The sequence below is a fragment of the Caldimonas caldifontis genome, assembly GCF_002930615.1.
Taxonomy (GTDB): Bacteria; Pseudomonadota; Gammaproteobacteria; order Burkholderiales; family Burkholderiaceae_C; genus Caldimonas; species Caldimonas caldifontis.
In genome coordinates this window covers 52,138-137,500 of the sequence record NZ_PSNX01000006.1, presented here as the reverse complement: position 1 = coordinate 137,500, position 85,363 = coordinate 52,138, and the positions used below count along the sequence as shown (strand labels likewise).

At 67.2% G+C, this 85,363-nt stretch carries 84 protein-coding genes and 1 pseudogene (1 of these 85 cut by a window edge); 36 read left to right on the top strand and 49 right to left on the bottom strand.

Going from position 1 to position 85,363, the window contains the following annotated elements; genetic code table 11:
• Window positions 1-50 precede the first annotated feature (50 nt).
• Window positions 51-1,835: a phosphoenolpyruvate--protein phosphotransferase gene (gene ptsP / locus C1704_RS08470; RefSeq protein WP_104302287.1), complete on the bottom strand. Its 1,785-nt coding sequence runs from the start codon at window positions 1,833-1,835 to the stop codon at window positions 51-53.
• Between the two features lie 169 nt (window positions 1,836-2,004).
• On the opposite strand from ptsP, the gene C1704_RS08465 reads away from it, so the two are divergent.
• From C1704_RS08465 to C1704_RS08440, 6 genes and pseudogenes are all read left to right on the top strand, one after another.
• A complete protein-coding gene (locus C1704_RS08465) occupies window positions 2,005-3,240 on the top strand; it encodes a class I SAM-dependent methyltransferase (protein WP_104302286.1) in 1,236 nt (411 codons plus the stop codon).
• 11 nt (window positions 3,241-3,251) lie between these two features.
• Complete coding sequence (locus tag C1704_RS08460) at window positions 3,252-3,575, top strand: DUF1840 domain-containing protein (protein ID WP_104302285.1); 324 nt, start codon at window positions 3,252-3,254, stop codon at window positions 3,573-3,575.
• Between the two features lie 30 nt (window positions 3,576-3,605).
• Window positions 3,606-4,238 carry a YbhB/YbcL family Raf kinase inhibitor-like protein gene (locus C1704_RS08455; protein WP_104302284.1) on the top strand — a complete coding sequence of 211 codons (633 nt, stop codon included), beginning with the start codon at window positions 3,606-3,608 and terminating at the stop codon, window positions 4,236-4,238.
• 20 nt (window positions 4,239-4,258) lie between these two features.
• Window positions 4,259-4,918: a histidine phosphatase family protein gene (locus C1704_RS08450; protein ID WP_104302283.1), complete on the top strand. Its 660-nt coding sequence runs from the start codon at window positions 4,259-4,261 to the stop codon at window positions 4,916-4,918.
• A gap of 100 nt (window positions 4,919-5,018) precedes the next feature.
• Window positions 5,019-6,059: pseudogene (locus C1704_RS08445) on the top strand (sterol desaturase family protein); the annotation flags it as partial.
• Between the two features lie 110 nt (window positions 6,060-6,169).
• Complete coding sequence (locus tag C1704_RS08440; RefSeq protein WP_104302281.1) at window positions 6,170-6,964, top strand: hypothetical protein; 795 nt, start codon at window positions 6,170-6,172, stop codon at window positions 6,962-6,964.
• Window positions 6,965-6,968: 4 nt separating this feature from the next.
• Here C1704_RS08440 and ruvB read toward each other — a convergent pair whose 3' ends face one another.
• From ruvB to C1704_RS08415, 5 genes are all read right to left on the bottom strand, one after another.
• On the bottom strand, window positions 6,969-8,033 hold the full coding sequence (ruvB, locus tag C1704_RS08435; RefSeq protein ID WP_104302280.1) for a Holliday junction branch migration DNA helicase RuvB: 1,065 nt from the start codon (window positions 8,031-8,033) through the stop codon (window positions 6,969-6,971).
• Window positions 8,034-8,654: 621 nt separating this feature from the next.
• Window positions 8,655-9,818, bottom strand: a complete 1,164-nt coding sequence (locus tag C1704_RS08430) for an AAA family ATPase (RefSeq protein ID WP_104302279.1) — start codon at window positions 9,816-9,818, stop codon at window positions 8,655-8,657.
• A gap of 20 nt (window positions 9,819-9,838) precedes the next feature.
• Window positions 9,839-10,414 (bottom strand): Holliday junction branch migration protein RuvA, encoded by a 576-nt coding sequence (gene ruvA / locus C1704_RS08425; protein ID WP_104302278.1) that lies wholly within the window; start codon window positions 10,412-10,414, stop codon window positions 9,839-9,841.
• 45 nt (window positions 10,415-10,459) lie between these two features.
• On the bottom strand, window positions 10,460-11,122 hold the full coding sequence (locus tag C1704_RS08420; RefSeq protein WP_104302277.1) for a response regulator: 663 nt from the start codon (window positions 11,120-11,122) through the stop codon (window positions 10,460-10,462).
• A 74-nt stretch (window positions 11,123-11,196) separates the two neighbouring features.
• Window positions 11,197-12,993 (bottom strand): sensor histidine kinase, encoded by a 1,797-nt coding sequence (locus C1704_RS08415; RefSeq protein ID WP_245876423.1) that lies wholly within the window; start codon window positions 12,991-12,993, stop codon window positions 11,197-11,199.
• Between the two features lie 189 nt (window positions 12,994-13,182).
• Here C1704_RS08415 and C1704_RS08410 point away from each other — a divergent pair, with 189 nt between their 5' ends.
• Window positions 13,183-14,145, top strand: coding sequence for a PhoH family protein (locus C1704_RS08410; protein WP_104302275.1), 963 nt, complete (start codon window positions 13,183-13,185; stop codon window positions 14,143-14,145).
• Window positions 14,146-14,147: 2 nt separating this feature from the next.
• A complete protein-coding gene (gene ybeY / locus C1704_RS08405) occupies window positions 14,148-14,588 on the top strand; it encodes an rRNA maturation RNase YbeY (protein ID WP_104302274.1) in 441 nt (146 codons plus the stop codon).
• Here the strand turns inward: ybeY and C1704_RS08400 are convergent.
• The 8 genes from C1704_RS08400 to C1704_RS08365 all read right to left on the bottom strand — a co-directional run bounded on the left by C1704_RS08400 (window position 14,585) and on the right by C1704_RS08365 (window position 24,230).
• Entirely contained in the window at window positions 14,585-15,577 is a 993-nt protein-coding gene (locus tag C1704_RS08400) for an ABC transporter ATP-binding protein (protein WP_104302273.1), read from the bottom strand. The two genes, ybeY and C1704_RS08400, sit on opposite strands and share 4 nt — an antisense overlap.
• The gene (locus tag C1704_RS08395; protein ID WP_104302272.1) at window positions 15,574-16,566 is read right to left on the bottom strand and encodes an ABC transporter ATP-binding protein; all 993 of its coding nucleotides are present in this window, start codon (window positions 16,564-16,566) and stop codon (window positions 15,574-15,576) included. The genes C1704_RS08400 and C1704_RS08395 overlap by 4 nt, the downstream gene beginning before the upstream one ends.
• A gap of 16 nt (window positions 16,567-16,582) precedes the next feature.
• Window positions 16,583-17,518 (bottom strand): ABC transporter permease, encoded by a 936-nt coding sequence (locus C1704_RS08390; RefSeq protein WP_104302271.1) that lies wholly within the window; start codon window positions 17,516-17,518, stop codon window positions 16,583-16,585.
• Window positions 17,519-17,531: 13 nt separating this feature from the next.
• A complete protein-coding gene (locus C1704_RS08385; protein WP_104302270.1) occupies window positions 17,532-19,100 on the bottom strand; it encodes an ABC transporter substrate-binding protein in 1,569 nt (522 codons plus the stop codon).
• Entirely contained in the window at window positions 19,100-20,332 is a 1,233-nt protein-coding gene (locus C1704_RS08380; RefSeq protein WP_104302269.1) for a M20 aminoacylase family protein, read from the bottom strand. Before C1704_RS08380 ends, C1704_RS08385 begins: the two co-directional genes overlap by 1 nt.
• Window positions 20,333-20,348: 16 nt before the next feature.
• Window positions 20,349-21,332 (bottom strand): ABC transporter permease, encoded by a 984-nt coding sequence (locus tag C1704_RS08375; RefSeq protein WP_104302268.1) that lies wholly within the window; start codon window positions 21,330-21,332, stop codon window positions 20,349-20,351.
• 156 nt (window positions 21,333-21,488) lie between these two features.
• Window positions 21,489-23,084: an ABC transporter substrate-binding protein gene (locus C1704_RS08370; RefSeq protein WP_104302267.1), complete on the bottom strand. Its 1,596-nt coding sequence runs from the start codon at window positions 23,082-23,084 to the stop codon at window positions 21,489-21,491.
• 192 nt (window positions 23,085-23,276) lie between these two features.
• On the bottom strand, window positions 23,277-24,230 hold the full coding sequence (locus C1704_RS08365; protein WP_104302266.1) for a porin: 954 nt from the start codon (window positions 24,228-24,230) through the stop codon (window positions 23,277-23,279).
• A gap of 293 nt (window positions 24,231-24,523) precedes the next feature.
• Between C1704_RS08365 and coq7 the strand changes: the two genes are divergently transcribed.
• Window positions 24,524-25,183 carry a 2-polyprenyl-3-methyl-6-methoxy-1,4-benzoquinone monooxygenase gene (gene coq7, locus C1704_RS08360; RefSeq protein ID WP_104302265.1) on the top strand — a complete coding sequence of 220 codons (660 nt, stop codon included), beginning with the start codon at window positions 24,524-24,526 and terminating at the stop codon, window positions 25,181-25,183.
• Window positions 25,184-25,185: 2 nt separating this feature from the next.
• Here the strand turns inward: coq7 and C1704_RS08355 are convergent, their stop codons facing one another.
• Window positions 25,186-25,608 carry an OsmC family protein gene (locus tag C1704_RS08355; protein ID WP_104302264.1) on the bottom strand — a complete coding sequence of 141 codons (423 nt, stop codon included), beginning with the start codon at window positions 25,606-25,608 and terminating at the stop codon, window positions 25,186-25,188.
• A 313-nt stretch (window positions 25,609-25,921) separates the two neighbouring features.
• Between C1704_RS08355 and ilvA the strand changes: the two genes are divergently transcribed.
• Together ilvA and C1704_RS08345 are read left to right on the top strand one after the other, a co-directional pair.
• Window positions 25,922-27,490 carry a threonine ammonia-lyase, biosynthetic gene (ilvA, locus tag C1704_RS08350; RefSeq protein ID WP_104302263.1) on the top strand — a complete coding sequence of 523 codons (1,569 nt, stop codon included), beginning with the start codon at window positions 25,922-25,924 and terminating at the stop codon, window positions 27,488-27,490.
• A gap of 15 nt (window positions 27,491-27,505) precedes the next feature.
• Window positions 27,506-28,549 carry a nicotinate-nucleotide--dimethylbenzimidazole phosphoribosyltransferase gene (locus C1704_RS08345; RefSeq protein WP_104302262.1) on the top strand — a complete coding sequence of 348 codons (1,044 nt, stop codon included), beginning with the start codon at window positions 27,506-27,508 and terminating at the stop codon, window positions 28,547-28,549.
• 4 nt (window positions 28,550-28,553) lie between these two features.
• On the opposite strand, the gene C1704_RS08340 is transcribed toward C1704_RS08345, so the two are convergent.
• Together C1704_RS08340 and C1704_RS08335 are read right to left on the bottom strand one after the other, a co-directional pair.
• Window positions 28,554-30,452: a DUF294 nucleotidyltransferase-like domain-containing protein gene (locus C1704_RS08340; protein ID WP_104302261.1), complete on the bottom strand. Its 1,899-nt coding sequence runs from the start codon at window positions 30,450-30,452 to the stop codon at window positions 28,554-28,556.
• Window positions 30,453-30,491: 39 nt separating this feature from the next.
• A complete protein-coding gene (locus C1704_RS08335) occupies window positions 30,492-30,977 on the bottom strand; it encodes a general secretion pathway protein C (protein ID WP_211286900.1) in 486 nt (161 codons plus the stop codon).
• Between the two features lie 128 nt (window positions 30,978-31,105).
• Between C1704_RS08335 and gspG the strand changes: the two genes are divergently transcribed.
• The 12 genes from gspG (at window position 31,106) to C1704_RS08275 (ending at window position 42,858) form a co-directional block, all read left to right on the top strand.
• A complete protein-coding gene (gene gspG / locus C1704_RS08330) occupies window positions 31,106-31,558 on the top strand; it encodes a type II secretion system major pseudopilin GspG (protein ID WP_104302260.1) in 453 nt (150 codons plus the stop codon).
• 95 nt (window positions 31,559-31,653) lie between these two features.
• Window positions 31,654-32,118, top strand: a complete 465-nt coding sequence (locus tag C1704_RS08325; RefSeq protein ID WP_336469937.1) for a GspH/FimT family pseudopilin — start codon at window positions 31,654-31,656, stop codon at window positions 32,116-32,118.
• Window positions 32,115-32,471: a type II secretion system minor pseudopilin GspI gene (gspI, locus tag C1704_RS08320; RefSeq protein WP_104302259.1), complete on the top strand. Its 357-nt coding sequence runs from the start codon at window positions 32,115-32,117 to the stop codon at window positions 32,469-32,471. The genes C1704_RS08325 and gspI overlap by 4 nt, the downstream gene beginning before the upstream one ends.
• Window position 32,472: 1 nt before the next feature.
• Window positions 32,473-33,084 carry a PulJ/GspJ family protein gene (locus C1704_RS08315; RefSeq protein WP_104302258.1) on the top strand — a complete coding sequence of 204 codons (612 nt, stop codon included), beginning with the start codon at window positions 32,473-32,475 and terminating at the stop codon, window positions 33,082-33,084.
• On the top strand, window positions 33,081-34,031 hold the full coding sequence (gene gspK / locus C1704_RS08310; protein ID WP_170064655.1) for a type II secretion system minor pseudopilin GspK: 951 nt from the start codon (window positions 33,081-33,083) through the stop codon (window positions 34,029-34,031). The genes C1704_RS08315 and gspK overlap by 4 nt, the downstream gene beginning before the upstream one ends.
• Before the next feature lie 96 nt (window positions 34,032-34,127).
• Entirely contained in the window at window positions 34,128-35,381 is a 1,254-nt protein-coding gene (gene gspL, locus C1704_RS08305; RefSeq protein ID WP_104302257.1) for a type II secretion system protein GspL, read from the top strand.
• A complete protein-coding gene (gspM, locus tag C1704_RS08300) occupies window positions 35,378-35,881 on the top strand; it encodes a type II secretion system protein GspM (RefSeq protein WP_104302256.1) in 504 nt (167 codons plus the stop codon). Before gspL ends, gspM begins: the two co-directional genes overlap by 4 nt.
• Complete coding sequence (gspN, locus tag C1704_RS08295) at window positions 35,878-36,813, top strand: type II secretion system protein N (RefSeq protein WP_104302255.1); 936 nt, start codon at window positions 35,878-35,880, stop codon at window positions 36,811-36,813. The genes gspM and gspN overlap by 4 nt, the downstream gene beginning before the upstream one ends.
• Entirely contained in the window at window positions 36,810-39,038 is a 2,229-nt protein-coding gene (gspD, locus tag C1704_RS08290; protein WP_104302254.1) for a type II secretion system secretin GspD, read from the top strand. The genes gspN and gspD overlap by 4 nt, the downstream gene beginning before the upstream one ends.
• 13 nt (window positions 39,039-39,051) lie before the next feature.
• Window positions 39,052-40,473, top strand: coding sequence for a type II secretion system ATPase GspE (gspE, locus tag C1704_RS08285; protein ID WP_104302253.1), 1,422 nt, complete (start codon window positions 39,052-39,054; stop codon window positions 40,471-40,473).
• Between the two features lie 3 nt (window positions 40,474-40,476).
• Window positions 40,477-41,691 (top strand): type II secretion system inner membrane protein GspF, encoded by a 1,215-nt coding sequence (gene gspF / locus C1704_RS08280; protein WP_104302252.1) that lies wholly within the window; start codon window positions 40,477-40,479, stop codon window positions 41,689-41,691.
• 174 nt (window positions 41,692-41,865) lie between these two features.
• Entirely contained in the window at window positions 41,866-42,858 is a 993-nt protein-coding gene (locus C1704_RS08275; protein ID WP_104302251.1) for an AAA family ATPase, read from the top strand.
• 11 nt (window positions 42,859-42,869) lie between these two features.
• Here the strand turns inward: C1704_RS08275 and pobA are convergent, their stop codons facing one another.
• Window positions 42,870-44,048 (bottom strand): 4-hydroxybenzoate 3-monooxygenase, encoded by a 1,179-nt coding sequence (gene pobA / locus C1704_RS08270; protein ID WP_104302250.1) that lies wholly within the window; start codon window positions 44,046-44,048, stop codon window positions 42,870-42,872.
• A gap of 105 nt (window positions 44,049-44,153) precedes the next feature.
• Between pobA and C1704_RS08265 the strand changes: the two genes are divergently transcribed.
• Window positions 44,154-45,086 carry a helix-turn-helix domain-containing protein gene (locus C1704_RS08265; RefSeq protein ID WP_170064654.1) on the top strand — a complete coding sequence of 311 codons (933 nt, stop codon included), beginning with the start codon at window positions 44,154-44,156 and terminating at the stop codon, window positions 45,084-45,086.
• Here the strand turns inward: C1704_RS08265 and C1704_RS08260 are convergent.
• From C1704_RS08260 to C1704_RS08245, 4 genes are read right to left on the bottom strand one after another with little or no spacing between them, the layout of a single operon-like run.
• On the bottom strand, window positions 45,064-45,678 hold the full coding sequence (locus C1704_RS08260; RefSeq protein ID WP_104302248.1) for a DUF4136 domain-containing protein: 615 nt from the start codon (window positions 45,676-45,678) through the stop codon (window positions 45,064-45,066). The two genes, C1704_RS08265 and C1704_RS08260, sit on opposite strands and share 23 nt — an antisense overlap.
• Window positions 45,679-45,684: 6 nt before the next feature.
• The gene (ttcA, locus tag C1704_RS08255; RefSeq protein ID WP_104302247.1) at window positions 45,685-46,602 is read right to left on the bottom strand and encodes a tRNA 2-thiocytidine(32) synthetase TtcA; all 918 of its coding nucleotides are present in this window, start codon (window positions 46,600-46,602) and stop codon (window positions 45,685-45,687) included.
• A complete protein-coding gene (locus C1704_RS08250; protein ID WP_104302246.1) occupies window positions 46,599-46,997 on the bottom strand; it encodes a dihydroneopterin aldolase in 399 nt (132 codons plus the stop codon). The genes ttcA and C1704_RS08250 overlap by 4 nt, the downstream gene beginning before the upstream one ends.
• A gap of 1 nt (window position 46,998) precedes the next feature.
• On the bottom strand, window positions 46,999-47,823 hold the full coding sequence (locus C1704_RS08245) for an SDR family oxidoreductase (RefSeq protein ID WP_104302245.1): 825 nt from the start codon (window positions 47,821-47,823) through the stop codon (window positions 46,999-47,001).
• A 23-nt stretch (window positions 47,824-47,846) separates the two neighbouring features.
• Here C1704_RS08245 and C1704_RS08240 point away from each other — a divergent pair, with 23 nt between their 5' ends.
• Both C1704_RS08240 and C1704_RS08235 read left to right on the top strand, forming a co-directional pair.
• Window positions 47,847-48,965, top strand: a complete 1,119-nt coding sequence (locus C1704_RS08240; protein WP_104302244.1) for a class I SAM-dependent methyltransferase — start codon at window positions 47,847-47,849, stop codon at window positions 48,963-48,965.
• Between the two features lie 9 nt (window positions 48,966-48,974).
• A complete protein-coding gene (locus tag C1704_RS08235; protein WP_104302243.1) occupies window positions 48,975-49,169 on the top strand; it encodes a DUF2905 domain-containing protein in 195 nt (64 codons plus the stop codon).
• A 21-nt stretch (window positions 49,170-49,190) separates the two neighbouring features.
• Here C1704_RS08235 and C1704_RS08230 read toward each other — a convergent pair whose 3' ends face one another.
• The 5 genes from C1704_RS08230 to C1704_RS08210 all read right to left on the bottom strand — a co-directional run bounded on the left by C1704_RS08230 (window position 49,191) and on the right by C1704_RS08210 (window position 54,695).
• Window positions 49,191-49,571 (bottom strand): hypothetical protein, encoded by a 381-nt coding sequence (locus tag C1704_RS08230; protein ID WP_104302242.1) that lies wholly within the window; start codon window positions 49,569-49,571, stop codon window positions 49,191-49,193.
• A 94-nt stretch (window positions 49,572-49,665) separates the two neighbouring features.
• Window positions 49,666-50,886: a multifunctional CCA addition/repair protein gene (locus C1704_RS08225; protein ID WP_104302241.1), complete on the bottom strand. Its 1,221-nt coding sequence runs from the start codon at window positions 50,884-50,886 to the stop codon at window positions 49,666-49,668.
• 25 nt (window positions 50,887-50,911) lie between these two features.
• Window positions 50,912-51,601 (bottom strand): glutathione S-transferase family protein, encoded by a 690-nt coding sequence (locus tag C1704_RS08220; RefSeq protein WP_104302240.1) that lies wholly within the window; start codon window positions 51,599-51,601, stop codon window positions 50,912-50,914.
• Window positions 51,602-51,687: 86 nt separating this feature from the next.
• Complete coding sequence (locus tag C1704_RS08215; RefSeq protein WP_104302239.1) at window positions 51,688-52,647, bottom strand: complex I NDUFA9 subunit family protein; 960 nt, start codon at window positions 52,645-52,647, stop codon at window positions 51,688-51,690.
• A gap of 23 nt (window positions 52,648-52,670) precedes the next feature.
• Window positions 52,671-54,695 carry a lytic transglycosylase domain-containing protein gene (locus C1704_RS08210; protein WP_104302238.1) on the bottom strand — a complete coding sequence of 675 codons (2,025 nt, stop codon included), beginning with the start codon at window positions 54,693-54,695 and terminating at the stop codon, window positions 52,671-52,673.
• A 7-nt stretch (window positions 54,696-54,702) separates the two neighbouring features.
• Here C1704_RS08210 and C1704_RS08205 point away from each other — a divergent pair, with 7 nt between their 5' ends.
• Window positions 54,703-55,281 carry a 5-formyltetrahydrofolate cyclo-ligase gene (locus tag C1704_RS08205; RefSeq protein ID WP_104302237.1) on the top strand — a complete coding sequence of 193 codons (579 nt, stop codon included), beginning with the start codon at window positions 54,703-54,705 and terminating at the stop codon, window positions 55,279-55,281.
• 12 nt (window positions 55,282-55,293) lie between these two features.
• Here the strand turns inward: C1704_RS08205 and C1704_RS08200 are convergent, their stop codons facing one another.
• Window positions 55,294-56,256 carry a LysR substrate-binding domain-containing protein gene (locus C1704_RS08200; RefSeq protein WP_104302236.1) on the bottom strand — a complete coding sequence of 321 codons (963 nt, stop codon included), beginning with the start codon at window positions 56,254-56,256 and terminating at the stop codon, window positions 55,294-55,296.
• Window positions 56,257-56,362: 106 nt separating this feature from the next.
• On the opposite strand from C1704_RS08200, the gene C1704_RS08195 reads away from it, so the two are divergent.
• Window positions 56,363-56,758, top strand: a complete 396-nt coding sequence (locus tag C1704_RS08195) for a DUF2917 domain-containing protein (RefSeq protein WP_170064653.1) — start codon at window positions 56,363-56,365, stop codon at window positions 56,756-56,758.
• A gap of 3 nt (window positions 56,759-56,761) precedes the next feature.
• Here C1704_RS08195 and C1704_RS08190 read toward each other — a convergent pair whose 3' ends face one another.
• The 4 genes from C1704_RS08190 to def all read right to left on the bottom strand — a co-directional run bounded on the left by C1704_RS08190 (window position 56,762) and on the right by def (window position 59,574).
• Window positions 56,762-57,091, bottom strand: coding sequence for a hypothetical protein (locus tag C1704_RS08190; protein WP_104302234.1), 330 nt, complete (start codon window positions 57,089-57,091; stop codon window positions 56,762-56,764).
• A gap of 74 nt (window positions 57,092-57,165) precedes the next feature.
• The gene (htpX, locus tag C1704_RS08185) at window positions 57,166-58,023 is read right to left on the bottom strand and encodes a zinc metalloprotease HtpX (RefSeq protein ID WP_104302233.1); all 858 of its coding nucleotides are present in this window, start codon (window positions 58,021-58,023) and stop codon (window positions 57,166-57,168) included.
• Between the two features lie 69 nt (window positions 58,024-58,092).
• Window positions 58,093-59,052 carry a methionyl-tRNA formyltransferase gene (gene fmt, locus C1704_RS08180; protein WP_104302232.1) on the bottom strand — a complete coding sequence of 320 codons (960 nt, stop codon included), beginning with the start codon at window positions 59,050-59,052 and terminating at the stop codon, window positions 58,093-58,095.
• A 12-nt stretch (window positions 59,053-59,064) separates the two neighbouring features.
• A complete protein-coding gene (def, locus tag C1704_RS08175; RefSeq protein WP_104302231.1) occupies window positions 59,065-59,574 on the bottom strand; it encodes a peptide deformylase in 510 nt (169 codons plus the stop codon).
• A 250-nt stretch (window positions 59,575-59,824) separates the two neighbouring features.
• Between def and C1704_RS08170 the strand changes: the two genes are divergently transcribed.
• The 3 genes from C1704_RS08170 (at window position 59,825) to C1704_RS08160 (ending at window position 62,723) form a co-directional block, all read left to right on the top strand.
• Window positions 59,825-60,994: a LysM peptidoglycan-binding domain-containing protein gene (locus C1704_RS08170; RefSeq protein ID WP_104302230.1), complete on the top strand. Its 1,170-nt coding sequence runs from the start codon at window positions 59,825-59,827 to the stop codon at window positions 60,992-60,994.
• Between the two features lie 55 nt (window positions 60,995-61,049).
• Window positions 61,050-62,180, top strand: coding sequence for a DNA-processing protein DprA (dprA, locus tag C1704_RS08165; protein ID WP_245876422.1), 1,131 nt, complete (start codon window positions 61,050-61,052; stop codon window positions 62,178-62,180).
• Window positions 62,181-62,270: 90 nt separating this feature from the next.
• A complete protein-coding gene (locus C1704_RS08160; protein ID WP_104302229.1) occupies window positions 62,271-62,723 on the top strand; it encodes a Smg family protein in 453 nt (150 codons plus the stop codon).
• Window positions 62,724-62,760: 37 nt separating this feature from the next.
• On the opposite strand, the gene C1704_RS08155 is transcribed toward C1704_RS08160, so the two are convergent.
• From C1704_RS08155 to C1704_RS08095, 14 genes are all read right to left on the bottom strand, one after another.
• Entirely contained in the window at window positions 62,761-65,043 is a 2,283-nt protein-coding gene (locus tag C1704_RS08155) for a DUF1631 family protein (RefSeq protein ID WP_104302228.1), read from the bottom strand.
• Window positions 65,044-65,090: 47 nt separating this feature from the next.
• Window positions 65,091-66,122, bottom strand: coding sequence for a protein translocase subunit SecF (gene secF, locus C1704_RS08150; RefSeq protein WP_104302227.1), 1,032 nt, complete (start codon window positions 66,120-66,122; stop codon window positions 65,091-65,093).
• Between the two features lie 27 nt (window positions 66,123-66,149).
• The gene (secD, locus tag C1704_RS08145) at window positions 66,150-68,024 is read right to left on the bottom strand and encodes a protein translocase subunit SecD (RefSeq protein WP_104302226.1); all 1,875 of its coding nucleotides are present in this window, start codon (window positions 68,022-68,024) and stop codon (window positions 66,150-66,152) included.
• 114 nt (window positions 68,025-68,138) lie between these two features.
• The gene (yajC, locus tag C1704_RS08140) at window positions 68,139-68,465 is read right to left on the bottom strand and encodes a preprotein translocase subunit YajC (protein ID WP_104302225.1); all 327 of its coding nucleotides are present in this window, start codon (window positions 68,463-68,465) and stop codon (window positions 68,139-68,141) included.
• A gap of 102 nt (window positions 68,466-68,567) precedes the next feature.
• On the bottom strand, window positions 68,568-69,239 hold the full coding sequence (locus C1704_RS08135) for a DUF799 domain-containing protein (RefSeq protein ID WP_104302224.1): 672 nt from the start codon (window positions 69,237-69,239) through the stop codon (window positions 68,568-68,570).
• On the bottom strand, window positions 69,236-69,460 hold the full coding sequence (locus tag C1704_RS08130; protein WP_104302223.1) for a DUF4810 domain-containing protein: 225 nt from the start codon (window positions 69,458-69,460) through the stop codon (window positions 69,236-69,238). The genes C1704_RS08135 and C1704_RS08130 overlap by 4 nt, the downstream gene beginning before the upstream one ends.
• Window positions 69,461-69,463: 3 nt before the next feature.
• Window positions 69,464-69,628: a hypothetical protein gene (locus C1704_RS17575; protein ID WP_170064652.1), complete on the bottom strand. Its 165-nt coding sequence runs from the start codon at window positions 69,626-69,628 to the stop codon at window positions 69,464-69,466.
• A complete protein-coding gene (locus C1704_RS08125) occupies window positions 69,625-70,311 on the bottom strand; it encodes a CsgG/HfaB family protein (RefSeq protein WP_104302222.1) in 687 nt (228 codons plus the stop codon). Before C1704_RS08125 ends, C1704_RS17575 begins: the two co-directional genes overlap by 4 nt.
• A gap of 496 nt (window positions 70,312-70,807) precedes the next feature.
• Window positions 70,808-73,165, bottom strand: a complete 2,358-nt coding sequence (locus C1704_RS08120; RefSeq protein ID WP_104302221.1) for a heavy metal translocating P-type ATPase — start codon at window positions 73,163-73,165, stop codon at window positions 70,808-70,810.
• A gap of 4 nt (window positions 73,166-73,169) precedes the next feature.
• Window positions 73,170-73,505: a DUF2933 domain-containing protein gene (locus C1704_RS18005; protein WP_459551233.1), complete on the bottom strand. Its 336-nt coding sequence runs from the start codon at window positions 73,503-73,505 to the stop codon at window positions 73,170-73,172.
• A 35-nt stretch (window positions 73,506-73,540) separates the two neighbouring features.
• Window positions 73,541-74,023 carry a DUF411 domain-containing protein gene (locus C1704_RS08110; protein ID WP_104302220.1) on the bottom strand — a complete coding sequence of 161 codons (483 nt, stop codon included), beginning with the start codon at window positions 74,021-74,023 and terminating at the stop codon, window positions 73,541-73,543.
• Between the two features lie 24 nt (window positions 74,024-74,047).
• On the bottom strand, window positions 74,048-74,560 hold the full coding sequence (locus tag C1704_RS08105) for a cupredoxin domain-containing protein (RefSeq protein ID WP_026330412.1): 513 nt from the start codon (window positions 74,558-74,560) through the stop codon (window positions 74,048-74,050).
• A 56-nt stretch (window positions 74,561-74,616) separates the two neighbouring features.
• The gene (locus tag C1704_RS08100; RefSeq protein ID WP_232301080.1) at window positions 74,617-75,534 is read right to left on the bottom strand and encodes a copper resistance protein B; all 918 of its coding nucleotides are present in this window, start codon (window positions 75,532-75,534) and stop codon (window positions 74,617-74,619) included.
• A gap of 23 nt (window positions 75,535-75,557) precedes the next feature.
• On the bottom strand, window positions 75,558-77,417 hold the full coding sequence (locus C1704_RS08095; RefSeq protein ID WP_104302219.1) for a copper resistance system multicopper oxidase: 1,860 nt from the start codon (window positions 77,415-77,417) through the stop codon (window positions 75,558-75,560).
• Between the two features lie 175 nt (window positions 77,418-77,592).
• Between C1704_RS08095 and C1704_RS08090 the strand changes: the two genes are divergently transcribed.
• Both C1704_RS08090 and C1704_RS08085 read left to right on the top strand, forming a co-directional pair.
• On the top strand, window positions 77,593-78,276 hold the full coding sequence (locus C1704_RS08090) for a heavy metal response regulator transcription factor (RefSeq protein ID WP_062196586.1): 684 nt from the start codon (window positions 77,593-77,595) through the stop codon (window positions 78,274-78,276).
• Window positions 78,277-79,659, top strand: a complete 1,383-nt coding sequence (locus C1704_RS08085; RefSeq protein WP_104302218.1) for a heavy metal sensor histidine kinase — start codon at window positions 78,277-78,279, stop codon at window positions 79,657-79,659.
• Window positions 79,660-79,858: 199 nt separating this feature from the next.
• On the opposite strand, the gene C1704_RS08080 is transcribed toward C1704_RS08085, so the two are convergent.
• Both C1704_RS08080 and C1704_RS08075 read right to left on the bottom strand, forming a co-directional pair.
• Window positions 79,859-80,248 (bottom strand): EAL domain-containing protein, encoded by a 390-nt coding sequence (locus C1704_RS08080; RefSeq protein ID WP_082438493.1) that lies wholly within the window; start codon window positions 80,246-80,248, stop codon window positions 79,859-79,861.
• Between the two features lie 255 nt (window positions 80,249-80,503).
• Window positions 80,504-81,400: a cation efflux transmembrane domain-containing protein gene (locus C1704_RS08075; RefSeq protein ID WP_206673310.1), complete on the bottom strand. Its 897-nt coding sequence runs from the start codon at window positions 81,398-81,400 to the stop codon at window positions 80,504-80,506.
• 139 nt (window positions 81,401-81,539) lie between these two features.
• Between C1704_RS08075 and cadR the strand changes: the two genes are divergently transcribed.
• On the top strand, window positions 81,540-81,959 hold the full coding sequence (cadR, locus tag C1704_RS08070) for a Cd(II)/Pb(II)-responsive transcriptional regulator (protein WP_037989410.1): 420 nt from the start codon (window positions 81,540-81,542) through the stop codon (window positions 81,957-81,959).
• Between the two features lie 226 nt (window positions 81,960-82,185).
• Here the strand turns inward: cadR and C1704_RS17435 are convergent, their stop codons facing one another.
• Complete coding sequence (locus tag C1704_RS17435) at window positions 82,186-82,392, bottom strand: hypothetical protein (RefSeq protein WP_146076053.1); 207 nt, start codon at window positions 82,390-82,392, stop codon at window positions 82,186-82,188.
• 195 nt (window positions 82,393-82,587) lie between these two features.
• On the opposite strand from C1704_RS17435, the gene C1704_RS08065 reads away from it, so the two are divergent.
• Window positions 82,588-82,785, top strand: a complete 198-nt coding sequence (locus C1704_RS08065) for a type II toxin-antitoxin system antitoxin (protein ID WP_072756490.1) — start codon at window positions 82,588-82,590, stop codon at window positions 82,783-82,785.
• On the top strand, window positions 82,782-85,363 hold the 5' portion of the coding sequence (locus tag C1704_RS08060) for an anti-phage-associated DUF499 domain-containing protein (protein WP_104302216.1). 544 nt of this gene lie beyond the right edge of the window; only the first 2,582 of its 3,126 coding nucleotides appear in the window; its start codon is at window positions 82,782-82,784; the stop codon falls past the right edge of the window. Before C1704_RS08065 ends, C1704_RS08060 begins: the two co-directional genes overlap by 4 nt.

The following is an 85,363-nucleotide window of genomic DNA, read 5'->3' as shown; positions in this document are numbered from 1 at the left end:
CACGAATGGAAGGAGAAGATCAAATCTTCTTCGGCGCGGCGCACCAGAGGTCAGTGCAACGAGGTCTCTCGACCCGTATCACCACGCAGGAGCCGGCAGCACGCTTCTTCGGGAGCATCACTGGAGAGAATCGCCTGGGCATGGTGGGAGAGACGGCGGGTGTCTGCGCGCAGGATGCGCTGCTTGATGGTGGCAATCTGCGACGGGTGCATCGAGAAGCTGCGCAACCCCATGCTCAGCAGAAGCGCGGTGAAGGCGGGGTCTCCTGCCATTTCGCCGCACACGCTCACACCCTTGCCCGCCGCGTGAGCGGCCGAGATGGTGTTCGCGATGAGCCTGAGCACCGCCGGGTGCCATGGGTCGTAGAGGTGGGCCACGGCTTCATCGGCGCGGTCAATGGCCAGCGTGTACTGGATCAGATCGTTGGTGCCCAGCGACACGAAATCGAAGTGTTTCAGGAAGCTGTCGGCCAACAGGGCTGCACCCGGCACTTCGATCATCGCGCCAACTTCGACATCGGTGTAGGGAACACCGGCGTCGCTGAGCTGCTGCTTGGCACGGGCCAGGGCCTCGAAGGTCTGCCGCACTTCCCCCAGATGCGTGAGCATGGGCACGAGCAGCCTGACCTTGCCGTAGGCGCTCGCGCGCAGGATGGCGCGCAACTGCATGCGGAACATGCTGGGCTCGGACAGGCTCCAGCGAATCGCCCGCAGACCCATCGCGGGATTGAGCGTGTGCTCGTGCCGCAGTTCGTTGTGCGACATGCGCTCGAAGGGCTTGTCGGCGCCGATATCGATGGTGCGGATCGTCACGGGCAACCCCTGCATGGCCTGCACGGCGGCTCGATAGGCCTCGAACTGCTCATCCTCGCCGGGCAGTTCGCCGTTGCGGTTCATGAACAGGAATTCGGTACGGAACAGGCCCACGCCGACCGCGCCGGCGGCAAGGGCCCCTGGCGCGTCCTGAGGCAGTTCGATGTTCGCCAGCAACTCCACCCGCTCACCATCCAAGGTGACGGCGGGGGTGTGACGCAAACGCGCGAGACGTTCGCGCTCGAGCTCGCTCTGGCGCTGCCGGAAACGGTACTCCTCCAGGACGATGGGAGACGGGTCCACGATGACCACGCCGGCGTCACCATCGATGATCACCCAGTCGTCCTGGCGAATCAGGTGGCTTGCCTCGCGAGCCCCCACCACCGCAGGAATGCCCATGCTGCGCGCGACGATGGCTGTGTGGGATGTCTTCCCGCCTACATCGGTGACAAAGCCCTGGAAGACGCTGCGCTTGAACTGCAGCATGTCGGCTGGCGCGATGTCATTGGCGATGAGGACCAAGGGGTCCTCTCCGCCCCAGTCTGCAGGATGGGGCGCTGGCGCGGCAGCCAGCACCGAACCGTTGCGGCCCAGCGCCTGAAGCAGGCGTTCGACAACCTGCTCGATGTCGGCTTTGCGCTCGCGCAGGTACTCGTCCTCCATTTCGTCGAACTGGCGCGCCAGCACTTCGAGCTGGGCCGACAGGGCCCACTCTGCGTTGTAGTGCCGCTCGACGATCCATTGTTTGGTGGCCCCCGTCAACGCTTCATCATGCAGCAGCATCAGATGCACATCGAGCAGTGCCCCCAGCTCGGCGGGAGCATCTGAGGGCATGTCGCGTTTGAGGCCCGCCAGTTCGTCGGCCACCACGTCGCGAGCACGGCGCAAACGCTCGATCTCGGGCTCCACCTGGTCGGGGCCAATGAAATAGTGGGCCACATCCACGCGGCTGGAAGCCACGAGCACGGCTTTGCCGATGGCCACACCTCGGGCAACGGGCAGTCCGAACACTTGCAGGGTCATGTGCGGATGCTAGCAGCGTGTCGGCTCACCGGCCACGCACAGCCACAGTGCGGCGTGTCCGCACAGCGCACTGCGCCATGGGTTGCATTGGGCCGGCTGTATGGGCGAGACTCGGGTTTTGGCGCTACGCTGTTCGGGTGGCACACGACCTGTGGATGGAGGACTCGCCATGTCAGGACTTTCTGGCTTGATCGAACAGAAGCTGGATGGACTGCCTCGCCGGGTGGCCCTGGAGTGGCCTGGGGGGCGCGCTGGGACACCCGACGCGGATGTGCGTCTCACGCTGCACGAACCCCGCTGGCTGGGCGCGCTGGCACGAGGACAGATCGGGGCGCTGGCCGACGCCTACGTGATGGGTCAGCTAGACATCGACGGCAACATGCGTGACCTGATGGCCGTGGCGGCACGGCTCGTCGGCGACCCGGTCGAGCGCGGGCGACCGACCTGGTGGCAGCAATGGTGGGGACGGCTTCAGTCTCATCGCCGGCATGTCAAGGAGCGTGACGCTCGGCAGATCGAGTTTCACTACGACGTCTCGGATGACTTCTACGCTCTGTGGCTGGACCCCCGACGGGTCTATTCCTGCGCCTATTTCCGCACGCAGGACATGACACTGGCCCAGGCCCAGGAGGCCAAGCTGGAACACATCTGCCGAAAGCTGCGACTGGGCTCAGGCCAGCGCTTCCTGGACATCGGTGCCGGATGGGGCGGTCTGCTGCTGTGGGCGGCCCAGCACTATGACGTTCGGGCACAGGGCATCACACTGTCGAAGAATCAGCACGCGCACGTGAGCCGGCTCATCGATGAACTGGGGCTGCGCGGCAAGGTGGAGATGCACCTGCGCGACTACCGCGACATGCCCGAGGACCAGCCGTTCGACCGAATCGCCTCGGTGGGCATGTTCGAGCATGTGGGGCGTGCTCAACTGGTGGCCTACTTCGAGAAGATCCGTCGGCTGCTGGTGCCGGGCGGACTGGTGATGAACCATGGCATCACGGCCGGCGGCGTGTACAACGCCCAGCTGGGCGGTGGCATGGGAGACTTCATCGAAAAATACATCTTCCCCGGTGGGGAACTGGAGCATGTCAGCGAGGTGTCGAAGGCGCTGGCCGAAGGTGGGTTGGAACTGCTCGATGCCGAGAACCTGCGCCCACACTACGCGCGTACACTGTGGGCCTGGTCGGACGGGCTTGAGGCCCACCTGGACCAGGCTCGCGCGGTGACCAACGAGCGAACCGTACGCGCTTACCGGCTCTATCTTGCGGGTTGCGCGATGAGCTTCGAACGCGGCTGGATCTCGCTGTTCCAGTTGCTGGCCTCTCGTCCAAGCGGCGACGTGAGCACGGGTGCCCTGCGTGGGGCCCAATCGGCGTTTCCCTTCAATCGCGAATACATGTACCGCTGAGTTCACCTGCCATGCTCTACAAATTCAAGTCCCGCATCACAGGGGACGTCATCATGACCGGCCCACACGGCGATCAGGCTCTGCAGGCCATGGGCCGTGAGCCTTCCCCGAAAGGTATCGTGCTGCCCGAAGACATGCCGGCGGCCATCGCCGGGCTGGAGCGCGCCATCGCGCAGGAAGAGGCCGCACGTCGCCAGGCCGAGGAGGAAGCCCGCGCAGAGGGCCGCACGCTGCCTCCCGATGAGAGCGTGGCCCTGCGCCAGCGGCTTTGGCCGCTGATCGACATGTTGCGGCGCAGCCATGAAGCCGGTAAGGAAATCGTCTGGGGCGTGTAAGCCTGGGTTGCTCATCCACAGGAGACCTGCATGAAGCTTTGGAGCCAGAGCTGGACCGATGGCCAGCCCATTCCCGCGCGCTACGCGGCCGGCCGACCCGACGCCGGTGGTGGTGTGACCTTTTCGGACAACCTCAATCCGCACCTGGCCTGGAGTGGGCTGCCAGCGGGCACCCTGTCGCTGGCCTTGATCTGCCACGACCCGGACGTGCCCAGCCGGGGTGATGATGTGAACCAGCCCGACCGCGAGGTGCCGGCCGACCTGCCACGGGTGGACTTCTTCCACTGGGTGATGGTAGACCTGCCCCCGAGCCTGAGCGAGATTGCCGAGGGCGAGCTCTCCAAGGGTTTCACGGCACGTGGCAAAGCCGGTCCGCAGACGCTGCATGGCGCGCGCCATGGCCTGAACGACTACACCGGCTGGTTTGCCGGCCATGCGGACATGGCGGGGCAGTATTTCGGCTACGACGGCCCCTTCCCGCCGTTCAATGACGCCCTGCTGCATCACTACGTGTTCACGCTCTTTGCACTGGACCTGGCACGCTGCCCGGTCGAAGGGGCCTTCACGGGCGCGCAGGTCCGCGCCGCCATGACGGGCCATGTGCTGGGGTCGGCCTCCTTCGTCGGCACCTACACCTTGAATCGCCGGCTGCGCCAAGACTGAACGGGCGACAATCCAGGCGCATGAGCTTCCCTCAGCCCACCCGCATCCTGGCGATCCGTCACGGCGAGACTGCCTGGAACGTCGACACCCGCATCCAGGGTCACCTGGACATCCCGCTGAACGACACAGGCCGGCGGCAGGCCCAGCGCCTGGCCGCGGCCCTGGCGGACGAGCCCCTGCACGCGGTCTACAGCAGCGATCTCAGTCGGGCCCACCAGACGGCCACGGCGCTGGCCGGCGCGATCGGGCTGCCAGTCCGTGCGGTGCCGGGCCTGCGCGAGCGGGCCTTCGGGCACTTCGAGGGGCGAACCTTTCGTGAGATCGAAGCGCAGTGGCCCGACCAGGCCCAGCGCTGGCGCCAGCGCGACCCGGACTTCTGTCCGGCCGGCGGCGAAAGCCTGACCTCCTTCTATGCGCGGGTGATTGAACAGGCTCAGACGCTGGCGACCGCCCATGCCGGCCAGACCATCGCGCTCGTCGCCCACGGGGGGGTGCTCGACTGCCTGTACCGGGCCGCCACCCGCGTCGACCTGAAGGCGCCGCGCACCTGGGAGCTGGCCAACGCCAGCATCAACCGGCTGCTGCACACGCCCGAGGGTTTCACGCTGGTCGGCTGGGCCGACACGCAGCATCTGCAGGATCTGGCCCTGGACGAGTTCGCCGACGGCGCCACGCGATGAGCCCCCCTCCCGCCGCCCAGCCGGGCGATGCGGGTCTCCCCGAGTCCTGCACCGGGCGGCTGATGCCCAAAATCGGTGCTTTGCATCACCGATCCCTCCCATGGAAGGCGCGCAGATCATCGTCCTGGCCACCCCGGTTTTCCTGCTGCTGATGGCCATCGAGTTTTTTGTCGGCCGCTGGCGCGGGCGCAACACCTACCGGCTCAATGATGCGCTGAGCAGCATCGGCCTGGGCATCATGAGCCAGGTGGTGGGCGTGCTGACCAAGGCGCTGACCGTGGGGATCTACACGGTGGCCTATCAGTATCTCGCTCTGTGGCATCTGCCGGCCGACGCGTTGTGGGTCTGGGTGGTGGGCCTGATCTTCTACGACCTGTGCTACTACTGGCACCACCGCCTGGGGCACGAGAGCGCCTTCTTCTGGGCCGCCCACGTGGTGCACCACCAGAGCGAGGACTACAACCTCTCGACCGCGCTGCGCCAGACGAGCTCGGGCTGGATCGGCGGTTGGATCTTCTACCTGCCGATGGCGGTGCTGGGCTTCCCTCCGCTGGTGTTCGGCGTGGTGGCGCTGATCGACCTGCTCTACCAGTACTGGGTGCACACCCAGCAGATCGGCAGGCTGGGCTGGTTCGACCGGGTGTTCTGCTCGCCCAGCAACCACCGCGTGCACCATGCCGTGAACGACAAGTACCTCGACAAGAACTACGGCGGCATCCTGATCCTGTGGGACCGGCTGTTCGGCACCTTCGAGGAGGAAGACGATCGCGAGCCCTGCGTGTACGGCACGCGCAGCCCCCTGCGCAGCTGGAACCCCGTCTGGGCCAACCTGCAGGTCTATCGCGACCTGGCCTTCGACAGCTGGCACGCCCGGCGCTGGTCCGACAAGCTGCGCGTGTGGTTCAAGCCACCGGGCTGGCGGCCGGCCGACGTGGCCGAGCGCTTCCCCAAGGCGCCCTTCGAACTGTCCAAGGTGCAGCGCTACGACCCACCGATGGCGGGGTGGGCTCAGTGGGCGGCCGGTGGTCTTTTCCTGGCCCTGCTGGGGGCCACCTCGGTCTTCCTCTGGCAGGCGCACACGCTGAGCCTGGCCGTGCAGCTCGGCGGCGTGGCGCTCATCGTGCTGGGGCTGTGGGGGGTGTCGGTGCTGAGCAGCCTGGGGCGCCACACCGTCGTGGCAGCGCAGGCGCCGGCCTGAGGTCTGGCGGCGTGCACTAACATGTGCCGCCTCAGCCCCACGCCTTGCCTGCGATGACCACGCTTTCTTCTGCTGCCCCCGTCAACGTCATCTGCATGAAATGGGGTCGGTTGTACGGCCCCGAGTACGTCAACCACCTGCACGCCGGCGTGCGGCGGCATCTGTCGCGGCCCCATCGCTTCGTCTGCTTCACTGACGATGCCTCGGGGTTGCATCCGGACATCGAGGTCTTTCCGGTGCCGGCACTGGGCCTGCCAGCCGGCCATGGCGACACGCGCTGGCAGAAACTGGCCGTGTTCCGCCGCGAACTGGCCGATCTGTCGGGTCCTACCCTGTTCCTGGACCTGGATCTGGTGATCGTCGACTCGCTCGACCCCTTCTTCGCGGCCCCCGGCCGCTTCCTGATCATCCGCGATGACGAGCTCTTCCGGGCCAAACCTCTGCGCAAGATCCTGCCGGCGCGCGACCGCTTCCTCGCCAGCGTGGGCAACTCGTCCGTCTTTCGCTTCGAGATCGGCGCGCACACCGACATCCTCGACGCTTACGTGGCCGACCCGGCGGCGGCCGCGCGCGCCTACGAGATCTCGCAGCAGTTCCTCAGCGCGCAGCTCGCGCAGCGGGGCCTGCTGCAGTACTGGCCCCGGGGCTGGTGCGTGAGCTTCAAGAACGACTGCGTGCCGCGCCACTTCGCGAGCTACTGGCGCGACCCGGCCGTGCCGCCCGGCGCGAAGATCGTGGTGTTCGCGGGATCGCCGAAGATGTCGGAGGTGCTCGAAGGCGGTGGCCACCGCTGGTACCGCCGCATCGGGAACATCGACTGGCTGCGCCAGGCCTGGCAGGCCGACTGAGCCGCTATGCGCCGTCGAAGAGGCCGCCTTCACCGGTCCTGGGCGCGACCAGGCCCAGGTGACGATAGGCCGTGGCCGTGGCGATGCGCCCGCGCGGCGTGCGCTGCAGGTAGCCCTGCTGGATGAGGTAGGGCTCGATCACATCCTCGATGGTGTCGCGCTCCTCGCCGATGGCCGCGGCCAGATTGTCCAGGCCCACCGGGCCGCCATCGAAGCGGTGGATCACGGCTTCCAGCAGCTTGCGGTCCATCACGTCGAAACCCATGGGGTCGACGTCGAGCATGGCCAGGGCCTTGTCGGCGATGGGCTTGCCGATGTGACCACTGCCTTTCACCTCGGCATAGTCACGCACGCGGCGCAGCAGGCGGTTGGCGATGCGTGGTGTGCCGCGCGAGCGGCGGGCGATTTCCAGGGCCCCTTCCGGGTCGATCGGCGCGTTCAGCAGCCCGGCCGAACGGGTGACGATGCGCATCAGCTCCTCGGCGGTGTAGAACTCCAGCCGCGCCACGATGCCGAAACGGTCGCGCAGCGGGTTGGTGAGCATGCCCGCGCGCGTGGTGGCGCCCACCAGGGTGAAAGGCTGCAGGTCGAGCTTGATCGAGCGCGCCGCCGGGCCCTCGCCGATCATGATGTCGATCTGGTAGTCCTCGAGCGCGGGGTAGAGGATTTCCTCGACCACGGGGCTCAGGCGGTGGATCTCGTCAATGAAGAGCACATCGTTGCGCTCGAGGTTGGTGAGCAGCGCCGCGAGGTCCTTGGGCTTTTCCAGCACGGGGCCGGAGGTCTGGCGCAGATTCACGCCCAGTTCGTGGGCGATGATGTGCGACAGCGTCGTCTTGCCCAGGCCCGGCGGGCCGAAGAGCAGGACGTGGTCGAGCGCCTCGCCACGCTTCCTGGCCGCGCCGATGAAGATTTCCAGTTGCTCGCGTGCCTTGGCCTGGCCCACGTACTCGGCCAGTCCCTTGGGGCGCAGGGCCCGCTCCAGGGCTTCCTCGTTCGGCGAGGCTGGCGCGGCCGACACCACGCGGGGGCGTGGCGGCGGGGCGAAGTCGTCGGTCTGGATGCTCATGGGGGACTTCCTATCAGCGGCCAATGGCACCGACGGTCCTCAGCGCCTGAAGCCGTCTCAAGGCGCGCCCCAAGCTCTCACTGTTGGCTGCCGCGCGAGCGGCCTGCCACGGACCGGCAACCAACCGACACAGATGCAGGTTGTACCCGCTTCCAGGTTTGTGAAGGTCTGTTGGCGACACCATTTCCTGACGAATGGAGCGATTCCGGGACAAGGATGCGAGCCGAAGCACAGTGCGCTTGGCGTCGGGCACACGTTCTGGCGCTTCGGGCACATGCTTGAGCGCTACACCGAAGAACTCGGCCGTCGCATGACGATCGGCCAATACCCAACTTTCAGCTTCGGAAACGGCCAGCCGAAAAACGAAACTCTCAGGAACAGTGCTAAGCGACCACTCGCGCAGTAGTTCAACTGGGCAACGATGGTCCGTATCGGCGATACATAGGACTGGCTGGACATGTTGGGCCTGTTGCCTGTAACGGTGCAGGTTTGGTACAAGCTTGGTGATTCCGAGCGCATTGATAGGATCACCGGCCAGAGACCACCCTGGCAGTGCCTCAGCTACGAGTCGCACGCCCAATGCGCAACACAATGCATCCTCCCCAACAAGTCTGATCCGGGTCACGCAAGCAACCCCATCTGTTCAATGTTACGCGGACGGGTCTTCGGCAACAGCACTTCTGCCGGATTCAGGCCGTGCGCCATCTCTTCCCGCTCTTGCGCATCAGCTTGACGCACGGTGGTGCCGTTATCCCCAGGCTCCAGCAACAAGACAGACCCAGCATCTGGCACCGCCGCGATGAGTTTGTCACTATGGGTCGTGCTAAGAACCTGCCTAAGGAATCCACCCTTCTTGCGCTGGCGCAGCACGCGATCGATCATCAACGGAATGTGCTCAATGATGGCATCGTTGAGCGACAGCTCAGGCTCTTCCAACAACAGCAGTCCATCCCCCTCTTGAAGTGCCCAGAGAAACCCAATCAGACGCAAAGTACCGTCCGAAAACTGGTCTTCTCGCTGCCAAGAACCGTGAACTCGCCAATGTTTGAAGTTGGCCCTCAAATGCGGCATCCCCGACACCGCATCTTGCTCAAAATGCAGTTCTGAGAACTGGGGAACCGCGATTTCAAGGGCTTGCTGAATGCGCTTTAGACGAGCGTCCCTCGTTTTGGCCGGAGTTTTTGCGATGCGCTGCAATAGCCCTTGTCCGAACGGGTCGCTCTCGACCATGCGGCCGCTGATCTCATCGCCGTGCTTTAGTAGTTGAGGCACCAGGTGCAGATACGTCGTCGCGGCAAAATGCTCAGCGAGGGGGCGGAATGTCCCATTGCTAGCAATCTGCTCCAGATACGTCTGCGTTAAACGAGCCTCATCTTGAAGATCATCCTTTGAAGGTCGGGTGAAGAGCTCCTGGCCTTGACGGTAGACTGCCTCCTCCTGAACCAGCACCCGCTGTTGACCTTTTCCTTCTGACTTGAACGCGAGTACATAGCGCCAATCAGGAACCTCCGCACCAATGGCTTCCGAGACGTCTACTTCAATCCTCACCTCGGGGTCCCTGCGCGCGTGAAGGCTGCGCAGTTTGCTCAAACCGCCACGCTCCTTGAGAGCCTTCTGCAGCCCTCCACCTTCGCTTTGGGCGATCGTGCGCAGGAACCGGAAGACATCGAGGAGATTTGACTTCCCCGATGCGTTGGCGCCAATTACGTAGCCGCGCGGCCCCAACTGAACATCCACATCCCGGAAGTTCCGCCAGTTTTTCAGTTTGAGGCGAGTAATGACCATGCAACCAGCTCCTAATGGAGTTACTTGGCCAACGACTTCAGCGCCAGCTTGATGCCTTCGCTCACGCCCACGTCCTCGGGCAGGGCCTTGAGGGCGGCGGCGGCTTCCTTGTCGCTGTAGCCCAGGGCCACCAGCGCCTGCAGCACGTCGGCCTGGGCCTCGCTCTTCACCGACACCGGCGCGGCGCCCAGCTCGGCACCGAGCTTGCCCTTGAGTTCGAGCAGCAGACGCTCGGCGGTCTTCTTGCCGATGCCAGGAATGCGGGTGAGGCGACCCGCCTCCTGGACGCTGATGGCCTGGGCGAGTTCGGCCACACTCAGGCCCGACAGCAGCGACAGGGCCATGCGCGGGCCCACGCCCGACACCTTGATGAGCTGGCGGAAGGCCTGCCGTTCGGCGGCCGAGCCGAAACCATAGAGCACCTGGGCGTCCTCGCGGACGACGAAGTGGGTGAGCAGCGTGGTGCGCTCGCCCAGGTTGGGCAGGTTGTAGAAGGTGCTCATCGGGACATCGACCTCGTAGCCGACGCCGTTCACATCGATCAGCACCTGCGGAGGGGCCTTCTCCGCGATCACGCCCGTCAGACGACCGATCATCCTGGCATTATCGCGGGGCGGCGCAGCTTGCGCCGCCGGCCTTTCTCATCGCGGCGAACGCTTGAACAGGCCCAGTCGCTGCGCCTCAAGAGCAGCCTCGGCACGCGAGGACACATTGAGCTTGCGGTAGATCTGCTTGACGTAGTCGGCGATGGTGTGACGCGACAGGTTGAGCTGCTGGCCGATCTCGGGCAGGGTGAAGCCCTTGGCGACGCGCAACAGCACCTCGTTCTCGCGCTCGGTGAGCGACACGTCGGGCAGCAGCGGGGCCTCTTCCTGTTGCTGGCGCGCCTGCGAGGCGAAATAGGCGATCACACGGCGGGCAATGGACGGCGACAGCGGTGGCTCACCCTGGGTGATGCGCTGCAGTTGCTCGGCCAGCAGGTCACGCGCCTGTTCCTTGAGCAGGTAGCCGAAGGCGCCGGCCTGCAAGGCGGGGAAGAGGTGGTCGTCGTCGTCATGGATGGTGACGACGACGGACTGGGCGTCGGGCTGGGTTTCGCGCAGGGCCGTGACCACCTCCACCCCCGAGCCATCGGGCAGGCCGAGGTCGATCAGGGCCAGGTCGAAGCGCGTGGCGGTGATCTGCTGGAGCGCATCATGCACCCGGGCGCTCTCCACGAGCTGCGCGGTGGGAAACACCTGCGTGACCAGCGCCTTGAGCCACTGGCGGATCTCGGGCAGGTCTTCGAGGAGCAGGATGTTCATGGCTGGGCAGGGCACAAGGCCGAAGCACCCCTCAGATCGGGGGCGTCGGCGAATCTTAACAGCCCAGGGGCCGGCTACAGCGGCAGCGTGAGGCGGATCAGGGTGCCGAAGCCTGGCCCGGATTCGACGAGGCATTGCCCCGCCAGCTGCTTGGCGCGTCGCTTCATGCTGGCCATCCCGTGGCCCCGGTCGAGCCGGCCGTCCAGTTCCATCGGGATGCCTTTGCCGTTGTCCTGGATGACCAGATTGAAGTCTGTATCGTCGATGACACAGCGGATGGTGCAGGCGTTCGCCCCGCTGTGCTTGATGATGTTGCTCACGGCCTCGCGCAGGATGCGGGTGGTCTGCACATAGGCACGGGCCGAGAGGTTGCGCTCGTCGGTCTCGTTGGCGCTCACCCACTCCACCTGGACCGCCGCCTGGCCCAGGCGCGACACGGTTTCGGCCCGCCAGTCGGCCAGGGCATCAGCGATGCGCACCGGCTTGCCGGTCAGGCCGCGCACCGACAGGCGCATCTCCTCCAGGGCCTCCCGCGCCAGGGTGGCGATCCGTTCGTCATGGCTGGTGTGCACGATGGTCAGCAGTTTGGCGCCAAGGTCATCGTGCAGGTCGCCCGCAATGCGCTTGCGCTCGGCCTCGGCCACCTGCTCGATGCGCATCTCGGCCAGGTGTGCGTAGCTGCGCTCGATTTCCCCGGCGCGCTCCTGCACGCGCCGTTCGAGGTCGTCGCGGGTCGATTCAGCGGCTTGCAGGGCCTGAGCAAAATCCCGGATGACGCGCAAGCCCACCGCCAGCAGCAAGACCGGCATCGCAAAGTGCACCAGATGACGATTGGGCAGCCCCAGCCAGTCGTGCTGCACCGCCACCTCGACCAGGGCCGCCAGCACCCCCAGGCCCATCGCCACTGCGATGGGCTGCCAGTCTGACGCACCGCTGCGCCGAGCCTTGACAAAGTAGTCGATCGTGGCCACCGCCACCTCGATCGCAAAGACCATGAACCACAGGTTCATCAGCGTGAACAGGTGCTCGCGGCCCACGATGGCGATGGTCAGCGGCACCAGCAGGCATTGCCCCCACAGGAAGAGATCGACCCAGCGGTAGCGCAGGCCGCCGTAGCGCTGAAGAAAGAGGATGGCGAACGCCACCACCGGCGCCACGGTGGAGCTGATCAGGACTTCCGAGGCCCAGTGGGTCATCGGCAGATCGGTGGCCCAGACGCGCGCACTGATGAACGACCAGCCGATCAGCAGACCGCCCAGATACAGGTAGGCCGGCTGCGTGCGTCGCACCCAGCCCAGACCGAGCATGAACAGCCCCACCATGGTGAGGGTGGCGCTACCCACCTGGAGCACGGTCACGTTCCAGAAGAGCTGGCGCTCGTAGCGCGGGCGCAGTTCGGCCTCCGGGCCCACATACAACTCTGACAACCCCGCTGCGCGCTGGCGCGCCGCGACCTCGCCCGAAGGAAAGCCCACGACCCTCAGATTCAAGGCATTGCGCCCCGAGGGGTCGAGCAAGGCGGCCGGCAGCGTGAACAATTGCGGACGGTAGCAGTTGCGGGTGACAGGCTCGCTCATCTGGCCGCCCCGGCCGATCACATGACCGTTCAGGCTGACCTCGACATTGGTGCAGACGCGCTCGATGTACAGGGCCAGCAGACCATCGGGCACCCGGGTGCCGTTGGGGGCGAGGTCGAAACTCACCGCGTAGGTGAGCACGCCACCGAACTCCGGACGCTCGCTCGACCAGTCGTCGGGCAACGTCACGTTGCGCAGCACCGGCCGACTGGTGCGGCCGTCGGGCGCCTCCTGGGTCACGATGGCTTCGCGGATGACCAGGGTGTCGGCCCGGGCGTCGGGGGACAGCAGCACCAGAATCCACCATGCGGCGATCAGCCCCCAGGCCACGGCCGCGCACGCCCCTCTCCTCTCCCAAGCTGTCCTGAGTGTCCTCATGGCGCGCATTCTGAGGGATGCGCCGCCCCTGCCCAAGGTCAGAGCCCCGCTCCCCCCGCAGTCGGGGGACAATCAAGGTGTTGCCGTCCTTGCCCCACCGATGCCGTGATCCTTCGCCACGCCTTCATCCCCCTGGACAACACCCGCCTATCCCACCTGTGCGGCACGCTCGACGAGCACCTGCGCAGCATCGAGGCCGCGCTGGACGTGAGCATCAGCCGCCGCAACGAGTCCTTCCGCATCGAGGGAGCCAAGCAGCAGGCCGAGCGGGCAGCCGCACTGCTGCAGTCGCTCTATGAGCGTGCGGCCCGACCGCTGCCGCCCGAGATGTTCCAGCTGGCCGTGCTGCAGGCGGCCCGGGGCGAAGGCGGCAAGGACCTCGGCGAGGCTGACAACGAGGAGATCGTGCTGCGCACCCGCCGCGCCGACCTGGCCGGCCGCACACCCAATCAGACGCTCTATCTGCGCAACATCCTGGGTCATGACATCACCTTCGGCATCGGCCCGGCGGGTACCGGCAAGACCTTCCTGGCCGTCGCCTGCGCCATCGACGCGCTGGAACGCGCCGCCGTGCAGCGCATCGTGCTGACCCGCCCGGCGGTGGAAGCCGGCGAGCGTCTGGGATTCCTGCCCGGTGACCTCACGCAGAAGGTGGACCCCTACCTGCGCCCCCTCTATGACGCCTTGTACGACCTGATGGGCTTCGATCGCGTGACCAAGGCGTTCGAGAAAGGGCAACTGGAGATCGCCCCGCTGGCCTTCATGCGCGGGCGCACGCTCAACCATGCCTTCGTGATCCTGGACGAGGCGCAGAACACCACGCCCGAGCAGATGAAGATGTTCCTCACGCGCATCGGTTTCGGCTCCAAGGCCGTGGTCACCGGCGATGTGAGCCAGATCGACCTGCCGCGCGGCACCACCAGCGGGTTGATCGATGCCGAGCGGGTGCTCAAGCGCGTGCGCGGCATTGCCATGACCCGCTTCACCTCCGCTGACGTGGTGCGCCACCCGCTCGTCGCGCGCATCGTGGAAGCCTATGACGCGGCGAAACGGTCGCGGGAGGACTGAACATGCGCCCCGCACTGCAACTGTCGCTGCAGTTTGCCGATCCGCGCCACCGCGCACTGCTGCCCCGGCACAAGGTGATGCGCTGGATCCGTGCGGCCCTGGAGGCGCCGGCGCAGATCACCGTGCGCATCGTCGATGCCGACGAGGGCCAGGCGCTGAACCGCGACTACCGGCAGCGTGACTACGCCACGAACGTGCTGACCTTCGACTACCAGCACGCCCCCGAGGTGATCGCCGACCTCATCGTCTGCGCCCCGGTGGTGGAGCGCGAGGCGGTGGAACTGGGCAAGCCCGTGGTCGAGCATTACGCCCACATGCTCGTGCACGGCACCCTGCACGCCCAGGGTTACGACCACGAAGCCGACGAAGACGCCGTCGTGATGGAGGCGCGCGAATCGGCCTTGATGCGCGCGTTGGGGTTCGGCGACCCCTACCGTCGCTAGATCCGGCCTTCCTCGACGGCGTGGCAGGCCACCCGGATGCCCTGGAACTCCATCAGGGCCGGGCGCTCGCTGGAACAGCGGGCATTGGCGTGCGGGCAACGCGGATGGAAGGCGCAACCGCTGGGCGGATTCAGTGGATTGGGCACCTCGCCCTGCACCGGGGTGCGCGAGCGTCCGGTCATGTGGATGTCGGGAATCGCATCGAGCAACATGCGCGTGTAGGGATGGCGCGGTTGCTCGAAGAGCCGGGTCTTCGGCGCCAGTTCCACCAGCCGGCCGAGGTACATCACGCCCACCTCATCGGCCACATGGCGCACCACGGCCAGGTTGTGCGAGATGAAGAGGTAGGTCAGTCCCTGCTGGCGCTGCAGGTCCTTCATGATGTTGAGCACCTGAGCCTGCACGGAAACATCGAGCGCCGAGGTGGGCTCATCGCACACCAGGAACTCCGGCTGGGTGGCCAGGGCGCGTGCAATCGAAATGCGCTGGCGCTGGCCGCCGGAGAACTGGTGCGGGAACTTCTCCATGTCCGCCGGAGCCAGTCCGACCGACTGAAGCAGCTCACCGACCCGCTGCTTGGCTTCGTCGTCGTTCTTCACCATGCCGTGCTCGCGCAGCGGCTCGGCGATGATGTCCAGCACTTTCCAGCGTGGGTTCAGGCTTGCATACGGATCCTGGAAGATCATCTGCATGCGCCGGTGCAGCGCGCGCCCCTCGGCCGTGCGCATCGCGGCCTCGGTGTCCTGGCCGTCGAAGCGCACCGTGCCGCGACTGGGCTTGTACAGGCCCACCAGCAGGCGAGCCACGGTGCTCTTGCCACAGCCCGACTCGCCCACCAGGGCCAGCGTGTGGCCACGTTCGATCTCGAAACTCACGCCATCGACGGCGTGCACGAACTCCCGTGGGCGACGCTCGATCACACGGTTGAGCCAGGGGGCCGAGACATCGAAGGTCTTGGCCAGGTCTTTCACTTCCACGAGCGCGGTCATGCGACTTGTCTTTCTTGCTCAGCATGCAGCCAGCACGCCGCACGCGTGCGGCCGGCATCCATCAGTTCAGGCCGCTCCTGGCGGCAGCGGTCAAAGGCCTTGGGGCAACGGGGATGGAAGGCGCAGCCTTTCGGGATGGCCGTCAGCCGCGGCATCGCGCCGTCGATCTGGGTCAGACGCTCGCGGTCCTCGTCCATGGCCGGGATGGAGCCCATCAGACCTTCGGTGTAGGGGTGAGCCGGTGAATGGATCACGTCGTGCACCGGCCCGATCTCCGCAACGCGGCCGGCGTACATCACCGCCACGCGATCGCAGGTCTCGGCGATCACGCCCATGTCGTGCGTGACCAGCATCACCGCCGCGCCCTTCTCCTTGCACAGGCGCTTGAGCAGGGCAATGATCTGCGCCTGGATGGACACATCCAGGGCCGTCGTGGGTTCGTCGGCCACGATGAGCTTGGGCTCGGCCGCCAGGGCCAGGGCAATCACCACGCGCTGGCGCATGCCGCCCGAGAACTGGTGCGGGTAGTGGTCGATGCGCTGCTCGGCTGCGGGAATGCCGGTGTCCTTGAGCAGCTGGATGGCCCGCTGGCGGGCCTCGGCGAGGCTCACCGGCAGGTGGGTCTGGATGGTCTCGACCAGCTGGCGTCCCACCGTGTAGAGCGGGTTCAGCGAGGTCAGCGGGTCCTGGAAGATCGCGCCGATCTGCCGGCCGCGCACCTTGCGCATCTCTTCATATGGCAGGTTGTCGATGCGCCGACCGTCCAGCAGGATCTCTCCGGCCGCCACGCGGCCAGGGGGCTCCAGCAGGCCGATGATGGCCGCACCGGTGAGGGACTTGCCCGCGCCCGACTCGCCCACCACGCCCAGGATCTCGCCAGCGTCGATGTTGAAGTTGATGTCATCCAGCGCGAGCAGCGTGCCGCGCCGCGAGGGGAATTCCACCCGCAGGTTCTTCACCTGCAGCAAAGGGGTCTTGTTCGTGTTCATCGTGGGTTCCGAAGGCTCAACGCAGGCGCGGGTTGAGGGCGTCGCGCAGCCAGTCGCCCAGGAGGTTCACGCTCAGCGCAATCAGCACCAGCATGGCACCAGGGAAGATGGTGATCCACCACTCACCCGAGAAGAGGAAGTCATTGCCGATGCGGATGAGCGTGCCCAGCGACGGGGACGTCGGCGGCACGCCCACCCCCAGGAAGGACAACGTTGCTTCGATGATGATGGCCTGGCCCACCTGGATGGTGGCCAGCACCAGCACCGGCCCGAGCACATTGGGCAACACGTGCTTGCGCATGATGCGCAATGAGCTCACGCCGATCACGCGGGCGGCCTGGACGTAGTCCTTGTTGCGCTCGATCATCGTCGAGCCGCGCACCGTTCGCGCGTAGTCCACCCACTTGGTGAGCGAGATGGCCAGGATCAGCACGCCGAAGGCCAGGGTCTCGTGGGCATTGGGGAACAGCGCGCGGCCGACGCCGTCGATGAGCAGGGCGATCAGGATGGCCGGGAAGGACAGCATCACGTCGCACACGCGCATGATGAAGGCATCGACCTTGCCGCCCACGAAGCCCGAGAGCAGACCCAGGGACACCCCCACCACCACCGACAGCACCACCGAGGCCAGGCCCACGAAGAGCGAGATGCGCGCGCCGTACATCAGGGCCGAGAGGATGTCGCGGCCCTGGTCGTCGGTGCCCAGCAGGTACTTCGTGCTGCCACCTTCCATCCAGGCCGGCGGCAGCCGCGAATCGGACAGCTCCAGCGTGGCCAGGTCGAAGGGGTTGTGCGGCGCCACCCAGTTGGCAAAGAGCGCACAGAAGATGCAGATGAACGCAATGATCGCCGCGGTGACAGCCACCGGCGAAGTGCGGAAGCTGTACCAGACGTCGCTGTCGAAGAAGCGTTGCAGCGCGGACGGTGGAGGGGGGGTCGTGGTGGTGGTCATGGGAAGGGTGCCGTCACTTCACGGTGATGTACTTGAACGGCATGAAGTTGTCGGCCAGCTGCACCACGTCGATGTTGGCCTTCATCGCCCAGGCCAGCGCCTGCTGGTGCAAGGGGATGTGGCCCACCTCGTCCTGGTGGATCTTGAAGGCTTCGGCGATCATCGCGTTGCGCTTGGCCGGGTCGGTTTCCGCCTGAACGAGCTGGGTCAGCTCGTCCACACGGGCGTTGCTGTACCAGCCCAGGTTGAACTGGCCCTGCCCCTTGTCATTGGGGGTGGCCATCAGCGCGCTGAGCGGGTTGTGGGAGTCGTAGGTGCCCGGCGTCCAGCCCAGCAGGTAGAAGCTGGTGTCACGGCGCAGGATCTTCGGGAAGTAGGTGCCCTTGGTTTCGGTCTGCAGGTTCACCTTCACGCCGATACGCGCCAGATTGGCAGCCACCGCCTGGCAAATGGCCCCGTCGTTCACATAACGATCGTTCGGGCAGTTCATGCCCACCTCGAAGCCGTTGGGGTAGCCCGCCTCGGCCAGCAGCTTGCGGGCGCCTTCGGGGTCGTAGGCGGGGCGCTTATTGAGGTCGGGCGTGAAACCCTTGATGCCGGGCGCCACCATCAGGGCGGTCGGCGTGGCCGCGCCGCGCATCACGCGCGTCTTGATGGTCTCGATGTCAATGGCCTGGTAGAAAGCGCGGCGCACGCGAACGTCCTTGAAGGGATTCTTGCCCTTCACGTTCGAGAACTGGAGTTCGTCGCGCCGCTGGTCCATGCCCAGGAAGATGGTGCGCAGCTCGGGGCCCTGCATCACCTTGAGCGCTGGATTGGCCTTGATGCGATCCACGTCCTGCAGGGGCACGGGCTCCATCACGTCCACCTCGCCCGACAGCAGCGCCGCCACCCGGGTGGCATCGTTGCCGATGGGGGTGAAGACGACCTCGGTGACGTTGCCGTCGACCTTGCCCCAGTAGTTGCCGTTGCGCACGAGCACGGTGCGCTGGTTGGGCTGGCGCTCGCGCAGGCGGAAGGGGCCCGTGCCGTTGGCGCGGAAACTGGCGGCGTTCTCGATGCCCTTGCGGCGGTCCACCGGCGTCTCAGCCTTGTTCTCCTCGCACCACTTCTTGCTCATCATGTACACGAGCGTGATGACGTCCGGCAGGATGGGGAAAGGCGATGTGGTCTCGATCTCGACGGTGTGGGCATCGAGCTTGCGCACCTCCTTGATCGAGTTGGTGTAGCCGCGCATGTCCGAGCCATCACCGGCGGCGCGCTTGAAGCTGAAGACCACATCATCGGCCGTGAAGGGCGTGCCGTCGTGGAAACTCACGTTGCGACGCAGTTCGAATCGCCACACCGTGGGTGATGTCTGCTTCCAGCTCGTGGCCAGGCCGGGCGTGAGGCCCAGGGTCTTGTCGCGCGCCACCAGCGGTTCATAGACGTTGCCGGTGAAGCTCAGCTGCATGGACTCGTTGAGCGAGTGCGGGTCCATGGACTGAGCGTCGCCCTGGTTGGCCACGCGCAAGGTCTTGGCGGCGCTCACCCCACAAGCCAGAGCCAGCGCAACAGCGAGCAAAGTCGGCTTGAACTTCATCAGCGATTCTCCTGATTGGTCAGTGAAAGGGGCATCGCCTGTTCGACCAGGGATGCAAAGAGTGCCGAACCCAGCGGCAGGATCTCGTCATTGAAGTCGTAGCGGCTGCTGTGCAGGAAGCAGCCGGCGTCGCCACCTTCCTGCCCCTGGCCGATGCGCAGGTAGGCGCCGGGCTTGACCTGCAGCATGAAGGAGAAGTCTTCCGCGCCCATGCTGGGCGGCAGGTTGCGCACCACGCGGTCTTCGCCCACCAGGGAGGCCGCCACGTCGGCCGCGAACTGCGCTTCGCGCGGGGTGTTGATGGTGGCGGGGTAGATGCGCTGGTAGTCGAGCGTGGCCGACGCGCCCAGGCCCAGGGCCACCGACTCCACCAGCCGGGCCAGGCGTTCCTCGATCATGTCCTGCACCGCCGGCCGGAAACTGCGCACCGTGCCCACGAGCTTCGCTTGGCGCGGGATGACGCTCATCGCCCCGACATCGCCCCCTTGCATCGCACAGATGCTCACCACCGCCTGATCGAAGGCGCTGACATTGCGCGACACGAGGCTTTGCGCTGCGGTGATGATGTGGGCCGCCACGAGCACCGGATCCACGGCCAGATGGGGGTGGGCGCCGTGCCCGCCCTTGCCGTTGACGGTGATCTCGATGCGGTCAGCCGCCGCCATCATCGGCCCCGGGCTCACGCCCACCTGCCCCGCGCTCAGGTGCGGCCAGTTGTGCATGGCGTAGACGGCTTCAGCAGGAAAGCGATCGAAGAGCCCGTCATCGATCATGGCCTTGGCGCCGGCAAACCCTTCCTCGCCGGGCTGGAACACCAGGTAGGCGGTGCCGTTGAAGCGCCGGGTCTCGGCCAGGTAGCGAGCGGCACCCACCAGCATCGTGGTGTGGCCGTCATGGCCGCAACCGTGCATCAGGCCCGATTTGCCCGAGCGCCAGGCGAAATCGTTCTCCTCGCGCATCGGCAGCGCGTCCATGTCGGCACGCAGCGCGATGGCGCGGCCACTGTCGCTGCGCTGTCCGCGAATGACCGCCACCACGCCGGTTTTGGCGATGCCCGTGTGGATCTCGTCCACCCGGGTGAGCTTGAGCGCCTCGGCCACACGCGCAGCCGTGCGCACCTCCTCGAAGCCCAGTTCGGGGTGGGCGTGCAGGTCGCGACGAAACGCCGTCAGCTCCGGGTGGAACTGGGCGATATGCCGGAAGATGCCGTGATGGGAGGCCTGCATCAGCATGACCGTCTCCCGTGGATCAGTGGCCGCCGCCCGCACGCTCGACACGCAGCCTCGGATCGACCGCGAAGTACAACAGGTCCACCACGAGGTTGATGATCACGAAGATCAGTGCGATCAGGCAGAGATAGGCCGCCATCACCGGGATGTCGGCGAAGGTGACGGCCTGGATGAACAGCAGGCCCATGCCCGGCCACTGGAACACCGTCTCGGTGATGATGGCGAAGGCGATCAGCCCCCCCAGCTGCAGGCCGGTGATCGTCATCACCGGCACCAGGGTGTTCTTCAGGGCGTGGCCGAAGTGGACGGCACGGTTGCTCAGCCCGCGTGCGCGCGCAAACTTGATGTAGTCGGTGCGCAGCACCTCCAGCATCTCGGCGCGCACCAGGCGCAGGATGAGCGTGAGCTGGAAGATCGCCAGCGTCACCGAGGGCAGGATCAGGTGCTTCCAGCCAGCCGGAGAAAGCCATCCGGTGGTCCAGCCGCCCAGATCGACCACCGGGCCCCGTCCGAAGCTGGGCAGCCAGCCCAGCGTCACCGAGAAGAGCATGATGAGCAGGATGCCGATCAGGAAGGTCGGCAGCGACACGCCCAGCAGCGAGAAGGTCAGCATCACCTGGGACAGGAAGGTGCCTCGCCGCAGCGCCGTGTACACGCCCATGGGAATGCCGATGGCCAGGGCGATCACGGCCGCCACGATCACCAGCTCCAGCGTCGCCGGAAAGCGCTCCATCAACAGGGTGGACACCTTCTGCCCCTGGCGCAGGCTCAGGCCGAACTCACCCTGGGCCGCGTTGACCACGAAGCGGCCGAACTGCACGAAGAAGGGCTGGTCCAGGCCGAGGTCGGCACGCATCTGGTCGCGCTGCTCGGGCGTGGCATCCTGCCCCAGGATGTTGGTGACCGGGTCGCCCACATACTGGAACAGCATGAAAGAGATGAAGGCCACCGTGAGCATGACGATCACGGCTTGCGCCAGTCGGCGAAGAATGAATGCGAGCATGAAGCCAGTTCCGGCCAGTTGAGGCCGCCGTCACTCGTGATGCCGGCAGCCTGGTCCTTGTCAAGGATCGATGCCGGCCCGCGCGCTGCGGGGTCTTCCGCAGAAGGCGGGCCAGTCAAAGCCCGCCATGATACGCGCGGGCAAGGGGGCAGTCGATCAGTTCACCTTCACCAGACGCATGTCGATCCGGTTGTCGGCGCGATGCACCAGGTCGATGTTGCTCTTCATCGCCCAGGGAATCACCTGATCGTGCAGCGGGATGTGGGCGACGAGATCATTCTGCAGCTGCAGGGCCTCGGTCAGCATGCGACGACGCACCGGGGCATCGGTTTCCACCTTGATGCGGTCCACCAGGTAGTCCATGCGCTCGTTGGAGAAGCGGCCCACGTTGTAGTTGCCATCGCCCCCCGTGCCCACGGTGCGCACTAGCGATTGCAGAGAATACAGCGCGTCGAAAGTCGGCACGCCCCAGCCCAGCATGTAGATGCTGGCCTCGTAGCGCTGGATCATCGGGAAGTAGGTCACCAGCGGCAGCGTGCGCAGCTTGGCCTTCACGCCGATGCGCGCCCACATGGCCGTCACGGCCTGGCAGATCGCCTCATCGTTGATGTAGCGGTTGTTCGGGCAGGCGAAATCCACCTCGAAGCCGTTGGGGTAGCCGGCCTCGGCCAGCAGCTTGCGCGCTGCCTCCACGTTGTAGGGGAAGCGCTTGGCCACCCCTTCCGTCCAGCCCGCCACCTGCGGGGCCACCAGGGCGCCGGTGGGCTTGCCCAGGCCGCGCATGATGTTGCGAGAAATGGTGTCGATGTCGATGGCCTGGTAGAGCGCCTTGCGCACCCTCACGTCCTTCAGCGGGTTCTTGCCCTTCACGTCGGAGCCGGGCAGTTCGTCGCGGAACTGATCCATGCCCAGGAAGATCGTGCGGTTCTCGACGCCATCGATCACCTTCAGGTTCGGCGCGGCACGCAGGCGGGCCAGGTCCTGCGGGGTGGGGTCGAGCACCAGGTCCACCTCACCCGACAGCAGGGCGGCGATGCGCGTGGCAGCCGAGCGGATCGGGGTGTAGACGATCTCGGTCACATTGCCGTCCATCTTGCCCCACCAGTTGGGGTTGCGCTTGAACACCATGCGCACATCGGCCTGCCAGGAATCCAGGGTGTAAGGACCCGTGCCGTTGGCGTTGCGGTGGGCAAAGTTCTCGTCGGTGGTCTTGATGTCCTTCGGCGCCACCGAGTTGTTCTTCTCGGCCCAGGCCTTGCTCATGATGCGCAGTTCGGTCATCTGGCGCAGCAGCACCGGGTTGGGGCCCTTGAGGAACACATCCACCGTGTTGTTATCGACCTTGACCACCTTGTCGATGCCCTGGGTGTACACGGTGAAGTTCGACGTGGGCGCCATCGCACGGGTGAGCGAGAACACCACGTCGTCGGCCGTCATCGTCGACCCATCATGGAACTTCACGCCCTGGCGCAGGTTGAAACGCACCTGGGTGGGGCTGATCTCGCGCCAGGACGTGGCCAGCACCGGCTCGACCTCGAAGGTGCGGCTGTTGTAGTAGACCAGCGACTCATAGACGTTGGCATGCAGGCCGTTCTGCAGGGCATTGTTCTGGGAGTGGATGTCCCAGGTGGCAATTTCGCCCTGGCTGGCCCATTTGAAGGTCTTGGCGTGGACGGACGGGGTGGCCAGCAGCCCTGCGCAGACGAAGGCCGCGGCAGCGACGGCCGTGAGGGAGGTGGTGCGTTTGAACATCGGTTCACTCACGTGAAATATTGAAAGTGTGAATGATCAGCAAAACCCATGCCGGTCGTCAAAGGGGGAAGTCCTGATCAGAAGGCGCGCAGGCGGCGCTTGACTTTCGCCCGAACGATCCGCGCAAAAGAAAAGCCGCCCGAAGGCGGCTTTCCGAACTTGCTGATTCAACTCGCCCAAGGCGAGCGGGGATCAGAAGTTGTGCTTGATACCGACGTCGAAGCCCCACTTGTTGTCCGTCAGCTCGCCATCGCGGGCGTAGTCGGCGTACAGCGTGGTGCGCTTGGACATGTTGTAGTGGTAGCCCAGGCCGAACTTGGACGACACGTCAGAGCTGGGGTTGCGAGTCTCGAGCTTGTTGTAGCTGGCGCGGAACTCACCACCGCCGATCGGGGCGGTCGCGGCGATGTGGTAGTCGCGGTGCTTGACGTCCGTGGCGTCGATCTTGCCGAAGCCGTAGGCGCCGATCAGCTTGAACGCGCCGAAGTCGTAGGCGGCGGTCAGGATGTTCCACTCGGCGACGTCGTCACGATCGATGCGACCGAAACCCACGTTCAGCGGGCCAGCACCGTAGGTCAGCGCCAGGTTGTAGCTGCCGTTGGTGTCGTTGCCCGGGGTCTCATCCATCACCCACTGGAAGTGGCCGCGGAAGCCGCCGACGGTGGGCGAGGAGTAGGTGATCGAGTTGTTCGAACGAACGGTGTCGATGGCACCACCCAGGCTGCCGTTGGCGGCCACGGTGTCATAGCCCCAGGGGTCGGCGGCCAGCTGGACGTACAGGAAGTTCGTGGTGTACTCGCGGCCGAAGCGCACTTCACCGAAACCGCCCTGCAGGCCCACGATGGAGCGGCCGTTCCACATGGGGGTGGTGGCAGCGTTGGCGGCGTTGTTGTTGGTGCCGGTGTTGCCCACATCCGCAGCGAAGCGGTGCTCGATGTTGAAGACCGCCTTCAGGCCGCCACCCAGATCCTCGACGCCACGCACGCCCAGACGGCTGCCGGAGCCGTTCTGCATGACCATGTAGTCGGTGCCCAGGTTGCGAGCGAGGCTCAGGTCCACACGGCCGTACAGGGTCACGGAAGACTGGGCAGCAGCGGCGCCAGCCAGGGTGCCCAGGACGGCGAGAGCGAGAAGAGATTTTTTCATTGCAACTATCTCCTAGGTTGAACAAGAGGTCTCGGCCACCCTTTTGTCGTCAGCGGACAGGCATTCCGAGCCAACCTCCTCATCGGAAGTTGACGGTATTCCACCAGACGCCCGTGGCGACCGCCAGCACAGAGGTCAGAAAACAGGGCTGTCTGTTGCCTGAGTGCAACAAGACGCCGGTTCGACGGGACCGATCAAGGCACCCATGCAAGGCTCGAAGGCCGTTCGCCCCCGTACTTTCCCGGAGGGATGCGCCGCACTATGCTTCGAAGCAGGATTCTTCGAGCGCGACCATGACCTCACGACCCGCCCTCTCCCCCCTCGACGCCCTGTTGCAGACGGCCGACAGCGCCTTGCGCACGGTGTTTGGCGCACATCGGGCCAGCCGGCCCTGCCCGCAGCCCGGCCCCTCGGCGTCCCCGGCGCCACAGGCGCTGGACGATGACGAACGCCGCCTGTCGGGCGCCCTGATGCGCGTGAATCATGTGGGCGAGGTCTGCGCCCAGGCGCTGTACACCGCTCAGGCGCTGGCCACCCGCGATCCGGCCCTGCGCGCCCACTTCGAGGCCGCCGCCCGCGAGGAGGTGGACCATCTGGCCTGGACCGAGCAGCGCCTGGCCGAGCTGGGCGATCGCACCAGCCTGCTGAACCCGCTGTGGTACGCGGGCGCCTTCGGCATCGGACTGCTGGCCGGTCGCCTGGCCGGCGACCGGGTCAGCCTGGGCTTCGTGGTGGAGACCGAACGCCAGGTGGAGCAGCACCTGGAAAGCCACCTCGACCGCCTGCCGGCGCAGGACGCGGCCTCACGGGCCATCGTGCACCAGATGAAGGAAGACGAGGCCCGCCATGCGCTGGATGCGCAAGCCGCCGGGGCCGTGCCACTGCCGGCGCCGGTGCAATGGCTGATGCGCGGCGCGGCCAAGGTGATGACCACGACCGCCCATCACATCTGAGCTCAGCCCTCGACGATCTCGTAGCTGGTGGTGATCTCGGCCGTCTTGCCCAGCATGATGGTGGCCGAGCAGTACTTGTCGTGCGACATCTGGATGGCGCGCTGCACGGCCGTCTCGGGCAGGCCCTTGCCGGTCACCACGAAATGCATCTGGATGCGGGTGAAGACCTTGGGGTCGGTCTCGGCACGGTCGGCGCTGAGCCTGACCTGGCAGCCGCGCACGTCATGGCGGCCGCGCTTGAGGATGAGCACCACGTCATAGGCGGTGCAGCCGCCCGCACCGGCCAGCAGGGTTTCCATCGGGCGCGGCGCCAGGTTGCGGCCGCCCCCGTCGGGGGCGCCGTCCATGCTCAGCAGGTGGCCACTGCCCGTCTCGGCCGAGAAGGCCATGCCGCTGGCGGGCATCCAGTTGATCGTGCATTCCATGAGGGTCGTGATCCGAGTGTGAAACAGTGCCCATTTTGTGCGCTGCGCGCCAGGCGTGCAGGCCGGCCTGGAGAGACGTCTCTAGCAGAATGCGTGAAATTGTTATTGCGGCGCACCATCCTTCGGCGTTAAACTTTCATCTATGTAATGTTCGCTGATCGCGGCATTGCAACGTTTGTCTCCTCCACCCTCCTCCTTTGGTGGATTTGGCCCAAGGCTTCACCGCCTTGGGCCTTTTTCTTGGGCCCCGTTGCTGCACTGCAAGACCGGCCACGCGCTGGCGTATAGTCATCGGCTTCCCAGGAGGAGCCGCATGGCACGCGCCACACCCAAGAACACCCCCGCGCCCCGCACCCGCCCCAAGCACCTGTCCCCGTCGGACTACCTGCAGAAGATCCTCACCGCCCGCGTCTACGACGTGGCCGTCGAAACCGAGCTGGAAGACGCCCGTCAGCTGTCGGACCGCCTGGGCAACACCGTGCTGCTCAAGCGCGAGGACAACCAGCCCGTGTTCAGCTTCAAGCTGCGCGGGGCCTACAACAAGATGGCCCACCTGAGCGCTGCGCAGCTCAAGAAGGGCGTGATCTGCGCCTCGGCCGGCAACCATGCCCAGGGCGTGGCGCTGAGCGCGCGGCAGCTGGGCTGCCGCGCCGTGATCGTGATGCCGGTGACGACGCCGCAAGTGAAGGTGGATGCCGTGCGCGCGCTGGGCGGCGAGGTGGTGCTGTTCGGCGAAAGCTTCTCGGACGCCTACGGGCACGCCCGCGAACTGGAGGCCAGGAAGGGCCTGACCTTCGTGCACCCCTTCGACGACCCGGACGTGATCGCAGGCCAGGGCACCATTGCCATGGAGGTCCTGCGCCAGCACCAGGGCCCCATCGATGCGATCTTCGTGGCCATCGGCGGCGGCGGGTTGATCTCGGGCATCGCCAGCTACGTGAAGGCCGTGCGCCCGGAGATCCAGGTGATCGGCGTGCAGATGGAAGACTCCGACGCCATGGTGCGCTCGGTGCGACAGGGCAAGCGGGTGCAGCTGGCCGATGTGGGCCTCTTTGCCGACGGGACGGCGGTGAAACTGGTGGGCGAGGAGACCTTTCGCCTGACGCGCAAGCTGGTGGACGACTACGTGGTGGTGGACACCGACGCGGTGTGTGCAGCCATCAAGGACGTGTTCCAGGACACGCGCAGCATCCTCGAACCGTCCGGGGCCATGAGCGTGGCGGCCATCAAGCAGTACGTCGAGACGCATCGCTGCAAGGGCAAGACCTTCGTGGCCATCACCTGCGGCGCCAACATGAACTTCGACCGGCTGCGCTTCGTGGCCGAACGTGCCGAGGTGGGCGAGGAACGCGAGGCCCTCTTCGCCGTGACCATCCCCGAGGAACGCGGCAGCTTCAAACGCTTCTGCGCCCTCCTGGGCGAGCGCAGCGTGACCGAGTTCAACTACCGCATCTCTGGCGCCGACCAGGCCCACATCTTCGTGGGCCTGAGCACCCGCAACCGCGGCGAATCGGCCAAGATCGCAGCCCTGTTCCAGAAGCAGGGCTTCCCCACGCTGGACCTGACGCACGACGAACTGGCCAAGCAGCATGTGCGCCACATGGTGGGTGGGCACTCCGAGCTGGCGCGCGACGAGCGGCTGTACCGCTTCATCTTCCCCGAGCGGCCGGGCGCGCTGATGAAGTTCCTCTCGACCATGCACCCGAGCTGGAACATCAGCCTCTTCCACTACCGCAACCAGGGCGCCGACTACGGCCGCATCCTCGTGGGCATCCAGGTGCCCAAGGGCGACGAGCAAGCCTTCCGGGCGTTCCTGGACACCCTGGCGTATCCTTACGTGGAAGAGACCGACAACCCGGTGTACCGCCTCTTTCTGCGCTGAGGGCCAGCCCTTGCCATGAGCCTGAACCGCTCGCTGATCGCCCCCACCTACCACCCGCCCCTGCAGCAGGCGCTGCTGGAGAAGCTCGCCGCACGCAACACTGCTGCCGGCAGCCTGGGCGAACTGGAGCCCCTGGCCGTGCGCCTGGGGCTGGTGCAGAACACCCTCAAGCCACGCTTGCACACCCCCCAGCTGGTGGTGTTCGCCGGCGACCATGGCCTGGCGGTGGACGGCATCACGGCACCGGACACCACCCCCAGCGTCGAGCAGGTGCAGGCGATCATCATGCTGCGCCGGCCACTGGCCGTCTTCGCCCACATCCAGGGCCTGGGTCTGACGGTGGTCGATGCGGGCCTGTCGGAGCCCTTGGGGCGCCACCCGCTGCTGCTGTCGCGCAAGATCGCGCACGCCACGCGCAATTCCCGCGTGGGCCCCGCCATGTCGGTGGACCAGGCGCAGGCGGCCATCCGTGCCGGCATGGAGATCGCCAACGCCCTGCCCGGCAACGTGCTGGCTTGCGCGGGCCTGGGCGTGGGCAGCGAGGCCAGCGCCGCCGCCCTGCTGTCGCGCCTGACGCTCATCCCGCTGCAGCATCTGATCCAGCCCTCGGCACAGGCAGCGCCTGAGCTGCTGGGCCACCAGGTGGCCGTGCTCCAGGCGGTGCTCGAGCGCCACCGCAGCGTGGTGGAGCCGGTGGAGATGCTGGCGGCGATGGGCGGCTTCGAGATCGCGATGATGGTGGGCGCCATGCTGGTGGCCGCGGGCAAACGCCACCTGATCATCGTCGATGGCCTGCCGGCTTGCGCCGCCCTGGCGGTGGCCTCGCGCATCGCGCCCCCGGTGGTGGACTACGCCGTCTTCTCGCGCAGCCACAGCCGTCCGGGCCTGAGCCTCGCGATGGAGTATTTCAAGCAAGGTCCGCTGCTGGAACTGGGGCTGGAAAGCACCGATGGCAGCGGCGCGTCGCTGGCCTGGCCACTCATCCACGCCGCAGCCGCCTTGCTGACCGAGGTGGCCGAGGGCGAGGACCCGGGGCCCAGCCGGCCGGCGGAGCTGTAGCGCGTCAGCGCAAGTAGTCGAGCTGCAGCCGCTGCTGCAGCCGCCGCGCCAGTCGGAAGGTTTCCTTCAGCATGCGGCGGTCGATGTCGTTGAGCTGATTCACGTCGATGCGGTTGGGCTGCTCGGGCATCTCGTCGGCACCGATCTGCACGCGCAGGCGCAGGGTCTGCAGGAACTCGAAGCCGGCGATCCAGGCCTGGCTTTCCTGGGGCTCCACCCCCATGGCCGGCGCAGCCTGCTCGATGCGCGCGCGCGTGCTGGTGGCCGTCACGCCATGGGCCAGCGCGTAGATGCGCGCGGCGGCCACGAAGATGGCGGCCCCCTGCATCTTGAGGTCCACCCACTCGTGCTCACCCTCGCGCGTGGTGTCCAGCCCCCCCAGCCAGTTCAGCGGCACGCGGTGGCGCAGGGCCAGCTCGCTCATCTGGCGTAGGAAGCGCGGCACCGCCCGGGCGCGGCGGGTGACGAGCTGGCGCATCGGCGCCAGCAGGGCCTCGCGGCCGGCCAGGGCGCGAAAGTCGAAGAAGATGCTGGCGTGCAGCAGGTCCTCGGGGGCGCCGTGCTCGATCCAGTGGTCGAAGCGCTCGCACCACTCGCGCGACGTGAGACACCACTGCGGATTCATCGACATCACACCGCCCTTGCACAGCGGATAGCCGCAGGCGGCCAGGCCTTCGTTCACGTCCTTGGCAAAGGCCAGCCAGCGCGGACGATCGGTGGCCGGGTCGTCGCTCTCGAAGACCAGGCCATTGTCCTGGTCGGTCGCCACGGTCTGCTCGGCGCGCCCTTCCGAGCCCAGGGCCATCCAGCAGGCGCGCTCCATGTCGAGTCCATGGGAGCGCGCCGTCAACTGGACCAGGCGCTCGGCCAGCACGTCGTTGAGATGGCTCACCAGCTCGGTGAGCTGGCGCGAGCGCAGCCCCTGGGCGAGCAGGCTGCGGGCGAAGCGACGGATGTCGGGCGCCACCACCTGCAGCGCGGCAAGGTCGGGGGCATGGCGCAAGTCGGAACTGAGCTGCTTGAGCGACAGGCGCTGCAGGGCAAAGAGGTCGCGCTCACTGACCAGGCTCACCAGGCGCTCCCCGTCCAGCACCGGCACGTGACGGATGCCATGCCGGGACATCAGCAGGGCCGCGTCCTGGGCCGTGTCGTCCACCCCCAGCGTGTGCACCGGATGCGTCATGACCTCGGCGATGGGGGTGCTCAGGGGCTTGCCGGCCAGCACGATGCGGCCCAGCACGTCCTGGCGCGTGAGGATGCCTTGCAGACGGCCGGCCTCGTCGGTGACCAGCAGCGAGCCGATGTGCTGCTCGTGCATGGTGCGCAGGGCCTCGGCCAGCGGGGTGTCGGGCCGGCAGGTGACGGGCCGCTTGCGCGCCAGGTGGGCCAGGGCCGTCTCGAAGGATTGCTCGGCCAGGGTCTGAGAGGCCGCGTCCGCCTGCACGGCCCGGCGCGAGAGCGTGAGGTACTGCAGGATGCGCCCGCTGAGGAAGTCGGCAAACGGCGGGCTGGCGGCTGCCACCGCATCGACGGCCCCGCGGGGAATGAGCAGGCACCAGCCCGCCTCGGTGGCGGTGTAGGTGGCGGTGACCGCGCGCGCGCCCATCAGGGCCCCCACGGGAAAGAGCTCGCCGGCCTCGTACTGGAAGCCGGTGGCCTCCAGATCGGCCAGCCCGCGGCGACCGGTGACAGCCCCCTGCAGCACGGCAAAGAGGGTGTGCACCGGGCCGTCCTCGGGCCGGCGCAGCACCTGGCCGGGCGCGCAGCGCAACAGGCTGGCGGCATCGAAAAGCTGCTCGATGTGGGCCGCCTGCATCTGCGAGAACGGCGGGTGCGGCTGGAAGACGGCCAGCCACTGGGCCCGATCCGGGCGCGGGGTGCGGGCGTCGGGAGCGGTCGCCATGGCCGGGTCGGATACGCGCGCGCGCCGGCCCGGCCCGGCTCAGGAGGTCTGCCCCTCGGGGCGGGCCGGCTGGAGCGTGCCGGTCTGGGGCGGCGGCAGAACCGGAAGCTCCAGGGTGAAGGCGGCGGGCGCATCGCGAGGGCCGATCGCCGCCGTGCGGTGCCCCAGCGTCTGCAGCACCAGGTCGCCTTCCACCGGGCTGCCCACGGCGTAGGCCCGGGGGGTCTTGCCATCGACTGCGATGAGGGCCACGCCGGGACCCTCGGTACCTTCCGCCGGCGCCATCACGCCGATGAGCTTGAAGCGGCTGCTCAGCGCCGGTGAGGCCTGGGCCGTCGCCGGACCGGACGGGCGGTTGTTGCCGCCCAGCAGCCGCGTCACCGACGCCGCGCTGCCCGAGGAGGCCACGACAGTGCCGGCATGGGCCGGCACGGGCAGAGGCGAACTGCCCAGGCGCAAGGCCCAGAAGGTCGCGCTGGCCGCGGCCAGCGCCCAGATGACGAAGGCACCGAGTTTGGCGAACATCGGCCCATTATGATTCAAGGCCTGCCCGGTGGACGTCTTGTCACCTGGGGGTGTGGCGCTCGCGCTATGCTGCGCGGGGAACCGCCGTGTCCCGAACCGTCCTGGTGGACCCTGAACCCGCGAGATCCATGACTTCGACCCTGACCCCCTGGCGCCACCGCGCCGCCCGTGCCGCGCACCGCGGCTTCACGCTGATCGAGCTGATGGTGGTGCTGGTCATCATCGGCATCCTGGCCGCGCTGATCGTGCCGAATGTGCTGGACCGGGCCGACGACGCCCGCGTGACGGCGGCGCGCACGGACGTGAACAATCTGATGCAGGCGCTCAAGCTCTACCGCCTGGACAACCAGCGCTACCCGACCTCCGAGCAGGGCTTGCAGGCGCTGGTGGCCCGCCCCACCACGGCGCCGATCCCCCCCAACTGGAAGCCCTACCTCGACAAGCTGCCCAACGACCCCTGGGGGCGCCCGTACCAGTACCTGAACCCGGGCGTGCGAGGCGAGATCGATGTGTTCAGCTTCGGTGCGGATGGGCAAGCCGGCGGCGACGGCCCGAACGCCGATATCGGCTCCTGGCAGTGATGAGTCCCCCCCTACGCGCTTCGCGCGCCCCCTCAAGGGGGCGACACTGGCGGACCGGCAGAGCCGGATCCGCGGTGTCTGCTTGAGGGGCCAGGGTGGTGCGGGGTGCTGAAGTGCTTGGCAGGCATCGCCCCTCTTGGGCAAGACAGCGTGGCTTCACGCTGCTGGAGCTGCTGATCGTGCTGAGCCTGATGGCGATCGTGGTGAGCACGATCAGCCTCGCCATCCGCGACCCGCAGGCCACGGCGCTGGAACGTGAGGCCGAGCGCCTCGCTGCGCTGCTGGAGTCGGCGCGCGTCGAGTCGCGGGCCACCGGGGTGATCGTGCGCTGGGTGCCCGCCACCGACGGCTTCCGCTTCGTGGGCCTGCCCGACAGCCTGCAGCTGCCCACGGGCTGGATGAACCAGGGCGTGTCGGCCGAGGTCTATGGGACGGGTGGCCTCACGCTCGGCCCCGACCCGCTGATCGGCCCGCAGCGCGTGACGCTCGCGCTGGAGGACCGGCGCATCACCATCGCCACCGACGGGCTGCAGGCTTTTGCAATCGCACCTTCACCATGAAACGCCGCGGCTTCACGCTCATCGAGGTGCTGGTGGCCCTGGCGGTCGTGGCGCTGGCGCTGTCGGCCGGCATCAAGGCCGCGGGGGCCCTGACGGGCAACGCCCAGCGCCTGAGCGACAACATGGCCGCCCAGTGGTGCGCCGAGAACCAGCTCGCCGGCCTGATGCTGGCACGCCAGTTCCCTTCGGTGGGCGATGCCGGCTTCGCCTGCGAGCAGGCCGGGCGGCAGTACGTGGGGCAGTTGCAGATCCGGCCCACGCCCAACCCGAATTTCCGCCGCGTGGACGCGCGCATCACCACGCCCGAGGGCGAACCGCTGGTGACGCTGTCCACCATCCTGCCCCGGTACTGACATGCGCCCCTTCCGCGGCTTCACCCTCATCGAGGTCCTGGTCACCGTCACCATCCTCGCCATCGTGGCCGGGCTGGCCTGGCGCGGGGTGGACGGCATCGTGCGCACCAAGGAGATCGCCGAAACCCGCCTGGACCATGTGCTGCGCCTGAACACCGTGCTGGCCCAGTGGGAGGCCGACCTGGCCGCGCTGCATGAGACCCAGGTGGTGCCGGCGCTGAGCTTCGACGGCGGCTCGACCCGCCTGACGCGTCGCAGCGAGCAAGGCGTTCAGATGGTGGTCTGGACGCTGCGCGGCAGCCAGTGGCATCGCTGGGCGAGCCCGCCGCTGACCCGACGCGCCGAATTGCAGGACGCCTGGATGCGCTCCCTGCAGCTGCTGGGCGGTGACCCCGGCGATCTGGCCGCCCTGCCCGGCGTGGCCCAGTGGCAGGTGTACTTCTGGCGCAACAATGCCTGGACCAACCCCCAGTCCACCGGCGACCAGTCGGCCACCGACCCGCGCGCGCAGGCCCTGCCGCAAGGGGTGCGGCTGGTGCTGTCGCTCACGCCCGCCTCCGGCCTGACCGGTGACGTGACCCGCGACCTCGTCTTGCGCCTGAGGGCCGAATGATGCGAGCCCCCCACCGTCCGGACCGCGGCGCCGCGCTGCTCACGGCCATGATCATCGTGACCCTGGTGGCCACGCTGGCCAGCAGCATGCTGTGGCGGCAGTGGCGGTCGGTGCAGATCGAGGCCGCCGAGCGCAGCCGGGCGCAGTCGTCGTGGATCCTCACCGGCGCGCTCGACTGGGCGCGGCTGATCCTGCGCGAGGACCGCCGCTCGGGGTCGGTCGACCATCTCTCGGAACCCTGGGCCACGCCGCTGGCCGAGGCGCGGCTGTCCACCTTCCTGGCCGCCGACCTGAGCGACTCCGACGCCGCGCCGGACGCCTTCCTGGCCGGTCGCATCAGCGACCTGCAGGCCCGCTTCAACCTGACCAACCTGGCCCAGGCCCCGGATGCCTCGGCCCCACATCGGGAGGCCCTGGCGCGCTTGTGCGAACTGGTGAACGTCGATGCCAGCACGGTGAACCTGCTGGTGGCCGGCTTCGTGCCGCGCACCACGGGCATGGAGGCGAACACCGAGGGCTCGGCCGACGCCCCGCTGATGCCCTTCAGCCCCGCCCAGCTGAGCTGGCTGGGGCTGGATGCCAACACCGTCGCCGCCTTGGCGCCCTATGTGACCATCCTGCCGCGACCCACCCAAGTGAACCTGAACACGGCCTCCCGCGAGGTGCTGGCGGCCGTGCTGGGGCTGGATCTCGCCAGCGCCGACCGGCTGGTGCAGCACCGTCAGCGCACGCCGTTCCGGGCGGTGAACGAAGCGGCATCGCTGCTGCCGGGCGGCGCGCCCTCGGACACCCTCGTCACCGTGAGTTCGGACTTCTTCGAGGTGCGCGGCCAGTTGCGCATCGATCAGCGAGCCGTGGAGGAGCGCTCGCTCGTGGAGCGCCGGGGGCTGCAGGTGGTGTCCCTTGCGCGCGAACGCACGGCCCTGGCGCTACCCGCCGCGCGCTGACCCCTGCGAGCACGGGGGAGACAGGGAAACTCCGCGACATTTCTTCACACGTGACGTGAAGGCATGCGCATAATGCGTTGATTTCAAAAGCCTTATATGAGTCTGCTCGTCATCTCGCTGGCCCCGAGGCCGCACCTGGGCGCCCGCAGTGGTGCTCCCGGGGATGCGGCCGCGCCCCTGCGCGCGCCGGCCGAGTTCGACTATGTGCTCAGCCGCGATGGCCTGCTGGCAGCCCGTCATGGCCGCTGCGCGCCCGCCCTGATGCCCAAGGCCGACACCGTGGTGGCCGTGGCCGCGGCCGCCGACCTGGCCTGGCACCGGGTGAGCCTGCCCAAGGCACCCCAGGCGCGGCTGCGTGCCGCACTGGCCGGCGTGCTGGAAGAAGCACTGCTCGAAGACACCGAGGACACCCACCTGGCCGTGGCTCCCGGCGCCAGCGCGGGGAACGACACCTGGGTGGTGGCCATGCACCGCGCCTGGCTGGTGCTGCAGCTCGGCGCCCTCGAGGCTGCTGGCATCGTGGTCGATCGGGTCGTGCCCCAGGCCGAACCGGGCGAACCAGCGCGAGGCCATTTCCAGCTCGACAACCCGGAGGACGACCGGGCGCTGAGCCTGGTCTGGGCCCGCCCCGACGGCGTGCTGGTGCTGCGCCCTTCCGGCACCCTGATGCGCCACTGGCTCGCCGGGCCAGGCCCCGATCAGCCCCCGACGCTGTGGAGTGCCGAGCCCGCCGCCGTGGCAGCCGCCGAGCAGGGTCTGGGCCAGCCGGTGGAGGTGCTGTCGCGCGCCGATGCCGCCCTGCAGGCGGCGCAATCGGCCTGGAACCTGCGACAGTTCGACTTGGCCAACCGCCCCAGGGGCGTGCGGGCCCTGCGCAAGGGATGGCGCTCGCTTTCGGGCCCGGCCTGGCGACCGCTGCGGGTGGGCCTGGCGGTGCTGGTGCTGGTGCAGCTCGTGGGCCTGAACGCCTGGGCCTGGAAGCAGCGCCATGAGCTGCGCGCGGCCCGTGCCGAACAGGTGGCCTTGCTGCAGGCGACCTTCCCGAACGTGCGCGCCGTGCTCGATGCGCCGGTGCAGATGCAGCGCGAAACCGAACAGCTGCGCGCCGTGGCCGGCCGCCCGGGCGACACCGACCTCGAGCCCATGCTGCAGGCCGTGGCCGGCGCCTGGCCCCAGGGCCGGCCGCTGGAAGGCCTGCGCTTCGAACCCGGCCAGCTCACCCTGTCGGTGGGGGGCTGGCCCGACGAGGACATCGCAGAACTGAGCCAGCAGCTCGAACCCGAAGGCTGGCGCATCGAGCGCAACGGCCCCCAGCTCACCCTGCGACGCGCCCCGGGAGGCCGCTCATGACCCTGCAGGACCTGCGCCAGCAGTGGCAACAGAAGGTGCTCACGCGCTGGAACGCGCTGGAGGCACGCGAACGCACGCTGGTGCAGTTCACCGGCGCCGTGGTGGCGCTGGCGGTGTTGTGGTGGGTGGCCCTGCAGCCTGCCCTGCGCACGCTGCGCGAAACCCCCCAGCAACTCGCCGAGATCCGCACCCAGACCCAGCACATGCAGCGGCTGGCCCAGGAAGCCCGCGAGCTGCGGGGGGCTCCGCCCGTGGCCTCGGCCCAGGCCACACGTGCCCTGCAGGCCTCGGCCGAACGTCTGGGCGAAGGGGGCCGACTGAACCTGCAGGGCGATCGCGCCACGCTGACGGTGCAGGGACTCCCTGGGGACGTCCTGTGGGCCTGGCTGGGCGAGGCCCGCAGTGCCGCCCGCGCGCGCCCGGTCGATGTGCAGCTCACACGCAGCGGCAATGGCTACAACGGCACCATCGTGCTGGTGCTCAGCGGAGGGGCGTCATGAGCGGTCTCATCGCACGCCTGGGCCGCTGGCGCCGCAAGGACACGGTGTCGCGCTTCGGCAACTCGCAGTTCGGCGCCTCGCGCTTCGGCAACTCCCGCTTCCCGAATTCGCGCCTCGATTCCGCCGCCAGCGCGGCCGCACGGGCCCGGCAGGCCAGCCTGCGGCGCTGGGGCTGGGCTGGCGCCATCCTCGGCACCCTCGTGGCCCTGGTGGTGTTTGCGCCGGCCAACTGGCTGGCGTCAGCCGTGGCGGCCGCCAGCGGGCAGCGCGTGCTGCTGGCCCAGGCCCAGGGCACCGTCTGGAACGGGCACGCCGTGCTGGTGCTCTCCGGCGGCCCCGGCAGCCGCGACGCCACCGCACTGCCCGGACGGCTGCACTGGACCCTGCGACCGTCGGGACTGGGAGCCATCGTGCGGCTGCGCCAGGAATGCTGCCTGAACGGCCAGGTCGGTCTTCGCGTCCAGGCCGGCTGGTCGCGCGTGTCGGTGCAATTGCTGCCCCAACCCGGATGGACGGCCCAGTGGCCCAGTGCCTTGCTGGGTGGCCTGGGCACCCCCTGGAACACGCTGCAGCTGGGGGGCGTGCTGCGCCTGAGCAGCCCGGGACTCACCCTGGAAGGCACGGCCGGGCGCTGGCTGGTGCAAGGCCGCGCCGACCTCGACATCCTCAACGCCTCCTCGCCGCTGGTCACCCTGAACCAGCTGGGCAGCTACCGCCTGAGCCTGTTCAGCAACGAGCAAGGCCAGGTGCAGATCGTCCTGTCCACCCGCGAAGGCGCGCTGCAGCTCAGCGGCGATGGCCTTTGGGGCCCAAGCGGCGTACGCTTCCGGGGGGAAGCCCGCTCGGGCGAAGGCTTCGAGGACGCCCTGGACAACCTCCTGAACATCATCGGGCGGCGCGACGGCGCGCGCTCGGTCATCTCGATCGGATGAGCATGAAACGCACCCCTCTGGCCCGACGTGGCGCCCAGGCCCTGTGCACCGCACTGGCCGCGAGCTTCCTGGCGCTGGGCACGCCGCCGGCCGTGTGGTCGCAGACCACCGATGCCAACGCAGGCCAGGTCACGCTGAACTTCGTCAACGCCGAGATCGACGGCGTGGCCCGGGCCATGGGCCTCATCCTGCGCCGCCAGTTCGTCATCGACCCGCGCGTGCGTGGGCAGATGACGCTCTATAGCGAGCAGCCCATGAGCCGCTCGGAGGCCTACATCAGCTTCCTCGCCGCCCTGCGCGGTCTGGGCTTTGCCGTGGTGGAGGTGGAAGGCCTGTACAAGATCGTGCCGGAGGCCGACGCCAAGCTGCAGACGGGCGTGGTGTCCGCCGGCCCCGGCGTGGCCGCGCGCGGCGACACCATCCTCACCCAGATCTTCCGCATCCAGCACGAGAATGCGAACAACCTCGTCACCATCCTGCGCCCGCTGATCAGCCCGAACAACACGATCAACGTGAACCCGGGCAACAACTCGCTCGTGATCACCGACTATGCCGACAACCTGCGCCGGCTGGCGCGCATCGTGGCGGCGCTGGACGTGCCCAGCGGCACCGATGTGGAGGTGATCCCCTTGCAGCATGCCGTGGCCACCGACGTGGCCGTGCTGGTGCAGCGCCTGCTCGACCAGCAGGCCGGCGGGGCCGCCAACGTGGCCGCTCCCCCCGGTGCCCCGGGTGCCGCCGGGCCCGTGGCCGGCGGCAGCACCTCGGCCGGCACCATCCTGGCCGACTCGCGCACGAACGCCCTGCTGGTGCGGGCCGCCAACCCGGCGCGCCTCGCGCTGATCCGCTCGATCGTGGAGCGGCTCGACGTGCCCGGCGCCGGTGGCGTGGGCGGCAGCAACATCCACGTGGTCTATCTGAAGAATGCCGATGCGGTGCGGCTCGCCCAGGTGCTGCGCGCGGCCTTCCCCACGGACAGCCGGGGCGGCGCGGGTGGCGGGTCCTCGACGCTGACGGGTGCTGCGACCTCGGCCACCGGCGGCACACTGGGGGGGGCCTCCAGCGCGACGGGGGCCTCGCCCCAGGCCACGGCCCCGGTCAGCACCGCGGCCCAGCCCTCCACCGGCGGTTTCATCCAGGCCGATCCGGCCACGAACTCGCTCATCATCACCGCCCCCGATCCGCTGTACCGCCAGCTGCGCGCGGTGATCGACCAGCTCGACTCGCGCCGCGCCCAGGTCTATGTGGAAACCATGATCGTCGAGGTGAACGCCACCAAGGCGGCCGACGTGGGCTTCCAGTGGCAAGGGCTGCTGGGCCGCGAAGGCGACCGCTGGGGCCTGGTGGGAGGCACCAACTACGGCACCGGGGGCAACAACATCATCCAGCTCTCCCTGGCCGCCGCCACGGGCGGTCAGAGCGGCGCCCTGCCCTCGGCGGGCCTCAATGTGGGCATCGTGCGCAACTTCCTGGGCACCTATTCGCTGGCAGGTCTCGCGCGCTTCCTGGAACAGAACGTGGACGGCAACATCCTGTCCACACCGAACCTGGTCACCCTCGACAACGAGGAGGCCAAGATCACCATCGGCCAGAACGTGCCCTTCGTCACCGGGCAGTTCACCAACACCGGCGGCACGGGCGGGGCCGTCAACCCCTTCCAGACCATCGAACGCAAGGACGTGGGCATCACGCTGCGCGTGAAGCCGCAGATCGGCGAGAACGGCACGGTGCGCCTGGCGATCTACCAGGAAGTCTCCAGCGTGGTGAACCAGAACGTCTCGCAGGGTGTGGCCGATGCCACCGCCGGGCTGGTCACCAACAAGCGCTCGATCGAATCGAGCGTGGTGGTGGACGACGGCCAGATCATCGTGCTGGGCGGCCTGATGCAGGACCAGTTCACCGACAACCGCGACAAGGTGCCCCTGCTGGGTGACGTGCCGCTGCTGGGTGGCCTCTTCCGCAGCGAGAACCGCTCGCGCGTGAAGACCAACCTGATGGTCTTCCTGCGCCCCGTGGTGATGCGCGACCAGGACGCCTCGAACCGACTGTCGATGGACCGCTACGACATGATGCGTGCACAGCAGATCGCCAGCCAGCCGCAGCCGCGCGTGCTGCTGCCGATCAACGAGGCGCCCGTGATGCCCGCGCGCGAGCTGCCCCCACCGGCCGACGCCGCCACGCCGCCCGCGGTGGCGCCCGCGGCCACGCCGCAGCCGGTGAACTGAGGACCGCGCCACCATGGGTGCCCGCCATCCCCTGCCCTACGCCTTCGCCAAGGCGCACTGCGTGCTGCTGGAAGACGACGGCGAGCGCCTGACCCTCTGGGCCGACGCCAACGCCAGCGCCCCGGTGCTGTCGGAGGTGCTGCGCCATTTCCAGATCGACAGCTTCGAGCATGAGCCCCAGGCCAGTCTCGCCCAGCGCATCGCGGCCGCCTACGCCGGCGGCGAGTCGAGTGCCGCCGCGGTGGTGGGCGAGGTCGAGAGTGCCGTGGACCTTTCGCGCATGATGCAGGACCTGCCCGCGGTGGAGGACCTGCTGGAGGCCGCCAACGACGCCCCCATCATCCGCATGCTCAACGCCCTGCTCACGCAGGCCGCCAAGGACGGCGCGAGCGACATCCACATCGAACCCTATGAGCGCAGCTCGTCGGTGCGCTTTCGCGTGGATGGTTCGCTGCGCGAGGTGGTGCAACCCAACAAGGCCCTGCATGCCGCGCTGATCTCGCGCCTGAAGATCATGGCCGAGCTCGACATCGCCGAGAAGCGCCTGCCGCAGGACGGCCGCATCTCGCTGCGCATCGGCGGGCGTGGCGTGGACGTGCGGGTGTCCACCCTGCCCTCGGCCCATGGCGAACGCGCCGTGCTGCGCCTGCTCGACAAAGGCGACACCCGCTTCAGCCTGGAAAGCCTGGGCATGGGCGGCGACACGCTGCAGCGCTTCTCGCGCCTGATCGAGCAGCCTCACGGCATCGTGCTGGTCACCGGCCCCACCGGCTCGGGCAAGACCACCACGCTGTACGCGGCACTCGGCCGCGTGGACACCTCCACCACCAACGTGCTCACGGTGGAAGACCCGGTCGAGTACGAGCTGCCCGGCATCGGCCAGACGCAGGTCAACGCCCGCATCGACCTCACCTTCGCCAAGGCCCTGCGCGCCATCCTGCGCCAGGATCCGGACGTGATCATGATCGGCGAGATCCGCGACTTCGAGACCGCGCAGATCGCCGTGCAGGCCTCGCTCACCGGCCACCTCGTGCTGGCCACGCTGCACACCAACGACGCGCCCTCGGCCGTCACCCGCCTGATCGACATGGGCATCGAGCCCTTCCTGCTGAGCTCCAGCCTGCTGGGCGTGCTGGCCCAGCGCCTGGTGCGCAAGCTGTGCCCGCATTGCAAACGCCAGGACGACGCAGGCCGCTGGCACCCGGTGGGCTGCAAGGAATGCGGCATGACGGGTTACAAGGGCCGCACGGGCGTGTACGAGCTGATGGTGGCCGACGACAAGGTGCGCGCCCTCATCCACAGCCGCGCCGCCGAATCGCAGATCTTCGTGGCCGCCGAGCAGGGCGGCCTGCGCACCATGCGCGAAGACGGCGAGCGGCTCGTGCAGGCCGGCGTCACCTCGCTGGAAGAAGTGTTGCGCGTGACGCGGGACTGACCGATGCCCGCCTACAAGTTCGAAGCCCTCGATGCCGCCGGGCGCACCAGCACCGGCCTGATCGAGGCCGACAATGCCAAGGCCGCCCGCGCCCAGTTGCGCGCGCAAAAGCTCGTGCCCCTGTCGGTGACCACGGTCAGCGCCGCCGCCAACGACGCCGGCACCCTCCGCTTGCGCGGCAAGGTCTTCAGCTCCACCGCCCTGGCCATCTGGACGCGCCAGTTGGCCGGGCTGGTCGGCTCGGGCCTGCCCCTGGAACGCGCGCTCACTGCGCTGGCCGACGAGGCCGAAGACCCGCGTCAGCGCGAGCTGGTGGCGCACCTGCGCAGCGAGGTGAATGCCGGCTCGTCCTTCGCCAAGGCCCTGGGCACCGCACCGCGCGAGTTCGACGACATCTACCGCGCCGTGGTGGCGGCTGGCGAGCAGAGCGGTGGGCTGGGTCTGGTGCTGGAGAAGCTCGCCGACGACCTGGAGGAACGCCAGGCCCTGAAGGCCAAGCTGATCGCAGCGGCCCTCTACCCCGCCATCGTCTCGCTGGTGGCGGTGGTCATCGTGATCTTCCTCGTCACCTATGTGGTGCCGCAGGTGGCCTCGGTGTTCACCAGCAGCAAGCGCGCCCTGCCCTGGCTCACGGTGGCCATGCTGGCCATCAGCGACTTCGTGCGGCACTGGGGGTGGCTGGCCGCGCTGGGTGCGGCGGGTGGCGGCATGCTGCTGGCTTTCAGCCTGCGCAACGAGACCTTCCGCGAAAGCTTCGACGCGGCCTGGTTGGGCCTGCCGCTGCTGGGCCGGCTCTCACGCGGCTACAACGCGGCGCGCTTTGCCGGCACGCTGGCCATGCTGGCCGGCGCGGGCGTGCCCATCCTGAAGGCCTTGCAAGCGGCGGCCGAAACGCTGAGCAACCGCGCGATGCGAGCCGATGCGCTGGATGCCCTGGTGCAGGTGCGCGAAGGCGCCCCTCTGGCCTCGGCGCTGGCGGCCAAGAAGCGCTTCCCGGGCCTGCTGGCCATGTTCGCCCGCCTGGGCGAACAGACCGGCACCCTGCACACCATGCTGGCGCGCGCAGCGAACCAGCTCGGCCAGGAAGTGCAGCGCCGTGCGATGCAGCTGGCCACCATCCTGGAGCCGCTGCTCATCGTGGCGATGGGCGTGATCGTGATGCTGATCGTGCTGGCCGTCCTCTTGCCGATCATCCAACTGAACACCTGGGTCAACTAGACCCACCCCCTACGTGGTGTCTGCTGGCCCCTGCGATGTGATGGGGTTCACATTGGGGCTCCGTAGGCACGGTTCGTGCTGGCAACAGGCGGGGGTTTCCCCGTTTGTTTGACGGTTGGCTCACGGTAGTCTTTGCTGCAATGAGTTGACCGGCCTAAGCAGTGGAGGTTGCCGATGAGCTCGCATGAACTGGTCCCCGTGCGGGACACCACCATCCCGATTGCGCACATGCGCAGTGTCTACCGCGTCAGCGACGTGGAGCGCCGGCTGGACAAGCTGCCGCAGAAGGAACACGAACACCTGCGCGCCACCTACGAGCGCATGCTCGAACGGGGCCCGGAGCGCTTCCAGGTGAAGCCCTCGGGCCTGCCGGTGATGGCCCCGCTCTACGACGAACTGCCCAACTTCACCGAGGTGCTCGACGACGTGAAGCGCCAGCTCGCACTGTGCGAGGACAGCCGCGATGCCCTGGAGATCACGCCCATGCTCTTGCTGGGCCCCCCCGGGGTGGGCAAGACCCACTTCGCGCGGCGACTCTCACAGTTGCTGGGCACGGGCCTGGGCTTCGTGGCGATGAGTTCGCTCACGGCGGGCTGGGTGCTCTCGGGCGCTTCCTCGCAATGGAAGGGCGCGCGCGCGGGCAAGGTCTTCGAGACCCTGGTAGACGGGCAGTACGCCAACCCGGTGATGGTGGTGGACGAGATCGACAAGGCCACGGCCGAATCGGCCTACGATCCGCTCGGGTCGCTCTACAGCCTGCTCGAACACGACACCGCTGGCGCCTTCACCGATGAATTTGCCGAGGTGCCCATCGACGCCAGCCAGGTGATCTGGGTGGCCACGGCCAACGACGAGCGCGCCATCCCCGAGCCCATCCTCAACCGCATGAACGTCTACAGCGTGCCCGCGCCCGACCGCGAGGCGGCGCGCAAGATCGCGTTGCGGCTGTATGTGGCGATCCGCGGCGAGCATGACTGGGGTTCGCGCTTCGACCCCGAACCCACTGAAGCCGTGCTGGAGCGCTTTGCCGACATGGCACCGCGCGAGATGCGCCGCGCCTGGATGACGGCCTTCGGCAACGCCAAGCTCGAGCGCCGCGTGCGCATCGAGGTGCGCGACCTGCCGGAGACGGGGCCGCGCAAGACGGCGATCGGTTTCGTGCACTGACGCCCGAGGGCTCAGTCCTCGAACGGCAGCCCCACGTAGTTCTCGGCCAGCGCGGTGGACGCCGCGCGCGAGCCCACCAGGTAGTCGAGCTCGGCCTCCTGGATCTTGCGGCCGAAGCTGCCGTTGTCGGGGAAGTGGTGCAGCAGGCTCGTCATGTGCCACGAGAAGCGCTCGGCCTTCCAGATGCGGCGCAGGCACTTTTCGGAATAGTGGTCGATGCCGGCGGCGGTCTTGTCCTGGTAGAACTCGATCAATGCGCGTGAAAGGTAGCGCACGTCCGAGGCGGCCAGGTTCAGGCCCTTGGCGCCCGTGGGCGGCACGATGTGGGCCGCGTCGCCGGCCAGGAAGAGGCGGCCGAAGCGCATGGGTTCGGCCACGAAGCTGCGCAGCGGGGCGATGCTCTTTTCGATGGAGGGGCCGGTCACCAGCGATTCGGCGGCCTCGGGGTCGAGACGACGGCGCAGTTCGTCCCAGAAGCGGTCGTCGCTCCAGTCCTCCACCTTCTCGTCCAGCGACACCTGCACGTAGTGGCGGCTGCGCGTGGGGCTGCGCATGCTGCACAACGCGAAGCCGCGCTCGTGGTGCGTGTAGATCAGTTCATCGCTCACCGGCGGGGTGTCGGAGAGGATGCCCAGCCAGCCGAAGGGGTAGACGCGCTCGAAGGTCTGGATGGCGCTGCCCGGCACGCTGGCGCGGCTCACGCCGTGGTAGCCGTCGCAGCCGGCGATGAAGTCGCATTCGATCTCGTGCGTGGCACCGTCCTTTTCGTAGCGCACCCGCGGGCGGTGCCCGTCGAAATCGTGCAGGCTCACGTGGGCCGCCTCGTACACCGTCTTCAGTCCGGCCGCGGCGCGGGCGTCCATCAGGTCGCGGGTGATCTCGGTCTGGCCGTACACGCGCACCGTCTTGCCGCCGGTCAAGTCGGTCATGTCGATGCGGTGACGGGCCCCCTTGAAGCACAGCTCGATGCCGTGGTGCACCAGGCCTTCCTTGTGCATGCGCGCGCCCACCCCGGCTTCGTCCAGCAGGTCCTGCGTGATCTGTTCGATGATGCCGGCGCGGATGCGGCCCAGCACGTAGTCGGGGCTGCGCTGCTCCACGATCACGGCATCGATGCCGGCCTTGTGCAGCAACTGGCCCAGCAGCAGGCCCGACGGGCCGGCGCCGATGATGGCAACTTGCACGCGCATGAGGAGTCTCCTGTGTCCGAGGTGCGTCTTGAGTTGCCTCAAGCTTAGTGAGGGCTTGACACCGTGGAAATGGACGCCCCCGACAAACACTTGCACAATCCGAACATGGCCACCCGGGTTCCTACCTATGCGCTCTATGGCGAGCGGGACCAGCCGCTGATACCGGAAAGCCTGCACGTCGAATCGATCGCCCAGCGCAGCCGCCTGTACGACTGGGAGATCCGCCCGCATCGCCATGACCTTTTCGCACAGCTGCTGTGCCTGCGCACCGGCAGCGGCGAGGTGGTGTTCGACGACGAACGGCGGGCCTACACCGCGCCCTGCGCGATCTTCGTGCCGGCCTTGTCGGTGCACGGGTTCCGCTTCTCCAGCGACACCGACGGCGTGATCGTCACGGTGGTGGCGCAGCGGCTGCAGGCTCTGCTGGCGGCCGAACCCGAGCTCGAAGCGCGGCTGGCGCAGGCGCACTGCCTCACCTTTACGCCGCATGCGCCGGCCTTCAAGGCCCTGGACGCCGCCGTGCGAGCCCTGACGGCCGAAGCCCAGGGCCACGCGGCCTGGCGCATGACGGCCTTGACGGCCGCCCTGAGCATGGTGCTGGTGCACCTGGGTCGGGCCCTGGATGCCGCCGGAGCCCAGGGGGCCGAACACCCGCCGCGCAGCCTTCTGCACGTGCAGCGCTTCCGCGCGCTGGTGGAGCAGCACTACCGCGAGCAGCATCCGCTGGCCTTCTACGCCGACCAGCTGGGCATCACCACCACCCAGCTCAACCGCGTGTGCCGCGAGGTGCTGCGCACCTCGGCGCTGGGTGCCGTGCATGAGCGCCTGCTGCTGGAGGCCAAGCGCGACCTGGCCTATGCCCAGCTGAGCGTGAAGGAGATCGCCCTGACCCTGGGCTTTGCCGACGCCGCCTACTTCACGCGCTTCTTCACGCGGCACACCGGCCTGTCGCCGCGACGCTTCCGCGACCTGGCCCGGCGCCAGCTGGCCGGCGCCGCACCGGCCGAGACCCCGCTCAGCGAGGAATCTCGATCCTGACGCGGCGCGGACTCAGGGCGGGCTGGGGGAAGTCCTTCAGGGCCGCCTCGAACAGCGTGGCGCGCACCGCCTCATCGGCCCAGCGGCCATCGTGGCGGGCGCGGGTTTCATACAGCACCTGCTGGGTGCGCGCATCGCGGATGAGCACCGACACGTCGCGCACATAGTAGGGCTGGGGCACGCTGAAGCTGAGCCCCAGGCTGGCGCCCCGGTGGTAGCGCCCGCCATAGAAGAGCCCGGTGTTCCAGCCCCAGGGGTAGGGGTCGTCCCAGGGGGCGCGGTCGTAGCGCGTGAGCGCGCTGGCCACCTGCACGAGGAACTCGGCCGAGGCACCGTTGGCGGCCAGCGTGAAGCCCGCCTGCTGCAGGGCGGGCAGCGCCGCGGCTTCCACGGCGTCCTGCTCGGCCGCCTGGGCCTGCTGTGACGGCAGGCGCTCAAAGCGGAAGCTGCCCGGGGCCCGCGTGGTGGGCCACTGGGAATAGCTGTTCACGTCGCTTTCGATGAGCCGCACGCTCGCGCAGCCGCTGAGCACCAGCAGCGCACCCAGGGCCCACAGCATCTTCCAGCGCATCGTCGATATCTCCCAGTCCATGCACAGTCAGCGATCGGCGGGCCACTGCACCACCGCGGTGGACGGCGTGCCGCAGTCCTCGTCCTCGTCGAAGGCCTTGTCGCCGCCGGCATCGGCCACTCCCGTGGGTTGGAGGCCGGCGAACGGGTAGAGGTTCCGGTCCATCAGGTGCGAGGGCACCACCGTCTGCAGAGCCGAGAACATGTTCTCGATGCGGCCGGGGTACTTCTTCTGCCACTCGCGCAGCATCGCCCCCACCTGCTTGCGCTGCAGGTTTTCCTGACTGCCGCACAGGTCGCAGGGGATGATGGGGAACTGACGGTGCTCGGCCCAGGCGGCCAGGTCGTGCTCGGGCACGTAGGCCAGCGGGCGGATCACGATGTGCTTGCCGTCGTCGCTCACCAGCTTGGGCGGCATGCCCTTGAGCTTGCCGCCGAAGAACATGTTGAGGAAGAAGGTCTGCAGCATGTCGTCGCGGTGGTGGCCGAGCGCGATCTTGGTGGCCCCCAGTTCGCCCGCCACGCGGTAGAGGATGCCGCGGCGCAGGCGCGAGCACAGGCTGCAGGTGGTCTTGCCCTCGGGGATCAGGCGCTTGACGATGGAATAGGTGTCCTGCTCCTCGATGTGGAAGTCCACGCCGCGGCTCTTGAGGTATTCCGGCAGCACATGGGCCGGAAAACCCGGCTGCTTCTGGTCGAGGTTGACGGCCACCAGGTCGAAATGCACCGGCGCGCGCTGCTTGAGGTTGATCAGGATGTCGAGCAGGGCATGGCTGTCCTTGCCGCCGGACATGCACACCATGACCTTGTCGCCCGGCTCGATCATGTGGAAGTCGGCGATCGCCTGGCCCACCAGTCGGTGCAGGCGCTTGCTGAGCTTGTTGGCCTCGAAGGCCAGCTTCTCGGCGGTCTTGCCACTCTGGCGCTCGTCCAGCACGGTGCTCATGCCATCTCCTTGACGCGGAACACCTCCACCCCGACGGCATCGCAGTCAGGATAGACGTCGGGCTTTTCGGTGGACACCCGCGCAGCCTTCACCTGCGGGTGAGCCATCATCAGGCCGACCACATCGTCGCACAAGGTTTCCTGCAAATGGATATGGCCTTGCGACACGCGCTGCGCAATGGTGCGGCGGATGAAGTCGTAGTCCAGCACTTCCTCGAGCTGATCGGCCTTGGGCGTGCTGGTGGCCAGCGGCACGTAGAGTTCCACGTTGATCAGCACGCGCTGCTCACCGCGCTTCTCGAAGTCGTGCACGCCGATGTTGATCCACACCTCGTAGTTGCGCAGGAAGAGCCGGCGGCAGTCCATCAGGCTCGGGTGGTTCAGCAGGGATTGCATGTCAGTCTTTCGAGGAAGCGTCGCCGTGGCGCGCGATGAACATCACGTCGCGCGGCTGGGCGCTCAGGTGCTGGCCGCCATCGACCAGCAAGGTGGTGCCCGTGATGGCGGGAGCGTTCAACGCGAAACGCACCGCCTGGGCAATGTCTTCGGGGGTGGACGAACGCTGCAGCGGGGTCATGCGGTGTGAGGCCGCGAACTCGGCCTCGTTCATGGCGCCCGACAGCAGCGTCACGCCCGGGGCCACGCCCACCACCCGCACTGTGGGCGCCAGGGCCTGGGCCAGCAGGGTGGTGGCCGACTCCAGCGCGGCCTTCGACAGGGTGTAGGCGAAGTAGTCGGGGTTGGGGTTCCACAGCTTCTGGTCGAGCAGGTTGACCACACAGCCGCGCCGGCCGCCGCCCGCCAGGTGCTGCGCCAGGGCCTGCGCCAGCAGCACCGGGGCCGCGGTGTTGACACGCCAGTGGCGTTCCATCGAGGCCATGTCCACGCTCAGGGCGTCGTCATAGTCGAAGCGCGAAGCGTTGTTGACCACGGCATCGAGCCGCCCGAGCGCGGCCACCGCCTGCGGCACCAGGGCGCGGCAGGCGGCTTCGTCGGCGAGGTCGGCCGCCAGCACGGCCACACGCGCGCCGGCGTCGCGCCAGGACGCTGCCGCTTCCTCCGCCTCCTCCACCGAGGCACGGTGGTGCAGCGCGATGTCCCAGCCATGGGCCGCCAGGTCGGACGCGATGGCCCGGCCCAGGCGGCGTGCCGCGCCGGTCACCAGCGCCACAGGGCGGGCGGGGCGGCCGGACGGATCGGAGGGCTTTGGAGAAGCGGACATGGACGGCTACCTACAATGCCGCGATGCAGACCAAGGAATCCGCCAGTGTAGCGGCCGCCCTGTCGGAGCGCCTGCGCGAGGCCATTGCCGCCGATGGCGGCTGGTGGGGCTTCGACCGCTTCATGGCCGCAGCCCTCTACACGCCGGGTCTGGGCTACTACGCCAACGACCGCCGCAAGTTCGGCACCATGCCGCACAGCGGCAGCGACTTCGTCACCGCCCCCGAGCTGACGCCGCTGTTCGGCCAGGCCCTGGCCCGTCAGCTGCGTCAGGCCCTGGTGGCCAGTGGCACGGCCGAGATCTGGGAGTTCGGGGCGGGCTCCGGCGCCCTGGCCAGCCAGATCCTGGGCGCCCTGGGGCCAGCCGTGAGCGCCTATCACATCGTCGATCTGTCGGGCAGCCTGCGCGAGCGCCAGCATGACCGCCTGGCCGCCGAGCGGCCCGAGCATCTGGCGCGCGTGCACTGGCACGACCGTCTGCCCGACACGATGCGCGGCGTGGTCATCGGCAACGAGGTGCTCGATGCGATGCCCGTGCAGCTGCTGCATTTCGATGGCCGCCAATGGCTGGAGCGTGGCGTGGCGATCGATGGCGAACGCCTCACCTGGGCCGACCGGCCCACCGAGCTGCGCCCACCCGTGGAGGCGGCCTTCGTGCCCGGCACCGTCACCGAGATCCACCCCCAGGCCGAGGCCTTCGTGCGCACCCTGGCCGCGCACCTGACGCGCGGCGTGATCTTCCTCCTCGACTACGGCTTCCCCGAGGACGAGTACTACCTGCCCCAGCGCCACGGCGGCACGCTGATGTGCCACCGCGCCCACCGCGCCGACCCGGACCCGCTGGTGGACGTGGGCGAGAAAGACATCACCGCCCATGTGAACTTCACCGGCATCGCCCTGGCCGCGCAGGACGCCGGGCTGGACGTGCTGGGCTACACCTCGCAGGGGCACTTCCTGCTCAACTGCGGGCTGCTGGAACTCATCCCCGACGGCGACCTGCGCGCCACCGCGGCGGTGCAAAAGCTGGTCAACGAACACGAGATGGGCGAGCTTTTCAAGGTCATCGCCTTCTCGCGCGGCGTGGACACCCGCCACTTCGAGCCCCTGGGCTTTGCCCACGGCGACCGCACCCATCGGCTCTGAGGCCCCCCAATGCTGCGCTGGCTGCTCGTCATCCTCCTGGCCCTGATCGTCTTCAACGGCCTGAGCCACTGGCTGCGCAAGATCGGCCTGGGCCGCCTGCCCGGCGACTTCCACTTCAAGCTCGGCGGCCGCGAATGGCACCTGCCCATCGCCACCGCCGTGCTGCTGAGCTTCATCGCGATGGCGATCGGGAAGTTTGTCTAGCCCTGTGGGTGATTCAGGGGCTCAATAGTCGATCGGCCACCGGTGCCCGCACTGGCGGCATCGCACCTGCAGGCGCTGCTGGGCTTCGTCGTGCTCCTCGAGGGTCCAGCGGGCGTAGGTCTGGCAGTCGGGACAGTTGGCCTGGTTGGCCACCTGTTCGGCGTGCATCAACAGGTAGAGGTAACGGCGCAGCGCCCACACGCCGATGAGGGCGCTGGCAGCGGCGCACAGGCCGATCCAGAGCTGTTCGGGCACCGGCGCACTGCGCTCGTAGGCTTCGGCGCTGCCCAGCAGGCCCAGGGCCGAGAAGAGCAGCAGCACGAGGTGGAGGTGGCTCTGGATGAGCTCGCGCTCGTACCACTTGCGAAAGCCGAGCCGCTGGATCGTCTGCGCCACCTTCATCGCACACCCCCTGGGGTCGGCTCGCACGCGCCAGCCGAAGCGCCCATCATCCCACCAGCCAGCGACCCCTGCGCTGAGTCGGGAATGCGCCGGGTCAGACGGCGTCGGCCACGGCGCGCACCCGGGCCTCGTGAATGAGTTTGGCGATCTGCGGGCCCTGCTGGCCGCGTTCCTGGGCCTCGCGCGCGATGTCGGCCGTGACCACCTGCTGGGCCGCGCGCAGCACGTGCAACAGCAGTTCACCCTGGGGGTAGTCCTGTTCACCCAGGCCCAGGCGGCCGCGGGCATCGCATTCACAGGCCAGCACGATCTCGGCGAAGCGCTCGGGCTTGCGGAAGGCATCGCAGCGCTCCAGCAGGCGCACCAGCGCGGCCGCCCCCAGCTCGCCGCTGCGGTGGATGTTGCCGTGTTCGCGCGCCACCACCTCGGCCAGTTCGCGGCATTCGGTGGGCACGCGCAGGCGCTGGCAGACCTCGCGCAGCAGGCCCACGCTGCGCTGCTCGTGGCCGATGTGGCGCGGCAGCATGTCGGCCGGCGTGGTGCCCTTGCCCAGGTCGTGCATCAGGCAGGCGAAGCGCACCGGCAGCGAGGCTTTCAGGCGCGCGGCCATGTCCATCACCAGCATGAGGTGCATGCCGGTGTCCACCTCCGGGTGGTATTCGGCGCGCTGGGGCACGCCCCAGAGGCGGTCGACCTCGGGCAGGATGCGCGCAAGCGCGCCGCATTCGCGCAAGACCTCGAACATGCGGGAGGGCTTCTTTTCCATCAGCCCGCGCGAGAGTTCCTGCCACACGCGTTCGGGCACCAGATGGTCGGCCTCGCCATGGGCCACCATCTGGCGCATCAGCATCAGGGTTTCGGCGGCCACGCTGAACTCGGTGAAGCGGGCCGCAAAGCGGGCCACGCGCAGGATGCGCACCGGGTCTTCGGCAAAGGCCGGCGAGGTGTGGCGCAGCACCTGGTCCTGCAGGTCGCGCACCCCACCGAAGGGGTCGATGAGGCGGCCGTCCTCGTCCTCGGCGATGGCGTTGATCGTGAGGTCGCGGCGCTGCAGGTCCTGCTCCAGCGTCACGTCGGTCGCGGTGTGGAAGGTGAAGCCGTGGTAGCCGCGGCCGGTCTTGCGCTCGGTGCGCGCCAGCGCGTATTCCTCGTGGGTCTGGGGATGCAGGAAGACGGGGAAGTCGCGGCCCACGGGCGTGTAGCCGGCCGCGATCATGGCTTCGGGGGTGGCCCCCACCACGACCCAGTCGCGATCGCTGACCGGCAAGCCGAGCAGCCGGTCGCGCACGGCACCGCCGACCATGTAGACCTTCATGGCCGGCAAGTGTAGCGGCGTGGGTTCAGCCGGCGCGGCTCTGGCGGTACGGCTCGTCGAAGTCGAGGAAATCCTGCTCGGCCAGGGCCTCGGCCACCCAGGCCTGCATGGCCGGCAGGGCCTGGATGCGCTCGATGTAGGCCTCCACCGCCGGCGGCACCGGCAGGTCGTAGGTGCGGATGCGGGTGCACACGGGAGCAAAGAAGAGATCCGGGATGGTGACCTCGGCGCCGAAGAGCCAGGGGCCGCCGTGGGCGTCGAGCTGGCCCGTCCACATCTGCACGATGCGCTGCAGGTCGCGCACGACCTCGGGGCGGTTGCGCATCAGCTCGGCGCCCACGGCCGACAGGTCGGCCTCGATGTTCATCGGGCAGTGGCTGCGCAACGCCGAGAACCCGGCGTGCATCTCGGCGCACAGGCTGCGGGCGCGGGCGCGCTGGCGGCGGTCGGTGGGCCACATGCGCTTGTCGGGATGGGCCTCGGCCAGGGTTTCGGCAATGGCCAGGGTGTCCCAGATCGCCAGGTCGCCATCGACCAGCACCGGCACCTGGCCGGTGGGCGTGAGCGACGCCAGGCGGCGCTTGAACTCCGACCCCTCGCTGAAGCTCAGGCGCAGCTTGGTTTCCTCGAAGGGGATGCCGAAATGCGCGAGCAGGAGCCAGGCACGCAGGGACCAGGACGAGTAGTTCTTGTTGCCGATGACGAGTTGCAGCATGGGTCCTCCAGATGAGGCCCCCATGCTAGGGGGCGCCGGTCCGGCGCGCCAATGCCTTCCTTGCATCGGATTGATGCATGCCGGGCTCAACCGCGCCGTGCAAAGGCGCGGAAGTGGTCGTAGCGCTGGCGGGGTTCCTGGCCGGCCAGGTAGGCGGCCGCCACCGAGGGCAGGTCCACCGGCGTGATGCCGAGGGCCTGCAGGCCAGGCAGTTGCCCGCTGGCGACATTCGGCACCCGCATGGAGGCGATGTTGTCACGGCTCATCAGGGGCTCGCCGGGCAGGCACTCCATCACCAGGGCCTGCAACCGCCCCAGCGCCTCGGGCAAAGGCAGCACCGGGCGTGGATGACCCGACAGGCGGCCCGCCAGTCGGACGATGTCGGCCAGCGTGTACACCTGCGGGCCGGCGCACTCGTACGTCTGCCCGATGGTGCCGCGGTCGTCGAGGCAGCGCACCAGGGCACGGGCCACGTCACCCACCCACACGGGCTGGAAGCGTGCCGAAGCCCCCGCCAGGGGCATCAGCGGGAAGATCTTCTGCAGGCGGGCGAACAGGTTGAGGAAGCGGTCTTCGGCACCGAAGATCACCGACGGACGCAGGATCGTGAGCTCCAGCCCGCGCTGGGCCTTGAGCACGGCCTCGCCGGCCGTCTTGGACCGCAGGTAGTTCGACGGCGCCCCCTCGCCCACGCCCAGGGCACTCACGTGCAGCAGGCGTTTCACGCCGGCCTCGGCACAGGCCTGGGCCAGCTGGCGCGGCAGGGCCACGTGCACCTTGTCGAAGTCGGCCGGGCGGCCATGCAGGATGGCCACGAGGTTGATCACCGCATCGCAGCCGGCCACCAGACGGCGCAACTGGGACGCATCATGCACGTCGGCCTGCACCAGCTCGACCGTGGGCAGCATGCGGATGTGCTGGGCCCGCGCCGGGCGGCGGCTGGGCACGAGGATGCGCCCACCCCCGCCGCCATTGCGCTCGACCAGCTGTTCACACACGTGGCGGCCCACAAAGCCGGTGCCACCGAGGACGAGGATCTTGTTCATGTCATGGTTCAGGCTGAAAGGACTCAGGGCAGATCGGCACGTGGCGCGGGCGCAGTGGGCGCGCGCGGGCCGATCGTGGACTCCAGGCGGTCGCGCAGGCGCGGCACCCGGTCGTTCATCAAGGCGTCATAGTAGGTGGCGTTCGACAGGACCTTCTTGACATAGTCGCGGGTCTCGTTGAACGGGATGTTCTCGATCCAGATCGGCGCCTCCAGCACCGGCCCTTCGCGCCAGCGCCTGGGCCGACCAGGCCCGGCGTTGTAGGCAGCCGCACCCAGGGCCAGGGAGCCCTGATCTTCCACGACCAGTTTCAGGTAGCTCATGCCCAGCGTGAGGTTCACGTCGCGGTCGTTGATCATGGACGGCTGGTAGTTCAGCCCGATCTGGCGCGCCGTCCAGCGCGCCGTGGCCGGCATGAGCTGCATCAGGCCGGAGGCGCCCACATGGGAGCGCGCATCCATGATGAAGCGGGACTCCTGGCGAATCAGGCCATACACCACCGCCGGGTCCACGCCGAGCTCACGCGCCTTGAGCACCACCTCGCGACGGAAGGGCATGGGGAAGCGCTGTTCGAAGTTGAACTCGGCCTGGGTGCGCTCGCTGGTGTTGATGCAGCGGTCCCACACCTGGCGGTCGCAGGCCAGCTGGGCGGCGGCCAGCAGCTCCCGATCGCCCATGCGACCGGCCGATGTGAAGTTCAGCGTCCAGTTCCACTCGCGCACGCCCTCGCTGCGCAGGCCCAGCTCGATCAGGCGCAAGGCGCGTTGCAGCCCGGGGTTGCCGGCGGCCCGCTCGCGCTCTTCAGGCGTCAGCGGCGCCGCCGCAGGCGGCAGGGCATGGGGGCGATCCAGCGCCTCGGCCGCCAGCTTGCCGTAGAAGTGGTATTGCCCGGAGAGCTCGTCGAGCAGCGCAAAGGCTTCCCCGCGCAGACGCTCCGACTCGCCGGAGGTGGCCGCCAGCTCCCGCAGCGCGCGGGCCTTCCAGTACATCCAGGTGGGGTCGCGCTGCTCCGAGGGCGACAAGGCCTCGATGGCCTGCAGCACCTGGGGCCAGCGTCCGACACGCAAAGCGGCACGCGCCTTCCACACCAGGGTGTCGTCCGACCAGGAGCGCTCGTCGGCCTTGCGCGCCGCCCGCTGATAGTGGTCGGCCGCTTCGGGCAACAGCCGGATCGCTGCCTGGCGGCCGATGCTGGCCCACACCCAGGACGCCAGATCATCAGGCAGCCAGGCCGCCCAGCGGTCCTGCATCTGGGTGGCCGCCAGGGCGGGGTCGCTGGCCCCAAGGCGGATCAGCGCCAGCGCGGTCAGCTCGGCCAGATCACGCCGGTCGGTGCGCCCGGCGCGCGCCACGTAGCGGGCCGGGTTCTCGTAGAGCTCGTTGAAGTTGATGACGGCCGAGGCGCCCAGCAGTTCCAACGCCTGCCGCACGGCACGAGGCCGGTTCTGGTCGGTCGCCAGACGGGCCTTGCGCCAGACGTCTTCGGCACGCAGCACCCCGGCCGCATAGAGCTGGGTGGCCATGGTGGCGCAGCCGACATCGGCATCGCGCTGCGCGAACCAGGCCTGGCGGGCGGCTTCCCGCACGGACTCGGCGGCCTCGCCATTCTGCTGACGCAGCAACTGCTCATAGCAATGCAACTCGCGGTCGTCGCGCATCCGGAACCGCGGCAGCTCAAGGGCCATCTGGGCCCAGTCGCCGCGGCGACCGAGTTCAAGCAGCCAGTCGTTGCGCAAGCGGTCTTCCACATAGGAGTCCGGCCAGCGGGCGTAGAACGCCGCCAGTTCCTGGGCGCTCGCCTGCGGCAGCCGCAGGTTGAGCTCCCAGTAGTCGATCCAGGGCGTCAGCGGGTGGCGCTGGCTGCGGGCCGTCTTCAGCAGGGCCTGCAGTCGCGCACCATCCTTGCGGCTGTGGGCCTCCTTGGCCTGCTGGGCCAGGTCGCCGCTGCCTTGGGCGTCCACGCGCAGGGGTGCGCAGCCCACGAGCACCACCGCCGCCATGGCCCACAGGGCCCGTCGATAATCGAAGCTCTTCGGAAGAAATCTCATCAAGCAGATGCCTTGGATCACGGAGTCAGGGTCCCTCGACCGGGCCACGTTGCGCCAGCAACTGCTCGAAGCGCGCGAGCGCTTCGTGGCCTCCCCTTCAGGTCCGGCGGCCCATCGGGCCCTGGGGCAGCGCTTGAAAGACGTGCTCGAAGCGCTGGAGCCGCAGGTGCTGGGGCTTTATTGGCCGGTTCGATCCGAATTTAACGCACGGGTTGCATGGGGCGACGACATGACCGTGCTGGCCGACGGGCTGGCCTTGCCTTTTGCGCGCCGCCACCCCCCCACCATGGCTTACCGGCGCTGGGATGGACGTGACGACCCGCCCGTGCGCGACGAGTGCGGCATCCCCAGCACCGAGGGTGCCGTGGTGGTTCCCGACGTGGTGCTCGTGCCCTGCGTCGGGTACACCCGCGAGGGCTACCGCCTGGGCTATGGCGGAGGCTACTTCGACCGCTGGCTGGCCGCGCACCCGGGCGTGACGCCGGTGGGCGTGGCCTGGCACGGCAGCCAGGTGGCCCTGCAGCCGGAGCCCCACGACCAGCCCCTGACCCTCGTCGTCACTGAAGACGAGGTGATCGCGCCGTGAGCCGAGGACCCCTCACCCTGTTTCGCCCAGCGCCTCGCGCGTGAGCGCCGCCTGCGCTTCGATCCAGGCGCAGAACTGAGCCACTTCCGGGCGGGCTCGCGCCTGGGGTGAAGCCAGCAGCCAGTAGGCATGCCGGGTGGTGACCGCGCTGCGGGCGCCGGCAAAGGGCTCCACCAGTTCCCCGCTGCGCAGTGCATCGGCCACCAGCGGCAGCCGGGCCAGCGCCACGCCCTGGCCCGACAGGGCCGACTGCACCTGCTGATAGGTGTAGTTGAAGTAAAGCCAGCGCCGTGGCTGCAAGCCCGACAGGCCACAATGATCGAACCAGGCATGCCAGCTGAGGAAGCCCGACGAGGGACGGCCATCGTCCTCCTCGAGCAGGGTGTGGTGGGCCAGATCGGCAGGCGTCTGCAGCGCCGGCCCCTGGCCGTTGCGGGCGCGCTCGAGCAGCCAGGGGCTCGCCACCGGGGTGAGCGCCTCACCAAAGAGGTGCGTGGCCTGCGGCCCGGCACGCTGCGGGGTGCAGTAGCGCAGGGCCACATCGATGTCCTGGGTTTCCGATTCGATGATCTGGTCGGTGGCACTCACCCGGATGTCGATGTCAGGATGCTCGCGCTGGAAGGCCTCCAGCCGGGGGATCAGCCACAGCGACGCGAAGGAGGCGAAGGTGGTGACCCCCACCACACGACGCCCTCTGGATCGCCGGATCTGGTGCACGGTCGTATCGAGCCGGTCCAGCAGGGGGGCCACCGCGCGCAGCAAGGCCGCACCGGCCACCGTGAGCTCCACATGCCGGGTGCCGCGCACGAACAAGGGGGCCCCCACCTCGTCCTCCAGCCCCTGGATCTGCCGGCTGATGGCCGGCTGGGTCAGGAAGAGCTCCTCGGCGGCCGCCCGGAAGTTGAGATGGCGCGCCACGGCTTCGAAGGCGCGCAGGGCCCCCACGGGCAAAGGACGATGGCGAGGCCTATTCATGACATAAGTGCATCAATGATCCACACCCTTCTCATTGGACCGGGCCACGCACGCCACCTAAGCTATGCCCAACCTGAAGCGAGAGTTCATCATGGATCAGACACTCATGCAAGCAATGCACCAATCCCGCCCTCTCGGCGTCCTCGGCCCCGGGTCCGGTCGCACGCTGCGCTGGCGCGCCAGCGAGGCCGGGACCCTGATCGTGCACGGCAGCGCCCTGTGGGTCACCCGCACCGGCGGTGGAGACGATCTCGTGCTCAACCCGGGCGAAGGCCTGAGCCTGCACCGCGGCGACGAAGTGGTGGCCGAGACCTGGCGTGCCGATGGGCAGGCGCAACTGCACTGGCAGGCCGAAGCCCAAGGCCTGGGCACACGCGGTTTCTGGGAGGCGCTGGCGCGTGGCGCCGAGGCCGCGGCCCGTATCCTGGGCCGCCTGGCCGACTGGGCCCGGGCCCACGGCACGGGGACAGGAACGGCCTGTCCGGCCGCGGGCGCTCGCTGACCCTCAACGCTCGGCGGATTCGCCCTCGGGCCCGCCCAGCAGGCGGGCATGCCGCGGGTTGACGACCTGCGGCGGGACTTCGCTGAGCTTGTTCTCGGCCATGTAGTCGTTCATCTCGCGCCAGCCAGCGAAGATGGCCGCCTTGTCGGCCCGGGGGTTCAGCGTGTAGCAGTCCTCGATGGCGCGCCCGGCATGGCGGCAGGCCCCACCCAGGGCGCGCCCTTCCGCGTCACGGCGCTCGGCCACCGCCTGCGCCGATTCGATGCCCAGTTGGTCGCAGCCCGCAAGGGCGACCAGGCTCAGCAACGTCAGTGAAAGGGTCAGGGCACGCATGACAAGGGTGGGCAAAGGGTCCGTCCCCGGGATATCGGCGGCCGGGGCCCGGACTTGAGTCCGGATTCCCGGGCTCAGCGATAGGCGCCCATCCGGGCCATGTCCATCAGCCGGGCCACCCGCTCCTCCGTGGCCGGGTGGGTGGAGAACAGCCCGCGCAGCCCCCCGCCCGACAGCGGGTTCATGATCATCATCTGCGCCGTCTCCGGATGCCGCTCGGCAGCCTCCAGCGGGATGCCCTGGGCGTAGCGCTGGATCTTCTGCAAGGCGCTGGCCAGGGCCTGCGGGTCACCGGAGATCTCGGCGCCGCCGCGGTCGGCCTCGAACTCACGCGCCCGGCTGATGGCCATCTGGATCAGGCTGGCCGCCAGCGGCGCCAGGATCATCACCAGGAGGCCCACGACGGGATTGGCCGGGCGGCCTTCGCTGTCGCGCCCGCCGAAGAACATCGCAAAGTTGGCCAGCATCGAGATCGCGCCGGCCATCGTCGCGCTGATGGTCGAGATCAGGATGTCGCGGTGCTTCACATGGGCCAGTTCGTGCGCCATCACGCCGCGCAGCTCGCGCTCGTTGAGCACGCGCATAATGCCGGTGGTGGCCGCCACGGCGGCGTTGTGCGGATTGCGGCCGGTGGCGAAGGCGTTGGGCGCGTCTTCGTGGATGAGATACACCTTGGGCATGGGCAGCCCGGCCTTGTGCGCCAGCTCACGCACCATGCCGTAGAACTGCGGCGCCGTGGTTTCATCGACCTCCTGGGCGTTGTACATCTTCAGCACCAGCTTGTCCGAGAACCAGTAGCTGAAGAAATTCATGCCCAGCGCCACGATGAGCGCAAGCATCATGCCCTGCTGGCCGCCCAGCAGCGAGCCGATGGCCATGAACAGCCCGGTGATGGCCGCCATCAGGATGGCAGTCTTCATCATGTTGAACATCGTGGTGTTCCTTTCTGCTCCAACCTCGCCCCAGATGGGGTCGCCCGAGTTGTATATCAAGCGATGGGCTCAGTCCGCAGGCGGGGCAAAGACCATGCCGGGCCTCACCATATGGCCCGCCAGGAATTCCTTCACCTTCAGGCGCCGTCCGCCGGGCTTTTGCAGCTCCAGCAGGCACAGCACCCCTTCGCCGCAGCCCACCCGCACGCCCTCGTCGCCGACCGACAGCACCTCGCCCGGGGCGCCCTGCCCCGGCTCGGCCCGCGCGGACCACACCTTCAGCGCAGTGTCCCCCAGGTGGGCCACGCCGCCGGGGAAGGGGTCGAAGGCGCGCAGGCGGCGCTCGATCACCCCGGCCGGCTCGGTCCAGTCGATCCTCGCCTCGGACTTGTCGATCTTGTGGGCGTAGGTCACGCCCTCGTCAGGCTGCTTCACCGGCTTCAGGCCACCGCAGGCGGCAAGCTCCAGCGCCTCGACGATGAGCCGCCCTCCGATCTCGGCCAGCCGGTCGTGCAGACGGGCCGTCGTGTCGTCACTGCGGATCGGGGTGCGTTCGGCCAGCAGCATGTCGCCGGTGTCCAGGCCCTCATCCATCTGCATGATGGTGACGCCGGTGTCGGCATCCCCTGCCTCGATGGCGCGATGGATGGGGGCCGCCCCCCGCCAGCGCGGCAGCAGCGAGGCGTGGATGTTCAGGCAGCCCAGGCGCGGCAATGCCAGCACCCAGCGCGGCAGGATCAGACCGTAGGCGGCCACCACCATCACGTCGGGCTGCAGCGCCAGCAGGCGCTCGCGGGTCGCCCTGGCATCCTCGGGATACCTGCCATCCAGCCGCAGGCTGCGCGGCTGAGCCACCTCGATGCCATGGGCCTGGGCCCATTGCTTGACCGGGCTGGGGCTGAGCTTCATCCCCCGGCCGGCCGGACGGTCGGGCTGGGTGAGAACCAGCGGAATCCGGAAACCAGCCGCATGCAGGGCGGCCAGGGCCACCTGGGCGAACTCCGGGGTGCCGGCAAAGACCACCTTCATCGGGCGGCCCTTTCAGCGCACCTCGTCCTTGGCGCGCTTCTGGAGCTTGGACTTGATGCGGTTGCGCTTGAGCGGCGAGAGGTATTCGACGAAGACCTTGCCCATCAGGTGATCCATCTCGTGCTGGACACACACCGCGAGCAGCCCGTCCGCCTCGAATTCATACGCTTGACCATTGCGGTCCAGCGCGCGCACGCGCACCCGGGCGTGGCGGTCCACCTTGTCATAGATGGCCGGCACCGACAGGCAGCCCTCTTCCCAGACGATCATCTCCTCACTTTTCTCAACCAGCTCGGGATTGATCAGCACCCGCGGATCGTCGCGTTCGTCAGACACGTCGATCACGATGACCCGCTCATGCACATCGACCTGGGTGGCCGCCAGGCCCACGCCCTGGGCCTCGTACATGGTCTCCAGCATGTCATCGACCAGACGCTGGATGCGCGCGTCCACCTCGGCCACCGGCTTGGCGACCTTGTGCAGGCGCGGATCGGGATAACGCAGGATGTTCAGCAAGGCCATGGCAGCGGGTGTGCCCCGTCAGGGGCTGCATGTGTGGAATTCCCGCAACGCCGGATTTCGTGAACCAGTGCCGCAGCACCAGTAACGTCCAGCAAAATTCGTTGCGGCATCAAGGGTTTATGGGCAGAATCTGTGAAACTATGTGAGGATTTTCGCCGAACTGTCGTCCCCGGGCGGAATAAGAACTCATTAACCATATGGCGTCATGGCCCCGGAAAAACAGGCCGTGCCGGAATGCGGAGACCCCTGCATGATTCGTAAGCTCACGCCGCAAGCCCGTCCGACGCAGTCGCCTGCGCTCGCACGCCTGGGGATCCAGGCCCTGGCCACCGTGGCGCTCGCCACCGCCTGCGCCAGCGCGCTGGCCGTCAATTATCCGGTCACTCCGCAGCAGCGCGCCACCGCCCAGCAGGTGGCACAGGCCGGGGTGCCATTGTCCGAACTCGCCCCCAACGCGCCCGACACCTATGTGGTCAAGCGCGGTGACACCCTCTGGGATATCTCCAGCCTCTTCCTGCGCAGCCCCTGGCGCTGGCCCGAGCTGTGGGGCATGAACCTGGACCAGATCCGCAACCCGCACCTGATCTTCCCGGGGCAGGTCCTGGTGCTTGAGAAGCTCAACGGCATGGCCCGGCTGCGCATGGGCGAACCCGTGGCAGGCACGGTCAAGCTGTCGCCGCGGGTGCGCAGCACCGAGCTCATCGATGGCATTGCCTCGGTGCCGCTGGACCTGATCGAGCCCTTCCTGAACGAGGCCGTCATCTTCAATCGTGATGAGCTGGAGGCCGCGCCCCGTGTGGTGGCGGCTCAGGAAGGCCGGGTCCTGATGTCCCGCGGTGACCGCGCCTATGTGCGCGGCGAGATGGGCGAGCAGCGCGACTGGCGCGTCTTCCGCAACGCCAAGCCCCTGCTCGACCCCCTCACGAAGGAGGTGCTGGGTTACGAAGCCGCCTACGTGGGTGCGGCCACCTACGTCCGCCCGGGCAGCACCAATGCCCAGGGCGAGATCATCCCCGCGACGGTGGAGGTGCAATCGGTGCGTCAGGAGATGGGTGTGGGCGATCGTCTCGCCCCCATGCCGCCGCGCGAGTTCATCAACTACGTGCCGCACGCGCCGCAGGCCCCCATCGATGGGCGCATCGCCTCCATCTATGGCGACAACACGACAGCGGGACAGAACCAGGTGGTGGCTCTGAACAAGGGCAGCCAGGATGGCGTCGAACGCGGTCATGTGCTGGCGCTGTGGACCGCTGGCCGTGTCATGAAGGACACCACCTCGGCCGACAAGGCCACGCTGCGCCTGCCCGACGAACGCCACGGCCTGCTGTTCGTCTTCCGCGTGTTCGACCGCATGTCCTATGCCCTGGTGCTGAACGTGCGGGATCCGGTCGTGGTGGGCGACCGCTTCACCCAACCCTGAGCCCCGAGGCAGTCGGGCGGGCCTTCGCGGCCCGCCTTTGCTTTTCTGGCGCCCGATGTCCGATCCCCGCATCGCCCCCGACGAGCTGTCTGCCTGGCTGCGGCTGCTCGAAACCCCGGGCCTGGGCCGCGAGTCCGTGCGTCGCCTGCTGGCCGCCTTCGGATCCCCCCAGGCCGCCTGCCAGGCGCCTCTTGCCGCCCGGCGTGGCGTGGTCGGAGACGCCCTCGCCCGGGCCCTGGAGGAGCCTCCCGCCCACTGGCCGGCCCTGGTGGAGCGCACCCTGGGCTGGCTGGCGGCGAGCCCGCGGCACCACGTCGTCACCCTGGGCGACCCGGGCTACCCGCCCCTGCTGCTCGCCACGGCCGATCCGCCTGTGCTTTTCTACGCCATCGGCGACCTGGACAAGCTCCTCGGCCCCTCGATCGCCGTGGTGGGCACCCGCCACCCGAGCCGTCAGGGGCTGGAGAACGCGCGCGCCTTTGCGGCCCATCTCAGTCAGGTGGGGCTCACGGTGGTGTCGGGCCTGGCGCTGGGCATCGATGGCGCCGCGCATGAAGGTGCGCTCGAAGGCCCGGGCGGCACGGTCGCCGTGGTGGGAACTGGCCTGGATCAGGTCTATCCCAGGCGCCATCAGGCCCTGGCGGCACGCATTGCCGAACACGGGCTGCTGATGAGCGAATATGCCCTGGGCACCCCACCCCTGCCCCCTCACTTCCCGCAGCGCAACCGCATCCTCTCTGGCCTGAGCCGGGGCACCCTGGTGATCGAGGCCGCGGTGCAGTCCGGCTCGCTGATCACCGCCCGGCTGGCGGCCGAACAGGGGCGCGAGGTGTTTGCCATTCCCGGCTCCATCCACGCCCCCCAGTCGCGCGGTTGCCACGCGCTCATCAAGCAAGGTGCCAAGCTCGTGGAATCGGCCCAGGACATCCTGGACGAGCTGCACTGGGCCGATGTGCGGCTGACACCCGTCAGCCGGTCTGGCGCCGACCATGCCCCGGACCCGGCCCCCGACCTGCACGACGAACTCCTGGACGCGCTGGGCCACGATCCGGCCTCGCTGGACGCGCTGCAGGCCCGCTGCGGCTGGCCCACCGACCGGCTGAGTGCCCGCCTGCTGGAGCTGGAGCTGTCCGGTGAGGTCGAGCGCCTGCCCGGCGGGCTCTTCCAGCGCTGCCACCGGGCCTGATCGCCGGGGGCGCCCAAGCCGGGAAAAGCCACGTCGCCCACCGTTGGATTTGACGCTTGCCCTGCGGGGCGCCTCGGGTATAGTCAAACCATGTTCGATGTGCTCGTGTACCTCTACGAAAACTACTGGCGGCCCGATGCCTGCCCGGACCACGAGCAGCTGACCCGCAAACTCTCCGCGGTGGGTTTCGAAAGCGACGAAATCCAGGAAGCCCTGAACTGGCTCGACGGCCTGACCCTGAGCGCCCAGACGCACGCCGGCCAGCAAGGCGAACACAGCATGCGGGTGTTCACTTCGGCCGAACACGACCACTTCGGCGAGGAGTGCCTGGGTTTCGTCAGCTTCCTCGAATCGGCCGGCGTGCTGCCGCCGCCCATGCGCGAGATCGTCATCGATCGTGCCATGGCCATCCCGGGCGGGCCCGTCTCCCTGGAAGACCTCAAGATCATCGTGCTGATGGTCTTCTGGAGCCTGGGCGAAGAACCCGACGCCCTCATCCTCGACGAACTCTTCGTCGACGTGCAGGACCGCCTCATCCACTGACACCCTCTGGCCGGCACCGGGCGCCGCCGGACGGCTTTCAGTTGAGCAGACGGCTGGGGTCGGCGTCGAGCTTGGCCAGCGCGTCGCGCGTGGCACGCACCGTGAGCGCCTCTTCCTCGGCCGGCACCAGCAAACCCGCCTGCAGGAAGGCCGCCAGGCGATGCTGCTGGAAGAGCACGCAGCGCCCGTTGGGCGAGACAAACAGGCTGAGCTGCTTGCGCAGGCCTTGCCAGGCCAGCTGCACCGGCTCGTTGCGGCCTCGGTAGTCGAGCTTGAACCAGGCGCCCACCTGGATGCCCCGCGCCCAGGCCACCATGGCCGGGCTCGGCATGGAGCCTCCCTCGGCCACCACCTCCAGGCCGGAGGTTTCACGACCGGACAGGTCGAGCACCATGGACTCGTCGATCTCCACCTCGGCGTCGGGCAGCAGTTCTTCCAGGGTTTCAAGGCGCAGCATCAGCTCGTCCAGCCGCTCGGCCGGGATGGCCGCCGTCTTGGCCGTGAAGGCCGCTGCCAGCGAGTTGTTCAGCGTCTGGATGTGCTCGTCCTGCTTCTCAGGTGAGACCCCCGCGCCTGCCATGCCGTCGCGCAAGGTCTTGAGCAGGGGCGGCAGGCGGCGGATCACCTCGGCGCGCTCCTCGCGCGACACCTTGGCGCTGGCCGACCAGATCAGGTCGGCGGCTGCACGCTTCATCGCCTTGGTGGGCTCGCCGTTGGGGCCGTGCTTGACGGCCGTCATGGCCAGCACGTCGGCCCAGATCTGGAAAAGGAAGTCGCGCACCCCTTCCTGCACCGGCACCTCGTTGAGCATCTTGCGCAGCTCGATGGTGTACTGGATGGCCAGGATCTCGCGCTGCTCGACCTGCTGGGCCAGCGAGACCCCCTTGCGCGACTGCTCGTGCTCGTTGCGGAAGTAGTGATCGAGGAATTTCTCGAACTCCACGAGCACGGTCTGGAACACGCGGCGTCCGGTGTCGGGGTAGGCCTCCACCACCTGAACCACCCGCTTGATCTCCTTCTCCAGCGCCTCGCTCGCGCCGGCCGTGGCCTCGTCGAAGCCCATCACGCAGGCGCCCATGCGGTCGATGAGCTTGCGCGCGGGGTGGTCGATGGTGGCGAAGAAGTCGGGCTCGCTGATGGCCACGCGCAGCACCGGCATCTGCAGCCGCGCAAACCACACCCGCACCGATGCCGGCAAACGCTCTTCCATCAGCAGGCTCTGGAACAGCAGGGCGACGATCTCGATCGTGGCGCGCTCGATGGGGGATTCGGTGGCCTGCTTGAGGGCCTGCTTGCGCTCCTGGAGCCCCTGCACCAGGGCCGCAGGATGGGCCACCGCCCCAGGAGCGCTGGGTTGGAACTGCTGCGCCACTTCTCGCTCGGCGCGCGCCATGGCCTCGGCCAGGCGGGGTGAAGCCGGCTGGGCCTGGGTGGTGGCCTCGAACTCGGGCACCTGCTTGCCCACGAGCCGGTTGAGCCGGCCCAGCACGGCGTGGGCCTGCTCCGAGGCCCGCAGCAGGTTGGAAGCCCGCGTCATCAGGCGCGTTTCCTCGCCCACGGAATGCTGGGGCCCGCTGGGCGCAGCGCCCCCCGCCAGCACCGAAGCCGCCCGGGTCGCACCGCCCATTTCGGTGGGGCGCCCCGTCGCCGCCACGCCGGTGTCGCGCGCCCGGCGGATGAGGGGGCGCAGATCGATCTCCGGCAAGACCCCATGGGCGATGAGCCACTTGTTCGTCTCGTGGTAGGCCAGCACCAGCAGGTGCCCCAGCTCGTCGTGCAGCACAGGCTGCACGCAGCGCCAGGCTTCGATGCTCAGACCCGCGGAGCGCCACGTCTGAAGCATCAGAGCCGCCATGACCTGGGGCCGAAGGAGGTCGGAGGGCGGCAGTTCGTCACGCCGCTCCAGGGCAATGATGCGAGAGCGCAAATCGGTGAATTCGGAACTGGCCTGATCCATGGCGGCCAGGGCCAGACGTGAGCCGAGAATTTCGTGCTCGATGGTGTCGTCATCCACCAGGGAGAGCTCGGCGCCGCGTCCCAGCCCCGCCAGCACCGTGGCGCTGGCACCGGCGGACAGGGAGCCCTGCCAGTTCTGGATCTGTTCGGACAGCTGCTGCTGCCAGGCACCCCGCAGGCGCTGCAGGTCGCCCCATGCGTCGCGGCGACGCAGCAGCAGCTCGGGCGGCGCCGGCTGGGTGGCGATCAGCTTGGCCCCTTCTTCGACCGCCTGGACGGCGTTGGGGGCCCCATAGAGCACCACGTTCAGGAAGGTCCTGCGGGCCTGGGCAGCAAGCGCCTTGGGGTCGGCAGGGATGGCCATGGTGGGGGTCGGGTGCCTGCGTTCGGATGAGGAGGGATCGCCGAACTCTACACCACGGCACCCGCGTTCGGGTCGTCCGGATCCGTCTCCTTGCGCGAGGGCGTGATCAGATCCTCGCGCTTGACGCCCAGCCACATGGCGGTGGCGGCGGCCACGAAAACCGAGGAGTAGATGCCGAAGCAGATGCCGATCGTCAGCGCCAGCGCGAAATAGTGCAGGGTGGGCCCGCCGAAGATCAGCATGGACAGCACCATGATCTGCGTCGAGCCGTGGGTGATGACGGTGCGGCTCATGGTGCGCGTGATGGCGTTGTCCATGATCTCGGCGGTCGTCATCTTGCGGTACTTGCGGAAGGATTCGCGGATGCGGTCGAAGATCACCACGGATTCGTTCACCGAGTAGCCCAGCACCGCGAGCACCGCGGCCAGCACCGAGAGCGAGAACTCCCACTGGAAAAAGGCAAAGAAGCCCAGAATGATGATGACGTCGTGCAGGTTGGCCACGATGGCCGCCACCGAGAACTTCCACTCGAAGCGGAAGGCCAGGTAGATCATGATGCCGATGATCGTCATGGCCAGGGCGATGGCACCATCGCGCGCGAGCTCAGCCCCCACCTGCGGACCCACGAACTCGCTGCGCTGCAGGCGCAGCGGCTCGCTGCCATTGGCATCGCAGACCTGCCGGCTGACCGCCTCGCCCCGGTCGGTGACTTCGTTGCGCTGCTCGATGCGGCCACTCTGGGCCGTGCACAGCGCCTCCATCACACGCGACACCACCTCCGACTGCTGCACCTCCCCGCGCAGCGGCAGGCGGATCAGCACATCGCGCGAAGTGCCGAAGTTCTGCACCTGCACTTCGCCAAAGCCCAACGTGTCGATCTGGCTGCGCACCTGGCCGATGTCGGCCGCCTGGGCGTACTGGACTTCCATCACGGTCCCGCCGGTGAACTCGATGGACAGGTGCAGCCCGCGGGTGATCAGGAAGAACACCGCCGCGATGAACATCGCCGCCGAAATGGCATTGAGCAGCAGCGCGTGCCGCATGAACGGGATGTCGCGCTTGATCCGAAAGAATTCCATGTGCGTGATTCCTGTGCGTTCGCGGCCTCAGGCCTTGGAGGCGGGTTCTCCGCCAGGCGTCCAGACCTGACCGATGGACACGGACTTGAGCTTCTTCTGCCGTCCGTACCACAGGTTCACCAGGCCACGCGAGAACAGCACGGCCGAGAACATCGACGTCAGGATGCCCAGGCAGTGCACCACGGCAAAGCCGCGCACCGGGCCGGAGCCGAAGGCCAGCAAGGCCACGCCGGCGATCAGCGTGGTGACGTTGGAGTCAAGGATGGTGGCCCAGGCCCGCTCGTAGCCGGCATGGATGGCCGCCTGCGGCGAGGCTCCGTTGCGCAACTCCTCGCGCACGCGTTCATTGATCAACACGTTCGCGTCGATGGCCATGCCCAGCGTGAGCGCCACCGCCGCGATGCCTGGCAGCGTGAGTGTGGCCTGCAGCATCGACAGCAGGGCCATCAGCAGGAAGAGGTTGAGGGTGAGCGCCAGAGTGGAGAACACGCCGAACAGCCTGTAGTAGGCGATCATGAAGACGGCGATGGCTGCCAGCCCCCAGATCACGCTGTTGAAGCCCTTGGCGATGTTCTCGGCGCCCAGCGCGGGGCCGATGGTGCGCTCCTCGATGATCTCCATCGGCGCGGCCAGCGAGCCGGCGCGCAACAGCAGGGCGACGTCGTTGGCCTCCTGCGTGGTCATGCGACCGGAGATCTGCACCCGCCCACCGCCGATCTCGGTGCGGATGACCGGGGCCGTCACCACCTCGCCGCGTCCCTTCTCGAACAGCAGGATGGCCATGCGCCGACCCACGTTCTCGCGGGTGATGTCGCGGAAGATGCGCGCGCCCTTGGCGTCGAGCGTGAGGTGCACGGCCGGCTGCTGCTGGTCGTCGAAGCCGGCCTGGGCGTCCGTGAGGTTCTCGCCCGTGAGGATGACCTGGCGGCGCACGATGAGCGGGGCCCCGCCGCGCTCCACATAGCGCTCGGTGCCGAAGGGCACCGGGCCGTTGCCGGCCAGCGCCGCCATGGCTTCGGCGCTGTCGTCCACCAGGCGAACCTCCAGCGTGGCGGTGCGCCCGATGATGTCCTTGGCGCGTGCGGTGTCCTGAACACCCGGCAGCTGCACCACCACCCGATCCAGCCCCTGCTGCTGGATCACCGGTTCGCTGGTGCCCAGCTCGTTGATGCGGTTGTGCAGCGTCGTGATGTTCTGCTTGAGCGCCTGATCCTGGATGCGGCGCGCCGCTTCGGGCTTGAGCGTGCCCGTGAGCTTGAAGTCGAGCCCGTCAACCGACTCGACCCAGTCCAGGTCGGCCAGCTGGTCACGCAGGACATCGCGCGCCTGCTGTTGTACGGCGGCTTCGCGGAAGCGCACCTCGACGTTGTTGCCGTTGCGGGTGATGCCCGCATGGCGGATGTTGCGGTCGCGCAGCAGCGCGCGCGCGTCGCCCACATAGGCCTCGGCACGCCGCGTGAGGGCCGCCTCCATGTCCACCTGCATCAGGAAGTGCACGCCGCCGCGCAGGTCCAGGCCCAGGTACATGGGCAGCGCGCGCACGGCGGTCAGCCATTGGGGTGACCGCGACACGAGGTTGAGGGCCACGACGTAGCCCGGATCGGCCGGGTCCGGGTTCAGCGCGCGGTCGATCACGTCGCGTGCGCGGATCTGGGTGTCGGTGTCGGCAAAGCGGGCGCGCACCGAATTGCCGTCGAACTGCACGAAATCCACCGGCACATTGCCATCGGCCAGGGCCTGCCGCACGCGCTCGGTCATGGCCTCGTCCATGCGGATGGTGACCTTGCCGCTGGAGACCTGCACCGCCGGCGCCTCGCCGAAGAAATTGGGCAGGGTATAGACCAGGCCCACGATCACCGCGACCAACAGGATCGCGTATTTCCACAGGGGATAGCGGTTCATGACAGCTCTTTCATGCCCATTGCCGCGGCCAGGCGGCGAGGCCTCAGCGGAACGAAGGGCGCCCCAGCGGCGCCCTTCCGGTTCTCCGGCATCCAGCCGGATCAGAGACCTGGATTACTTGATCGTTCCCTTGGGCAGCACCTGCACCACGGCCGAGCGCTGGACCTGGATCTCCACGCCATCGGCGACCTCCACGTGCAGATAGCTCTCGCCCAGCTTGGCGATCTTGCCGAGCAGGCCGCCAGCGGTCACGACCTCATCACCCTTGGCCAGGGCCTCGACCATGGCCTTGTGCTCCTTCTGGCGCTTCATCTGGGGGCGGATCATGATGAAGTAGAGCACCACGAACATCAGCACCAGCGGCAGCAGGCTCAGCAGGGTCGATTCGGTGCCGCCTTGCGCGGCGGGAGCCGCCTGGGCGAATGCTTCAGAGATGAACACGGGGAGTCTCCGGGAAAGGTCAATACAAATCTGAGATTGTATGCCGGTCTTTGCAGCCACCGTCCCCGGCGCTGGACCGCAGGCCAGCGCCGAGCCGCTCCGCTATTGGGCGGGCATGGGCTTGCCGTATGCGGGAGATCTCGGGCCTGGGAGGACGCCGTTGAACCGGGGCCCGCCCAACAGCCTCGCCTGCGCCGTGCCCGCGAACTGGTAGGACGCATCGGTGGCCGTCCCGATGATCTGCTTGACCAAGGCCGTCACCAGCAGACCCACCAGACCGCCCTGAGCCTGTTGGCTCTGTTCGGCCGAGGAGGCGAACGCACTGCCCGACCAGAGGAGTTGCCCATCCCTCAGGTCGATGATCTTCGCCTCGACATCCACGCGCGTCTCGCTGTCGATGAGCTTGTAGGACGTGCCATACCGATGGACCTTGATGTAGACGGCCGCATCCGCACCAAACACTTCCCGCAGCTTGGGATAGGGAATGCTCTGGGCCTCGGCTGCCGTCTGGATACCATTGCCGCGCAGCGTCTCGTCCACCAGAGTCACTGGCAAGACGTAGTAGCCGCCTTCGGCGAGCGGTCGAGCCGCATGGGACCAGACGCCCGGAGACGCCTTCACTTCGGGCGACTCGTTGAGGGGCGGCATGACCAGCAGGGAGGCCGGCTTCGCACGCTGGAAGGCGGTGTAGTCGTAGGGGGCCGGTGGCGTCGCGCAACCGGCCAGAAAGGCGCCCCCCAGCACGAGGGACGTCAGGCAGACAAAACGCTTCATGTCGAGTTCTTCTTCGATTCGGAGGATGCCGACCCGTCAAGCCGCTTGAGCAGGTGGTCCATGTAGGGAGTCGCTTCCGGGAAAGCCTTCTTCTCGGCGTTCCACATCTCTCGCGCGGCAGCGGCATTGCCCACCTCGAGGTGCAGCTTGCCCAGGTGCGCACGGAAGCCGGGTGGGAGTTCAGCGCCCGCCGCTCTCGCCTTCTCGGCATGGGCTTCCATCGCCTAGATCTGCTCCAGCGGGCTGACCCCCTCCCTGAGCAAGGCGTCGTATTGCTGCCGGGGAAAGTTCTCCCACATGTACAGGGGCTTGGGTGGCTGTGCGCAGCCCGCCAGGACAACAAGCGCCACCCACACGGCACGACGCATCGTGCGAGCATGGACTCTCATCGCTTGGCCTCCTGGCCCCACTGGCCCGAATCTCGGCCCGCCACGAGGTGATCCACGGCCTCCCGCAGCGCGAGGTCCAGGACTTTGCCGTTGAGCGTGGCGTCGTAGCTGGCCGTGCCGCCAAAGCCGAGGACCTCACGGTTGGACAGCTCGTATTCGCCCGCTCCGCGCGCCGAGAAGACAACTTCCGCCGTCACGCTGTTGACGATGTTCAGGGTGACCTTCGCATAGGCGATCTGGGCCTTGCCGCGGCCAAGCACGCCGAAGAATTGACGATCCCCCACTTCCTTGCGCCCGAACTCCGTGATGTCGCCCGTGACGACGTAGGCTGCCCCCTTGAGGTTTTGCGCAGCCCCTTGAATCCTGGCTTCCTGTTGGGTCTCGGCCAGGTTGTCGCGGTCCTGGACGGCGAAGCGCTGTGATTGATGCAGGTGAGCAATCAGAGCCGTCTTGGCCTGGGCTCCGAGGCGATCCACACCATCGGAGAAGACGCCGCGCATGTAGCTCGAGCGGTTGTCAAAACGCCCCACGGCGATCGGCGTGCGGGGGCCGCCGTATGGCGCCGCCGCCGATTGCACCTGCTGCACCTGCAGTGCGCGTGAACTCTCCGTTGCGCACCCCACGAGGAGCGCGCCAACGCTGGCAGCACCCAGCGTCAATGCAAGTCGACGAGACAGCATCATTGATTCCCTTCAGCAATGTGGTGTTGGTTTTGGCGCCGGCCCGTAGCCGGTCGTCCGGGCGTCCAGTCTAGGCGAGAACCATGGTGCACGACCCTTCGCCAGATCAATGGGCTCGGGCCGTGTCGGTGCGGTTTGCCAGAAAGTTCGCACCGGCAAAGGCAATGGGGCTCCATGCTGCCGCGGGACACCCCCGAAAGAGGGAGCGCGGAGTGTGGCTGAGACAAGACACGACGAAGGTCTGCCCGAATGCAAGAAGCCCCGTGAGGCACAACCTCACGGGGCTTCCCAAACTGGTGGTGCAGACGCGACCGGAATCCAACCCACTCTCTCAACGATTGAGCAATCCCGGGCAATCCTGCTCAGGTGCCGTGGTCGAGAGCATTCCAGGCCTCGATAGGGATCAGGTGTCCAACGTCGGGTGGCAACCGATACGACAGACCCAGCGATCTGGGTGTGCGCCCAGCACCCACCACGGCACGCGCGACGATCCTCGTGTTCAGACAAGACGGACGCCGCGCAAACGCAGCGCATTGCCGATCACCGATGCGGAGCTGAAACTCATTGCCAGGGCGGCGATCAACGGTGAAAGCAGCCAACCGGTGAGCGGATACAGCACGCCGGCCGCAATGGGAATGCCCAGTGCGTTGTAGAGAAAGGCGAACATCAGGTTCTGCTTCATGTTGCGGACCGTGGCCACTGACAAGGCGCGCGCCACCGCAATACCGCGCAGGTCACCCTTGACGAGCGTGATCTGTGCGCTGTTCATCGCCACGTCGGTGCCGGTGCCCATGGCGATACCGACGTCGGCCTTTGCCAAGGCCGGGGCATCATTGATGCCGTCACCAGCCATCGCAACGATACGCCCCTCGCGCTGCAGCCGCTCCACCAGTTGCAGTTTGTCGGCGGGCTTGACCTCGCCATGCACCTCATCGATGCCCAAGCGCGCCGCCACGGCCTTGGCCGTGGTCAGACCGTCGCCCGTGGCCATGACGACGCGCAAGCCCTCCGCGCGCAGCGACGCCAGCGCTTGCGGTGTGGTCTTCTTCACCGGGTCGGCGACGGCCAGGACTGCGGCGAGCACGCCATCGACGGCCAGATGCATCACGCTGGCACCCTCACCGCGCAGCGCCTCCGCCCGCTCGGCCAATGGCCGCACGTCCACACCGAGCTGTTCCATCAGCGCGGTGTTGCCCAGTGCCACGGCATGTCCATCGACGCGCCCGCGCACGCCGATGCCTGAGTGCGAGTCGAACTCCTCGGCGCGTGAGAGCACCAGGCCCTGCTCGCGCGCGGCCGTGACGATGGCTTCCGCCAGCGGGTGCTCGCTGCCCTGGTCGAGGCTGGCAGCCAGTCGCAAGGCTTCGCCGGCGGTGAAGCCTTCGGCTGCGATCGTCGTCTGATAGCGCGGCCGGCCCTCGGTCAATGTGCCGGTCTTGTCGACGATCAGGGTATCGACCTGGCGCATTTTCTCGATCGCGGCGGCATCGCGAAACAGCACCCCCTGCGTAGCCCCTCGCCCGGTCGCCACCATGATCGACATGGGCGTGGCCAAGCCCAGCGCGCAGGGGCAGGCGATGATCAGCACAGCCACGGCGTTGATGAGGCCAAAAACCCAACGCGGTTCCGGCCCGAACAGGCCCCAGGCAAAAAAGGTCAGCACGGCGATGGACACCGTCGCGACCACGAAATAGCCCGCCACGACATCGGCCATGCGCTGCATCGGCGCCTTGGACCGCTGCGCCTGCGCCACCATCTGCACAATCTGGGACAGCATGGTCGCCGAGCCGACACGTTCGGCGACCATGACGAGCGCGCCACTGGTATTGAGCGTCGCACCGATGACCTTGTCGCCCACCCGCTTGGTCACGGGCAGGGACTCCCCCGTCAGCATCGATTCGTCCACAGCGCTGCTGCCCTCGATTACCGTACCATCTACCGGAACCTTTTCGCCGGGTCGAATGCGCAGCCGATCGCCGACATGGATGTGCGTCAGGGGCACGTCCTCTTCCGTGCCATCGTCGCGAAGGCGCCGGGCGGTCTTGGGGGTCAGTCCGAGCAAGGACTTGATGGCGGCCGAGGTCTGCGAACGCGCCTTGAGTTCCAGTACCTGCCCCAGCAGGGTCAGGGAAATGATCACCGCCGCCGCCTCGAAGTACACCGCGACCCGTCCCATGGACACGAACGAGTCCGGGAACAGTTGTGGGGCCACGGTCGCCGCCACGCTGTAGACGAACGCCGCCCCGGTGCCCAGCCCGATCAGGGTCCACATGTTCGGGCTGCGATGGACCACGGACTGCCAGCCGCGCACGAAGAACGGCCGACCCGCCCACAGGACGATGGGCAGGGACAGAACGAGTTCGATCCAGGTCTGTGTGCGCGCCTCGAACCAATGCAACTGGTGGCCGAACATGGCAAGCACAGTGACCATGACGGTCAGCGGCAGGGTGCACCAGAAGCGGCGCTGGAAATCGCGCAGCTCGGGACTCTCTTCTCCTTCGAGATCCGGCAGCACCGGCTCCAGCGCCATGCCGCACTTCGGACAATAGCCGGGGTGATCCTGCCGGATCTCGGGGTGCATGGGGCAGGTGTAGATCGTGCCTGCCGCCAGCGCCGGCGCTTCGACAGACGAAGGCTCATGGCCGCTGTAGGCATAGCGCGCCGGCTCGGCGACGAACTTCGCCCGGCACTTGGCGCTGCAGAAGTAAAAGAGTCGGCCTGCGTGCTCGACGTGGTGCTCGGACTGCGCGGTCACGTCCATGCCGCAGACAGGGTCCTTCAGACCTTCGGCCCACTGCAGTGCGCTCGGGTGGTCGTGGGCGTGTCGGCGGTGTTCGTGGTCTGATCGCAGGTCCATGACTTCACGCCTCCCTGTTGGCGGGTTTGTCGGGCGGCGCACCATGCCCGCCATCGCCACCGTGGCCATGCAGCAGGTGCATCAGCGGGCACGCCAGCAGCAACAGGTACACCCAATTGCCTGCGACATGGATCCAGTGCTCGCGCAGCAGATAGAAGCCGCCGATGAGGGCAACCATCAGCAACGCGGTCCTCATGCGCCGATTCAGGCCGGACTGGCCGCGCGTGTCGTGGAGGTGTTCTTGGTCAGTCGCGTTCATCGCGGTGTTCCCTTCATCGAGGATCGGCGCGGTCGGCGCCGGCCTCCTGTTCCAGGTTGCAAGACCGCTGCTGCGCCTCATGGATCCAATCGGCACACGGTCAGTGCATGGTTTCTTCACGGATAAGAACCGAAAACTTGCGCTGCTCCGTCTTTCCCAACCAGCAAGACTTTGTAGGCATCACGGCGTCCTCCGTAGGCGACACCATCCATGCCGGGTGAACCAATGGGCATGCCCGGCACCGCCAAGCCCAGGGCTTGGGGCTTTTCCTTGAGCAGCCGCTGGATGTCCGTTGCGGGTACGTGGCCTTCGATCACATAGCCCTGGATCAGGGCCGTATGGCAGGAACCGAATTTCTGCGGCATCCCGAGGCGAGTGCGGGCTGCGCTGTTGCCCTGGTCGACGGCACTCACGCGGAATCCGCTTTTCTCCAGGTGGGCAATCCAGTCCTTGCAACACCCACAGTTCGGGTCCTTCCACACCTGCACGGCAAGCGTCTGCGGTGCGGCGGCTGGTGCCAGGGAGGGAAGACTCAGCGCAAGCACCGCCAGCAGCAGCCTGCGCCGCCGGGGGAACGGTTGATCACCGGTTTGGTGCATGACAAGGACCCCCGGTGACGCTGCTTACTCGACGACGATCTTGCCCACCATGCCCGCTTCCATATGGCCGGGGATGAGGCAGGCGAAGTCCACCGTACCGGGCTGATCGAACTGCCAAACCAGCCCGCCGCGCTGGCCAGGCTGGAGCGTCACCATGTTCGGCTCGGCATGCTGCATCTGGGGCATCTTGCGCATCATCTCAGCGTGTTCTTTGAGCTCCTGCAAGGAGCCGACCACCATTTCATGCGGCACCTTGCCCGCGTTTTTGACAAAGAAGCGGATCGTCTCGCCCTTTTTGACCGTGATGGTGGCGGGCGTGAACCGCATCGAGTCGTCCATGACCACCTCGATGGTGCGGTCGACCTTGGCGGGATCGCCTGGTTTGCCGACGTTGGAGTGTGATGCGCCACCGTGCATCGAACCGTGCATGCCTTGCATGTCGTGCCCGGCCATGCCATGGCCGCCCTGATGATTGCCGGCGGCCAGCGCCAACACAGGCAACGCGCTCAGCGCCAAAACGCTCAAGGTTTTCTTCATCATTGGATGCTCCTGATGGGATTCGTGAATGAGATCGTGGTTGTGCGTGGGCGCTGCTAGAACCACAGGCGCACGCCCGCCACATACCGCGTTTGCCGGGTGCGCTGCCCTTCGGCGCGCGCAAAATCCGCCGTCTGTCCAAACTTGCCCGCCCATTCGACGCCGACATAGGGCGCGAACTGGCGCGAGAATTCGTAACGCAGGCGCAGCCCTGTGGTGGCATCGGCCAGCCCGCTGCCCAGGCCACGCGCTTCATCGCGCCGGCCATACAGATTGACTTCCATGCGGGGCTGCAGAATCAGGCGCTGGGTGAGCAGGAGCTCGTACTCGCCCGACAGGCGCAGTGCCGTGCGTCCCGCGCCGCCGACGTAGGCCGTGGCATCGACGTCGAACCAGTACGGGGCGAGCCCTTGGATGCCCACAGCGAGCCAAGTCCGGTCAGGGCCGGCGCCGCTGTCCTGCCGCACCCCGAGTTGGGTGTCCCAGAACGGAGCCACCGCGTGGCCCCAAAGGACCTCGGTGCGTGCCTCCTCCAGTTTGCCGTCGGCGACGTCCCCTTCGGCCTTGAGGACCAGGCGGTCGTAGGTGCCGCCGAACCAGGCTTGCGCCTCATAGGCGGTGGCGTTGCCGTCCTTCGTGTCGACGCGCTCCAGGCGATCGAGGAGCACGCTGCCAAACGCATGTTCATCGGACAGCCGCAGTTGCCGTGGCCCAGGAAATGCGTACGGGCCCGACTCCAAGGTCAAGCCATTGGCATACGCGTGCGGATCGCGGGCATCGGCGGGGGCGGCTCCGCCTTGCATGCGCATGCTGCCGTGGTCCATGGTGGCGTTCGCGGACGATGGGGCGCGCGTTGGGGCGGCAGCCGCGCCCGAGTGCGCGGCATGGGCGCCGCCTTCCGTCGGTGTTTGCGCCCAGACGGGCGCCGCACCGAGCAGCACCAGCGCCGCCGTGAAGAGAGAGCAGGGTTTCATGGCGAATCTACTTGGGATGAGTTTCATGACACGACCACCACACGGAACATGCCCATGTCCATGTGCAACATCAGGTGGCAGTGCCAGGCCCAACGCCCCAGGGCGTCGGCGGTCACGAGGAAGCTGACGCGCTGCGCGGGCTGCACCGGGATGGTGTGGCGACGCACCAGGAACTGCCCGTCGGGTGTTTCCACCTCGCTCCACAGCCCATGCAAATGCATCGGGTGGGTCATCATCGTGTCGTTGTGCAGGATGATGCGCACCCGCTCGCCATACTTCAGATGCACCGGCGTGCTCTTGCCGAACTCGAGGCCGTCGAGCGACCAGGTATAGCGCTCCATGTTGCCGGTGAGGTGCAGCTCGATCTCGCGCTCGGCCCCGCGAGGATCGAGAGGGCCGCCGATCGTTTTGAGGTCGGCCAGCGTCAGCACGCGCCGGCCGTTGTTGCGCAGGCCAATGCCCGGATCGTCAAGATTGGTGCGCGGCATGTCCACCCGCATATCCGTGCTTGGGCCGTATTCCGTGCGTGCGTGACGGACCGTGGCGCTGTGCTTGGCCATCGCGCCGCCTGTCATGCCATGCATCGCGTGCTGGCCGTGATCCATGGCCATCGCGCCATGGTTCATGCCGGACATGTCGTGCTTCATGCCCGGCATGTCGTGGCCCATCGCGCCGTGGTCCATCGCGCCCATGGCCGAGCCGCCATGCCCCATCGCGCCGTGGTCCATCGCGCCCATCATGTCGGCCATGGTGAGCCATTCGACGGGATCGAGCGCAGGCACGGCGGCGCTCAAGCCCTCGCGCACCGCGAGCGTGCCGCGGGCGAAGCCGGTTCGATCCATCGATTGCGCGAAGATCGTGTAGGCGTCCTCTCGGGGCGTGACGATCACGTCGTAGGTCTCGCCCGGCCCGAAGCGGAACTCATCGACGGTCACGGGCTCGACGTTCTGCCCGTCGCTTTGCACCACCGTCATCTTGAGCCCCGGGATGCGCACGTCGTAGAAGGTGTTGGCCGCGCCGTTGATGAACCGCAGACGCACGCGCTCGCCCGGCCGGAACAGGCCAGTCCAATTGCCGGCAGGGGTGACGCCGTTCATCAGGTAGGTCAATGTCGCCCCCGAGAGATCGGCCAGATCGGTCGGGTTCATCCGCATCTGGTTCCACATCGCACGCTTGTCCAGTGCGCGGGAGAGCCCCATGTCGGCCACGTCACGGAAAAAATCGATCGCCGTCGGCTGATTGAAGTTGTAGTAGTCGCTTTGCGCCTTGAGCTTGGCGAGCACCCGCATGGGGTCTTCGTCGGTCCAGTCGGACAGCAGCACGACATGGTCGCGGTCGGCGCGGATGGGGTCTGCCTCACGCGGCTCGACGATCAAGGCCCCGTACATGCCGGTCTGCTCCTGCATGCCGGAGTGCGAGTGATACCAGTAGGTGCCGGTTTGTTCGAGGCGAAACTGGTAGGTGAAGGTTTCGCCAGGGGCGATGCCCGGGAAACTGACCCCAGGCACCCCGTCCATCTGGTAGGGCAGGATGATCCCGTGCCAGTGGATCGAGGTGGCCTCGCGCAGGCGGTTGGTGACGCGGATGGTGACCGTGTCGCCTTCCCGAAGTTTGAGCGTTGGCGCCGGGATGGAGCCGTTGATGGTGGTCGCCATCCTTGGCCTGCCGGTGAAGTTGACCGGCGACTCGGCAACCACCAGGTCGATGTTCGTGCCGCTGAGCACGGGCGCCGCACCCGTGCGCGTGTCGGCCAGCCCCTGCGCCGCAGCACGCACCCAGGGTGACAGGCCGACCATCACGCCGCCGGCGACCAAGCCGCGCACGAAGCGCCGCCGCGAGGGCACGGACGGCCATGGTGAATGAAACGGTCTCAAAGGGGGCATGGGATCCTCGCGGAGAGTTTCTGCAGTGAGTTTCTAATTCGGCGGATGAGTGCTGGGATGCTAGGGGCGCACCGCTGTCAGGAAGCTGTCTGAACGATTACATGTTTGTCATCAATGCGTCAGGTGCGCTAAAAATCGTCACACTGGCGTTTATCGGATACGGCCGAGCATCCGCATGAAGATATTGATCGTCGAAGATGAACCCAAAACGGGCGACTACCTGCGACAAGGCTTGAGCGAAGCGGGTTTCGTGGTCGATCTGGCGCAAGACGGCGCCGATGGTCTGCACCTGGCCTTGCAGGGCGAGTACGACCTGGTCATCCTGGATGTGATGCTGCCCGGCCTCGACGGCTGGCAGGTACTGCAGTCCTTGCGCCATCGCGGCCTGCAGATGCCGGTGCTGTTCCTGACCGCACGCGATCAGGTGGAAGACCGGGTCAAAGGCCTTGAACTCGGTGCGGACGACTATCTGGTCAAGCCTTTCTCCTTTGCCGAATTGCTGGCCCGCGTGCGCACGATCCTGCGCCGGGGGCGCAGTGGCAACGAGAGCACCGTGCTGCGCGTGGCCGATCTCGAACTGGACCTGCTGCGCCGACGCGTTTCACGCGGCGGGCGACGGATCAGTCTGAGTGCCAAAGAGTTCGGCTTGCTGGAACTGCTGATGCGCCGTCATGGCGAGGTCCTGCCCCGCTCGCTGATCGCCTCGCAGGTCTGGGACATGAATTTCGACAGCGATACCAATGTGATCGAGGTGGCCATCCGGCGCTTGCGCGCGAAGATTGATGAGGGTCATGAGGTCAAGCTGATCCACACCGTACGTGGCATGGGTTACGTATTGGAAGCACCGGAGGAGCGCTGAATGTTTCGCTCCCTGTCACTGACGACCCGGCTCACCCTCTTCTTTACGTTGGCGGCTGGGGCTGTGGTGTTTGGATTGGCCTTGTTGGTCATCGCTGCATCCGAGCGGCATTTCATCGAGCTGGATCACATGGCGCTGCAGGACAAGCAGCACCTGATCGAGGATATTTTGGCGCGATCCAATTCGACCGAGGACGCCAAGTGGCTGCTGCGTGAGGCATTGAGCCACCATCACGGGCTGTACGTCAGCGTCCACGATTCGAAAGGTGAAACGCTCTTCCAGTCCGAAGGATTTCGCCTCCCGCGCGAACTGTCACCGGCGGATGAAGGCAACGGCAACGACGCGCTGATCCATTGGGCCGACGCAGGGCAGGCGTTTCGCGGGATGCGTGTCCGGGTTATTCCAGCCTATGACGCAACGACGCGGCTGGACATCCTCGTTGCCATGGACACGGCGCATCACACACGGTTCATGCTGGAGTTGCGGCGCACCCTGATGACCTATGCCGTCGTGACGATCGTCATCTGTGGCTTGCTGAGCTGGTTTGCCGCGTACAAGGGGCTGGCGCCATTGCGTGCCATGAAATCCAGAGCCACCACGCTCACGAGCCAGCGGCTGCACCAGCGCATGCCCGTCGAGGCGGTACCCATCGAAATGGCCGATCTGGCTCACGAACTCAACAAGATGCTGGACCGGCTGGAAGACGCGTTCACGCGACTGTCGGAGTTCTCGTCGAATCTGGCGCATGAGCTGCGCACCCCCCTGAGCAACCTGCTGACCCAGACCCAGGTCGCGTTGGCTACCCGGCGGGATGCCGATACCTACCGGGAGATTCTGGCTTCCAATGCCGAGGAACTGCAGCGTCTGGGCCGCATGGTGTCCGATATGCTGTTCCTGGCCAAGGCCGAACGCGGGATGATGCTGCCGAACCGGGAACGTTTCTCGGCAGCCGAGGAAACGCACGCCCTGATTGAGTTCTATGAGGCGGTCGCCGATGAGAAGGGCGTCAGACTGGCTCAGCGTGGTGAGGGCGAGATCGTCGGTGATCGCTTGATGTTCCGCCGTGCCCTGAGCAATCTGCTTTCGAACGCGCTGCGCCACACGCCGCCACATGGCGAGGTCACGATCGAGATCAGCCAGTCTTCCCAAGCCACCCGGGTGAGCGTCGAGAACACCGGCGAGGACATCGAGCCGAAGATCTTGCCGCGCCTGTTCGATCGCTTTTACCGGGCCGACCCATCGCGGTCACATCCGGAAACCGACGGCGCAGGGCTGGGATTGGCGATTACCCGCGCCATTATGCAAACCCATGGAGGATCGATCAGCGTGACGTCCGCGCAGGGCAGGACCCGGTTCTGCCTGGAGTTCCCAGGCGGAACCTGATGAGGTGAAGCAGTTGGGGCGAGCCAGCCCAAGTGCCTTTGGTCTGTGCGCTTTCGCAGAGGCAATGGCCCCGATCGCTGTTGAACCGACCGGGCTGACGGCTCCCGATCACGGATCAGCGTGAACGCTACGAAGAGTTTGAGAGAACTCGAGGGCGTGATCATGCGCCGGGGCCCGGTGCCATGGAGCGGCTTTGCCGTCATGTACCGAGGTGGCCTTGCTCTTGGCGATCCACGTCCTGACCGAGATCATGACTCGGACATGCGCTTTGCAACCACCTGCGCGCGAAAACCTCGGCCGGCTCCGGACGGGCGAAGTAATACCCCTGTGCTTCGTCGCAACCCAATGCCAGCAAGTGTTCCGCCTGCGCTGCCTCTTCCACACCTTCGGCCAGGGTCTTGAGGCCGAGGCTCTTCGCCATGGCAACGATGGCGGACACAATGGCGAGATCGTTGCGATCGGTCAGCATGTCCCGCACGAACGAGATGTCGATCTTCAGTTTATGAACGGGAAATCGCTTGAGGTAAGCCAGTGAGGAATACCCGGTGCCGAAATCATCGATGGACAGCGCAAACCCGGCCGAGGTCAGGGCGCGCGTGACCCTCCATCACCGAGATCGCGGCAGCCGAGAGCATTGACCGGGGGCATGCAAGTCGGATCGCGCAACTGACCCGGCTTGCACCTGACATCGTCGAGGCGTGCGTGGTGGAAAAGGCAGTCGGGCTTGTGCTGGAGCGCCTGATCCGGCGAGCCTTGCCATTGGATTGGGCAGCGCAGCGTGAAATTCCAGGGCGGGAATTCAGTCGTTGATATTGCCGGGGCGGCATGTCCCGCGCTCGCTGCTTCAGGCACCGAGGCGCAGGATGCGCCGCGCACCGTTCAATACCAGCAGCGCGATGAGCGAGCCAATCACCAAATCGGGGTAACGCGATCCTGTCCAGGCGACCAACGCCCCGGCCGCGATCACCCCCAGGTTTGCCAGCACGTCGTTCGTGGAGAAGATCCAGCTTGCCTTCATGTGAGCGCCGCCTTTTCGATGACTGGAGATCAAGACAAGGCAGGTAACGTTTGCAATGAGCGCAACGAGCGCGATCCCAATCATGAGCGGTGGCTCGGGCTCGCTACCAAAGACGAAGCGGCGCAGCACCTCGGACATTGCGCCGAGCGCGAGCAACAGTTGCAGCCAGCCTGACAACCGCGCCGCCTTCAGCTGGTGCCCGGTATGACGGCCGACGGCGTAGAGCGCGAGCCCGTAGACGGCGGCATCCGCGAACATGTCCAGTGAGTCAGCCATGAGCCCCGTGGACTGCGCAATCCACCCGGTCGTCACTTCGACGACAAACATGGCGGCGTTGATGGCAAGCAACCATTTGAGAGCGCGAGACTCTTGCTCGGAGGACGGCTGGCTGTCGCTTTGCCCATCGACAGTGTGCGGGCCATTCGATTCAGTTGACGCAATGAGACGGGCGCCCAAGCCGAGACTTTCAAGCTTGCTTGCAATGGGTTCGACGGGGCCGTCGTGAAAAACACGCAACTCGCGCTTGCCAAGATCGAACTCGAGTGCGGCCAGCCCGCTCGTATTCTCGAGCGCGAGCCGGATCATGCGCTCCTCCGAAGGGCAGTCCATCTTCGGCACCGAGAACAGACTCATCCTTCCCGTCCCGGTCGGCGTGGCACCCGTCATGGACTCCGCCTTCCGCTCGGACGCACATCCGCAGGATTTCTGGCATTCATCAGTCATAGTCATTGGTCCTTGATTCTTCTCGTTCCTGATCCGGCGAGGCTCTTGCAGAAACCAGCAAGCATCCGGAGGGTATTTTGAGATTTAACACTCTATAGCTACTATAGAGTCAAGTCGATGATAAAAAGGGGTTGCAGCTATGCAGATCGGAGCGCTTGCCCGGCAAACCGGGTGTCCGATTCAAACGATTCGCTTTTATGAGCAGGAAGGACTCCTGCCGCCCCCGTCCCGGAGCGCGGGCAATTTCCGCTTATATGGCGACGCGCACGTCGAACGCTTGCTTTTCATTCGCCGCTGTCGTTCGCTGGACATGACGCTCGACGAGATTCGTGTGCTGTTGCGCCTCAAGAACGTGCCAACCCAAGATTGCAGTGAGGTCAACCGTGTTCTTGAGGCACACATCGAGCAGGTCGCGGTGCGTATCCAGGAACTGAGCGCACTTGAGCAGCAGCTCAGATCCTTGAGGGAAATGTGTTCCGAAGGCAGAAGCGCCGAACAGTGCGGCATCCTGTGCGAACTGTCTCAACCAGTATCTGCCGCCGAGCTCGCCGTACCTTGATGCAAGATGAGGTGAGCAGTGCAGATTCGGTAACCAACGGCCGACCAATTCACAATCGCAACCCGGAAGCCGGAAACCCGCGCCAGTGCTGGCTCTGGCTCGGTGAACGCTCACGAGCCCAGCAGAGAAAAACGGCAGCAGAGAGGCGAGAAGTACTCCGAAACGGCGTCGTTTGGCGGTGCAGCGCTCACGAGGCAACGGGCCGGAACCGCGCCAACACTGGCGCTCAGGGCAAAAGAATCCCAACCGATAAGGGTTGGGATTTTGGGTTTTGGTGGCGGAACACGGAACCGAACCCGCGCTCCATACCCGAGCCAGATAGCAACGCCTTGGCCTTGAGGGCGTGGATTCGACGATTTGGCCGCCAGAGAGTCGTTGAGTAACGCGTCAGCGCTATGCCGAGCTTGGCTTCTTGGCAGAACAGCGCGTTCATGAGACTCCTGCCAACAACAACGTCAGTCCATGACGCCGGTCACCCCCGCCACTTCCCTCCAAACGCCTGGAGAGCCACCCATCCCGAGCTTCGGCAAGGCAGCAGACCGAGGCGGATTGCCGACTTGCATCGCATTGCCGAAGCCGAGTCGATACTGTAGAATGCAGTACATTTGCAGTGGCTTCCGGAGAGGCTATGGCCGCAAGCAAGACCGCTACGCTGACCTTTCGGATCGATCCCGCTCTCAAGGAAGCGCTGCGCCTCGCGGCGAATCTCGAACATCGGTCCATCGCCAACATGGTCGAGGTCCTGATTCGCGACTATTGCGAACAGCGAGGGATCGAGATTCCGCCCTCCGACGAAGCCGAGAACAACAGCGGAGTGCGCTCATGATCAAGACGGTCAAGCAGGCCTGCCGGTTCAATCCGATCATCCGGGACTACCGGATGAGCCAGGGGATCGAGAATCTGGCAGAGCTCATCAATGACGAGGGGGATGGGCGGGAGTTCTTCTCGCGCAACTTCGTCACGCACGGCATGGAGCAGCTGTTCCGTGAGGGGCTGCTGCGCTTGTCGGGCAAGTCAGATCAGGCGGTCTTCGAGCTCACCCAAGCCATGGGTGGCGGTAAGACGCACATGATGATCGCGCTCGGCCTGCTGGCGCGTCACCCGCACCTGCGTTCCGATGTCCTCCCTCCCGATCTCGCTGCCCGTGTGGACTTTGGCACGGCACGTATCGCCGCCTTCAACGGTCGCAACAATCCGGACAACTACATCTGGGGTGAGATCGCAAGCCAGCTTGGCGCCGAAGATGCCATCAAGCCCTACTGGGCCAACGGTCCCAAGGCCGTCGATCAACGCAAGTGGAAGGAAATCATCGGCGACAAGCCGACCTTGATCCTGCTGGACGAGCTGCCACCCTATCTCGACAACGCCAGCACCCAGGTGTTCGGTCAGGGCACGCTGGCCAACATGGTGGTCTACAGCCTCTCCAGCTTGATGAGCGCGGCGCTGGAGTTGCCCAACTGCGCCATTGTCGTTGCGAATCTCTCGGGTAGTTACAAGGCGCAGACGAAGGCCCTTGCCGACGCAATCTCCAATCTGCAGCAGGAGACGCGCCGTCAAGCGATGACCATCACACCGGTGCAACTGGCCGGCAACGAGATCTACGAGATCCTCAAGAAGCGGCTCATCGACGAGCTGCCCGACGAGCGCGTCATCGCGGATGTGGCCGAAGAGTACGCCCAGCAGATCAAGAAGGCCGAAGACGGCGGCTACATCGTGGCCAGCAGCATCGAGCAGATTGCCGAGCAGGTGCGCGAGACCTACCCCTTCCACCCCTCGTTCAAGCACCTTGTCGCGCTGTTCAAGGAGAACGAAGGGTTCCGCCAAACCCGTGGCCTGATGCAGTTTACCGCCCGACTCCTCAAGAGCGTCGAGGAGCGCGAGACGGATGACGTCTTCCTGATCGGCACGCAGCATCTCAACCTCAACGACGATCAGGTCAAGGACGAGATCGAACGCATCGCACCGAAGCTGATGCCGGCCGTCACGCGGGACATCGCCGACAACGGCAACGCAATTGCCGAACACATCGACGACGAGCTGGGCTCTGATGCCGCGCGACAGGTGATGACCCTGCTGCTGGCCTCGAGCCTGTCCCGCGCGGTTGGGGGGCGGATCGGCCTTTCCGAGAGCGAGCTCATCGAGTTCCTGGCTGCCCCGCAGCGCAAGCCTGACGAATTCCTTCAGGCTATGCAGCGGCTGCGGGAGGCCGCCTGGTACCTGCACCGTGAAGAGCAACGCTTCTTTATCAAGGAAACGGAGAACCTCTCGCGCCAGATCGAGCGCAACGCTAAGGAGGTCCCTCAGCCCAAGATCGATCAGGCGCTGATCAATCGTCTCACCGGCATCCTTGAGCCGGTTCGCAAGATTGCATACCAGGATGTGCAGGTCCTGCCCAAGCTCGATGAATTGAAGCTCTCCGGCCCGCGGACGCTCATCGTCATCAAGCCCGATGGCAAGGTTCCTCCGAGCGAACTTCAGAACTTCTTTGACTATCAGCAGGAGAAAAACAACCTGCTGGTGCTCACGGGTCAGGATAGCCTGTTGGCGGATGCTGTCGAGGAGCGTCTGCGTGAGCTCTACGCCATCGAGCAGATCCACAAGCGGCTTCGCCCTGGTGACACGCTGTTCGAAGAAGCGCGCGACCGCCTGGAAGAAGCGGAAGACCGCTTCGGCAAGGCCCTATCGGCCGCCTACAACCGCCTCTACTTCCCGGTGAACGACCCGGTCGATGGCCGCGACGTTTTAGCCGGCGTCACCATCGATCAGGGGCTGAAGATCGGCCAGGGCGATCAGTCCGCCGAAGCGCAGATCGAGAGTCTGCTCGCAAGCCCCAGAGCGGATTACAAGCTCGTGCGAGAGCTGACGAAGGACAACCTGGACGAGTACTTCGCGCAGGCCGAGGAGTACCTCTGGCCCTCCGGCAAGGACAACCGCCGCACGCCGTGGAAGGACGTCGTCACGCGCGCCAAGTGCTCGCCCATCTGGCCCTGGATGCCGGGCGCGAGCGGCCTCGACGCCCTCAAGACGGAGGCGTTGAAGCAAGGTCGCTGGCGTCTCGGTGAAGACGGCTACATCGAGAAAGGCCCCTTCCCCAAGGACAAGGCCACGGTCAATGTGTCCGTCGTCAACGTCAAGGCCGACTCGGGAGAGACGGTGTTGAGTCTGACGCCTCGCCATGCGGGCGACAGCCCGGTGGTCTATTGGTCGACCAAGCCCGAGGTCACGGACAAGGACCAGAAGGTCGATGACCTCGACAACTTCACGACGACGGAGGGGACCCTCTACTTCTGGGTGAAGGACACCACTGGGCAACATGAAAGCGCTCCAGCCGTGCGCTGGTTGGCCGACCTGAAGATCCGTCACCAGGTCGAACCGGCTGCCGACAAGCGCCGTGTGCGCCTCGA

Bases quoted from the DNA above. Each gene is read 5' to 3' on its own strand.
- ptsP (WP_104302287.1), bottom strand. From the start codon at position 1,835: ATGACCCTGCAAGTGTTCGGACTGCCCGTTGCCCGAGGTGTGGCCATC.
- C1704_RS08465 (WP_104302286.1), top strand. From the start codon at position 2,005: ATGTCAGGACTTTCTGGCTTGATCGAACAGAAGCTGGATGGACTGCCT.
- C1704_RS08460 (WP_104302285.1), top strand. From the start codon at position 3,252: ATGCTCTACAAATTCAAGTCCCGCATCACAGGGGACGTCATCATGACC.
- C1704_RS08455 (WP_104302284.1), top strand. From the start codon at position 3,606: ATGAAGCTTTGGAGCCAGAGCTGGACCGATGGCCAGCCCATTCCCGCG.
- C1704_RS08450 (WP_104302283.1), top strand. From the start codon at position 4,259: ATGAGCTTCCCTCAGCCCACCCGCATCCTGGCGATCCGTCACGGCGAG.
- C1704_RS08440 (WP_104302281.1), top strand. From the start codon at position 6,170: ATGACCACGCTTTCTTCTGCTGCCCCCGTCAACGTCATCTGCATGAAA.
- ruvB (WP_104302280.1), bottom strand. From the start codon at position 8,033: ATGAGCATCCAGACCGACGACTTCGCCCCGCCGCCACGCCCCCGCGTG.
- C1704_RS08430 (WP_104302279.1), bottom strand. From the start codon at position 9,818: ATGGTCATTACTCGCCTCAAACTGAAAAACTGGCGGAACTTCCGGGAT.
- ruvA (WP_104302278.1), bottom strand. From the start codon at position 10,414: ATGATCGGTCGTCTGACGGGCGTGATCGCGGAGAAGGCCCCTCCGCAG.
- C1704_RS08420 (WP_104302277.1), bottom strand. From the start codon at position 11,122: ATGAACATCCTGCTCCTCGAAGACCTGCCCGAGATCCGCCAGTGGCTC.
- ybeY (WP_104302274.1), top strand. From the start codon at position 14,148: ATGCGCCCCGCACTGCAACTGTCGCTGCAGTTTGCCGATCCGCGCCAC.
- C1704_RS08400 (WP_104302273.1), bottom strand. From the start codon at position 15,577: ATGACCGCGCTCGTGGAAGTGAAAGACCTGGCCAAGACCTTCGATGTC.
- C1704_RS08395 (WP_104302272.1), bottom strand. From the start codon at position 16,566: ATGAACACGAACAAGACCCCTTTGCTGCAGGTGAAGAACCTGCGGGTG.
- C1704_RS08390 (WP_104302271.1), bottom strand. From the start codon at position 17,518: ATGACCACCACCACGACCCCCCCTCCACCGTCCGCGCTGCAACGCTTC.
- C1704_RS08385 (WP_104302270.1), bottom strand. From the start codon at position 19,100: ATGAAGTTCAAGCCGACTTTGCTCGCTGTTGCGCTGGCTCTGGCTTGT.
- C1704_RS08380 (WP_104302269.1), bottom strand. From the start codon at position 20,332: ATGCTGATGCAGGCCTCCCATCACGGCATCTTCCGGCATATCGCCCAG.
- C1704_RS08375 (WP_104302268.1), bottom strand. From the start codon at position 21,332: ATGCTCGCATTCATTCTTCGCCGACTGGCGCAAGCCGTGATCGTCATG.
- C1704_RS08370 (WP_104302267.1), bottom strand. From the start codon at position 23,084: ATGTTCAAACGCACCACCTCCCTCACGGCCGTCGCTGCCGCGGCCTTC.
- C1704_RS08365 (WP_104302266.1), bottom strand. From the start codon at position 24,230: ATGAAAAAATCTCTTCTCGCTCTCGCCGTCCTGGGCACCCTGGCTGGC.
- coq7 (WP_104302265.1), top strand. From the start codon at position 24,524: ATGACCTCACGACCCGCCCTCTCCCCCCTCGACGCCCTGTTGCAGACG.
- C1704_RS08355 (WP_104302264.1), bottom strand. From the start codon at position 25,608: ATGGAATGCACGATCAACTGGATGCCCGCCAGCGGCATGGCCTTCTCG.
- ilvA (WP_104302263.1), top strand. From the start codon at position 25,922: ATGGCACGCGCCACACCCAAGAACACCCCCGCGCCCCGCACCCGCCCC.
- C1704_RS08345 (WP_104302262.1), top strand. From the start codon at position 27,506: ATGAGCCTGAACCGCTCGCTGATCGCCCCCACCTACCACCCGCCCCTG.
- C1704_RS08340 (WP_104302261.1), bottom strand. From the start codon at position 30,452: ATGGCGACCGCTCCCGACGCCCGCACCCCGCGCCCGGATCGGGCCCAG.
- C1704_RS08335 (WP_211286900.1), bottom strand. From the start codon at position 30,977: ATGTTCGCCAAACTCGGTGCCTTCGTCATCTGGGCGCTGGCCGCGGCC.
- gspG (WP_104302260.1), top strand. From the start codon at position 31,106: ATGACTTCGACCCTGACCCCCTGGCGCCACCGCGCCGCCCGTGCCGCG.
- gspI (WP_104302259.1), top strand. From the start codon at position 32,115: ATGAAACGCCGCGGCTTCACGCTCATCGAGGTGCTGGTGGCCCTGGCG.
- C1704_RS08315 (WP_104302258.1), top strand. From the start codon at position 32,473: ATGCGCCCCTTCCGCGGCTTCACCCTCATCGAGGTCCTGGTCACCGTC.
- gspK (WP_170064655.1), top strand. From the start codon at position 33,081: ATGATGCGAGCCCCCCACCGTCCGGACCGCGGCGCCGCGCTGCTCACG.
- gspL (WP_104302257.1), top strand. From the start codon at position 34,128: ATGAGTCTGCTCGTCATCTCGCTGGCCCCGAGGCCGCACCTGGGCGCC.
- gspM (WP_104302256.1), top strand. From the start codon at position 35,378: ATGACCCTGCAGGACCTGCGCCAGCAGTGGCAACAGAAGGTGCTCACG.
- gspN (WP_104302255.1), top strand. From the start codon at position 35,878: ATGAGCGGTCTCATCGCACGCCTGGGCCGCTGGCGCCGCAAGGACACG.
- gspD (WP_104302254.1), top strand. From the start codon at position 36,810: ATGAGCATGAAACGCACCCCTCTGGCCCGACGTGGCGCCCAGGCCCTG.
- gspE (WP_104302253.1), top strand. From the start codon at position 39,052: ATGGGTGCCCGCCATCCCCTGCCCTACGCCTTCGCCAAGGCGCACTGC.
- gspF (WP_104302252.1), top strand. From the start codon at position 40,477: ATGCCCGCCTACAAGTTCGAAGCCCTCGATGCCGCCGGGCGCACCAGC.
- C1704_RS08275 (WP_104302251.1), top strand. From the start codon at position 41,866: ATGAGCTCGCATGAACTGGTCCCCGTGCGGGACACCACCATCCCGATT.
- pobA (WP_104302250.1), bottom strand. From the start codon at position 44,048: ATGCGCGTGCAAGTTGCCATCATCGGCGCCGGCCCGTCGGGCCTGCTG.
- C1704_RS08265 (WP_170064654.1), top strand. From the start codon at position 44,154: ATGGCCACCCGGGTTCCTACCTATGCGCTCTATGGCGAGCGGGACCAG.
- C1704_RS08260 (WP_104302248.1), bottom strand. From the start codon at position 45,678: ATGGACTGGGAGATATCGACGATGCGCTGGAAGATGCTGTGGGCCCTG.
- ttcA (WP_104302247.1), bottom strand. From the start codon at position 46,602: ATGAGCACCGTGCTGGACGAGCGCCAGAGTGGCAAGACCGCCGAGAAG.
- C1704_RS08250 (WP_104302246.1), bottom strand. From the start codon at position 46,997: ATGCAATCCCTGCTGAACCACCCGAGCCTGATGGACTGCCGCCGGCTC.
- C1704_RS08245 (WP_104302245.1), bottom strand. From the start codon at position 47,823: ATGTCCGCTTCTCCAAAGCCCTCCGATCCGTCCGGCCGCCCCGCCCGC.
- C1704_RS08240 (WP_104302244.1), top strand. From the start codon at position 47,847: ATGCAGACCAAGGAATCCGCCAGTGTAGCGGCCGCCCTGTCGGAGCGC.
- C1704_RS08235 (WP_104302243.1), top strand. From the start codon at position 48,975: ATGCTGCGCTGGCTGCTCGTCATCCTCCTGGCCCTGATCGTCTTCAAC.
- C1704_RS08230 (WP_104302242.1), bottom strand. From the start codon at position 49,571: ATGAAGGTGGCGCAGACGATCCAGCGGCTCGGCTTTCGCAAGTGGTAC.
- C1704_RS08225 (WP_104302241.1), bottom strand. From the start codon at position 50,886: ATGAAGGTCTACATGGTCGGCGGTGCCGTGCGCGACCGGCTGCTCGGC.
- C1704_RS08220 (WP_104302240.1), bottom strand. From the start codon at position 51,601: ATGCTGCAACTCGTCATCGGCAACAAGAACTACTCGTCCTGGTCCCTG.
- C1704_RS08215 (WP_104302239.1), bottom strand. From the start codon at position 52,647: ATGAACAAGATCCTCGTCCTCGGTGGCACCGGCTTTGTGGGCCGCCAC.
- C1704_RS08210 (WP_104302238.1), bottom strand. From the start codon at position 54,695: ATGAGATTTCTTCCGAAGAGCTTCGATTATCGACGGGCCCTGTGGGCC.
- C1704_RS08205 (WP_104302237.1), top strand. From the start codon at position 54,703: ATGCCTTGGATCACGGAGTCAGGGTCCCTCGACCGGGCCACGTTGCGC.
- C1704_RS08200 (WP_104302236.1), bottom strand. From the start codon at position 56,256: ATGAATAGGCCTCGCCATCGTCCTTTGCCCGTGGGGGCCCTGCGCGCC.
- C1704_RS08195 (WP_170064653.1), top strand. From the start codon at position 56,363: ATGCAAGCAATGCACCAATCCCGCCCTCTCGGCGTCCTCGGCCCCGGG.
- C1704_RS08190 (WP_104302234.1), bottom strand. From the start codon at position 57,091: ATGCGTGCCCTGACCCTTTCACTGACGTTGCTGAGCCTGGTCGCCCTT.
- htpX (WP_104302233.1), bottom strand. From the start codon at position 58,023: ATGTTCAACATGATGAAGACTGCCATCCTGATGGCGGCCATCACCGGG.
- fmt (WP_104302232.1), bottom strand. From the start codon at position 59,052: ATGAAGGTGGTCTTTGCCGGCACCCCGGAGTTCGCCCAGGTGGCCCTG.
- def (WP_104302231.1), bottom strand. From the start codon at position 59,574: ATGGCCTTGCTGAACATCCTGCGTTATCCCGATCCGCGCCTGCACAAG.
- C1704_RS08170 (WP_104302230.1), top strand. From the start codon at position 59,825: ATGATTCGTAAGCTCACGCCGCAAGCCCGTCCGACGCAGTCGCCTGCG.
- dprA (WP_245876422.1), top strand. From the start codon at position 61,050: ATGTCCGATCCCCGCATCGCCCCCGACGAGCTGTCTGCCTGGCTGCGG.
- C1704_RS08160 (WP_104302229.1), top strand. From the start codon at position 62,271: ATGTTCGATGTGCTCGTGTACCTCTACGAAAACTACTGGCGGCCCGAT.
- C1704_RS08155 (WP_104302228.1), bottom strand. From the start codon at position 65,043: ATGGCCATCCCTGCCGACCCCAAGGCGCTTGCTGCCCAGGCCCGCAGG.
- secF (WP_104302227.1), bottom strand. From the start codon at position 66,122: ATGGAATTCTTTCGGATCAAGCGCGACATCCCGTTCATGCGGCACGCG.
- secD (WP_104302226.1), bottom strand. From the start codon at position 68,024: ATGAACCGCTATCCCCTGTGGAAATACGCGATCCTGTTGGTCGCGGTG.
- C1704_RS08135 (WP_104302224.1), bottom strand. From the start codon at position 69,239: ATGAAGCGTTTTGTCTGCCTGACGTCCCTCGTGCTGGGGGGCGCCTTT.
- C1704_RS08130 (WP_104302223.1), bottom strand. From the start codon at position 69,460: ATGGAAGCCCATGCCGAGAAGGCGAGAGCGGCGGGCGCTGAACTCCCA.
- C1704_RS17575 (WP_170064652.1), bottom strand. From the start codon at position 69,628: ATGAGAGTCCATGCTCGCACGATGCGTCGTGCCGTGTGGGTGGCGCTT.
- C1704_RS08125 (WP_104302222.1), bottom strand. From the start codon at position 70,311: ATGATGCTGTCTCGTCGACTTGCATTGACGCTGGGTGCTGCCAGCGTT.
- C1704_RS08120 (WP_104302221.1), bottom strand. From the start codon at position 73,165: ATGGACCTGCGATCAGACCACGAACACCGCCGACACGCCCACGACCAC.
- C1704_RS18005 (WP_459551233.1), bottom strand. From the start codon at position 73,505: ATGAGGCGCAGCAGCGGTCTTGCAACCTGGAACAGGAGGCCGGCGCCG.
- C1704_RS08110 (WP_104302220.1), bottom strand. From the start codon at position 74,023: ATGCACCAAACCGGTGATCAACCGTTCCCCCGGCGGCGCAGGCTGCTG.
- C1704_RS08105 (WP_026330412.1), bottom strand. From the start codon at position 74,560: ATGAAGAAAACCTTGAGCGTTTTGGCGCTGAGCGCGTTGCCTGTGTTG.
- C1704_RS08100 (WP_232301080.1), bottom strand. From the start codon at position 75,534: ATGAAACCCTGCTCTCTCTTCACGGCGGCGCTGGTGCTGCTCGGTGCG.
- C1704_RS08095 (WP_104302219.1), bottom strand. From the start codon at position 77,417: ATGCCCCCTTTGAGACCGTTTCATTCACCATGGCCGTCCGTGCCCTCG.
- C1704_RS08090 (WP_062196586.1), top strand. From the start codon at position 77,593: ATGAAGATATTGATCGTCGAAGATGAACCCAAAACGGGCGACTACCTG.
- C1704_RS08085 (WP_104302218.1), top strand. From the start codon at position 78,277: ATGTTTCGCTCCCTGTCACTGACGACCCGGCTCACCCTCTTCTTTACG.
- C1704_RS08075 (WP_206673310.1), bottom strand. From the start codon at position 81,400: ATGACTGATGAATGCCAGAAATCCTGCGGATGTGCGTCCGAGCGGAAG.
- cadR (WP_037989410.1), top strand. From the start codon at position 81,540: ATGCAGATCGGAGCGCTTGCCCGGCAAACCGGGTGTCCGATTCAAACG.
- C1704_RS17435 (WP_146076053.1), bottom strand. From the start codon at position 82,392: ATGAACGCGCTGTTCTGCCAAGAAGCCAAGCTCGGCATAGCGCTGACG.
- C1704_RS08065 (WP_072756490.1), top strand. From the start codon at position 82,588: ATGGCCGCAAGCAAGACCGCTACGCTGACCTTTCGGATCGATCCCGCT.